This is a genomic window from Aminobacter sp. HY435, assembly GCF_027568395.1.
GTDB lineage: Bacteria > Pseudomonadota > Alphaproteobacteria > Rhizobiales > Rhizobiaceae > Aminobacter.
In genome coordinates this window covers 1-113,201 of record NZ_JANKZL010000013.1, presented here as the reverse complement: position 1 = coordinate 113,201, position 113,201 = coordinate 1, and the positions used below count along the sequence as shown (strand labels likewise).

Sequence of the window (113,201 nt, the reverse complement as noted above, 5' to 3'; positions counted from 1 at the left end):
TCATCTCCGACGCCTTCTCGGCGATCATGATCACCGGCGAATTGGTGTTGCCAGAGACGATCGACGGCATGATCGAGGCGTCGACGACGCGCAGGCCAGCGAGGCCATGCACCCTGAGACGCGCGTCGACCACCGCCATGGGATCGTCGCCCATCTTACAGGTGCCGACGGGGTGGAAGATCGTGGTGGCGATGTCGCCGACCTTGCGCAACACGTCGCTGTCGCTCTCGACCGCTGGCCCGGGCAATATCTCTTCCGGGGCAAAGCGGGCAATCGCCTTGCTCGCCATCAGGCGGCGGACGTGCCGGATCGAGGCTATAGCCACCGAGCGGTCGTTTTCGGTCGACAGATAATTGGGCCGGATGCTGGCCGCAGCCTTGGGGTCGCTGGAAGCGGCATGCACCGTGCCGCGGCTTTCGGGCCTCAGGTTACACACCGACACGGTGACGGCCGGGAAGCGATGCAGCGGCTCGCCGAGCCGGTCGGTACTGAGCGGCTGGACGTGATACTCCAGATCGGGCGTTGCAAGCCGTGGGTCGCTGCGCGCGAAGATGCCGAGCTGGCTCGGGGCCATCGACAGCGGACCGGAGCGCCGCAGCGCGTATTCGACTCCCATCGCCGCCCGGCTGAACAGATTGTGGTAGCGCTGGTTGAGGGTCATCGCATTCGAGACCTTGAACACGGTGCGGATTTGCAGATGGTCCTGCAGCCCCTCGCCTACGCCATGTAGCGCATGAGCTGTGGCAACGCCGATATCGGCGAGGTGGCTGGGGCTGCCGATGCCCGACAGCTCCAGGATCTTCGGCGAGTTGATCGCACCGGCGGCGAGGATGGTCTCGCCGGCACGCGCCAGATGCAGCTTGCCGTCCATCCGGAACACCACGCCCTTCACCCGCTTGCCGTCGAGCAGCAGCCGCTCGGTTTCAGCGCCGGTCACGACGCGCAGATTGGGGCGGCCGAGGATCGGGCGCAGAAACGCTTTCGACGTGTTCCAGCGCACACCCTTCTTCTGGTTGACCTCGAAGTAGCCGGAGCCTTCATTGCTGCCCTGGTTGAAATCGTCGGTACGCGGAACGCCGATTTCTTCCGCCGCGTCGCGGAACGCGTCGAGGATCGGCCATGACAGGCGCTGCCGCTCGACGCGCCACTCACCGCCGGAACCGTGGCCCGCGGCCCCCGGCTTGCCGTGATAGTCTTCCGATTTCAGGAAGTAGGGCAGCACGTCGTCCCAGCCCCAGCCGGCGTTGCCGGCCTGGCGCCAGCCGTCATAGTCGGCTGCCTGGCCGCGCATGTAGATCATGCCGTTGATCGACGAGCACCCGCCCAGCACCTTGCCGCGTGGATAGTTGAGGGCGCGGCCGTTGAGCCCGGCTTCCGGTTCGGTCTTCATCAGCCAGTCGGTGCGCGGATTGCCCATGCAGTAGAGGTAGCCGATAGGTATGTCGACCCAATGGTAGCGATCGCTGCCGCCGGCTTCCAGCAACAGCACCTTGTGCCCGGGATTGGCCGACAAGCGGTTGGCCAGCACGCAGCCAGCGGATCCCGCCCCCACGATGACGAAATCGTATTCGCCAAAATCCTCAGCGCCAAACTGCCCAGCGTCGGTCATGCCTCGGCCCGTTCGCTCGCCATCCGTGCCCAGATCGGGCCCATGGCATTGTTGATCTCGCAGTACAGGCGATAGCGCCGCTCGTAGACAGGCGCAATCGCGCAATTGGGACTGTAGTGGCGTGCCACCGCCGTCATGGCCTCGGCCCCTTCGGCAAAGCTTGCGAACACCCCAACCCCGGTAGCCGCTGCAATCGCTGCACCAAGCGCCCCGGTCTCGCGGCTTCTCGCCACCGTGACCGGCAGGCCCAGCACGTCCGCGAATATCTGTGGCCACACCGCACTGCGCGACCCGCCCCCCGACAGCACCGCCTCGGCGATGCCGGCGCCGGCCCGGCGCAGCGTCTCGACGTGGCGGCGATGTTCGAAGGCGACGCCCTCGAACAGGGCGCGCAGCATGTGAGCGCGGGTGTGCCAGCCAGCGATGCCGTAGAAGCCGGCGCGCGCCTGGCCGTTGCCCTGCGCGCCGTAGAGGAACGGATGATAGATCGGCACGTCGGCGTCGGGATCGACCGAAGCGACAAGCTCGCCGCAGAGGTCGAACGGCGAGCGGCCGCCTTCCGGTCCATGCTCGAAGAACTCGCGCACGATCCATTCGAGATTGGCCGCCGACGTGGCACTCGATTCGATCGCCAGATAACGCTTGGGATCGAAGGTCGACTGCATGAAGATATTGGGATCGTGCAGCGGTTCGTCCGTGATCACCTGGTTGATGCTCCAGGTGCCGGCGATGATCGAGGCAGCCCCGGTGCTGGTGACGCCCGAGCCGATGGCGCTGGCGACCACGTCGAAGAGACCGGCAACGACGGGCGTGCCGGCGGCCAGACCGGTCAGGCCGGCAACCTCGGGCGAAATCCGGCCCGCTATCTCGGCCGATTCCAGCACCGGCGGCAGCAGGCTTGCGCAGTCTTCCAGGCCGTACGCTTCCAAAAGCTCGGGTACGTAGCGTCTGCCCGGCATGCCCAGCAAGCCGCAGCCCGACATGTCGGTGGTGTCGGTCGAGCGCGCCCCGGTCAGCCGGTTGACGACAAAGTCCTTGCTCAGGAACACCGTGCCAATGCGCGCGAAAAGTGCCGGGTCGTGGCGCTTGAGCCAGGCCAGCAGCGTCGGCGTCTGCGCCGCCCACGGGCGCTGCAGGCAATGCGCGTGGCTGCGCTCGCCGACGCCGTTTTCCGCCCACTCGGCGACAAGTCCATTGGCGCGGGTGTCGAGCGACTGGATGCCGAGCAGCGGCTCGCCATCGCGGTCGAGCGCATAGAGCCCGTTGCCATGGCCTGCGCAACCAAGCGCCAGCACGTCCTTGCCCTCGACGCCGGCCTTGTCGAGGCACTCACGAATGACGGCGACCGCGTTGCGCCACAACTCGCCGAGGTCGCGCTCGACATGACCGGGCCTGGCCATGCACGAATGTCCGTCCTTGGCGGCAAGCGCGAGCTCGCCGCCGCTCAGGTCGAACAGGACCGCCTTGATGACGGTGTTGCCGGCATCGAGGCCGAGAACGTATCCACCCATTGTCCCCTCCTAGGGTAGCTTACGATTGCCGGTAGCGGTCCCACGCGGCCGCACCGTCGGCGCCCTCGTGGATGATCGCCATCAGGCCGTTGACCACGGCTTTGGGGTTGGCATGCTGGTAGATGTTGCGGCCATAGACCATGCCGTGCGCGCCCTGCGCCATCAAGGCCGCCGACTTGTCGAAGACCACGCGCAGGTCTACCTTGCCGCCGCCACGCACCAGGACCGGGCAGCGCGCCGCCTCGACCACCTTGTGGAAATCGCCGGCCTCGGTCGTCGGATCAGCCTTGACGATGTCCGCGCCCATCTCGCGGGCAAGGCGGGTCAAAGTCACGATCTTTTCGGGATCGCCATCGACCATGTAGCCGCCGCGCTCGGAGTTAGGCAGCATCGCCAGCGGCTCGATCATCAGCGGCATGCCGTACTTTTCGCAGTCGGCCCGGACACGGGCGATGTTCTGCACGCACTGGCGAAACAGGTCCGGCTCGTCGGGCAGCATGAACAGGTTGACCACCACGCAGGCCGCATCCATCTCGAGCGCGCCGATCAATGGCTCGGCCTCGTTCTGCAGCAGCGCCCACATGTGACGGTGACGCGTCTTGTTGTAGGGATTGCCCATGTCGATGCGCATCACGAGCGCCGGCTTGTCCTTGCCCGGCCGTTCCTGCAGCAGGTCGGCCTGGCCGTAGTTCATCTGGATGGCGTCGGGGCCGGCTGCAACAAGTTGGTCGACAACAGCTGCAACATCTTCCAGCCCGTCGAGGAAGGATGGCTCGTTGCAGACGCCGTGATCGATCGCGACGTCGAGGCAGCGCCCGTTGGCGAACAGCCGGTTCATGCGGACTTTCTTGCTGATGCGCATTGGGCGCTCCTTCCTGATGTCAGTGACAATCGTGTTGAATCAAGCCCATGCCGATGCTCCAGCAGGGCGAGGAAATCGTTGCGCTCGCCGAGCCGCCTGGCCGCGTCCCATCCCTTGGCCACGGCCAGGACGTCGAGCGCCTCGTCGATCAGTTCGAGCGACAACCGTCCGGTGACCGCCAGGGTCGTACGGCGCAGCAACAGGTCGGACAGCCGCTCGACATGCTCGTGGACGACAAGACGATGCAGTTCGGCCGCCGAATAGCGGCAGCCGGAAAGCATCGCCGTCCCGTGCCGCACCTCATGGCCGGCGACCACAGGCGCCTGCGTGCCATAGCGTTCGAGCAGCTCGCCCATGCGCTCGCGCGAGACCCCAAGCGCGTCGGCCTGGTCGGCGCACCACAGCAATGGCGACCTCGGGAAATCGCGGCCGCCGCCGATCGCCAGCGTTTCGGTGCCGAGTTGCCGTTTCAATCCGAGCTGATCGAGCGCCATGTCGGCGGCCATTTCGCCGAACGAGCGGAACGTCGTCCACTTGCCGCCGATCATGCACAGCATCGGCGGCAGCGGGCCGTTCGCGGCGATCTGCTCGCAGAAATGGTCGCGCGGGATGCGGCCGGTAAAGCTGTCGTCGCTGGCGGGCAGCGGACGCACGCCGGAAAACTGGAAAACGATCTCCTCGTCGGCGATGCGCAAACCCGGAAACACGAAGGCCAGCGACTGCAGGATGTAGTCGCGCTCATCTGCTTCGCAGCGGACCTGACCGGGATCGTCGACGCGAATGTCGGTCGAGCCGACAAGCACATTGCCGAGATAGGGGAACAGGATGCAGATGCGCCCGTCCTCGTTCTCGTAATAGATCATGTGGCCGGCAAGCGCCTCGTAGAGCTCGCGATTGGCGATGACCAGGTGCGAGCCCTTGGTGCCGCCCATCATCTTCGGCGCTTCGGCACCGACGGCTGCGTTGGTGAGGTCTATCCAGCCGCCTGTCGCGTTGATGATGAGCCTTGGAGCAACAGGCAGCGCTTCGCCGGTCAGTTCGTCTGTGAGAACGACGCCACCGCCGTCGCCGCTGACCCGCGTGTAGTTCAGCGCGCGCGCCTCCGGGTTGGCAGCCATCGCATCGTTGAGCATCTCGACGCCAAGCCGCTCGGGGCGGCTGACCCAGGCGTCGAAATAGGTGGCGGAGTTGCGGACGTCGGGGTTGATCGCCGGCCAGGCATCGAGCGTCTGGCGCCTGCTCCGGAATTCGTGCTTGGGCATCAGCCGCCGCCCGGCGGTGAAGATGTCATAGAGCGTGAGACCCGCCTTGATTACCACCGCGCCGCGGCGGCTCGGCCGGCGCGAGAAGCCGAGAAAGCGGAATGCCCCGTTGGCGACACCTGAAAACAGGTCGAAGATCGGCACCGTCGTCGGCAGCGGACCGACGAAATGCGGGGCGTTTTCCAGCAGCCGGTCGCGCTCGAGCAGGGATTCCCGCACCAGCTTGAATTCGCCGTTTTCAAGGTAGCGCAGCCCGCCATGCACCATGCGCGAAAGTGCTGCGCTGGCGCCAGAGCAAAAATCGTCCTTCTCGGCCAGGAGCACGTCGACGCCCTGCAACGCCAGCTCGCGAAAAACGCTGATGCCGTTGATGCCGCCGCCGATGATGAGCACGGCTGGGCCGGGCCGGCCACGCAGGCCAGCTATGATTTCGCTGCGGGTCATGATGTTAGCCGGCCTCTTCGATCAGGCGTCCATGGCCACGAGATGCCGCGTGATCGCCGCATCGATGAGCGCCAGATCGTCCGCATCGAGCACGATCCGCCCAGCTTTGGCATTGTCCAGCGCCTGCTCCGCATTGCGCGCGCCGCACAGCCCGAAGGTGATCCCCGGCTGCGTCAGCGTCCAGGCGATGGCGATCTGCGCCATCGTCGCCCCGTGCTGGTCGATGACAGGGGCAATCGCTGCCTTGAAGGCGGCGACCTTGTGCCTGTTGGCCTCGGAGAAACGTGGATTGTCCTTACGCTGATCGTCGCCGGTGAACTGGCGCGCCGGGTCGATGGCGCCCGAAAGCAGGCCAAGGGCCAGCGAAGAATAGCTCAGCGTCGCGACATCATTCGCCGTGGTCACCGGCAGAAGCGTCTGTTCGATCTCGCGGTCGAGCATCGAATAGCGCTCCTGGATGGCGTCGATCTGCCCCGCTGCGACATAGGACTCAAGCTCGGCAACGCTGATATTGCTCGCCCCGATGGCGCGGATCTTGCCGGCTTTCTTCAGGCTGGCAAGCGCTTCCATCGTTTCGGCGATCGGCGTCGTCGGGTCCTGCCAATGCGTGATGTAGAGATCGATATGATCGGTGCCGAGGCGGCGCAGGCTCTGCTCGACCTCGTGGGTGATGCCGTCGGCGCCGAGATAGCGATGCACCGGCAAGCCGTCCTGGTCGAAGAAATAGTTGCCCTTGCCCGTCTGCCAGTTGAGGCCGCATTTGGTGGCGATCATCACCTTGTCTCGGCGGCCCTTGATCGCCTTGCCGACGATCTCCTCGCTACGGCCGAGACCATAGGCTGGCGCGGTGTCGATCAGCGAGACGCCGGCGTCGATGGAAGCATGGATGGCTCCGATGGAGGCCTGCTCGTCGGTCCCACCCCACATCCAGCCGCCGATCGCCCAGGTGCCGAGACCTACGGCTGAAGCGGAGACGTCGGACTTACCGATCCTGCGGATAATCTGGCCAGAATTCATGCTGGTTTCCCCTCGGCGAGTTCCAGAACCTTCAAGGCTGTGGCTTCGTCGGTAACGATGATGTCGAGATGATTGCCGCGCATGGCGCTGAGGATCGGCGCCACCTTGCTCGCGCCGCTGGCAATGCCGATGGAACGCGGAATGGTGGCGAATTCCTCAAGCGTCAGCGAAACCAGACAGCGGTTGAGGTTGTAGTCGCAGACCTTGCCATCGGCATCGATCAGGTTGGCGAGCAGCTCGCCCGCCGCTCCGGACCGCTCGATGGCTTGCCTGTCGGTGCTCGATGTCGGGTGCAGGTCGTAGTAACTCGAGTCGTCGGTCAGGATCGAACCGATGCCAACCACGGCGATGCTTGCCTCGCGCGCCTTGCGGAAGACGTCGGAGACGGAGCTGACGCCCATCAGCATGTTGCGCTGCTCGGGGCTGTCGGCAAACAGCGGCGCATGGATCTGGTAGGCCCTGCCACCGAGCTTGTCGGCCATCAGCGATGCGACGTGGTTGACGTCGGTGTAATGCTTGCCCTGCACCAGTCCGGTCGCCGGGATCACTTCGACCTGGCATTGCTTGTTTGAGCTCATGCCGGCAACGACGGCCGAAACGCCCTTGCCGCCGGTGATGGAAATGGTGTCGCCGTCCTTGATCGTTTCCTCGAGCAGGCCGGCAGCCGCCTCGCCGACACGCTGCAGAGCGGTCTGCGGATTGTCGCCGAGCGAGGGCACGACGATGGCGCGCTCGATGCCGCCAAGCGCCACGAGCCGGGCTTCGATGCCGACCAGGTGCTCGATCGGCGACTTGATCTTGATCTCGACGAGGCCCATCTGATGGCCGCGCTTGATCAGGCGGTTGACGGTGGCATGCGAGATACCAAGCTCGTGCGCGATCTCGGCCTGGGTCTTGCCCTCCATATAGTGAAGAACCAGTGCCTGGTGCATCTGCCGCGCAATGGTGGTGTCGTCGCGGGAATTGCTGTTGCTTGCCATGTTCGTCTCCCTCAGGCCTTCTTGCGGTGAAGCAAGTGGTCGATTGAGACTGCGGCGAGCAGGATGCAGCCCTTGATCATGTCCTGCCAGTACACGGAGATGTCGAGCAGAATCAGCGAGCTGGTGACGACCGACAGCAGGGCCATGCCGAGGATTGCGCCGAAGATCGTGCCCGACCCGCCGTTGAGCGAGGCGCCGCCGATCACCGCGGCTGCGATGATGTTGAGCTCCATGCCGGCGCCGAAGGTGGGCGTCGCCGCCCCGAAGCGGGACATGTAGATGACGCCCGCAAATCCGGCCAGCGTCGAGCACAGCACCGTCACCCAGAACTTCACCTGCTTGGTGCGGATGCCCGAATACTGCGCCGCCTTCTCGTTGGAGCCGGTGTAGAACACCTTGCGGAACGCGGTTGCCCGGCGCAGCAGGAAGTCGAAGATCGCGACCACCACCACGAAGATGATGATGACATATGGCACGCCCTGGAAGCTGCCCTGGCCGATCGCCTTGAACGCCGGCGGCAGAGTGAACAGCGACAGCGGCGTACCTTTGGTGATGACCAGGCATAGTCCGCGCACGATCACCATCGCGGCAAGCGAGGTGATGAAATGATTGAGCCCGACCACGGTGACGAAAAAGCCCATGACCGCGCCGATCAGCGCGCTGACGGCGATGCCGATCAGGCTGGCCGTCCACGGGTCGAGCCCGGCGAGAAACAGCGCGCCCGACACCACCATGGAAAAGCAGACCACCGAGCCGACCGAGAGATCGATACCGCCGACGATGAGCAGGATGGTCATGCCGACGACGACGATGCCCTCGATCGAAAAGCTCATCAGCATGGCGCGGAAATTGCCCCATGTCAGGAAATGCGGCGAGGCGAACGACATGGCGATGCATAGCGCCAGGATGATGACGATCAGCCCCGCCTCGCGCATCGAGCCGAGCCGCGCGAGGTTCCACTGAGCGCCCTGCGCTTGAACATTCGTCTCCGCCGGCATGGTCTGTGCTTCCGCTTCTCTAGGCGACATTGTGGGCCTGCTGATTGATATGGGCTGTTGGCTGGACGCCCGACGCGAGCATGATGATCGCTTCCTCGCTCAATTCGTCCGATGCCAGTTCGCCGGCTATCCGGCCTTCCCGGACAACCAGCACGCGGTCGCACAGGCCGATCAGTTCGGGCATTTCCGACGAGATGACGATGATGCCGACTCCGCGCCGAGACAGGTCGCGCAACAGGCGATGGATCTCGGCCTTGGCGCCGACGTCGATGCCGCGCGTCGGCTCGTCCATGATCATCACCTTGGGGTCGACCGAAAGCTGCTTGGCGATGGCCACCTTCTGCTGGTTGCCGCCGCTCAGCGTCGACACGGCTGCGCCGACGCCGGCCATGCGCACGCCAAGGCGTTTTGTCAGGTCCTGCGCCTGGGCGTTTTCGGCGCGCCGGTCGAGCAGACCGCTCGCGCCGGTCAGCTTGGCAAGGTCGAGAGCCGAGACGTTGGCGGCAATCGACATGTCGAGAAACACGCCCGAGCCCTTGCGGTCTTCGGAGAGGTAGACCAGCCCTGCCTTGACGGCGTCGGAATAGCTGGAGACGCGGACGGGCGCGCCGCCGATGGTCACGTCGCCTGACCTGGCGGCGCGAAGGCCGCACAAGGCTTGCGCGATTTCGCTGCGGCCCGAACCGATCAGCCCGCCAATGCCGAGAATCTCGCCGGCGCGCAGCTCGAAGCTGACATCGTCGCAGCGCGAACCGTCCGACAGGCGCCTGACCGACAACAGCGAGGTCCCTGGGGTTCCTTGCAACTTGTCGGGGTAAAGCTGGGTGATCTCGCGGCCAACCATCTTGCGCACGACATCGTCGGGCGTCACCGCCGCGATGTCATCTGTGGCGACGTAACGGCCGTCGCGGAAAACCGTCACACGGTCGCACAGCGAAAAGATCTCGGCCATGCGATGGCTGATGTAGACAACGGAGATGCCGCGTGCCTTGAGACCGCGGACAATGCCGAACAGGCGCTGCGCCTCAGGCTCGGTCAGTGCCGCGGTGGGCTCGTCGAGGATGAGCACGCGGCAGTCGAGCGTCAGCGCCTTGGCGATCTCGACGAGCTGCTGGTTGGAAATGGAAAGATCAGCGACCTTGGTCCGCACGGGGATCGGCGCCAGGAGGTCCATGACCTTCTGCGCATCGGCGTGGAGCCGATTGAAATTCATCAGCGGAGCACGCCGACCGTTGATGGCGGACATGTAGATGTTCTCGGCCACCGTCGCGTCCGGGCAAAGCGCGATCTCCTGGTGGACGAGCGCGATGCCAAGCTTCTGGGCCGCGGCCGGCGAGGCAACCACAACCTTGTCGCCGGCAATGCGGATGTCGCCTTCGTCGGGCTGCAGGACGCCGGCGATGATGTTCATCAGCGTCGACTTGCCGGCGCCATTTTCGCCGCACAGCGCATGAATCTCACCCTCGGCGAGCGCAAAGTCGATGCCGGTCAGAGCCTTTACCGGGCCGAACGACTTCGAAATGTTCCTGATCTCGAGGATGGGCGTCGACATCTGTCAACTTTCACTGGCGCAAGGGAGAGGTTCAAGGCTGGATGACGGGGCGCAAACGCCCCGTCACGATATCGCAGTCAAGCACGAATGACCGAGGGTTGCTTATTCCTCGATGCCCTTGGTGCCGCGACGCTGCAGGTACTTGTCCCAGTAGAAGTCGTCGGCGTTTTCGGCCGTGACGATGGAGAAGCCGTTGTCGACGAAGGGCACGCTCATGCCGTTGGCGCCCGAACGCTTGGTGTCGTTCATCGGGTCGATCAGTTCGGGATGCTTGGCCAGCCACAAAAGCATGAAGCCCATGTAGCCCTGCATGCCCTGGTTGGGGTTGACCGACCCGTAGATCTCGCCGGCCTTGATCATGTCGAGGATCTTGGCGTTGACGTCAGCGAGCATGACCTTGATCTTGCCGCCGCCTTCCTTGGCCGCCTGTGCGGCGCCGATGGCCGAGTTGGCCTCGGGCATGAACACCGCGCCCAGTTCAGGGTGCGCCTGGGCCAGGCTGAGCACCGCCTGATAGGCCTTGGTCGGATCCTGGTTGGAGGCCGCGCGACCAACCAGCTTCATGTCCGGCCACTTGGCTTCCATGCGGGCGATGAAGGCCGAGACGCGCTTGTCGTGATTGTCCTGGCCGGGGTTTTCGAGGACGGCGTATTCGCCCTTGCCGTCCATCGCCTTGGCGACGGCATCAGCGGCATAGGTGCCTTCAGCCAGATTGTCGGAGGTGATGAACGAGGTACGCTTGGAATTGGGCGAGTCGGCAGCAAAGGTCACAACCGCCGTGCCCTGGTCGATGGCGCGGTTGATCGGCTCGATGAACGGATCGGAATTCATCGGATGAACCAGGATGCCAGCCGGCTTCTGGGCAAGCGCCTGGTCGAAGGTCGCAATCTGCTTGTTGACGTCATATTCCGGCGTGCCGGTGTATTCGGTCTCGCAGCCGAACTGCTGGCCGGCCTGCTTGAACATCTCGTAGACCGGGAACCAGTATTCGACGCCAGACACCATGACGTTCATGACGTATTTTTCGCCGGGTGCGCACTTGAATGGATTTTCGGCAGACTGGGCATAACCCGAGCCGAGAATGGTCGTGGTCGCCGCGGCAAGCGCGAGCGTGCTCAGAAATTTACGCAAGTTCCCTCCCTTGGCCGAAGCCAGATCAACAATCATTGCCGGCCGCCGCAGCGCCGCGCCATGTGGATTGATTTGTCCGGCCTTCCTCCCGAAGCCCGGTGTAGTGAGAATTGCAGCCCGGATGAGGCATGTCAATAAAATTCATCAACTGAAATATATTTCATGTCAAAAGACATCAAGCAAGCACAGTTCGTGAAATTTATTGCACGCGTCAGAGGATGCCCCAGGCACGATACCGGCCGCGTCCGGTGACTTCGCGCAGGTCGAGCTGGGCAATCAGGCCGAGCGCGCCGGCAGCGGTAACGCCGACCTGCTTTTCCACCATGCCGGACGTAACCAGCGGCCGCGACAGCACGAATTCGATCACCTCCGGCAGCTTGGAGGTCGACCGCCGCCCCTTGAGCCGGCGTTCCATCTGTGTCTTGGCGAGTATCAGCCGGTCGTGTTCCTTCAGCCCCGCAGCCGCGGTTTCATGGACGCCGTCCAGAAAGGCGATCAGCCGGGCGGCGCGTTCGGGAGCGTTGCGCCTGTCACGCGGGATCATGCGGGCGCCGATGTTGAGGGCGCTCAGATGCGCCGATGTGAGCCCCGCCTCGCGCAGCAAGGCGGCGATGAGAAGACGCCCCAGCCAGGGCGCATGCTGCAACGGCGCAATCACATTCCAGGCTTCGAACGCGACCGCCGCGCGAAGCACCGCGGGCAAGCCCGCGGTTTCCGCTACCCGCAGCGTCCACTCGGCAAGGCGCTCGCTCTCGTCCCATTCGAGGTCGTAGATCAGCGGGTTGCGGTCGTTCGAAGCTGCCTTGGCCGACCTGCTCGCGACAACGGAAGCCGTCTCGTCGAGGGCGCGCTCCACGACAGCCTGGGCGCGCGCCAGGGCGGCGTCCAGCGCAGCCATTTCGACACTCAGACTGTTGTCGCCATCTGCATCGTCGTCGTCATCATCGGCAAGTTCGGCCACGCGCGCGGACGACTGCGGCTTGTCCTCATGCACCGCCGTTGCCGCCCCTCGCCCGCACAGGATGGACAACCCCTCGCGGCCAAGCGCCCAGTCCGGCTTGTTGCCGAGCATCTGGCGCCGCAGGCGCAGGATTTCATGCGCCCGGCTCAGTTCATGAGTCGGCGTGCGGATGTCCATCCGGGCATCGTGCAGGACCAGGTCCTCGAGATGCACGAGCTCGCCGTCGAGCCACAGCGACGACGCTGCGTCCATGAAATGGCTACGCTCGACGAACCCTTGGCCGACAGGCGAGCGGGCGATGCGCTCATCGAGGCGGACAAGCGTTTCGGTGGCGCGCGACGCGGGGCCGACGAGCCGATCCAGCGGCAACGGGTGGATGCGATATTCCATCGCCATGGAATAATCCATTTGCGATGCTCAAGCTATTGGCACGATCGCTTTGGTTATTTTTGCGGCGGTCCGCTGCCCCACGGTATGACAGGGGCCGGACTGGCAAGCGCGCGAGCCGCGAAACTGCCGCCATCCACGGGACGGCGGCAGGCACCAGGAAGCGGATCAGTTGTCCACGGAGACCGCCTTGCCGTCCCATTTCAGCAGGAAGACCTCGCTGCGCGGCTTGCCCTCGCCGTCCTCGCCGCCGACGATGACCAGGCCTTCAGCTGTCGAGAAGGAAGCGCCATAGGCAAGGCCGTGCGGCAGCTTGCCCGCTTCCTTCCAGCCCTTGCCGTCAAAGGCGTAGACCTCGTCACGCCAGCCCTTCTTGAGACCGTCATGGGCAAACCATTTGCCGGCTTCGGCATTGGCCTGGGCGCCGACGAAATTGGCGCCGCCGGCAACCAGCACGGCCCCTCCCGCCTCACCGGCGAAAGCGCCGGCAACGCCTTCCTGGCGCTCATTGGCCGAAGGCTTGGGCAGGTCGGCCAGCTTGTGCCAGTCATCCGCCTGGGCATCGACCTTGACCTGCTTGACCTCGGGCGTGCGCAGGCCCGGCTTGACCTCGCCGCTGATCACCATGAAGGCGTCGTCGCCCCGAGCTACGACGGCGGAATCGCAGTTGGGCAGGAACGGGTTGTCGCCCAGCGTGCCCCAGCTGTTGGCCGAGGGGTCGTAGGACAGCACCTTGGTGTTCCAGCGATACTCCTTGGGTTCCATGCCCATGTAGCCGTTGACGAGCTTCTTGAAGCCCTCCGGGTTCTTCTCCTTGTCGGTGGCGGCGACGTCGGCGAGATACTTGTCGAACAATTCCTTGTTGTAGCCGCCGACGATCGCGATGCGGCCGTCCTTCAGCGGCAGCGCCTTGGCGCCCGACAGGCCGACCGGGGTCGCCGTGTCGACCTTGGACCAGCTGTCGGATGCGGTGTCGTAGGCGAAGACCGTGTCGAAGATGATCGGCGACTTGGCGTCCGCGCTTGCCTTTCCGTTGCCACTGAAGACGAAGATCTTGCCGCCGGAAACGGCTGCCGCCGCGCCGTTGGTGGCCGGGCCGGCAAAGGCCGCACGCTTCACCCAGCCTGCGGCGGGATTGGCGAGGTCGAGCGAATAGAAGTCGGTGCCAGCCGAGCCGAGGCCGACATAGGCCGTGTCGCCGACGCGGGCGGCGACACCGCTCTTGATGCCGACGGGCAGGTCCGGCCAGGCGTCAGCGGCCATGGCGGCCGCCGTCGACAGGGTAAGTACAGTGGCGCTCATTGCCAGGGTTCTCGCGATTGAAGACTGGGACATGCAGGCATTCCTCCATTGTGTTGCTTGCGGGCTGACGCAGCGCGAACCCTGGCACGCGCTGCTGCGCTGCCGGCTCGAACGCTCCGAATTCGGGTGAAAGGCGATAGGCCCGTGCCATCAGGCGGGAAGCCGCCGCGGACATGGCGGCGTGGAATGCGGCGCTGCTGCCTCCAAGAGTTGTGGAGGAGAGGCCCGGCAGGGCGTTGCTGCGGCGATTGCACTTCGGTCGGTCAAGCATCCGCGCTATCCATGATGCTGTGTGACAACAAGTGGGCATCTAATATCCAATTGACAGATATCCTACAAGTGGGTAATTTCCCGCCTGTAGCTGTTTTTCGGACCGCCCGCAGGCAACCGGAGACGATGATGAGCCTGAAATCGATCAAGCCGCTGAAACGAGCCCCCCTTCTGCATGTATCCGTGCAGGAGAGCCTTCGCGCCTATATCGACGACAACGGACTTGAGGCTGGCGCGCCGCTGCCGCCCGAGGGCGACCTGGCGGTCCAGCTGGGTGTCAGCCGCAATTCGGTTCGCGAGGGCATCAAGGCGCTGGAATCGGTGGGCGTCCTGGAGTCGCGCCGCGGCATCGGCGTCTTCGTCAAGGCCTTCTCCTTCGAGCCCCTGCTCGAGAACCTCGCCTATGGCTTGGGCAGCGCACTCAAGCAGATCGAAGAAGTGATTGTTATCCGCCAGACTCTCGAGGTGGGGCTGATCGAAAAGACGATTGAGATGATCGGGCCCGAGGACATCCGCGAACTGCGCGAGACTTTGGGCAAGATGCGGACGCATGCGGAACGCGGCGAGAGCTTCCCGAACGAGGACCGGCACTTCCACCAGCTTCTGTTCCGCTGCCAGGACAATGACGTGCTGTCGCGCCTGATCGAGGTGTTCTGGCTGGCGTTCTACAAGGCATCCGACTTCGTCAATCTCGACAATTCCGACCCCATGCAGACCTGGCGCGACCACGCGGCCATCGTCGATGCGGTCGAGGCTCGTGATCTCGCCGGCGCCAAGGACCGGCTCGACAAGCATTATGCGGGGATCAATCGCGTGATCGCCCATAATAAGACCAACGCATCCAATGGGAGGAGTACATGAAATTGAGAACAATGATCTCGGCGCTTGCCCTTTCGGCAGCGCTGTTTGGCGGCATGGCCGCCACCACGCTACCCGCAATGTCGCAAGGCGCCACCATCTCCGGCGGGTTTGACGTTGGTCCCGGCGGTTTCCAGGGCAATTTCAACCCGCTCGCCGCAACGGGCGGCTTCACCTGGCTTGTCACCTATTTCGAGCCGCTGGTGATCTATGACGACAAGCTCGCCAATGTGATCGGCGCGCTTGCCGAGTCGTACGAAATCAGCCCCGACCAGAAGGCCTATACCTTCAAGCTGGCCGACACCAAATGGCACGACGGCAAGCCGTTCACCTCGAAGGACGTCAAGTTCACCATCGACCTCGCCAAGAACGAGAAGGCCGGCTCCGTGTTCGCTGCCCGCCTCGGTGCGATCGAAGCCGTCGAAACCCCCGATGAGCATACCGTCGTGGTGAAGCTCAGCACGCCGACGCCGAGCATGCTCGACACGCTGACCAAGCTGATGATGCTGCCCGAGCACGCGCTCGCTGCGATCCCGGCCGAGCAGATCGCCAAGAACGCCTGGTGGTCGACCTCGCCTGTTGGCACCGGTCCGTTCAAGTTCACCAAATACGTCGCCGACCAGTATGTCGAGCTCGCCGCCAACCCCGATTTCCGCGGTGGCAAGCCAGCGGCCGAGAAGCTGATCAACCGCTACTTCGCCAACCCGGCCGCAGCGATCGCAGCCCTTCGTTCGGGCGAAATCCAGTTCACCTACGTCGATTCCAACGACGTCTCGACCTTCAACGGCGACAACGCCTTCAAGGTCATCGAGGGCGACTCCTATGTCGTCAACTATGTCGGCTTCAACCAGGAAGTGCCGATCTGGAAGGACCTGAAGGTTCGCCAGGCCTTCATGCACGCCATCGACCGCAACGCCATCATCCAGAGCCTCTACGGCGGCGCGGCCAAGCCCGCCAACTGCGTCTATGTCGCCGACCGCCTGGTGCCGGAAGGCATCGACCAGTACGCCTACGATCCCGAGAAGGCCAAGCAGCTGCTGGCGGAGGCCGGCTGGGACAAGATCAACGGCGACAAGCCGATCACCATCCTGACCTACTACACCTCGCCGCTGGCGACCAACGTGCTGGCCGCGATGCAGGCGATGCTTGCCCAGGTCGGCATCAACATCGTGCCGCGCGCCGTCGACACGCCGACCTACAACTCGATCGTCTATCAGCAGTCGGGCAATGCCGGCGACTTCCCGCTGATCTATGCCGGCCTGCAGAACGGCCCCGATGCGTCCAACATCAACATCGGCCTGAACGAGAAGCAGATCCCGCCGGCAGGCGCCAACCTGATGCGCATCCGCATGCCTGACGTCACCAACGCGCTCGATGCAGCATTGGCCGAGACCGACGCGGCCAAGCGCGACGCGCGCTACCAGGACGTCTGCAAGGCGACCAACGCCAACCTGCCCTGGGGCACGATGTGGGTGGCCAACCGCTACGGCGTGGCTTCCGACAAGCTCAAGGACTTCGTCTGGACCCCGGCCCCCGCCGGCGGCCCCTACCAGGCCCACCCTGAAAAGTGGTCGATCGCCGAATAGGCCAACTTCCCTCCCGGGGGACGGCTATCCCAGTGGTCGTCCCCACTTTTTTCGGAAGTCAGATCATCTCCCTGGAAAGGGCGCTGAACCCATATGCTTCGCTATTGCCTCCATCGCCTGTTGATCGGGCTCGGCATGCTGCTCGCGCTGACGATACTCATCTTCGTGCTGCTGCAGCTGACGCCGGGCGACCCGATCGACGCCTATATCGACCCCAACGTCGCCATGTCGAAGGAGGCGATGGATGCGCTGCGCACCCAGCTCGGCCTCGACCGGCCGCTGCCGATCCAGTATCTCGCCTGGCTATCGCAAGCCGTGCAGGGCAATCTCGGGCACTCGCTGCAGCGCTTCAATGAGACCGTGTCCGGCCTGATCGCCGCGCGCATCGGCCCGACCCTTTTGCTGATGGGCGCTGGCCTTTCCATCGCCATCGTCATTGGCATCGCCTCGGGCATCGTCAGCGCCGTACGCCGCAACTCGCTGCCGGACTACTCGTTCTCGGTGCTCGCCATGCTCGGCATTTCGAGCCCGGCCTTCCTCACCGCCCTGCTCGGCCTCTACGTTTTCTCGGTGCGGCTGAAATGGGCGCCGTCGGGCGGCATGCTGACACCGGCCACCGATTTCTCGATCGGCGATCTTCTGCATCATCTCATCCTGCCGGCCGTCGTGCTGTCGATCGGGCATGCCGCGCTCATCATGCGCTACATGCGCGCCTCGATGCTCGAAGTGCTCAACCAGGACTACGTTCGCACGGCCCGCGCCAAGGGCGTCAAGGAGTTCTGGGTGGTGACCAAGCACGCGCTGCGCAACGCGCTGCTGCCCGTCGTCACCCTCATCGGCTCGACCATCGGCCTCGCCGTTGGCGGCGCGATCTTCATCGAGAGCGTGTTCAACTGGCCGGGCATGGGCCTTTTGCTGATCAGTGCCGTCGAAACCCGCGACTATCCGGTCATCATGGGTGCGACGCTGGTGATCGGCGCGTGCGTCATCATCGTCAACATCCTGACCGACCTTGCCTATGCGGTCATCGACCCGCGCATCAAGGTGGCCTGACATGAGCGTGCTGACCATTTCTTCTTCAGGTCCAATGGCGCGTGCCGCCGGCCGTTTTGTCCAGAACCGCGCCGCCATGTTCGGGTTGTTCCTCCTGACGCCGCTGCTGTTTGCCGTGCTGACCTATCCGCTGTGGCTGCCCTACAAGCCAAACGACATCGACCTTTTGGCGATGAACGCTGGACCTTCGTGGAAACACTGGTTTGGCACCGATGGCGTCGGCCGCGACGTGCTGGCCCGCACCCTTGAAGGCGGCCGCATCTCGCTTTTGGTCGCCGTCTCTTCAGTGGTCATCTCGACGGCGATCGGCTTCATCGTGGGCGCCTTGTCGGCCTTTGGCGGTCGCTGGACCGACGCGGTGGCCATGCGCACCGTCGATCTCGCCATGACGCTGCCACCGGTCATCTTCCTCCTGGTGCTCGCCTCGATCGTCGGCTCGGGCATCTGGTCGACCGTATTTGTCATTGCGCTTTTGTCCTGGCCAGTGCTGTCGCGCATGATCCGCGCCCGTTTGCTCGAACTGCGCGAACGCGAGTTCGTCATGGCCTCTCGTGGCATGGGTGCTGGCCTCGGCCACCTGCTGTTCCGCCACGGACTGTCCAACTCGATCGACATCCTGGTGGTCTACGCCACGCTGCAGGTCGCCAACGCCATCCTGCTCGAGGCTGGCCTGTCCTTCCTCGGGCTCGGCGTGCCGCCGCCCGCCGCCAGCTGGGGCAACATGCTGAATGCGGCACGCTCTACCGCGGTGCTCGAGCAGTTCCCCTGGCAATGGCTGTTTCCGGGCGGCGCGCTGGTGATCGCAGTGCTTGCCATCAACTTTATCGGCGACGGCCTGAGGGATGCCTTCGATCCCCGCGCTGAACTCAATTGAACCCTGAAAGAGAACTGAAATGTCAAAATTCTTTGGTGTCGTTCCTCCGGTCGTCACACCCCTCAATGACGACTTCTCCGTCGACTACGCGTCCTACACCCGCGTTCTCGAATACCTGATCGACGGCGGCTGCCACGGCCTGTTCGCCCTCGGTTCGACCAGCGAAGTGGTGTTTTACGACGACGCCGAGCGTCGCAAGATCCTCGAGCACACCGTCAAAGTCGCCAACGGGCGCGTGCCTGTCATCGCCGGCGTCATCGACCCGACGACCGATCGCGTCATCCGCCATGCCCAGACGGCAAAGTCCGTCGGCGTCGATGCCATTGTCGTCACCGCCCCCTTCTACACCCTGACCAGCCAGGCAGAAACGCTCGACCACTTCCGCATGATCCGCGACGCCGTCGACGTACCGCTGATCGCCTATGACATCCCGGTCTGCGTGCATACCAAGCTGTCGCGCCAGACGGTCGTGACGCTGGCCAAGGAAGGCACCATCATCGGCCTCAAGGACTCCTCGGGCGACGACGGCAACTTCCGTTATGCGCTGAGCGACCTCGCCGGCAACAAGGACGTGTTCCTGATGACCGGCTCGGAGATCGTCGTCGACAACGCGTTGCAGATGGGCGCGCATGGCGTGGTGCCCGGCCTCGCCAATGTCGATCCGGCCGGTTATGTCCGCCTCTGGGATGCTGCCCAGCGTGGCGACTGGGATGCGGCGCGCAAGGAACAGGAGCGTCTTTGCCGCCTGTTCGAGATCGTTTGGGTGGCGGCTGGCCGCGTCAGCGGCGGCGCCACCGGCGTCGGCGGTTTCAAGACCGCGATGCGCAGCCTCGGCGTCATCTCGACCAACGTCATGGCGCGTCCGCGCGCCCCGCTCAACGATGCCGAAGCGCGCAAGGTCGACGAGATCCTGCGTTCGGTCGGCCTGCTGAACTGAGGTTCTGCCGATGACGCCTGAACCCATTCTCGAGATCAAGGGCCTGCGGACCGTCTTTCGGGTGCGCGACCGGGAGATTGCCGCGGTCAACGGCATCGACCTAGTCGTCAACCCCGGCGAGACCGTGGCGCTTGTCGGCGAGTCGGGTTCGGGCAAGTCGGTGACCAGCCTTTCGGTGATGCGGCTTCTGGCCCGCAAGGTCGGCTCGATCGACGCTGGGGAGCTTTTGTTTCGCGGCAAGGATGGCAAGCTGAAGGACCTCGTCAAGCTCGACGAGGAGGCGATGCGCCAGATCCGCGGCAACGACATCGGCATGGTCTTCCAGGAACCGATGACCAGCCTCAATCCGGTCTACACCGTGGGTGACCAGATATCCGAGTCCTTGCGCGTTCATCGGGGAATCGGAAAACGCGAGGCGCTGGAAGCGGCCGTCGGCTTGCTCGACAAGGTCGGCATCCCCGACGCGCGCCGCCGCGCCAGCCAGTATCCGCACGAGATGTCGGGCGGCATGCGCCAGCGCGCCACCATCGCCATGGCGCTGGCCTGCGACCCGACGCTTCTGATCGCCGACGAGCCGACGACCGCGCTCGACGTCACCATCCAGGCGCAGATCCTCGACCTGATGCAGAAGCTGCAGCGCGAGCGCGGCATGGGCATGTTGTTCGTCACCCACAATCTCGGCGTCGTGGCCGAAATCGCCCACCGGGTGGCGGTGATGTATGCCGGCCGCATCGTCGAGTTCGGCCCTGTCGCCGACGTCTTCCGCAATCCGCGCCACCCCTACACGATGGGCCTGCTCAAATCGATGCCGAGGCTCGGTACGGCCACCGCCATGAAGCGCAGCGGCGAGAAGCTCAACGCAATCCCCGGCATGGTGCCGAGCCTCGCCAACATGCCCACGGGTTGCGCCTTTGCACCGCGCTGCGCCTATGCCACCGACGCATGCCGCGCGGCGATGCCCGAACTGGCCGCCGTCAACGAGCGCCACGGCAGCCGCTGCATCCGCTGGCAGGAGATCGCCTGATGACGAGCCCAGCTCCCCTTCTCTCGGTTCGTGGCCTCGCCAAGCATTATGCGACGCGCGGCACCACGCTGAAGATCCTCGAAAACATCTCCTTCGACATCGCCAAGGGCGAGGTTGTCGGGCTGGTCGGCGAATCCGGCAGCGGCAAGACGACCATCGGCCGCTCCGTGCTCCGGCTGATCGAGCCGACCTCTGGCGAGATCGTCTTCGACGGCGCGGATCTGACCAAGCTCTCCAACAGCGAAATGCGGCGCAAGCGTCCGCGCATGCAGTATATTTTCCAGGACCCCTACGCCTCGCTGTCGCCGCGCATGACGATCGGCGAAATCCTGACCGAAGGGCTGAAGATCCAGGGCATCGGCACCAAGAAGGAGCGCGTCGAACGCGCGCGAAAGGCGCTTGAGCAGGTCGAGTTGCCGCCCGACGCCATCAACCGCTACGCTCACGAGTTCTCAGGCGGCCAACGTCAGCGCATCGGCATCGCCCGGGCGCTGACGCTTGCCCCCGACTTCATCGTTGCCGATGAGCCGGTCTCGGCGCTGGACGTGTCGATCCAGGCGCAGGTCGTCAACCTGCTGCGCGACCTGCAGCAGAAGCTTGGGCTGACCATGCTGTTCATCTCGCATGACCTCGCCGTGGTCGAATACATCTGCGACCGCGTCATCGTGCTCTATCTCGGCCGCATCATGGAAATCGCATCGAGCGAGGAGCTCTACGCCAGGCCGCAGCACCCCTACACGCGGGCGCTGATGGCGGCGATCCCCTCGCCCGATCCAAACGCCAAGACCGAGCGCCAGTTGCTCAAGGGCGATATTCCAAGCCCCGCCAACCCGCCGAGCGGCTGCGTCTTCCGCACCCGCTGCCCCAAGGCGCTCGACGCCTGCGCAACCACCGTGCCCGAACTGCGCGAGGTCGCGCCCGGACATTTCAAGGCATGCATCCGCGACGATCTTGAAGGAAGCCTGGCACTGGCAGGCACCTGAACGCGCTGCCACTGCTTGCAGCGATCGACCAACCGCCTCCCAAGGCAAATCAAAAGTCCCCGCCCTCCTTTCGGAAGGCGGGGACTTTTGTATCCCGTCGGTTGTTTGCTTACGCTTCGACCGCCACTTCGCGGCGTTCGCGCGATGCCTTGAATGCGGCCTCGATGCAGGCAACGACATGCATGCCGTCCTCGCCGGTCAGCGGCGGCTTTGCTCCCGTGGCGATTGCCCCAACGAAGGCCTGCCACTGCCGGACCAGCGCCTGGCCGGCGACATCGTGCTCGATCGAGTTCTCGACCTTTTGCCACTTGAGGTCCTTGCCCAGGGTCACGCCCTTGAAGAAGTCCACGGCCAGAACACCATTGTCGAAGACAAGCTCGTCGCCGGAAATGAAGGCGCCGTTGGCGTAGCCGATGCTGGCCACCTGGCCCGCGGCGTCGTCGCCGAAGCGGATCAGCAGCAGCGCTGCATCATCAGCCTTCTGCTCGTGAAAGGTCGTTGCGGTGATCGCGCTGACATGGGTGGCGCGACGCCCGGCAAAAGCCAGCAGCCGGTCGAGCGCATGGATGCCGGCGGTGAACAGCATGCCACCGCCAGTGGCCGGATCGAGGTGCCAGTCACGGCGGTTGCCCTCCATCCACAGCTTGATCATCCGGCTCGAGCCATAACGCATGGCGCCGAGCTGGCCTTCATCGATCACCCGCTTTGCCGCCAGGAACGGCAGCGAAAAGCGCATGGTGTGGCTCGGCATCAGCGTCACGCCGGCCTTGTCGGCGGCGGCAAGTATCCTGCGGCACTCGGCGACTGTCGGGGCCAGCGGCTTCTCTATCATGATGTGCTTGCCAGCCTCGGCGCAGGCGATGGCGACGTCGGTGTGCAAGTGATGCGGCAGCGCCACCACCACTGCGTCGACCTCGGGGTCGGCCAACATGTCACGATAGTCGAGATAGCCCTTGCCGCCATATTCGTCGGTGAAGGACTTCAGCCCATCGGCATCGTTGCGGCATGCGGCCACGAGTTTCGCGCCGTCGACCGAGCGCAGCGCTTGAGCATGTGCCGCACCGAAATGTCCGGCGCCGATTATTCCAACCTTCAGCATGTCAGGCTCCCTGTAGTGCATAGCATTGGTCGATGATCGCCATTGCCCGGCGGCAGTCGGCGAGCGACACGGCCGGCGGCCGACCCTCGGCAAGCCGCTTCAGCGTGTCGGCCATGACGTCTTCGTAGCGGCGGGCTGGCGGGGTGACCGGCAGGTCGCGCTGGCCCTCGTCGTCGAGCGTCGAAAGCGCGATGCGGTCGCCGAAGTCGCTGAGCGTCGCGTTCCGTGACGAGACGCGCCATTCGAAGATGCCGCGCTTCATCGACGCGAAGGTGTAGCCGGCCTCGACGAGGCCGAGCATGCCGTCGGCGGCGCGCAACACCACTGCCGCATAATCCTCGACCTCGGTGTTATGGAGCGGGCGGCCAAGCGAAGCACTGACCACTTCGACCGGCTGTTCACCCGCCAGCGTGAGAAAGGCGTTGATGCCGTGGATGCCCAGGTTGCGCAGCGCTCCGCCGCCGCCAATCGCCGGGTCCAGCACCCAGGCGACACCGTCGTCGACATAACGCTGCGGCGGGCCGTTGATGAGACGGAAATGCGAATGCGAGACCGGCCCGAGGCGGCCAGCCGCGTCAAGATCGCGAAGCGCGGCGGTCATGCCAAGCACGTGCGGCAGCGCCACGGCGACAAAGCCGTTCCTGGCGGCGGCAGCCTCTATCAGCGGGTCGGTGGCCGCGGCGGAAATGCCGATCGGCTTTTCGATGAGCAGCGGCAGGCCCGCCTCGATGACGGCGCGGCCGCGCTCGGCGATTTCAAACGGCCGCCCCATGACGACTGCGAAATCCGCCGTTTCCAGCGCCTGCTGGAGGCTGTCCGCCACGGCGCAGCCGAACCTGTCGGCAAACCGGCGTGCTGCGTCCGGCGAAGGATCCCAGGCAGTCGCAATTTTCGCGCCGGCCGCCAACGCCGCCTCGCCATGCATTGTCGAATGCCAGTGGCTAACACCGAGAAAGGCCAGTCTCATCAAGACAATCCACCAGATGTAGGATAAGTGGATTACCTATATCCGACAATAATTGAACGAACAAGGCGCTTCCGTCACGGAAGCGCGCCCCATTGCAAGGCGATCGAGGAAACGCAAAGCGCAGCGGTCCCCGTGGCTCGCTTGCTGCGCCGGCATCCGAGCACGGATGCAGAAAATCTAGAGCGACAGCGCCTTTTCGAGCAGGTCCAGCCCTTCGTCGACGATGGCGTCCGATGCCGTCAGCGGCACCAGGATGCGGATCGTGTTGGCGTTGGTGCCGCAGGACAGCAGCACCAACCCGTTCTCATAGGCTGCCTTTGTCACGCGCTTGGTGGCTTCCGCATCGGGCACCTCACCGGCGCGGTCCTGGACGATATCGAAGGCTACCATGGCCCCCGGACCGCGAACGGCGGCAATCGGCAACAGATCGTTGCGGGTCTTCAACGTTTCCAGCCGGGACCTGATGCGCTTGCCGATGCCGTTGGAACGCTCGAGCAGCTTTTCTTCGGCAAACACATCGAGCACGGCGAGTGCGGCGGCGCAGGCCAGCGGATTGCCGGCATAGGTTCCGCCAAGGCCGCCGGCCTCGGCGGCATCCATCACCTCGGCCCGGCCGATCACGCCCGAGAGCGGGAGGCCGCCCGCAAGGCTCTTGGCGACGCAGATCAGGTCCGCCTTCACATCGTAATGCTCCATGGCGAACATCTTGCCGGTGCGGCCGTAGCCGGTCTGCACCTCGTCGGCGATGAGCAGGATGCCGTGGTCGTCGCAGATCTTGCGCAGCGCGCGCATCAGCTCAGCTGGTGCCTGATGGAAGCCGCCCTCGCCCTGCACCGGCTCGATGATGATCGAAGCGACGCGGGCCGGATCGATGTCGGCCTTGAACAGGAATTGCAGGTACTTCAGCGACTCCTCGACTGTGACGTCGTTCTGCGCGGTTGGAAACGGCACATGCCAGGTCTCGGGTTGTGTCGGGCCGAGACCCTTCTTGTAGGGCACTACCTTTCCGGTCATCGCCATCGCCATGATGGTGCGGCCATGGAAACCGCCGGTGAATGCGATGACGCCGGCGCGGCCGGTCGCGGCGCGCGCGATCTTGATGGCGTTTTCGGTGGCTTCCGCCCCGGTGGTGAAGAAGCCGGTCTTGGCAGGCCCATCGATCGGGGCGAGCGCGTTGATACGCTCGGCGAGCTCGACATAGGGTTCGTAGAGCAGAACCTGGAAGCAGGAATGCGTGAAGCGCTCCATCTGCTCACGCACCGCCGCCATGACCTTGGGATGGCAATGCCCAGTGTTGAGCACCGCAATGCCTCCGGCAAAATCGACGTAGCGCTTGCCTTCGACATCCCAGATTTCCGAGTTCAGCGCGCGCGCCGCGGAAATGGGTGTGGCATGGCCGATGCCGCGCGGCACGGCGTTCTGGCGGCGGGCAAAGATTTCAGCGTTTGTCGTCACGGCGAACTCTCCAAAACGGATGATGTCAGGCGTCCTGCCGAAGCGAAGTCCAAATAGCCCGGCTCGTCAATCGCGATGCGCTGGAAAAAATCGCGACGACCTGCCCTCCTGCGCTCCGTTCCGATGCAGTCGACGACATCTCGTCGGATTCGTCGCCGCCGGGACAATGTTCGGCTACAGCGCAAGCCAGTTTTGGCATAGGCTCGCAGCTGATCCGCATGCCGATGGAGTGTACCATGGTGACCGACGAAAAAACGCTCGTCGACGCGCTGCGCGGCTTGGGCTGCAACGCGGCGGTTTGGGGTCACGCCGAACTTTCGCACCGCGATCCGGGCTTTGACGAGCGAAACTTCGGCGCATCGGCCCTGGTGCGGCCGGCAGACACGGCAGCAGTGGCTGCCCTCGTCAAATTCTGCGCCGACAACAACGTCAGCCTCGTGCCGCAGGGTGGACGAACCGGCCTCACCGGTGCCGCTACCAGCCATGTGGGTCAGATCATCTGCGACCTCGGCGCAATGAACCGGATCGAGGAAATCGATCCTTTCGCACGTGTGGCGATCGTCCAGGCAGGGACGACGCTTGCCACGTTGCAGAACGCTGCGCTGGCAGATGGGCTCGACCCCGGCATCGACCTTGCGGCGCGCGGCAGCTGCACCATCGGCGGCATGGTCTCGACCAACGCCGGCGGCATCATGGCCTTTCGCAACGGCACGATGCGCCACCGCATCCTGGGGCTTGAAGCGGTGCTGCCCGACGGCCGCATCTTTTCCGACCTGACGCGCGTACTCAAGACCAGCGCGGGCTACGACCTCAAGCACCTGTTTGTCGGCGCCGAAGGCACACTTGGCATCGTCACCCGCGTTGCCATGCGGCTCGATCCGGTCGCCGGCGCGAGCGCCACGGCCCTCGTCGGCATCAACGACGCCGCCGCCGCGCAGCGCCTCGTCAGGCATTTCCTCGGCCAGACCGGTACGTCGCTGCGCGCCGCCGAAATCATGTGGCGCGGCTTTGCCGTGGCGATGAACAAGATGCTCGGCTTCGCGCCGGGGCAGTTGCCATTGGACGCGCCCTGCCTGCTGGTGCTCGAGCTCGGCGCAGACACCGTCGACGCCGCGACTACGGCGCTTGAGGAAGGTCTCGCAGCCCTGTGGGAAGAGGCGGGCATCGTTGACGGGCTCGTCGCCACGTCGCTGCAGCAGGCGAGGGCGATCTGGCGCTTGCGCGAGGAAACCGAGCTCATCGAACGGATACACAAACTGCCGCCGTCCTTCGACGTCTCGGTGCCGGGCGGCAATCTCGATGCCTACGTCTGCGCCATCGAGGCCGGCCTCAAGTCGATCGACCCATCCTATGCGCCATACGTCTTCGGCCATCTCGCCGACGGCAACCTGCACATTTCGATCAACTGCGACGGCCCCTTGCCGCACGACAGGCATCTGGCGATCGAAGACGTGCTTTACGTTGGCCTCGCCGAAAGCGGCGGCTCGTTCTCAGCCGAGCACGGCGTCGGCCTCGACAAGCGCGAAGCCTATGAACGTCACGTCGACCCCGTGAAGCGGGAACTGGCCAGCGCCATCAAGGCTTTGCTCGACCCACGGGATCTGCTCAATCCCGGGAAGATTTTCTCTCCATCCGTCTGAGCCCGGCGCTTCACGGCCAGGCGGCGAAGGAGCGCGCCGGACCCGGCGCATTCTGGAACGGCTGGCTGCGCCGCCGCCCGGGCGCGATCCCGGTCATGCGCTTGAAGAAGCGGTTGAAATAGGCCGGGTCGCGAAAGCCCAGCGCCTCGGCGACCTCGGCCACCTGCAGCGTCGAGCTGTCGAGCAGGGTTTCGGCCTCGGCGATCAGGCGGGTGTGCATCAGCATCAGCGGCGAGCGTCCGGTGGCGCGGCGGATCGCCGTGTTGAGCCGGTCGGCGGTGACGCCGAGCAGGCGCGCATATTGGGCGACGCTCCAATGATCGCGGGCATGCAGCTCGACCAGTTGCAGGAAGCCGTGGACTATTGTCCGCGGCGACGGCTGTGGCTTGGCCGCGGCCGGACTCGACAGCCGCCACAGCGCGATGACCAGCAGCGCGATGTGGTGGCGCACCGCATCCTGCGCGCCGGGCGCATCGTCCTTCAGTTCGGCCTCGATCGCCTCGACCATCGCCGTCAGCTTGCGCGCGACGCCCGCCGAAACGCGCGTGCCGAGCGCCGGATCGAACATCGCCTCGCGGATCTGTGCCGCCACCGGCCCAGCCGGAATGGCGCGCCCAAGCGACAGTTCGGAAATGGTCAGCTGCGCGCCTTCGGAGCCGGCGTCGAGCGTCAGCTTCGCGGAATTGCCGGCTGGCAGCCACACCACGCATGGTCCCGCCAGCGGGGCATGGGTCTTTTCCAGCTTTATGCGGCCGGCACCCGACAGCAACACGAATACGCGATGGCGCCGCCCGTGCAGCACCCATTCGGACGCCGTCAGCGCCGACCGGAACATCCGCGCCTCGGTGTCCGGCATGGCCGAAGACAGGCCGGCAACCGGACGTGGCTGGCCAGCACCCGCCAAAGCTCGCTGCAGTCGCTCCATCATCTCTCCCCTGCCCGTGTAAAGTGCAATTATCTCCTGAAAAAGTCTATTTGTATCGTATGAGAGCCGTCGTAACGTCTCGCATCGGCTGGAAAATGCGCCTGGAGGAGAATGGCTGCAGTTTCCGATCGGCCGACAAGCGCGTCCGCCAAGGATGCCATCTGGGAGGAGGAAGTTCATGACACTGTTCAAGCGCAGGCAGTTCCTGCACACGCTCGGCATTGCGCTGGCAGCCCTCGCGGCCGGCGGGATCACCGTTTCGTCGGCGGAGGAGCGGAAATCGGTCCGCATCGGTTACGCCGTGTCCAAGACCGGCCCCAATGCTGGCGGCGCCGGCATCACCACGATTCCGAACTACGTGCTGTGGGTCAAGGACGTCAACGACGCTGGCGGGCTCGAAATGCCCGACGGCAAGAAGCTGCCGATCGAAGTGGTCGAATATGACGACCGTTCGTCGGCCGAGGAAGTGGTGCGCGCGGTCGAACGCCTGGCCACGCAGGACAAGGTCGATTTCATGCTGGTGCCGTGGGGCACCGGCTTCAACCTCGCAGTCGCGCCGATGTTCGACCGCTATGGCTATCCCCAGCTCGCCGTCTCTGCCGTGACCGACAAGGCGCCCGATTTCGTCAAGCGCTGGAAGAAGAGCTTCTGGATGCTCGGCGGCGGTCATGACTATGCGAAAGCGCTGGCCCAGGTCCTGGTCGACGCCAACAAGGCCGGCACGATCAACAACAAGGTCGCGATGATCTCGATCGCCGACGGTTTCGGCATCGACCTCGTCACGGCGGCACGCCCGGCCTTCCAGGAAGCGGGCATCGAGATCGCCTACGACAAGACCTATCCGATCGGCACGTCCGACTTCACCCCGCTGATCAACGAGGCCAAGGCCAGCGGCGCCGACACCTTCGTCGCCTTCTCCTATCCGCCGGATACATTCGCGCTGACGCAGCAGTCGCAGGTCGCCGCCTTCAACCCGAAGGTACTCTATCTCGGCGTCGGCACCGGCTTCCCGGTCTATTCCAAGAACAACGGCGACAACGCCGCCGGCATCATGAGCCTTGGCGGCATCGACCCGAACAATGCCGAGAACGCCGCCTACCGCAAGCGCCATGAGGAAGTCACCGGCCAGGGCCCGGACTACTGGGGCAGCGTGATCACCTATGCCAGCCTGCAGATGCTGCAGGAGGCAATCAAGCGCAAGGGCCTCGACCGCGACGCGGTGTCGGAGGAACTGTCGACCGGTACGTTCAAGACCGTTCTCGGCGAGACCAAGCTCGAGGACAACCAGTTGCGCCAGTTGTGGTGGACCGGCCAGTGGCAGAATGGCCAGTTCGTCGGCGTCGCCCCGGGCGACCGCGCCGGCGCAAGCAAGCCGGTGCTGCCGCGTCAGCCCTGGAAGTCGCAGTAAGCGGCTGAAACAGGGAGGCAGTCGATGCTGGTAACAGCCATTCTCACCGGGCTCGTGCTCGGGGGTACATACGCGCTCGTCGCCATGGGATTGACCCTGCAATACGGCATCGCGCGCATCATGAACCTGGCCTTTGGCGACACCATCGTCACTGCCTCCTTCCTCGCCTTCGCGCTCTACAGCGGAGCGGGCATCAATCCCGTCGTCGGGCTGGCGATCGCCGTGCCCGCCGGCTTCGCCTTCGGTTATGTCGTCTATTCACTGATGATGCGGCCGCTGGTGGCGCGCGCCAAGGACAAGGCGAGCCTGGAAATCGATTCGATTCTCGCGACTTTCGGCCTGCTTTTCGTCATTCAGGGCACGCTTTTCGTCATTTTTGGCGCCAATTACACCAGCTACACCTATCTTAACGTGCCGGTGACGATCCTCGGGACCAACATCGCCGCCAACAGGCTCCTCGCCTTCGCCCTTGCCGTGCTGATCGGCGGCGGGCTCTATCTTGCGCTCACCCGCACCCGGTGGGGCACCGCGCTGCGCGCCGTCGGCGTGTCCCCGGCCGCCGCCTCGCTGGTCGGCATCGACGTCAACCGCCAGGCCCGCTTCGCCTTCGCGCTCGGCAGCGCGCTGGCCGCCGCTGGCGGCGTGGCGATCTCGATGTACCAGACATTCACCGCCGCCTCCGGCGTGGTCTTCACCATGAAGGCGCTGATCGTTGTCATCATGGGCGGTGTCGGCAACGTGCTCGGCGCGCTCAGCGCCGGCCTCATCCTCGGCCTCGTCGAGACCTTCGTCGCCACCTATCTCGATCCGGGACTGACCTTGGCTGCCACATACCTGATATTCCTCGCCATCCTGCTGTGGCGCCCGTCCGGCCTGTTCGGGAGGGCGTCGCGATGACCGCAAGAGACCTTGCCGGCTGGGCGGCGGCGCTTGCCACGCTCGCGGCGCTGGCACTGGCCCCCGTCTACCTCGACGCCTACGGCCTCGGCTTGATGATCGGCATCGCCGGCTACGTCACGCTTGCGACCGCCTGGGCGCTATTTTCGGGGCCGACGCGGTATGTCTCGCTCGCCACGGTGGCGTTCTTCGGCATCGGCGCCTACACGGTCGCCGTGCTCAGCGAGACGCTGCCCTATCCGCTCGTGCTGCTGGTCGCGGCGCTGATCGGGCTGGTCGTGGCGCTGGTCGTCGGCCTGTCCACCTTGCGTCTCGCCGGCGTCTATTTCGTCATCTTCACCTTCGGCCTGGCAGAACTCATCCGCCAGCTGGTGACGTGGTACGAGGTCAATGTCACCGGCACGCTCGGCCGCTACATCTTCCTCGATCTCGGATCGGAGGATATCTACTGGCAGCTGCTGGCGCTTGGCGCGACGACGATCTTGCTCGCCTGGTGGATCGGGCGCAGCCGTATCGGCCTGGCGCTGAGGGTGATCGGCGACGACGAGGTGGTGGCAGCCCATTGCGGCATCGACATCGCCAGGGTGAAGCTCGCGCTGTTTGCGGCAAGCGCCGTCATCATCACCCTGGTCGGCGCCATCCAGGCGCCGCGCTGGACCTATGTCGAGCCGGCGATCGTGTTCAATCCGACGATCTCGTTCCTGACGCTGATCATGGCGCTGCTCGGCGGGGCAAATCGGCTATGGGGACCGCTGCTCGGGGCGGTGCCGCTGTTCCTGCTGTTCGAATGGCTGTCGGCCAACTTCCCCAACCACTACTCGATCATCCTCGGGCTGCTGTTCATCGCCATCGTCTTCGTGCTGCCGAAGGGCATTGTGGCCTTCGCCGAGAAGCAGTGGAAAGGCAAGAGCGCGGAGGCTGCGCCATGACCGCGCTTCTCGAGCTCTCCGGCCTGACCAAACGCTTCGGCGGGCTGACGGCCGTGGACGGCGTGTCGTTCAAGATCGCTGAGGGCGAGGTCGTCGGCCTGCTCGGCCCCAACGGCTCGGGCAAGACCACCGTGCTGAACATGGTCTCCGGCCTGCTGCCGGCGAGCCAGGGCAAAATCAGCCTGCGCGGCGAGCCACTGACCGGCCTTCCGGCCAACCGCATCGCGCTGAAGGGTGTGGCGCGGACGTTCCAGCTGGTGCGTATCCTGCCTTCGCTCAGCGTTGTCGAAAACGTCGTCGCCGCCCTTGCCTTCGGGCGTCGCCGGCTGTGGGGCGAGGCCGCGCGTCAGGAAGCGATGAAGCGTCTCGAGCAGGTCGGGCTGGCCGGCCGCGCCGACGAAACGGCGGAGCAACTGACCTATATCGACCAGAAGCGGATGGAGCTGGCGCGGGCGCTGGCCGCCGAACCGGAGCTTCTGCTGCTCGACGAGTGGCTGGCCGGGTTGAACCCTACGGAATTGCGCATCGGTATCGACCTCGTCGGCTCGCTCGCCGAGCGCGGCGTGACCGTTCTCCTGGTCGAACACGTCATGGACGCCGTGCGCGCGCTGTGCGGCCGCTGCGTGGTGATGAACGCCGGTCGCACGATTGCCGACGGCGCGACCTCGGACGTGCTCGCCGACCGGGAAGTGGTGCGCGCCTATCTCGGAGCGGACCATGCTTGAGGTCGCCAATCTCTGCCTGCACTACGGCCAGCACCTGGCCCTCGACAGCATTTCCGTGCGCGCGGCCAAGGGCGAAACCATCGTCATCCTCGGAGCCAACGGCGCCGGCAAGTCGTCGCTGCTGAAGGCCGTGGCCGGAATGGTAAGCCCGGATGCCGGATCGTCCGTCGCGCTCGACGGCAAGCAACTGCTCGGCCGTCCCGCCCATGAGGTCGTCGAAGTCGGCATCGCGCTGGTTCCGGAAGGGCGCGGTATCTTCGGCGACCTGACGGTCGAGGAGAACCTTCTGCTCGGCGCCTATGCGCCGCGCGCCAGGGGGGAGGAAACGAGGCGCCGCGCCTTTGTCTACGAGCTGTTTCCAAAACTGGCGCAGCGGCGGGGGCAATACGCCAACACGATGTCGGGGGGCGAGCAACAGATGGTGGCGATTGGCCGCGCGCTGATGTCGAACCCCGATTTCCTGATGCTGGACGAGCCGAGCCTGGGCCTGGCTCCCGTCGTGGTGACCGAGCTGTTCGCTACGTTGCGCCGTGTCCAGCAAACCGGCGTCGGGCTGGTCATCGTCGAGCAGAACGTCAAGGTCAGCCTCGGCATCGCCGACCGCGGCTACCTGATGGAAGCGGGCCGGATCGTTGGCGAAAACAGCGCGCAAGCGCTGCTCGAAGACGAGGCCGTGCAGCGCGCGTTCCTCGGAAAGAACTCCGAAATGCAGAATAGGTGAGGACCTGAGATGGAAGTGCTGGGACTTTCAATTGCCAACGAGGACCAGGGCGCCTCTGACGGTCGTACCTTCGAACGCGCCAACCCGATTTCGGGCGAAACCGCGACCGTGGTCGCCGCGGCGACCGTCGAGGACGCGCGGCGCGCCGCCAATGCCGCCGCCAAGGCCTTTCCGGCATGGTCGGCAACCGGTCCGGGCGCGCGCCGCAAGATCCTGCTGGCTGCAGCAGAGCGCCTGCAGGCCAAGGCGCCCGAATTCGTCGCCGCCATGGCCGCCGAAACCGGCGCCACCGCCGGATGGGCGATGTTCAATGTCGGCCTCGCCGCCGACATGCTGCGCGAGGCGGCCTCGCTGACGACCCAGATCGCGGGTGAGATCATTCCGTCAAACCGTCCGGGCAGCCTCGCCATGGGCATCCGCCAGGCGGCCGGCGTGGTGCTGTCGATCGCGCCGTGGAACGCGCCCGTCATCCTCGGCGTGCGCTCGCTTGCCACCCCGCTCGCCTGCGGCAATACGGTGGTGATGAAGACCTCCGAAATCTGCCCGCGCACACATCGGCTGATCGTCGATGCGCTGCATGAGGCCGGGCTCCCGGCGGGTGTGCTGAACGCGGTTTCCAATGCGCCCGACGATGCGCCCGAAATCGTCGAGTCGCTGATTGCACATCCCGCCGTGCGCCGCGTCAACTTCACCGGCTCGACCCGCGTCGGCCGGGTCATCGCCGAGACCGCCGGCCGATACCTCAAGCCTGTGCTGCTGGAACTCGGCGGCAAGGCGCCGTTCATCGTGCTGGACGACGCCGACATCGAACAGGCAGTCGCCGCCGCCGCCTTCGGCGCCTACATGAACCAGGGCCAGATCTGCATGTCGACCGAGCGCATCGTCGTCGACGAGAAGATCGCCGACGAATTCGTCACCGCCCTCGCCGCCAAGGCGCGCACGCTCGAAGCCGGCGATCCCCGCAACGGCAACACGCCGCTCGGTTCGGTCGTCGACATCGGCGCGGCCAACCGCATCGACCAGCTCGTCCGCGACGCCGTGGCCAAGGGCGCGGTGCTTGCAGCCGGCGGCGGCATCGACCGCACTATCGTCCAGGCGACGTTACTCGACCGGGTGACGCCCGCAATGCGCATCTATGGCGAGGAGAGTTTCGGCCCGGTGGTGACGGTGGTGCGGGTCGGCAGCGTCGACGAGGCCGTCAGGGTCGCCAACGACACCGAATACGGGCTGTCATCCGCCGTGTTCAGCCGCGACATCAACCGCGCCATGGCAGTGGCCCGGCGCATCGAATCCGGCATCTGCCACATCAACGGACCGACTGTTCACGACGAGGCGCAGATGCCGTTCGGCGGCGTCAAGGATTCCGGCTACGGCCGTTTCGGCGGCAAGGCCGGCATCGCCGAGTTCACAGAGCTGCGCTGGATCACCATCCAGGACGGTCCGTTGCATTATCCGATCTGATGTGAACTGCATTCATGGTCCCGGAGGGGGGAGTGGGGAATGGGCGCGCTGCTTGAGAAGAAGAACTGCATCGTCACTGGGGGGGCGGGCAGTCTCGGCCTCGCGGCAGCGCGCCTGTTCCTTGCCGAGGGAGCCAACGTCGTGCTGGTCGACCGTGATCGGCACGCACTGGAGCAGGCAGCCACCGACCTGCCGACGGAGCGGATCGCCCTTGCCGTGGCCGACGTGTCGAAGGCCGCAGACAGCGAGGCCTACGTGGCGGCGGCGGTGGAACGCTTCGGCCTCGTCGACGTGTTGTTTTCCAACGCCGGCAATTTCGGCGTCGTCGCCCCCATCGGCGACTATCCCGAGGATGTCTTCGACGCGGTGCAGGCGGTGCATGTGCGCGGCGCCTTCCTGGCCGCCAAATACACAGTTCCCAAGATGCGCGACGGCGGCAGCATCGTCATCACCTCCAGCGTCGCCGGCATGCGCGGCGACCCCGGCGTCTACGCCTACATCACCGCCAAGCATGCCCAGATCGGGCTGATGCGCTGCCTTGCCAAGGAGCTGGCTCCGCGCCGCATCCGCGTCAACACCATCCATCCCGGGCCGATCGACAACGGCTTCCAGCACGCCGTCGAGGCCGGGCTGGGCCGTGCCACCGGCGTCGACGGCGCCGCCTTCTTCAACGGCATTATCCCGCTCGGCCGCCATGGCACGGCCGAGGAAATCGCGCGCTCGGTGCTCTATCTCGCCTCCGAGCAGAGCAGCTTCACCACCGGCACCACCCTGATGGTCGACGGCGGCATGAACGTGTGAGCCCCCCGCTCAGCGGAACAGCTTGTCGATATAGCCCCGGCCGAGCCCGACCTTGTCGTAGTGGTCGCGGCACATGGCGATGTAGTTGTGGACGTCGAAATAGCCGTCAGGCTCGCCAGTCTCGTCGAGCCAGATCAGCGGCCCCTTGACCTGGAAGAACACCTTCATCGGATCGGGGTGCTCATAGGCGACGAGCGTGTGGCCCTCGCCCGGCGTTTCATAGACGAAATCGCCGGCGGTCGCGGTCCAGTCGTGCTCGAGATAGCCCCACTTGCCGGAGATGGTGTAGGCGAACACCTCGTGCGGATGATAGTGGCGGTTGACCAGCCCCGGCCCCTTGGCCATCAGGATGTCGCACCACTTGTTCTGTGTCGGCGAGATCCACAGCGGGCGCGAGGACACCGTATCGGTGAACGGCACGTAGAAGCGCTCGTCCTCGGTCGCGGCGTCGGCCATGTAGACCTCGGGCAGCGCATCGGGCTGGAACACCTTGCTGATCGGCTTCAGGTCTTTCCAGAATTCGTTCCTGGCGAGTTCGGGCATCTTTGATCCTTTCTCTGCTGGGCATGCCTGTTCAGGGCCGGACGCGGACGTCGAGCAAGGCGAGTGTCCGGTGTGTTTCGATGTGGCGTATGGCGTCGTCCAGCGCCCGTTCGAGATCGGCGCCATCAGTGACGGTGCGCGCATAGGCTCGGCTTGCCTCGGCGATTCGGGCGAAATCCGGGATCGGCGACAGGCCGGTCAGCGGCATGGCGTTGGCGCGCGCGGCGTGTCCGTCAGGATAGATGCCGAGCACCGACTGGCGCACCGCGCCCCATTCGGCATTGTTGAGGATGACGACGAGCAGTGGCAGCTCCAGCGCCTCTGATATCTGGTGGCAGGCGACGGGATTGGAGAAGATGTAGGAACCGTCACCCATTGTGGCGACGACGAGCCGCCGCCGGTCTGCGAGTTGCATGCCGAGAGCGGCTGGAAACGACCACCCGAGCCCGCCCGAATGCGGCTCCTGGTACCAGCTGCCGCGCCGACTGAGCGTCATCGGCGCCAATGGGCAGCCGAGCTCGGAAAGCACGGTGGCATCGCGGTTTTCGATGGCGCGCGACAGGCACAGGCTGACCCACTCCTTGCTCATCGGCGCGCCGTTGCCGCGTTCGGCTGCGGCGATTGCCGCAGACCGCGTGCCGGCGTTGGCGGCGGCGATCCTGTCGCGACGCGCAGCAATCACTCCCGCGCATTCGGCACGTTTCGGCTCCATTGCGGCGCGCAGCGCGACGATGCCTTCGCCGACATCGCAGGCAATGCTGATGTCGGAGCGGAAATGGCGCACCGGGACGCGGCAGTAGAGCGGGTCCTGGCCGAGATGGACGATCGTGCAGTCTGCACGCGGCTCTTGCTGGTTCGGCGACCACGGCGCCAGCGCGTCGATGACCAGGATGGCATCGGCCTCTTCGAGCAGCGGGCGCGGATCCGGTGCGGCCGACATCGGATGATCGGTCGCGATGGCCAGCTGCACCGCCCAGTATTGGCACACCGGGATGGCCCATTCCTGCGCCAGCGCGGCAAGGGCCGCAAAGCCTGCATCGTCGCCGGCCCCGCGCTGCGCGAAGATCACCGGATGGCGGGCAGCGGCCAGGAGCGCCGCCGCCGCCGCCAGATCGTCCGGATGGGCGGCCGCCTTGGCCGGCGCAACGCTCGATGGCTTGTCCAGGCCCTCGATCGGACAGGTTTCGCACAACACCTCGCGCGGCAGGCTGACATAGACCGGGCCGCGCGGCGCCGAGCCGGCAATCGCCATGGCGCGGTCGACCACCTCGGCAACCTGCTCGGGAAAGCGCAGCTCGTAGTCCCATTTGCAGGCCTCGCGCACCAGCGCCGCCTGGTCGCGCATCTCCTGGCCCCAGCCGATGGGAACCGTGCGCGAGCCGAGCCGCCCCTTTTCGGTTGTTGGCGTGCGGCCCGAAAACAGCAGCATCGGGACATGCTCGGTCGCCGCGTTGATTGCACCGATGGCGCAATTGGCGAGGCCGACATTGGTGTGGGCCATCACCGCCTGGGCGCGCCCGGTCGCGAGAAAGTAGCCGTGCGCCATGCCCATGGAGGCGGACTCGTGCGGCATCACTAGTGCCTGCGGCAGCGCCACGCCGCGGGCTTCCGCTTCCGCCAGCCCCTCAATGATCGGGGGGAAATCGGTCCCCGAATTGGCGAAGATGTAGTCGACACCAACCGCCTTCAGCCGCGCCAGAAGAGCACCGCCCGCCGTGATGCGCCGGCTGCCGCCTGCAACTCCCTCACCAGTGTCCATCGTTCAGCCAACTCGCTTGCGCACGGCGCTATATTGCTATATTTAAAATCTTATTTCTGAATAAAGTTTGCCAGCCTTCTAACGACTGGTCAAGCTTTCGATGGCGTTTTGAGGTATCGGCGATGGTCACCCAGTTGAACGGCTCAGTGGTCAAGGCCTTCGACATACTCCGCCTGTTCAGCGCCGACCGGAACGACGTCACCACGGCCGAGGTCAGTGGCGAACTCGACCTGAATTTCGTCACCGCGCATCGCTTCCTGCGCACGCTCGAGCATGTCGGTGCGCTGGTCGCGGTATCCAAGGGCCGCTACCGGCTGAGCTACGCCTTCGTCGACCTCGGCGACCGCGTGGCGGCGGGCGACCCGCTCGGGCGCATCCTGCAGCCGGTTCTCAATGCGATGACCACCGACCTGCAGGAGGCTTCGATGGCCACCGCCTTCCAGGCGGATATGGTGGTCTGCATCGCCCGCGCCATGTCCGGCCGGCAGCTGTCGGTCGACATCCGCGTCGGCAGCCGGCTCGAAGCCTGGTGTACGGCGCATGGCAAGACCTGGCTCGCCTTCATGCCGGAACGCCAGAGGCGGCAGTATCTGGAGACAGTGGAGCGTACGTCATTTACCCGCAACACCATCGCCGACCGCACGGCCCTGGAGCGCAGCCTGATCGATGTCCGAGCGGCAGGCTACGCGATCAACGATGGCGAGCGCGAAGAAGGTATTCGCGCGGTGGCCGTGCCGCTGTTGGCGCGGGGCGGCAAGATGGTCGCCGGCCTGTCGGTGTTCGGCCCGGCGTCCCGAATGACCGACGAAACAATGGAGCGTGCGCTAAGACGGCTCAGGCAGGCCGCCGACGAGGCCCGCGTCGCGCTGTATGGCAAACAACCTGACACGCCCTGACCACAGGCTCGTCCGGGACAATTTGCTTTGCGTCCGGATTGCCGCGAAGGCATTGTGCAGTTCCCCATCAAAGCGGCGGCCGACGCGCATCATCTCCGAGACCTGAGCCTACTGCCTGCGCGGCCAGGTGTCGGCGAGCCGGTAGCCCGCCGGCCAGGGATCGTCGGGATCGAGCATCACCTGGTGCGTGCCGGTGATCCAGGCGCGTCCCGAGATTTCCGGAACGATCGCCGGCCGGCCGGCGACAGACGTCTCGCCGATGATCCGGCAATCGAAGGTCGAACCGATGATCGAATGGCCGCTGAAACGCTGGCCGACCTTCATCAGCCCGCGTGCGTGCAGCACGGCCATGCGCGCCGAGCAACCGGTGCCGGTGGGCGAGCGGTCGAGCTTGGCGGGCTGGATGACGACGGTGTTGCGGCCATGCAGGACGCCATCCTTTTCCTCTACAGGAAGTGCCAGTTGGCAGAACGAGATGTGGTCCCATTCGGGGTTTTCGGGATGCGAGAAGCCGAGCTGTTCATTGGCGGCGCGGGTGATCCTGATGCCGGTTTCAGCCAGTTCGCGCGCCTCGTCGGGCGTGACGGAAAAGCCCAGCGCCCGCGCGTCCGCAATGACGAAGCTGTCGCCGCCATAGGCTGTGTCGACAGCCAGCGTGCCCAGGCCCTCGACTTCGAGCTTTGCGTCCAGCCTGTCGGCGAAGGACGGCACGTTGGTGACCGTGATCCGCTCGGCTTTGCCATTGCGGCAGCTCGCCACGACGTCGACGAGACCGCCCGGCGCCTCAAGCACAAAGCGCGTTTCCGGCTCCTGCATCGGCACGATGCCGCTGTCGAGCAGCACGGTCGAAACACAGATCGAATTGGAACCCGACATCGGCGGCGTGTCTTCCGGCTCCATGATGATGAAGCCCATCGCGGCGCGCGGATCCTTCGGCGGCACCAGGAGATTGATGTGGCGGAACACCCCACCGCGCGGCTCGTTGAGCACGAAATTGCGCAGCGCCTTGTCTTCGGCGATGAAGCGCCGCTGCTCCCACAAAGTGTTGCCGGGCGGTGGCGCGACACCGCCGACGATGACGTCACCGACTTCGCCCTCGGCGTGGCACGAAACGATGTGGATCACCTTGCTTGTGCGCATCCTTCGCCTCCTCGAGAATTCGCGATGTTCCCGGCCGCTACGATGCCAGGTTCCCGCATCGTGCCTCGATCCTGCGAGTTTGGCACCCATAGAAGAATCGGATCCAACATATGATCTGGAACATGCAATTGTGCGGGAAGAAAATGCTGGGCATGTTGCCCCCTGCCACCGCAACGCCTATCACCGAGCCTTCGCCGTTTGCCGCAATCCTGCAAGGTTTGGACCGCAATGAACCTGGAGACCGTCGATATCAGGCAAGCCGCATCGGCGGCCGATATCGTCTATGAGGCGCTGCGCAAGGCGATCATCGAGGGCGACCCCCGCCGAGGGCGAGCAGAACGGCCTGATCACCACCCAGCGCTACGCGCTGGTCGCGTTCCTCGAGGAAAAGCCGCAGGCGATGCCTGACACCTTCATTGCCGACGGGCCAACCACATGAGCGTTCGCCCGATCGTCAGGTTTCCTGACCCTCGCCTGAAGCTCGTCGCCAGCCCGGTCAGCGATTTCGGCGCTGCCCTGCGCACCCTGGCCGACGACCTGCTCGACACCATGCGCGCGGCGCCGGGCGTCGGCATCACCGCCCCGCATATCGGCATCCCGCAGCGGCTGGTGGTACTCGAACTGTCGCCGCAGCAAGGCGCGCGCGTCTACGTCAATCCACACATCGTCTCAGCCTCGGAGGAGAAACTCCGCCATACCGAAGGCAGCGTTTCGATGCCTGGCGTAACCGACGAGATCGAGCGCCATGCCTCTGTCGAAGTCGCCTACCAGGACCTCGACGGCACCGCGCATCTGGAAAAGGCCGAAGGCTTCCTCGCCGTCTGCCACCAGCACGAGATCGACCAGCTGGACGGCGTCTTCTGGATCCAGCGCCTGTCCAAGCTCAAGCGCGACCGGCTGATCAAGCGCTACGAGAAACTGCTCAGGCCCTGAGTCCTCGCGCAAGGCGGCAAGGCAGTGGGACGTCAAGTCCGGACGCAGTCGCGCCACAGTCTGCGCCGTTCATTGGCAAGCATCCCCGGCGGTCCCGGCAATGCGCAATCGCTGCCCTCCCTTCACGGCACGCTTCACCTCCCCAAATACCCATGCGCAACGTGCGCCGCGGGTCATTTCCCGCTGCGGGCGTTTCAACCGCTCACAAATAGTCGCCCAAAGCACGGCGAAATTGTCGACAAAGCAGTTGACAATTTGATCCGGCTTTTGAATATGTCAGGATGACGGATGGGGCGCCCTGGCGTGGAAACTCCATCGGACGGCCGATCAACAGAGGCGTGATGAGGAGGCGCGTGGTACCGGCCGCCTCGCAGACCGCCTCAGTCATTTCGGCCCGACAATAACGACCTTCGAGAAACGGAGGCGCCACCTCACATGGGAGGATAGAGGATGTTCAAGACCTTGCCATCGACGCGGCTCCGGTTCGGCACTGCCGCCCGCAGCGCCTGCCCTGAAACAGCTGTCCGCGCCAGCGCCGGGCGCCCGGCGCATCTGGCGGCTCGCCTGCGCGGCGCCACGCCCGCCGCCCTGCCCAACTGAAGAGGCTTAACATGCTGGTCTTCATCATCAGCCGCATCGCCAATGCCATCATGGTCATGCTTGCGGTTGCCATGCTTGCATTTCTCATTTTCCGCTTCGCCGGCGACCCTGTCGAGCTCATCGCCAACGAACAGATGACCCAGGCCGACCGTGACGACCTGCGCCAGCGCCTGGGCCTCAACGACGGCCTCGCGACCCAATTCGCGCGCTTTGTCGGCAATGCTGCGCAGGGCGACTTCGGCATCTCGTTCCGCAACGGCCAGGACGTGCTGACGCTGATCGGCGAGCGTTTTCCGGCGACGCTGGAGTTGGTGCTGGTGGCGACGCTGATCTCGCTGGTGGTCGGCATCCCGATGGGTGTGCTGACCGCCATCAAGCGAGGGCGATGGTACACGGAGTCGCTGCAGTTCCTGTCGATCATCGGCGTTTCGCTGCCAAGCTTCGTCGTCGGCATCCTGCTGATACTTGTCTTTTCGGTCATCCTGGGCTGGTCGCCCGCCTTCGGCCGCGGCGACGTCGTCCAGATCGGCTGGTGGTCGACCGGGCTGCTCACCCCGTCCGGCAGGGCGGCGCTGATCCTGCCGGCCATCGCGCTGTCGCTCTACCAGATCACCCTGACCATGCGCCTGGTTCGCGCCGAGATGCTCGAGGTGCTGCGCTCCGACTACGTGAAGTTCGCCCGAGCCCGGGGCATACCGCGCTGGCGCGTCTACTTTCGCCATGCGCTCCGCAACTGCCTGATGCCGGTCGTCACCATGACGGCGATGAACGTCGGTTCGCTGATCGCGTTTGCGCTGATCACCGAGACGGTGTTCCAGTGGCCGGGCATGGGCATGCTGTTCATCCAGGCCGTGACCTTCCTCGACATCCCTGTCATGGCCGCCTACCTGTGCATCATCTCCTTCATCTTTGTCGCGCTGAACACGCTGGTCGATATCGCTTACGCGGTCATCGATCCGCGCCTGCGCACCGCACACTGAACCCGGGGACAAGTCGATGACGACCGACGTTTCGAAAACCGCCGCCCCGCCCCGCCCCAGCCTTTTGCAGCGCATGCGCAACAGCGATGTCTGGTGGTCCTTTACCCACAACAAGTCCGCGATGATCGCCGCGGGCGTGTTTGCCCTGCTTATCGCAACGGCGGTGCTGGCGCCGCTGATCGCCCCGCAGAACCCCTATGACGCCGCCCAGCTCGATATGTGGAAGGCGGAGCTGCCGCCGCTGTGGCAGGAAGGCGGCGAATGGCCCTACTTGCTGGGCACCGATACGCAAGGCCGCGACATGCTGTCCGCCATCCTCTACGGCACGCGCATTTCCATCGTCATCGGCCTCGTGTCGGTCGCCCTGTCGCTGCTGATCGGCATGACCGCCGGTCTGGTCGCCGGCTTCTTCGGCGGCTTCATCGACAACATCCTGATGCGCATCGGCGACATCACACTGTCGATCCCGACGATCCTGATCGCCATCCTGGTGTCAACAGTGGTGCGCCAGTTGCTTCCCGCCGACTTGCGCGAGATCGGCGCCTCGGCCGTGCTGGTGCTGGCCATCTCGCTGTCATCATGGGTACAATATGCCCGCACGGTGCGCGCCCAGACCATCGTCGAGCGCAACAAGGAATACGTGCAGGCAGCCAGGCTGCTGAAGGTACCCTCGCGCCGTATCCTGGCGCTGCACATCCTGCCCAACACGCTGACGCCGGTGCTGGTCGCCGCCACGCTCAACTTCGGCATGGCGATCCTGACCGAGGCAACGCTGTCGTTCCTCGGCATCGGCATGCCGCCCGGCCAGCCGTCATTGGGAACGCTGATCCGCATCGGCAACCAGTTCCTGTTCTCCGGCTCGTGGTGGATTGTATTGTTTCCGGTGCTCCAGCTGTGCCTGCTCGTCGTCGTCGTCAACCTGCTGGGCGACTGGCTGCGCGACGTGCTCAATCCGAAACTGAGGTAAGCGCCATGACCAACCTGTTGCTGCGCAACGTCCGCCCCTACGGGCGCGAGAACTGCGACATCCTGATCCGCGACGGTCGGATTGTCGGCCTCGGTCATTTCGAAGCGGAAGCGGGCATGCCGGTCGAAGACGGCAAGGACGCCATCGCCATCCCCGGACTGATCGACGCGCATACCCATCTCGACAAGACCACCTGGGGCTTGCCCTGGCACGAAAACAACCGCCGCGCCGTGCTGCGCGAGCGGATCGATTTCGAGCGCGAAAACCGCGTCACCGTCGGCATCGACCCGCACCGCCAGTCGATGCGCCACGCCATCGGCCTCGCCGCCCACGGCGCGACCCACATCCGCAGCCACGTCGACATCGATCCCACGCACGGCCTGTCGATCGTCGACGGCGTGATGGAGACGCGCGAGAAGCTGAAGGGCGTCATCGACATCGAGATCGTCGCCTTCCCGCAATCCGGCCTGATGGTGATGCCCGGCACGCTCGAGCTATTGGACGAGGCGCTCGGCCAGGGCTGCGAGGTTCTCGGCGGCATCGACCCCTGCGGTATCGACCGTGACCCCAAGGGTCAGCTCGACGCCATCTTCGCGCTTGCCATCAAGCACCAGCGCCCGATCGACATCCACCTGCATGAGGCGGGCGATCTCGGCGCCTTCACCATGGAACTGATGTTCGAGCGCATCCGCGCCAACGGCATGCAGGGCAAGGTAGCCATCAGCCACGCTTTTGCGCTCGGCATGAACGACTATCTGCGCGTCGGCCAGCTGATCGAGCAGATCGCCGAGCTCGACGTCGCGATCCTGACGACCGGCGCACCATCGGCCACGGTGCCGTCGATCATGCGCCTGAAGCAGGCCGGCGTGCGCGTTGGCGCCGGTTGCGATGGCATCCGCGACACCTGGGGGCCATGGGGCCAGCCGGACATGCTCGACCGCGCCAAGATCGTCGGCATGAAGAACGGGCTGCGTTCGGACATCGAGCTTGAGCACGTGCTGCACATCGTTTCGCAGGGCGGCGCCGATGTCATGCGCCTCGAAGGCTACGGCCTTGCCCAAGGCTGCAACGCCGATCTCACGCTGCTGACCGGCGAAACGCTTGCCCATGCGGTCGTCGACGTCGCGCCGCGCCCGCTTGTCGTCAAGGGCGGTCGCGTCACCGCGCGCAACGGCCAGGCCACCGTGGAAATGCCATGACCAGACAGGTTCTCGACACACTCGAACTCGGCAAGCGTCCCGACGGGCGCACGCTCATCACCGCAGCCTGGGTGCTGGCACACAAGGATGGCGGGCACCGCCTGATCCCTAACGGCGAGGTCGTCATCGACGGCGGCGAGGTCATCCATGTCGGCGCCGGCTTCCCCGGCGAAGTCGCACGCCGCATCGATTTCGGTGCCGCCCTTGTCAGCCCGGGCCTGATCGACCTCGACGCCCTGTCGGATCTCGACACCACCATCCTCGGCATCGACCATCATCCCGGCTGGGCCAAGGGCCGTGTCTGGCCACGCCACTATGTCGAGGCCGGCCCCTACGAGATGTACTCGCAGGAAGAGCTGGCCTTCCAGAAGCGCTTCGCCTTTGGCCAGTTGCTGCTGAACGGCATCACCACCGCCGCCCCCATCGCCTCGCTTTTCTATCGCGAGTGGGGCGAGACGGTCGCCGAGTTCGACGCGGCGGCCGACGCCGCCGGCGATCTCGGGCTTCGCGTTTATCTCAGCCCGGCCTACCGCGCCGGCGGCATGGTGCTCGAGGCGCCCGGCCGCACGGAAGCGGTGTTCGACGAAAAGCGCGGCCTCGCCGGGTTGCGCGACGCTGTCGACTACATCGGCCGCCAGACCGGCCGCCATGGCGATCTGGTGCGCGGCCTTCTGGTGCCCGATCGCGTCGAGACCTGCACGGAAGAGCTGCTGCGCCAGACCCAGGCCGCTGCTGCGGAACTCGACTGCAAGATTCGCCTGCACATGGCGCAGGGCGCCATGGAAGTCGAGACCGTGCGCAAGCTGCATGACGCCACGGCGCCGGTCTGGCTGGCGCGCAATGGCCTGCTGAATGACCGGCTGATCGCGCCGCACGCCACCAACGCCACCGACGAGGACCTCGGTCTCTACGCCGGGAACGGCGTGTCGATCGTGCATTGCCCACTGGTTTCGGCCCGTGGCGGCAGCACGCTGAACTCGTTTTCGAAGTGCAAGGAGCGTGGCATCAACATCGCCATGGGCACGGATACGACGCCGCCGGACATGCTGATGAACCTGCTCGTCGGCCTGATCGCCTGCCGTATCAACGACCGCGCGCCGGACCGCGTGCGCTGCGCCGACCTGTTCGACGCGGCGACGCTCGGAGGCGCAAAGGCGCTTGGCCGGAGCGACCTTGGCATTCTGGCAGCCGGAGCACGTGCGGACATCGCCGTGTTCGGGCTCGATGACGTCGCCATGGCGCCGTCGATCGACCCGATCACGACTTTGGTGGTCGGCGGTTCGGGCAAGGTTACCCAAGCCGTGTTTGTCGACGGTCGCCTGTCGATGCGTTTCGGCGAGGTCGCCGGCATCGACATGAAGGCCGCCCGGCAACGCGCGCAGCAGCAGTTCGACGGGCTGATCGCCAGGTATCCCGAGCGCAGCTGGGGCAATCCGCCCGTGTCGGAAATCTTCCCGCCCAGCTACCCCATCGAGGTCAACAGCAATGGCTGAAGCAGAAAACGCAGTGCTTGAGGTTCGCAACCTCAAGGTGGAGTTTCCGGGTCGCCGGGGGATCGCGACCGCGCTTTCCGACGTGAGCCTCTCCATACGCCCCGGCGAAATCCTGGGCGTCGTTGGCGAATCGGGCGCCGGCAAGTCGATGACCGGACTTGCGGTGCTCGGTCTTCTCGAACGTCCCGGCCGGATCGCCGGCGGCGAAATCTGGCTCGCCGACCGCCGCATCGACCAACTCAACGACCGCGAGATGGAGAAGATCCGCGGCCGCGAGATCGGCGCCATCTTCCAGGACCCGCTGACCTCGCTCAACCCGTTGTTCACCGTGGGCGCGCAGTTGACGGAGACCATCCGCCTGCATCTCGGGATGAACAAGGCCGAGGCCACCGCCCGCGCCATCTCGCTGCTCAAGGACGTCGGCATTCCCTCGCCCGAAGAACGCATCAACCAGTATCCGCACCAGTTCTCCGGTGGCATGCGCCAACGCGTGGTGATTGCCCTGGCACTCGCCGCCTCGCCGAAATTGATCATCGCCGACGAGCCGACAACCGCGCTCGACGTTTCGATCCAGGCGCAGATAACCTCGCTGCTGCGCAAGCTTTGCAAGGAAAAGCAGACCGCCGTGATGCTGGTGACGCACGACATGGGCGTGATCGCCGAAACCGCGGACAGGATCGCTGTGATGTATGCCGGCCGGCTCGTCGAGATCGGGCTGGTCGAGCAGGTGCTGCACGCGCCGCAACATCCCTACACGCGCGGCCTGATGGCTTCGATCCCGGCGCTTGGCGCGCGTGTCGAGCGGCTTAACCAGATCGACGGCTCGATGCCGCGGCTCGATGCGATCCCCGAAGGCTGCGCCTTCGGCCCGCGCTGCAAGCAGGCCGGACCCCGTTGCCGGCGCGAGCGGCCAAACCTGCTGCCGGCGGGTTCCGGCGCGAGCGCGTGCTGGATAAATGCAGGAGGCACCGCATGAACGTCATGTCCAAACAGACCAATTCGGCCCTCAGCGTCGACCGCCTCGTCAAGACGTTCGACGTTTCGGCACCCTGGCTCAATCGCGTCGTCGAGCGCAAACCGCGCCAATACCTGCAGGCGGTCAACGACATCAGCTTCGAAGTGCCGAGGGGCGGCTGCCTGAGCCTGGTCGGCGAAAGCGGCTGCGGCAAATCCACTGTCGCCCGCCTGGTGACCGGGCTCTACCGCCCGAACAGCGGCGACATCAGCTTCGCGCTGGACAAGGACGGCGAACCGCTGTCGGCGCAGATGATCTTCCAGGACCCCTATGCATCGCTGAACCCGCGCTGGCGGGTGAAGAACATCATCGCCGAACCTATCCGCGAACTGAAGCTACGCAACTCCGCAGCCGAGGTTTCCGAGCGGGTGGTGGAGCTGTTGAAGACGGTCGGCCTGTCGGCCTCCGATGGCGAAAAATTCCCGCACGAGTTCTCGGGCGGGCAGCGCCAGCGTATTTCCATTGCCCGCGCACTGGCAAGCGAGCCGCGCTTCCTCGTCTGCGACGAGCCGACATCGGCGCTCGACGTCTCGGTGCAGGCCCAGGTGCTCAACCTGATGCGCCGCCTGCAGGACGAGTTCGGCCTGACATATCTGTTCATCAGCCACGACATGAGCGTGGTGCGCCACATGTCGGACCGCATCGCGGTGATGTATCTCGGCCGCATCGTCGAGGACGGCGAGACGGAGGAGCTTTTCGCGCGTCCTCGCCACCCCTACACGCAGCTGCTTCTGCAGACGATCCCGAACATCGACAACCCGAACCGGGACCGCGAGGTTGCCGGTGGCGAGGTGCCGAGCCCGCTCAAGCCGCCGTCCGGCTGCCCGTTCCATCCACGGTGCCCGATTGCGACCGCGCAGTGCTCCAGCGAACTGCCTGCAGTGCGCACGCTCGCCAGCGGAACGCGCGTGGCCTGCCATCTGGTGGGAGACGAATGATGCGGCTGCGGGCCGGACTATGCCAAGGCGGCCCGCAAGTCGTGGGAGATGTCGCGCACTTCCCTCAAATCGAGCTCGGCTTCCACATGCTCGAGATGATGTTCCATGACCGCCCCCGCCTTGGCGAAATTGCCCTTGGCAATCGCCTCGACGATTTCGTCGTGTTCGTCCGGTCCGCAATTGAAGCGGGCCGTGTTGCGGTAGACGGCGGTGATCAGCGACGTGCGCGAGATCAGGTCGCGCATCATGCCGAACAGGAAATCCGAGCCGGAAATCTCGGCCAGCAGCAGGTGGAATCCGCCGGACAGCTTGATGATGTCGGTGGTAACATCCTTGGCACTGGCGATCCGCTCCTGGGCGACGTGGTTGCGCAGGCGTGCAATGTCGGCCTTCGAGATGGTGGTCCCGATCCGCTCGACAACGCAGGCCTCTACCGACCGGCGCACAGCGAACACGTCCTTGGCCTCCTCGACGGAGGGCTGGCAGACGAACGCGCCACGGTTGGGAATGATGGTGACGAGCCCCTCGCGCTCCAGCGCCGTCAGGGCCTGGCGGATGCGGGCGCGACTGACGTCGAAAATGGCGGCCAGCTGGCCCTCTTTCAGCTGAACGCCAGGACGCAGCCGGCGCTCGGCAATCGAGAGCCATACTTTTTCGACGATCTGCTGGGTCGAAACGCTTGCTTGCTCGGTCATGAAAACTATGCCCCCACCAAGGCCGACATTCGCCATGCATAATAAAAAGTCAACATGTACAGAGATTAGCTGAATCGCTCATTGCTGACAATTATTTATCAGATTGTGTACCAATGATGCAGGACTGAGAGGACGAATGGAGTTCGATTTTACAAAGCTGGAGATGGACAGCCGCTATCGGCTGCTGACCAACTTCATTGGTCCGCGGCCGATCGCGCTCGTCACCACGCGCTCGCCGAGCGGGCGCAGCAACGCCGCACCGATGAGTTTCTTCAACGTCTTCTCGCACGAACCGCCCATCGTGGTGCTTGGCATCCAGCCGCGCCTGTCGGGTGAGGAGAAGGACACCGTCGCCAACATCAGGCGAACCGGTGAGTTCGCGGTGGCCATGGTCGACATGGCGCTGTCGCAGCAGATGCTCGTCTGCGGCCTTGGCTTCGACAGCGAAGTCGACGAGCTCGAGGTGGCCGGACTGCCGACCGCCAAGGGCGCGCAGATCGATGTCGACTGCATCACGAGCGCACCATGTTCCTTCGAGTGCCGGGTCGAACGGCTGATCGAGTTCCCGCGCCGCGTGCTGGTGCTCGGCGAGGTCGTCCACATGCATGTGCGCCGCGATTGCCTGGACGAGGCCGGGCGCTATGTGAACCCCGAGGTCTATCAGCCGATCGCCCGGCTGCATGCCGACAACTACATCACATCCGACCGCCAATTCGTGCTCAAGGCGCCCGCGATCGCAGACGTGCTGAAGGCCGACGAGAGTGGCGAATAGGGATTAGAAAACGTGCACATTCGCCTGATCAACCCAAATTCAACGGCTTCCATGACCAGTCAGGTTCTGGAAAGCGCGCAACGTGTCGCCAGCGCCGGAACGCATGTGACCGCGGTCAACCCGACAAGGTCGCCGGTCAGCATCGAAGGCAGCGTCGACGAGGCGGTCGCTGTCCCGGACATGCTGTCGGAAATCCGCATCGGCGAGGAACTGGGCGTCGACGCCTATGTCATCGCCTGCTTCGATGACCCCGGCCTGCATGCCGCGCGCGAGATGGCCAAGGGGCCGGTGATCGGCATCTGCCAGGCGGCCGTCCAGGTTGCAATGACGATCAGCCGCCGCTTTTCTGTCGTCACCACGCTGCCACGCTCGGTGCCGATCATCGAGGACATCGTCCAGGCCTACGGCGCGGGACATCATTGCCGCGCCGTGCATGCCATCGACCTGCCGGTATTGGGTCTGGAAGAAGACCCTGAAACCGCCGAACGCTTGCTGATCGAGGTGATCGAGCGCTCCAAGATCGAAGATCGCGCGGAAACGATCATCCTCGGCTGCGCCGGCATGTCGAGCCTGTGCGAGCGCCTCGCCAAGGCGACGGGGGTTCCTGTCATCGACGGCGTGACTGCCGCGCTGAAGATCGCCGAGGCGCTGGTCGGCGCGGGCTATTCGACCTCCAAGGTCAACGCCTACAACTATCCGCGCCAGAAGGATGCCGGCGCTGCCTGCAGCGCTGCACCGCAGCGCCTGGCCGTGAACGGCTGACAGCATCGGCTCATCGCAGGATGGGCCGGCCGCTTCCGACTCTCCGGGAACACCGAACATGAAAAGCCCACCCAAGGTGTCCCCTGGGCGGGCTTTTTGTCCGATACTCAGACTTCCGGAGGCGCTGGCGGCACCACCGGCTCGTCGAACGTCCGGCTGAGCTGGCCCCAGCCGGGGCTGTGCATATGCGCCTGAAGGCCCGCGCGTTCGACCAGCGCACGGGCTTCGCGCTCGCCGAAATCGAGCGCCTGATCGACGTCGGCCGTCAGCACCTTGCCACCCTCCATCAGGATCTTGCCATCGACGATGACGGTCTCGACGTCGCTGCCGAGAACCTGATGTGCTAGGCGATGGATCACCATCCAGTTCGGCGTCAAATGCGGCTGGCGCATGTTGATGATGGCGATGTCGGCCTTCTTGCCGACTTCCAGCGACCCGATCTCGTGGGCCATGCCGAGCGCCCGGGCCGCCTCGATGGTGATCATCTCGAAAAGCTTGCCTGGCGGCAGCAGATAGCGGTCGTGGTTTGCCAGCAGGTGCTGGGTGTACTGGGCCAGCCGGGCTGTCTGGAACATGTCGAAGTGACGGCTGGGAGAAACGCCGTCGGTGGTGATGGCTACCGGAACACCCCTTGCGATCATGTTGAGGATAGGCGTGGAACGTCCGGGAGGCGCATGCGTCACGAAGGTGCCAGTTTCGGCCAGGATGTCGATCTCCTGGTGCGAGATGCCCCAGCAATGCTGCAGGTGCACGTCCGGGCCAAGAAGGGCATTTTCCTTGTCCTGGAACGCCATGCGGATCTGGCCGGCGAAAGCGTCGGAGTGGATGCGCACACCCCACTTGCGCGCCGTCTCGCGCACCCGCCGCGCCTGCATGCGGTCGTTGTCGGTCAGCTTCACCGCCTGATCGGGCGTCGACATGTTCGACGGGTCGAGCGACGGCACGATGGTAAACGGCGTGATGAACACTTTGATGCGCCCGTCGGCGCTGCCGTCCAGTTCCTGGATCGTCGCTTCCGCGCCCTCGATCATCTCCTCGAACGAAACCTGCCGGCGCACCGGGCTTCCGGTTTCCCAGCGGGTCACGCTGTGCGGCCATGGCAGCCCGGCCGGGCCGACGCAAATGATCTCCCGGAGGCCGATCTCGCCATAGGCCCTGGCATGGTTGCTGGCGAAAACCGGATCGTCGCTTCTGGGCATCGACGAGATGATGCTGACGCCCGTGGTGACGCCGGCACGGAGCCGTTCGAGCCCCGACACCAGTCCATCCGCGTACCAGTAATCGCGGGTCGTATAGTGATGGTAGGCCGGCGTTACGATCCGCATCCACATCGAATTGGTGTCGGCGGCGATGCTGCGGATCAGCACGTGGCCGGCATGTCCGTGCGCGTCGATCAGGCCCGGAATGATGAGCTTGCCGCGGCAATCCATGACCTTCTTGTCTTGATGCCTCGCCTTGAGGTCGGCGCTGGCACCAATGTCGACAATCCTGTCCCCGGAAATGGCGATTGCACCATCCTCGATGATGCGCCTGTCGGGGTCTACGGTGACGATGGTGGCGTGGAGCAGTAGCAGGCCGTTCAAGCGGTTCCCTCCCATAATGCCGGCGCGCTACACAAACGCGGCCTCCGACCGGCTGGCGGGCAGCAACTGGACCGCACACAGCATTCGACCATTTTGCTACCGATGTCGGCAATTTACGTCAACAATATTGTTGACAATCCTGTCATTCGTTACGATGCTGCAGGCAGGAAGTGCGATCCCCGGGAGGTAACAATGGCTCGCTTGAAGAAACTCATCCTCGGTGCAATGGCGGCAGTCGCCATGGCCGGTCCGGTCAGTGCAGAGACGCTGCGCTGGGGCAGCCGAGCCGACATCTACTCGCTCGATCCGGACTCGGTTCCGTCGACGTCGAACCTGGCCTTCCTCAATCACATCTATGAAGGGCTCGTCCGCTACGATGCCAATTTCGCCATCGAGCCGGCGCTGGCCACCGAGTGGAAACTCGTCGACAACAAGTACTGGCGCTTCACCCTGCGCAAGGGCGTCAAGTTTCATGACGGCAGCGACTTCACTGCCGACGACGTGATTGCTTCGCTGACGCGCGTCACCGACCCGACCTCGCCGCTGCGCGGCAATATCCCGCTCTATGTCAGCAGCAAGAAGGTGGACGACTACACGGTCGATGTCGAAGTGTCGGCGCCAACGTCGCTCTTCCTCAACGACATGACCAACATCTTCATGTTCAACGCCAAGTGGCTGAAGGACAACAACACGGAAAAGCCGACCGACTTTGCATCCAAGGTCGAAGGCTACGCCACCCACAACACCAACGGCACCGGCCCGTTCAAGCTCGAGAGCCGGCAGCCGGACAGCAAGACCGTGCTCGTCGTCAATGACGGGTGGTGGGACGAGAAGAAGCACAATCTCGACCGCATCGAGTATCTGCCGATTTCGTCACCGGCAACGCGCGTGGCCGCCTTGCTTTCAGGCGAAGTCGACCTCATCGATTCCGCGCCGATCCAGGATCTGCCGCGGCTTGAATCCTCTCCCGACATCACGGTCAACAAGCGTACCGAACTGCGCACCGTATTCGTCGCCTTCAACCGCAAGGAAAAGCTCGAGGACGGACGCCCCAATCCGTTCAACGACGTGCGCGTTCGCCAGGCCGTCGAGGCCGCCATCGACCGCGACCTCATCAACGCCAAGGTGATGCGCGGGCTTGCTCGCCCGTCCGGCTCGGTGATCGCTCCGGAAATCGCCGGATATTCCAAGGCGCTCGACACCTACAGCCCGGCTGACCCCAAGCGTGCGGCGCAGTTGCTGGCCGATGCCGGCCACAAGGACCTGCCGTTTACCTACACCTGCATGAACGACGAGAGCATCAACGAAGAAGACTTCTGCGTCGGCATCGCCAACATGCTGAAGCGGGCAGGCTTCCAGCCGAACATCGACATCGCGCCGCGCGCCGTGCAGACCCCCAAGCGCACCAACGGCAAGGCCGACATGTTCAACCTGAGCTGGGCCAACGAGCCGACGCTCGACGCCTACTCGCTGCTCGCGCAAGTGCTGTCGACCAAGACCGGCAAGGTCGGCGTTTCGAACTATGGCGGCTGGTCCTACCCGGAACTCGACAAGCTGGTCGAGCAGGCCGTGCATGAGCCGGACAACGCCAAGCGCCTGCAGCTTGAAGAAGCGGCGCTGAAGCTTGCCAAGGATGAAGTCCTGCTCGTCCCGCTGCACCAGCAGCCGATCGCCTGGGCCATGCTCGGCAAGGTGAAGAACGTCGACTTCCGCGCCGACAACAAGCCTCGCCACTGGCACACCCAGATGGCCGGCAAATAAGCGCGGCCGGCTGACTCCCAAGCTACTGGGCGTTTCATCTCCGGGTGAAACGCCTTTTCTTTTTTGACCTCGCCATCACGGACCGGGCGCGGTCGAGATTCCACGCATGACGGAATGAGTTGCCATGACACGCCCGACCGACCTGACCCTTGGCCAGCGGCCCGCGGGCCGCACCCTGATGACCGCTGACTGGCTGCTCGCCTATCACGACGACGGCCACAGGCTGGTGCCGCGCGGCGAACTTGTCATGGAGGATGGCAAGGTCATCTTTGCCGGACGGCGCTTCGATGGCGTCGTCGCCCGCCGCATCGATTTCGGCAGCGCCCTGATCAGTCCCGGCCTGATCGACCTCGACGCTCTCTCCGACATCGACACCTACGGCCTGGTGACCGACAACCAGCCGGGCTGGGCCAAGGGCAGGATCTGGCCGCGCTCCTATGTCGAGCGCGGGCCCTACGAGATGTACACGCCGGAGGAACTGGCTTTCCAGAAACGCTTCGCCTTCGGCCTGCTGCTGCTCAACGGCATCACGACGGCCGCGCCGATTGCCTCGCTCTACTACCGCGAATGGGGCGAGACCGTCGCCGAATTCGACGCCGCGGCCGATGCCGCCGGCGACCTCGGCCTCCGCGTCTTCCTCAGCCCGGCCTATCGTTCGGGCGGCATGGTGCTGGAAGCGCCTGGCAAGATGGTGCCGATGTTCGACGAACAGAAGGGCCTTGCGGGCCTCGCCGACGCTGTCTCGTTCATCGAACGGCAGCACGGTCGCCATGGCGGCCTGGTCAACGGTATGCTGGCGCCCGACCGGGTCGAGACCTGCACGCTTGAGCTGTTGCGACGGACGATGGATGCGGCACGCGACCTCGACTGCCGGGTGCGCATGCATCTGGCCCAGGGCAAGCTCGAGCTCGAGACCATGCACGCGCTGCACGGCGTGTCCGGGCCGCAGTGGCTGGCCGACAACGGCCTGTTCAATGAACGCCTGATCGCGCCGCACGCCACACATGCCTCCGAGCGCGACCTCCAGCTCTACGCCGAACACCGCGTGTCGATCGCCCACTCGCCGCTGGTGTCGGCGCGCATGGGCGGCACGCTGAATTCGTTCGCGGCATGCCGCAAGCTCGGCATCAACATCGGCATGGCGACCGATACGGCTCCGCCCGACATGCTGATGAATCTCCTGATGGGCCTGGTCGGCTGCCGCGTCAGCGAGAAGGCCTCCGATGCCGTGTCGAGCGCCGAGCTGTTCGACGCGGCCACGCTGGGCGGCGCAAAAGCACTGGGCCGGACGGATATCGGCCGCCTGGCGTCCGGCACGAATGCCGACATCGCGGTGTTCCGTCTCGACGACCCCTGCATGACGCCGACAATCGACCCCATCACCACCCTGGTCCTGGGCGGTTCGGGCAAGGTCACGCAGGCGGTGTTTGTCGACGGGCGGCTGTCGATGCTCGATGGCGAGGTCGCCAACCTCGACATGCGCGCGGCACGTGAACGCGCGCAACGCCAGTTCGATGGCCTGGTCGCCAAATACCCTGACAGAAGCTGGCAGCACCGGCCGGTGTCCGAGCTCTTTTCGCCGAGCTATCCGCTCCTGGCCGAAGGCGCCTGAGCGAGCGCCTAACTGCCGAACACGGGCAGCGACATCGGCGCCAGTTCGGCGATGCCGCGCCCTTTCGGATCGTGCAGCCCCGCACGCGCGCAGGCCCATTGCTGCAGCGACTGCACTTCGCGGACCGCCGCGTCACAGTCGAGCTGCGTCGGCTTGCCGTGATCGACTGTCAAGCGCCCGTCGACATAGACGCGCTCGACCGCGCGCTCGGCGGCGCAATGCAACAGGCTGCGCAGCGGGTCGTAGACCGGCCTCATAGACGGTACGGTCAGGTCGATGACGAGCAGGTCGGCCTTGGCGCCGACGCTCAGCCTGCCGATGTCGGTGCGGCCAAGCGCGCGCGCTCCGGCAAGTGTCGCGGCATCGAAGATGTCGCCCGTCGCGATATCGAAGACGCTCTTTGCGCCAAGCCGCGAGCAGATCAGCGCCTGCCGCATTTCCTCGAGCATGTTGAACGGGTAGCTGTCGGTGCCGATGGCGACGTTGACGCCAGCGCGGCGATAGGCGCCGAGCGTCTCCAGCGCCATGCCGCTGCGGGCGAAGGTCACCGGACAATGCGCGACCGACGTGTTCCGCGCGACCAGCGTCGCAAGGTCGTCCTCGGTCCGCTGCCTTGTCCAGGAGTGATGGTCGGCGAAGATGCAGTGCCCCAGAATAACGTCGCCGCCCAAAACACCGAGCCGGTCGAGATATTGAACGGCTGTCAGGCCCGTACGGCGCAGCAACTCTTCATGCTCCGCCATGGTCTGGGCCGCATGAATGGTGATCGTCATGCCGCGCTTGCGCGCCTCATGCGCGGCGTCGGCCAGCAGGTCTGGCCGGCAGGTTTCGACCTGCGACGGCGCGACGACGCCATCCAGCCGCCCGCTTGGATGCGCCCTCGCCCGGTCGGCGAAATCCAACGCCCGGGCAAAAGCGTCGCGGCCGGCCTTGTCGTTCCATTCGAAATCGAGCCGATGACTGTCGTGCACCACCCAGTCAGCCTGGCGGAAGCCGGGTGCAAGATAGCCGCGCACCCCGCTTTGCGCCGCGACATCTAGCCAAATTTCATGGGCGCCGGCGATATCGAGCACGGTCGTCGCTCCCGAGCGCATCAGGTCGCCGAGCATCACCGTCAGGCAAGCGGCGCGCGCATCCTCGCCGCCGTCGATGACGCCGGAATATTCGTACATCGCCTGGCCCCAGAGAGCCGCCGTGCCGACGTCTTCGAAAATGCCCTTGGCCAGCGGCTCGTCGTGCGAATGGCAATGGATGTCGATCAGGCCGGGCATGACCATGCGCGACTTGCCCGAGATCTCCGTCGCGGCTTGACCTTCAAAACGCCCGCCGACACACAGGATGCCGGTTTCGTCGAAGGCGACGTCGCCGCCATGGCGGTAGACCTGCCGGTCGCCATCGGGGTCATAGGCAACAATGATTTCGACGTCGCGAATGACGGTGATTTCAGTCATGACCCACTCTGAAGCGTTTCTCGAGGAAGCGGCTGTAAGCGCCCATCAGCGCACTGAACACGAAGTAGACTACTGCCGCGAAGACGTACCCCTCAAGTACGGCGATGCCTTGCCAGTTGGGATCGCGCAATGCGGTGCGCACGGTGTTGAGGAAATCCAGCAGGCCGACGATGGTGACCAGCGTGGTGTCCTGGAAAAAGCCGATGAACAGCGAAACCAGCGGCGGAATGACCATCTTCAGCGCCTGCGGCACGGTCACCAGCACCGTGTATTGCCAATAGTGCAAGCCCAGGGCCTGGGCTGCTTCCGTCTGGCCGCGCGGCAGGGCCTGCAGCCCCGCCCGCACGATCTCGGCGATATAGGCCGCCGCAAACAGGATGATCGCGACCTGGGCGCGCAGCAATTTGTCGATGGTCATGCCTTCGGGCATGAACAGCGGCAGCATGACCGAGGCCATGAACAGGATGCTGATCAGCGGCACGCCCCGCACCAGTTCGATGAAGGTGATGGCGAGAACGCGGATCGCCGGAAGGTTCGACAGGCGCGCGAGCGCCAGGAGGATGCCGAGCGGCAAAGCGCAGACGAGACCGACGAACGTCAGCATGAACGACAGCGGCAGGCCGCCCCATTGCGATGTCGGCACCGCGCTGAGCCCGAACGCACCGCCGGCCATCAGCCAGAACAGCACCGGCAGCAGCGCTACCCAGGCGACAAGCAACGACCTGCCCCATAGCCGCGGAATGCCCGAGATCGCCATGGCCGCAATGAACAGCAGCGTCGCCAGCAGCGGCCGCCACTGTTCGTCGAAGGGATAGATGCCGAACAGCATGTAGCGCATCTTGGCGGCGAGGTATGGCCAGCAGGCTCCCGAGCTTGCCTTGCAATCCTCGGGCGTGCCCTCGAACACCGCGTCAAGCAGCAGCCAGCTCACCGCCACCTTGGCGGCAAAGCCCAGCACGGCAAGGCAGACAAGCGTGACCACCGTGTTGCCCGGCGTACCGAAATAGGTCTTCGCCAGGGAATTGCGCTGCCTCGGCGGACGCATCAAGCCCTGGTCGGCCAGCGTTGCGGTGCGGTCGCTCATGGCTAGCGCCCCTTCAGCGCGACTTGCGCGTTGTACCAGTTCATCAGCAGCGACGTCGTCAGCGACAGGAACAGGTAGACCAGCATGAACAGCGCGATCGGCTCGATTGCCTGCCCGGTCTGGTTCATGATGTTGTTGGAGACCATCACCAGGTCCGGATAGCCGATGGCGATGGCCAGCGAGCTGTTCTTGAACGTCGTCACATAGATGTTGGTCAGCGGCGGCACGATGACCCGCAAGGCCTGCGGCAGGATCACCAGCCGCATGGTCAAGCCTTCCGGCAGCCCCAGCGCCTGGGCGGCCTCGCGCTGGCCCCTGCCGATGGCCAGGATGCCGCTGCGGACGATCTCGGCCACCGATGCCGAGGCGCCAAGGGTGAGCCCGAGCAAGAGCGCGACAAACTCCGGCTTGAGGTGCGCGCCGCCTGTCAGACGGAAGCGGCCGAGTTCGGGCCAGTCGAGCTGGGCGCTGACGTCGAACAGCAGCGCCGCTACAACGACGGGCGCAATGAACCAGCCGAGCGCCACCGGCCAGACCGGCCTGGCCTTGCCTGTCGCGATACGCTTGCGCTTTGCCGCGGCCTGCCAGGCGAACGCGGCAGCGAGCCCAATGCCGGCGGCGACCGCAAGCGCCCAGAAACCGGAGTTCCAGACGACGGCAGGCACGACCAGGCCGCTGTTCGAGACATAGACGCCGGGCAGCAGCGTGATTGCCTGCTTGACCGGCGGCAGGGTGAAGATGATCGCCGCATACCAAAGGAACAGGTAGAGCAGCAGCGGCACGTTGCGCAGCGCCTCGACGTAGAACAGCATCAGCCGCGACAGCAGCGGATTGCGGGACAGCCTGGCTATGCCGACCAGGGTGCCGATGATCGTTCCCAGCACGATCGCCAGCAGCGACACCTTCACGGTGTTAAGCAGGCCGACGAGCACCGCTCGCGCATAGCTGTCGCTCGGCTCATAGGCGATCGGCGTTTCGCTGATGATGAAGCCGGCCTCGCGGCCGAGATAGGCAAAGCCGGTGGCAATGTCCTGCTGGGCCAGGTTGCCGAGCGCGTTGCGCAACAGATACCAGACGCAGAGCGCGACGGCCGCGACGCAAATCACCTGATACGCCAGTTCGCGGGCGCGCCGGTCACGTAGCAGAACTATGGGCGACACGCCTGACATCCTCGCGGGGACCTGTTCCAGAAAGCGCGGCGCACATCACGGGACATGCGCCGCTGTGCCTCAAGATCTCACCTGAAGGGCGGCGGATAGAGCAGGCCGCCATTGTTCCACAAGGTGTTCGGCCCCCGGCTCAGGCCGAGCGCGGTCTTTTCGCCAAGGTTGCGGTCAAAGACCTCGGCATAGTTTCCGACGTGCTTGACGACGTTGTAGCCCCACGCCTTGTCCAGGCCGAGCATCGGGCCGAGATCGTCGGTGGCGCCGAGCATGCGCAGGATCTCGGGATCCTCGCTCTTGAGTTGCTCGTCGACATTGGCCTGGGTGATGCCCTTCTCCTCGGCGGCCATCAGCATCCAGGCCGTCCACGAGACGATGTCGCGCCAGTTGGAATCGTTCTGGCGAACAGCCGGCGCCAGCGGCTCCTTGGAGATGGTCTCCGGCAGGATCACGTAGTCGTCGGGGCTCTTGGAGGCGGCGCGAATGGACGCCAGGTCCGAGCGGTCCGACGACACGGCATCGCAGCGGCCAGAGAAGAAGGCGTTGTTGTTTTCGTCGGGGTTCTCAAACACCACCAGCTCGAACTTCTTGCCGGTGGCACGGAAGAAGTCGGCCAGGTTCTGCGCGGTCGTGGTGCCCGGCAGCGTGCAGACGGCGGCGCCGTCAAGGTCCTTGGCGGTGGTGATGCCGAGGCTCTTGGCGACCATCAGGCCCTGGCCATCGTAGAACACCGCAGGTCCGAAATCGATGCCCAGCGAGGCTTCGCGCGAGTAGGTCATGGTCGTCTGGCGCGACAGGATGTCGATCTCGCCCGACTGCAGGACCTGGAAACGCGTGTTGATGTTGGTCATCACGAAGTCGACCTTGTTCGGGTCGCCGAAAACCGCTGCCGAAACCGCGCGGCAGACATCGACGTCGAAGCCGGCGAACTTGCCCTGCGCGTCGGCCAGGGCGAAGCCGGTCGTGCCCATCGACACGCCGCAGATCAGTTTGCCGCGCGCCTTGACCGTCTCCAGCGTGGTCGCCGCTTCGGCTGCAACAACCGATGAGCCAAGAAGCATAGCGGCTGCCGCAACACGGCAGGCCGTTCGGAACATTGCCATTTCATTCCTCCCATTGCGGCCCAGGCGGATACGCCGCCAACCGCTCTCCCTCTTCAACGGAAGCGATCCAACCAAATTGCCGACAATTCTTCAACATAATAATCGACAATAATTGTGCTCAATCTCGAATCGACGTTTCCGGGTGCGTTGACACCTGTCAAAACGAGAGACGACGGGAGATCGCTGAACGGCCGTCCCCCGCGCCGTTTGGAAGCCGCAGAGATGCCGACAGCCGGCAGTTCGCGCCGATCGGAGCGCTGCTGGTCGTTCGAAGATGCTTGGCTGGCCCCTGCCGCTGCCGCCGAATCTACCCATCTCGCCGCGGCCAGGGATCGGGGTCCCTTGTCGGTCAGCAGGCCGGTTGCCGCATCCGGACCCCGGGTCCCTCGCCTTCGGCGGCAAGCAGGATCACGCCACCGCGGGTCAGGGCCTCGATCAACAAAGTCTCTGTCGCACGATGCAGGGCATGGCGATGACACTCGAAATCCTTGATCGTGCTCCGCGACACTCCGGCAAGGGAAGCCAGCTCCTGCTGCGTCCAGTTGAGCATGCCGCGAGCGGCTCTGCATTGCTCAGGATGTAAGTTCATGGAATGAAGCCTTGCCGGATCGCATGGGAGTCAACCATAATGGGCGAGATCAGGCAATGGTTGCCTCCACCCAAGACATGAGTTGCCGCTAAGGATGATGGACGGAACATCGCTGATTTGGATGATCGTCCTGCCCTTCGTCGGCAGCGCCATAGCTGCTGTCTTGCCTTCAAATGCGCGCAACGCCGAAGCCTGGCTCGCCGGCTTCGTTACGCTCGCCGTGCTGGTCATGGCGTCGGCGAGCTATCCCGCGGTCGCTGCCGGCGGCGCGATCCGCAACACCATCGAATGGGTGCCCTCGCTCGGGCTCAACCTGTCGCTGCGGATGGACGGATTCGCCTGGCTGTTTGCGATGATGATCAGCGGCATCGGCTTCCTGGTGGTGCTGTACGCCCGCTACTACATGTCGCCGGACGATCCGGTTCCCCGCTTCTTCTCGTTCTTCCTGGCCTTCATGGGCGCGATGCTCGGCATCGTGCTCTCCGGCAACCTGATCCTGCTCGTCGTGTTCTGGGAGCTGACCAGCGTCTTCTCCTTCCTGCTGATCGGCTATTGGCACCATAATGCCAATGCGCGCGACGGCGCGCGCATGGCCCTGACCATCACCGGCATCGGCGGACTTGGCCTGCTCGCCGGCGTGTTGCTGCTCGGCCACATCGCCGGCAGCTACGATCTCGACCGGGTGCTTGCCTCGGGCGAGCTGATCCGCTCGCACGATCTCTATCTTCCGGCTCTGCTGTTGATCCTGCTCGGCACGCTGACCAAGAGCGCGCAGTTCCCGTTCCATTTCTGGCTGCCCAATGCGATGGCCGCACCCACTCCGGTGTCGGCCTACCTGCATTCCGCAACCATGGTGAAAGCCGGCGTTTTCCTGATGGCGCGGCTGTGGCCGGTGTTGGCCGGCTCGACCGAATGGTTCTGGATTCTCGGCTTCTGCGGGATGATGTCGCTCGCGCTTGGCGCCTATTTCGCGATCTTCCAGCAGGACATCAAGGGCCTGCTCGCCTACTCGACGATCAGCCATCTCGGCCTGATCACGCTGCTGCTTAGCCTGGGCAGCCCGCTCGGCGCCGTGGCGGCGATCTTCCACATGGTCAATCACGCGACGTTCAAGGCGTCGCTGTTCATGGCGGCGGGCATCATCGACCATGAGACGGGCACGCGTGACATCCGCCGGCTGAGCGGGCTGTTCAAGTTCATGCCGATCACCGCGACGCTGGCCATGGTTGCCAGCGCGGCGATGGCGGGCGTGCCGCTGCTCAACGGCTTCCTGTCCAAGGAAATGTTCTTCGCCGAGGCGATCGAGACGCATGCGATCTCGGTCCTCGACACCGCAGCACCCTATGTCGCCGTGCTGGCGAGTGCTTTTGCGGTAACCTATTCGATCCGTTTCATCCACGGCGTATTCTTCGGACCCGCGCCGACCGACCTGCCGCGCGTGCCGCACGAGCCTCCGTTCCTGATGCGGTTCCCGATCATGCTTCTGGTGCTGGCCTGCATTCTGGTGGGAACGATCCCCGGCATCACCATCGGACCGTTCCTGCACACTGCGGTAAGCTCCGTGCTCGGCGCGGAAACGCCGCAATACAGCCTTTCAGTCTGGCACGGGTTCAACGTGCCTTTGCTGATGAGCACCGTCGCGCTTGTCGCCGGTGTCATCCTGTACCTGTGCCTGAAGAACTATCTCGCCAATTGCGAGGAAGGTCCGCCGATCTTCCGCCGCCTGAAAGGCCAGCGCATTTTCGAGCGCGCAATGGTCACCGTGTCGTGGCGCTGGGCGCGCTTCGTCGAATTCCGCCTTGGCCCGCGCCGGCTGCAGCCGCAGCTCAGGCTGCTCGTCTTCGTCGCCTTCGCCGCGGCGTCCTGGCCGCTGTACAGCCTCGGATTCGAACCGGGCCGCTTCACATTCCTCGGCGCCGACCCGGCCTTCGCCGGGGTCTGGGTTCTGGGCATGCTGTGTGCCATCGGCGCGGCCTACCAGGCCAAGTTCCACCGCCTGGCGGCCCTCATCCTGCTTTCCGGGGCCGGGCTCGTCACCTGCATCACCTTTGTCTGGCTGTCCGCGCCCGACCTTGCGGTCACCCAGCTGCTGGTCGAGATCGTCACTACGGTTCTTATCCTGCTGGGCCTGCGTTGGTTGCCCAAGCGCGTCGAGGACGCCGATGCACTGGCCGCGGCAAGCAGGGGCGCGCGCTTGCGCCGTGTTCGCGACCTGGCGCTCGCGGTCGCCGTCGGGTTTGGCATGACCGCCATCGCCTATGCGGTGATGACCCGGACGCCGCCGGCGACGATCGCCGACTACTTCCTGGAGAAGGCCTACAGCGAGGGCGGCGGGCGCAATGTCGTCAATGTCATCCTGGTCGATTTCCGCGGCTTCGACACCTTCGGCGAGATCACCGTGCTCGCCATCGTGGCGCTGACCGTGTTTGCCTTGCTGCGCCGCTTCCGGCCGGCTTCCGACAGCGTCGACTCGCCGGAACAACAACGCAACCAGACGGCCTTCGACGAAGCCCAGCCGGACCGTGAGGCGGGGGACACGGCCAGCGACTGGCTGATGATCCCCGCTGTCATCATGCAATGGCTGTTCCCGGTCATCATTGTGTTCGCCGCCTATCTGTTCCTGCGCGGACACGACCTGCCGGGCGGCGGATTTGCCGCCGGCATCGCCATGGCCGCAGCCTTCATCCTGCAATACATGGCGGCGGGCACCAGATGGGTCGAGGACCGGCTCAAGGTCCTGCCGGTCAGGTGGATCGGCGCCGGCCTGCTCATGGCCGCGATCACCGGCGCCGGGTCGTGGCTGTTCGGCTATCCGTTCCTGACGTCGCATTCGCGCTATGTCGACCTGCCGCTGATCGGCGAGGTTCCGCTGGCCAGCGCGCTGTTCTTCGATCTCGGCGTCTTCTCGCTGGTCGTCGGTGCGACCGTACTGATGCTGATCGCGCTCGCCCACCAGTCGATCCGCCGCCACCGCGTCCGCACCGCCTCAGCCGCCGTCGAGGAGAAAGCCTGATGGAACTGATCCTCGCCATCGGCATCGGCGTGTTCGTCGGCTCGGGCGTCTGGCTGTTGCTGCGGCCGCGCACCTATCAGGTTATCGTCGGCCTTTCGCTGATCGCCTATGGCGTCAACCTGTTCATCTTCTCGATGGGCAGGCTGCAGAGCAATGCCGCACCGGTGCTGGCATCCGCGACGATCGATCCCGCCGACTACACCGATCCCATACCACAGGCGCTGGTGCTGACCGCCATCGTCATCGGCTTTGCCACCACGGCGCTGTTCCTGGTCCTGCTGCTGGTCTCGCGCGGCCTGACCGGCAGCGACCATGTCGACGGCCGGGAGCCCAACTGATGGCTTGGGCGAACCACCTCCTGATCGCGCCGATCCTGCTGCCACTGGTCACGGGCGCGTTTCTTTTGCTGTTCGACGAGCGCCGCCGTTCCTTCAAGGCGCTGGTCAGCCTGTTTTCGACACTGGCCCTGCTCGCCATCGCGATCGCGCTCATGACCTATGCCGACGCCGCGCCGGATCAGGACGCGGCAACCCAGGTCTACCTGCTCGGCAACTGGGCCGCCCCGTTCGGCATCGTGCTCGTGCTGGACCGCCTGTCGGCGCTGATGCTGCTGCTGACGTCGGTGCTGGCGATTGCGGCGCTGACCTTCTCGCTGGCGCGCTGGCACAAGAGCGGGCCGCATTTCCACACCTTGTTCCAGTTCCTGCTGATGGGGCTCAACGGCGCTTTCCTGACCGGCGACCTGTTCAACCTGTTCGTCTTCTTCGAAGTATTCCTTGCCGCCTCCTATGGTCTGGCCCTGCATGGATCGGGCGCGCAGCGGGTCAAGGCGGGCCTGCACTATGTGGTCATCAATCTCGCCGGCGCATCGCTGTTCCTGGTCGGCGTCAGCCTGATCTACGGCGTCACCGGCACGCTCAACATGGCCGACCTCGCGCTGCGGATTCCCTTGGTCGACGCCGACAACCGCATGCTGCTGGAGGCGGGCGCGGCCATTCTCGGCATCGCGTTCCTGATCAAGGCCGGCATGTGGCCGCTCGGTTTCTGGCTGCCCACTACCTACAGCGCCGCGGCGGCGCCCGTGGCGGCGATCTTCGCCATGCTCAGCAAGGTCGGCATCTACATCCTGCTGCGCCTGTCGCTGCTGCTGTTTGGCGCCGACGCCGGCGCCTCCGCGGGTTTCGGAGAGCCCTGGCTGCTTTATGGCGGCATGGCCACGATCACCTTCGGCGCGATCGGGGTTCTCGCCTCGCAGGCCATGGGGCGGCTTGCCGGCTCGTATGTTCTGGTGTCCTCGGGTACGCTGCTTGCGGCGATCGGCATGGCCAATGTCTCGGTCACCGCGGGCGCGCTGTTTTACCTGGTCAGCTCGACGCTGACGATATCGGCGTTCTTCCTGCTCATCGAACTGGTCGAACGCGCCCAGGACCCCGCTGCCGACGTGCTGGCCGTCACCATGGAAGTCTATGGCGACGACATGGATGAGGAAGAGGTCGAAGAAGAGGTCGGCGTCGCCATTCCAGCAACGCTCGTCATCCTCGGCATCTGCTTCACCGCCTGCGCCGTGCTGCTGGCCGGCATGCCGCCGCTATCCGGCTTCGTCGCGAAGTTCGCCATGCTGACGGCCCTGCTCAACCCGCAGGGATTGGGTGCCAGCGACGGCTCGATCTCAATCACCGCCTGGGGCTTCGTGACCTTGCTGATACTGTCGGGTCTCGCCGCGATGATCGCCATGACGCGCGCCGGCATCCGCACATTCTGGGCGCCGATCGAAGGCACCGTGCCGCGCGTGCTGGTCATGGAGTTCGCGCCGGTTGCGTTCCTGCTCGTGCTGTGCATCGGCCTGACCATCCAGGGCGGCAGGGTGATGACCTACATGGACGCGACCGCCCGGTCGCTGCACAGCCCGCGGAACTATATCGCCGACGTGCTGTCAGCGCCGAGCCTACCCGGCCCCAAGACGTCGGAGGCCAAATGACGCGCTTGTTGCCCTACCCGCTTCTGACCGCCTCGTTGCTGGTCATGTGGCTGCTGCTCAACCAATTCTCGCTCGCCCACTTGGTCCTTGGCAGCATCATCGCGCTGGTGGCGTCGCAGGCGATGGCGGCGCTGCAGCCAACCAAGCCGCGGATCAGGCGATGGGACAAGATCCCCCAGTTGGTGTGGCTGGTGTTCGTCGACATCTGCCGCTCCAATATCGCGGTCGCCAGCATCATCCTGCAGGGGCGGCGGCGGCGGCAAAATTCCGGCTTCGTCAGCATTCCGCTCGACCTGCGCGACCGCACCGGCCTCGCCGTGCTCGCCTGCATTGTCACCAGCACGCCGGGCACCGCCTGGCTCGAATACAACTCGACCAACGGCAACGTCTTGATCCATGTCCTCGATCTGGTCGACGAGCAGGAATGGATCGACACGATCAAGAACCGCTACGAGCGCTTGCTGATGGAGATATTCGAATGAGCGGCGTCATTCTCATCCTGGCGATCACGCTTTCGCAGATGATGCTCGTCGCAGCGATGGCCTGTGCGGTGTGGCGGCTGGTGCGCGGTCCCCGCGCCCAGGACCGGGTGCTCGGGCTCGACGCGCTTTATGTGGCGGCGATGCTGTTGCTGCTGGTGTTCGGCATCCGCAGCGGCTCGACCACCTATTTTGAGACTGCGCTGGTGATCGCGCTCCTGGGCTTCGTCTCGACGGTGGCGCTGGCGAAGTTCCTGATGCGCGGCGAGGTGATCGAATGAGCCATGTTACCGACCTTCCGGTCTGGGCGGCCCTGCTTGTCGCCTTCTTCCTGGTGCTCGGATCGGGGCTGACACTGCTCGGCGCGATCGGCCTTGTTCGCTTCGAAAGCTTTTATGCCCGCGTCCATGCCCCGACGCTGGGAACGACCTGGGGCGCGGGCGCGATCCTGATCGCCTCGATCGTCTGCTTCACCGTGCTGCAGTCGCGGCCGGTCCTGCACGAGATCCTGATCACGATCTTCGTGGTGGTGACGACTCCCGTCACGCTGATGCTGCTTGCCCGCGCGGCGCTTTACCGCGACCGCACCGAAGGCACGCCGGGCGTGCCGAAAGACGCCTCGGGGCGGGACTGACCTTTCGTTCGTGTCAAAGGTCGCCGCCGCCGTCATCGCCAGGCTAGCTAGGTTGCCCGACCGCGGTGCGCGCCGTGATCGAGTTGATGCAAGCCTGATAGGTCAGGCTTGCCTCTCTCTTGCCGCAGAAATTGAATTCGCCTGGTGAACCCCTTATAGGTCCGGCCGCAACCTGGAAGGACCACCATGAAATCGCTGTTCCACCTCGCTATCCACGTCACCGATCTCGATCAGGCGCGCCGCTTCTACGGCGATGTTCTTGGCTGCGAGGAAGGCCGCTCGACCGATACCTGGGTGGACTTCGACTTCTTCGGGCACCAGCTTTCGTTGCATCTCGGCAAGCCCTTCGAAATCACCCGCACGGGCAAGGTCGGCGAGCATCTTGTGATGATGCCGCATTTCGGTGCCGTGCTGCGCCTCGACGACTGGCTTGCCCTGGCCGACCGCCTGGCAAGCGCCGGCATCAAGTTCGACATTCCGCCGGTGGTCCGCTTCAAGGACGAGCCAGGCGAGCAGCGCACGATGTTTTTCTTCGACCCCTCGGGCAACCCGATCGAGATCAAGGGTTTCAAGGACTTCGACGGCGTCTTTTCGGCCTGATCCAAGTAGGCATCGAAGGGTGCGGCTGCCCTACGGTTGCCTGATGGTACCAGTCATGACGCGATCCACATCCGGATGGCTGTCGACCGAAAGCACCACAAGGACGCCAAGCCCGATAGCGACAGGCGCAAACAACAGTGCAACATGCGCCAGGCACTGCAAAGGTGCCCACCGCTCAGACCTGGTTTTCTGTCTTTCATCCATCGGAACAACCCCCGCAACCTGTGACTCGGAATACGTCGGTATTGTCCCCCCATGGCTTGATTAAGCCGCGTCCACCGAGATTGCGGGACACAGTTAAGCAACGATGAACCTGCGAGGCATCGCCCTCGAAATTCTTAAGAAAGGTTCTGGAGGGTCTGAGCGCATCCACACGCGGAACGACAATTTCCAACATCGTTTCAAACCGCTGCGCGTCGGAGCTTCGCCGTTCAATGCCTCAACAGCGGCTGCAGTCGCCGTATGATCTGCGACAGCTCCATGCATTCGTTGTGCCGGGGGCTGTTGCGCCGCCAGGCAAGGCATATGCGGCGCAGGGGAACCGGCTCGGCGAATGGCACGATCTTCAGGTCGCGCTGATCGCGTGCGGGGCCAGCCGCCATTTCCGGGATCAGCGTCACGCCCAGGCCATGAGCTACCATCTGCAAAAGGGTGATAAGACTGGTCGCGCCGTAATTCGCCATCGCCACCGGCTTGACCGAACCGCAAATGGCAAGGGCCTGCTCGCGCAGGCAGTGCCCCTCCTCCAGAAGCATCAGCCGTTCCAGCGCCGGGCTTTCCGGCGGAACGGGCGGCGAGGCGAAATCTGGATCGTTGGCGGGCACCGCCAGGAAGAACTGATCGGCGAACAGCTCTTCCGTCGTAAGGCCGGGGAAGTCGAGCGGCAGCGCCGCGACGAAGGCGTCGATGCGGCCGGCCATTGTTTCCTCGACCAAAGAGCCGGTGACGGCCTCGCGCAGTTCGAGCTGCAATGCTGGATACTTCTCCTTCAGCACCGGCAGCACATGCGGCAAAAGATATGGCGCTACCGTGGGGATGATGCCGAGCCGGAAGCGTCCCTCCATCGCTATCCGCCCGCGGCGAGCCATGGTCTCGATGTCGCGGAGCTCTGCGAGAACCGCCTCGATGCGGGGCTGCAGCATGAGCGCGTCCTCGGTCATGCGCACCGTTTTGCCGCCGCGTTCGAACAACGTGCAGCCTAGCCGTTCCTCCATCTCCGCTATCTGTGCCGAAAGTGCCGGCTGGCTCACTCCGGCAAACTCGGCCGCACGGCCGAAATGCAGCGTTTCAGCGAGCGCTGCAAAATACTGCATCTGCCTGACTGTCATCCTGATCATAACCAAAGCCTATCAGAATATTCAGAAAAGACAATTTGGCTTTATCGAATCCACATCCTAAACTGGAATTATTCCAAGGTGATCGTATACAGTATTCACTTTGTCACCTAGGTTCGTTCTGATCTCAATCCGCGAGGGAGGCGCGAGAGATGACAATAGCGACGAGGCAACGAGCGCCGGCGCGCCGGTGTCGAACAATCGAATTCGTTCACGACGGACGAGCAGCGATGCGCATTGCAGCCGATCGAGAGGCTGGCCGATAGGCCGCGACCACATCACAACGTTTGGAGACAAGAAATGGATACACAACCGGAAAAGACCGAAGGCAAGTGCCCGGTCGCGCACTCGACAGCAGGCAGGACCAATCGCGACTGGTGGCCGAACCAGCTGGACCTCTCGGTTCTCCACCAGCAGTCGGTCCTGTCCGATCCGATGGGCGAGGCGTTCGACTATGCCAAGGAATTCGAAAGCCTCGACCTGAATGCCGTTATCCAGGACCTTCATGCCCTGATGACCGACTCGCAGGACTGGTGGCCGGCCGACTTCGGCCACTACGGCCCGCTGTTCATCCGCATGGCCTGGCACGCTGCAGGCACCTATCGCATCGGCGACGGCCGTGGCGGTGCGGGGGCCGGGCAGCAGCGCTTCGCGCCGCTCAACAGCTGGCCAGACAACGTCAACCTCGACAAGGCACGCCGGCTGCTGTGGCCAATCAAGCAGAAATACGGTCGCAAGATCTCCTGGGCCGACCTGATGATCCTCACCGGCAACGTCGCGCTGGAATCGATGGGCTTCAAGACGTTCGGCTTCGCCGGCGGCCGAGCCGACGTCTGGGAACCTGAACAGGACATCTACTGGGGCTCCGAAGGCAAATGGCTGGCCGACGAGCGCTATAGCGACGATCGAGATCTAGCCAACCCTCTCGCAGCCGTCCAAATGGGCCTGATCTACGTCAATCCGGAAGGACCGAACGGCAATCCCGATCCGCTCGCGGCAGCTCGCGACATCCGCGAGACTTTCGCGCGCATGGCGATGAACGACGAGGAAACCGTGGCTCTCATCGCCGGCGGACATACCTTCGGCAAGACCCATGGCGCCGGCGACGCCGCCCAGGTTGGTCCGGAACCCGAAGCCGCCGATATCGAGCTTCAGGGCCTCGGCTGGAAGAACAGCTTCGGCACCGGCAAGGGCGGCGACACCATCGGCAGCGGCCTGGAAGTCACCTGGACCACGACGCCGACCAAATGGAGCAACAACTTCCTCTGGAACCTCTTCGGATACGAATGGGAGCTTACCAAAAGCCCGGCCGGCGCCCATCAATGGACGCCCAAGCACGGCATGGGCGCCAAAACCGTGCCCGACGCCCACGATCCGTCGAAGCGTCATGCGCCGACCATGCTCACCACCGATCTCGCGCTGCGGTTTGATCCTGAATATGAGAAGGTTTCTCGCCGCTTCTTCGAGAACCCTGACCAGTTTGCCGACGCTTTTGCCCGCGCCTGGTACAAGCTCACCCATCGCGACATGGGCCCGATCGCACGTTACCTTGGTCCGCTCGTGCCCAAGGAAGAGCTTTTGTGGCAGGACCCGATCCCCGCGGTCGACCATGTCTTGGTCGACGATCAGGATATCGCCGCCTTGAAAGCCGAAATCCTGGGCGCGGTGCCTTCGGTGGCGCGACTGGTCTCGACGGCCTGGGCTTCGGCCTCGACGTTCCGTGGCTCCGACAAGCGTGGCGGCGCGAATGGCGCACGCATTCGTCTTGCCCCGCAAAAGGACTGGGAGGTCAACCAGCCTGCACAACTGGCTTCCGTCCTCGAAAAGCTTGAAGCCATCCAGCGCGAATTCAACGCTTCGCAATCCGGCAACAAGAAAGTCTCGCTTGCCGACCTGATTGTTCTGGGTGGTGCCGCAGCCATCGAGAAGGCCGCCAAGGACGCCGGCCAGGACGTGAAGGTTCCCTTTGCGCCCGGTCGCATGGACGCCTCGCAGGAGCAGACCGACGTCGACTCTTTCGCCCCACTTGAGCCTGCCGTCGATGGCTTCCGCAACTATTCTCGTGGCAGGCAGCGTCTGTCGCAGGAAGAGGCCCTGGTGGACCGGGCACAATTGTTGACCCTGACTGCCCCCGAGTTGACGGTCCTCGTCGGCGGCCTTCGCGTGCTGGGCGTCAATGCGGGAGAACACGCGCATGGCGTTCTCACCGCACGGCCGGAAACCCTGACCAACGACTTCTTCGTCAACCTGCTCGACATGGCCACAGAATGGAAGGCTGTTGCGGAGGCAAAGGACGTCTTCGAAGGACGTGACAGGACCACCCACGACGTCAGGTGGACCGCCACCCGCGCAGATCTGATCTTCGGTTCCCACTCTCAGTTGCGCGCACTTGCCGAAGTCTATGGCAGCGCCGATGCCAAGGCGAAATTTGTCAACGATTTCATCGCGGCATGGAACAAGGTGATGAACGCCGACCGCTTCGACTGACGGACAGAAACACCTTGGCGCGGCTGCGACAACAGCCGCGCCAAGAAAAGTCAGAACTCAGTACGGGCATCGGGACTACGATTGACGTTCGTGGCGTTGATTGCTTCGATGCGCAGATTGTCGGCATCGACAATTCTCTAGACATGCGCCATCGGTTGCAGACCCGTGTCGGCAACATTGCCAACGATGTTCGTCCTGTCCCGATGCGAGGGACACGTCGTCCCTCCATCGCGACGGCACTATTTCCGCCCCAGCCATCGCCTTGAATGCCGCCATCTTTGACGCTATATTCCGTCAATATGAGCGTCTCATGGAGGCCTGGAATGGGCTTGGTACAGTATGCGGACGACGGCTTTTTCGCGCCCCGCAAGATTGCAGACGCCTTCCGGACCACGAGCGAGGAAGTCGCGCGCACAGCGGGGCTCGGCAAGGACGCAGTCCAGCGCAAGGACCGCGTGCGGTCTGACAAGACCCAGCGTCGGCTCCGCGAGATGGTCGAAGTGATCAACAAGGTCGAGCCGCGTTTTGGTTCGAGCCTGATGGCCTATGCCTGGTATAGATCAGAGCCGCTCCCCGGCTTCTCGGGCCAGACAGCCATGCAGCTCGTGCGCAACGGCCGCGCGGACGAAGTGCTTGACTATGTCGACGCGGTCGACGCCGGCGTATACGCCTGACGTCGTGCGATATCAGGGAAAGCTCTATCGAGCGCTGAACCCGGTCTATGCGCGCGAGCCCCTGTCCGGCCGCGGCGCCGAACTCTACGGCGGCCGGTTCAATCCCAAGGGCCTGCCTGCCCTGTATGCATCACTGGCGATGATGACCGCACTGCGCGAAGCCAACCAGGTCGGCAACCTCCAGCCTACCACGCTCGTCAGCTACGAAGCCGAAATCGACCGCGTGTTCGATTGCCGGGACGATCACGCGCTCAAAGCGGCCGAAATGGACGAAATCGCGCTGGCCGATGGCACATGGCGCGACCAGATGAAATCACGCGGCGAAGCTCGAACGCAGGCTTTCGCCCGCCGGCTGATTGACGGCGGATATCATGGCTTGCTGGTGAGAAGCTTCGCCCCGGGCGCCACGATGGACGATCTCAACCTGGTACTCTGGACTTGGAGCGATGCGGCCCCTGCCCGGCTGATCCTCATCGACGACGAAAAGCGCCTGTCGCGATGAACCGTTCAAGGCCGAAGATGCCACTGTCGTTGCGGCAACTGCTGACGAAACGGCCCTGAACGGGCGTCGTCCGTCTACGAAACAGGCCTAAGCAGTTGACCGAGTTCGGTCTGCGCAAGTGCAGTTCGCAGCGCATCGGACTGGGCGGCCGACAGGCTTCCCAGTGGAGGCACGAGCCGTCGCCAACCTGCGTGGCCGCTTGTCAGCGCCAATGTTTCCTTGACTGCAGCGACAAGCGGAAATTTGGAGATTTCACCGCGAATATGCACGGCGGCCGCAAGGCCATCGGCCTTGTCTCCATCCGACGTGCCTGTGAACGCGGCCTGGGCAAAGGGTCCGGTCACGTTCGCAGTCGCGGAGATGCAGCCTGCGAAACCAAGCTCCGATGCCTTTCCTATCGACGCTTCAGCACTCGGGAAAACGTCGAAGCCTGGAAGATCCCGTGCCAGGCCCGCCGAATAGTCCAGATCTCCCGAGGAATCCTTTAGCCCCTTCAGCACTCCAGGAAAACGGTCGCGCAAACGCTTCACGCCATCTGCAGCATAGGGCACGCCGGAATTCGCAGGAAAGTGATAGAGATAAAGTGGCAAGCCCTCTGCGCCAACGCGCTCCACCACCGCCGTCACATAGGCGACCAAGGCGTCGACATCGATGCCCTTGTAGTAGAACGGCGGCAGCAGCAATGCGCCTGCAAAGCCGAGCTCTTTCGCGGAAGCGGTCAACGTCACGGCATCGTCAAATGCCGCAGCGCCCGTACCGACCATGAAACGTGACATCGACAAGCCGGACGAAGCGATGGCCCGCATCGCCTCGATCCGCTGTTCGAGCGAAAAGGACGTCGCTTCGCCTGTCGTCCCAAGCAGGTTGATACCGTCACAGCCACCTTTGTCGAGAAGGTAGGCGCAATGTTGAACGAGGCCGCTGAGGTTGATCGAAAGATCATCGTTGAGCGGCGTAGCGGCGGCGGCGATGACGCCTTTGAGAATGCCCATCGGCTGGCTCCTGACTTGATGCCGTTGAGGATGGCCGTTTCCCGGGGGAAATGGCCGCTGAGGACGTCAAGGCTGCGTGTAGGCAGTCTTCACCGTCGTATAGAACTCAGCGGCGTATCGGCCCTGTTCGCGCGGGCCATAGGACGATGCCTTTCGGCCGCCGAACGGTGCGTGGTAGTCGACACCGGCCGTCGGCAGGTTGACCATCACCATGCCGGCTTCGACGTTGCGCCGGAAATGCGACGCATGCTTCAGGCTGGTCGTGCAGATGCCCGCCGACAGGCCGAAGACGGTATCGTTTGCGACAGCAAGGGCCTCATCATAGTCCTTGACCCGCATGACACTTGCGACCGGGCCGAAGATCTCCTCGCGGTTGATGCGCATGTCCGCGCTTGTCTCCGTGAAGAGCGCGGGCTGCAGGTAAAAGCCCGGGTGATTTCGACTGAGCCGCTCGCCGCCCCATGCAAGTCTGGCGCCTTCCTTCTGGCCGATGTCGATGTAGGACAGATCCTGGTCGAGTTGGTTCTGGTCGACCACGGGACCGACATGCGTGCCGCTCTTCACCGCATCGTCAACGACGAGCCCCTTCAACCGCTCGGTCAGTGCAGACACGAAGCGGTCGTGGATGCCTTCGGTCACCACAAGGCGCGATGAGGCCGTGCAGCGCTGACCGGTCGAGAAGAACGCGCCGTTCGCGCAAGCCTCCACCGCGACGCCGAGATCAGCGTCGTCGAGCACGACCATCGGGTTCTTGCCGCCCATCTCCAGCTGGAACTTGCGCATGTTTTCGACACAGGCAAAAGCGACCTTCTTGCCGGTGGCAACGGAACCGGTGAACGTGATGGCGTCGATCCGGGGATCGTTCAGCATTGCGTCGCCGACGATGGCGCCGCGGCCCATCACGAGATTGAACACCCCTTCCGGAGTGCCAGCGCGGATGATGATGTCGGACAGCGCCCAGGCCGAAGCGGGAACCAGATCGGCGGGCTTGAAGACCACGCAATTGCCATAGGCAAGTGCTGGCGCAATCTTCCAGGCGGGAATGGCGATCGGGAAATTCCACGGCGTGATGATGCCGACGACACCCACCGGCTCGCGCGTGATTTCGACCTCGATGCCGGGGCGCGTGGAGGCGAGCTTCTCACCTGCCAGCCGGAGCACTTCGCCCGAGAAGAAGTCGAAGATCTGCGCCGCACGCGTGACCTCGCCCACTGCCTCGGGGAGGGTCTTGCCCTCCTCGCGCGCCAGCAGCAGACCGAGTTCGTCCTTCCGGGCGAGGATCTCGTCTCCAACTCTCTTCAGGATGTCATGGCGCTGCTGGATGCCTGAGCGCGACCAGGCCGGCAACGCAGCACGCGCCGCCGCGATCGCATCGTCCGCATCCTTGCGCGATGCCCGCGCGTAGGTTCCGATGACTTCGTTCGTGTTGGATGGGTTGTAGTTTTCTGCTGCTTCAGCACCGTCCGTCCAGCGGCCGGCGATGAAGTTCTGGTGCACTGTCATGATATTATGGATTCCTTCCTGGGCGCACCGGCAACCTCGGCATGATCGAGATCGGTGCGAAATTTGTCCGTTGCGCCTCCGGGCTCGCCCCAGCCCGTGACCCCTTCGCCGAAGAACTCGGCATTGATCGCGAGGAACCGCCCTTCATGTGAAGGCAGTTCATCGTCGGCGAAGATCGCGTCGACAGGGCATATGGAGAGGCACAGACCGCAACTGATGCATTCGGTCGGATGAATGTACATCATCCGACCTCCTTCGTAGATGCATTCGACGGGGCAGACGTCCTGGCAATCGCCATCCTTTACATCGATGCAGGCAGAGGCGATCACATAGGGCATGGCCGTTACTTGCCAGACCAGTTCGGGGCGCGCTTTTCGACGAAGGCTGCGACACCCTCGTTCTGGTCTTGCGACTGTAGCGCCTCGATCAATTGCGGCAGACGCAGCATCTGCGCTTCCCTGGCGCTCAAGCCTTCCCCGGCCCGCACCATCGCCTTTACCGCCCGCACCGAAAGCGGCGCACAGGCAAGGACGTCCGCGACCCAGCGATCGACCGCTTCGTCGAGCGCATCGGGCGCCACCACCTCATTGACGAGGCCGAACTCGTGCGCCTTGGCCGCGTCGATGCGCCGGCCGGTCAGCAGCATGCCCATGGCGTGGACATGCGGAATGCGCCGCGCCAGAAGGGCAATGCCGCCATCGAGCGCCAGCCTGCCGACGCGTGGCTCCGGCAGCCCGAACGTCGCCTTTTCAGATGCAATGACGATGTCGCAGCCAAGCACCATTTCCATGCCGCCGCCAAGCGCATGGCCATTCACGCGGGCGATGACCGGCACATCAAGCGTATCCCTCAAGGCGATGCCGCCGAAACCGCCCTTGCGCTCGGCTGCCCAGTATTCGAGGCCGGACAGGCCGCTGGTGCCCTTCATGTCGGCGCCGGTGCAAAAGGCGCGATCGCCCGCCCCCGTCAGCACGACGACACGCACGCTGCGATCCTTTTCGATAGCCTCCCAGATGCGGACGAGTTCCGCCTCGGTCGCCAGATCGACCGCGTTCATGCGCTCCGGCCGATCGATCGTGACCCGTGCGACGTGGTTTTCGACGGTGAATGCGACGCTCATGCCGCCTCTCCGCGACGCTCGCCGGTGAGGATGCCAGCTGCAATCAGCGCATCGATCTTCTCTGGCGAGTAGCCGGCCTCACGCAGAACATCTGCTCCGTCCGCGCCGAGATCCGGCGGCGCACGGCGTACCTGGAACGCGTCGCCGCTCATGGTCAGCGGCGTGCCCATCAGTTGCATCGGCGCGCGGGCACCTTCGACCTCGATGACTGAACCGTTTTCAGCCGTCTGCCCATGGTCGAGCGCCTCGGCCAGGCTGAGAACCGGCGAGCACAGGATGTCCTGCTCCTCGAGTTTCGCCAGCCAGTGTTCGGTGGTTCCCGAGGAAAACTTCTCGCCGAACATGCGGTGAAGCTCTGCCTTGTTGTCCATCTGCCGCGCAAAGGTCGAGAAACGCTCCTCCTGCGACAGATCAGGCAGGCCAAGTGCCGCCGAGATGTCCTTGAGCGGGTTCACCTTGAACGCGCCGACCAAAACCAGCGCGCCATCAGTCGTTTCGAAGGCGCCGGTGAGCGGGAAGGAAGCCCAGTTGAGGTCCTTCTTTCGCTGCAGCCACATCGCCGCTTCCTGCATCTGCATCGCCAGCATGGATTCGAACAGGGAGACCGACACGGCCTGGCCTCGTCCCGTCTTGCCGCGTTGTAGCAGCGCGAGCAGAATTGCCTGCACGAGATGCATCCCCGCCGAGTAGTCGGCGAGCGCGGTTGGATAGATCGTCATCGGCGTTGACGCATCGGCGCGTCGCGCCATCACGCCCGACAAGGCCTGGGCAAGGATGTCTTGCCCACCCTTGTGGGAGAGCGGGCCGGACGGGCCAAAACCCGAGCCGAAGGCGCAGATGATGCGCGGGTTGATCTCAGACAGCTTGTCGTAGCCGAAGCCCATGCGCTCCATCACGCCGGCGCGGAAATTGTTGACGACCACGTCTGCGTTGCGGACCAGGTCGTAGATGACTTCCTTCGCTTCATCCTTGCGCAGGTCGAGCGCGATCGAACGCTTGTTGCGGTTAAGACTGCGGAAGACGGGATTGTTCATGCCATCCGGATCGTCGGCGATCGAGGTGCGGGAGAGATCGCCCGCCCCCGGCCGCTCGATCTTGATGACATCAGCGCCGTAGTCGGCCAGCACCTGGGTGCAGCAGGGGCCGAGCATAACCTGGGTGAAATCGATGACCTTGACGCCGGAAAGCGGCTGGGTGTCGGTGGTGTTCATCTGCTTGTCTCTCCTCATTCCGCCGCCGCCTGGAACGTGGCGTTCGGCGCAGGCTGATCGCCCGGATCGGCACCCTGCTCACGCAGCAGGCGCTGCACCTTGGCAATCTCCACCTTGTCGACCGTCACGCCCTGGTCGAGCGCGACGGAGGCAGCGACGCCAACCGCTTCGCCCATCGCCATGCAGGGCGGGATCTCGCGCGAGATGCGCTGGGCCGCGGCGGTCGAGGAATAATGCCGGCCGGCGACGAGGAGTTGCTTCACATCCTTGGGCAGCAGCGTGCGATACGGATAATAGTAGTCCCGGCCGCGCGCGACGGAGTCGGCGAAGTGGCGACGGGACGACACGTCCTCCTTGGTCAGCACATATTCGCCCTCGAGCAGGCGGGAGGTGCGCACGCCAACCTGGGGCGCAACGTCGACCACGAATGCGTTCTGGAAGCCCGGAACGCTGGCACGCACATATTCGACCAGGGCTGCGATCTTCTCGCGCCCCTTGAAGTCGGCGCGGGTCAGGTCCTCGACCGAGGTTCCGTCGAAGCCTGCCATGTGCGGGCAGTTGCACCAGACGATGCCGGGCAGCGGCGTCTTCAGCCACCAGCGTTCCCAGGAACCGCCCATGATGCGCTTTGCCTCGCGGTCGACCTGCGCGAAAGCTTCCGGCTCTGCATATTCGAAGCGCTCGGCCTCTTCGGTGTCGATGCCACCCAGGCGGAACACCGTGGTGACGATGAAAGAACCCTGGCTGTGCGCGGCGCCGGCAGAGGCCGCGACATCGAGGTCGCCGGTCGCGTCGACCACGACCTTGCCGAGGATCGCCTGGCGACCCGACTTGGAGTCGCAGATGACACCCTTGACGACCCCATCCTCGACGATCGTCTTCGAGAACCAGGAGTGCAGCCTGAGATTGATGCCGGCTTCGGCAATCATGTCGTTGGATGCACGCTTGAACCCGTCGGGATCGAAAGCCGAGGCATAGCAAACCGGCTGCGGCTTGGAATGGCTGTGGAAGTTGTAGGTACCCCAGCGCGCCCACTGCCGGAACTTGGCTTCGTCGGCGATCCAGTCGGCTTCAGGCGGCGTCACGCAAAGCCCCATCGTCGTCATGCGGTCGATGAGTTCGCCGCAAAGGCCCTTCACGGTCACTTCATTGCCGTTGCACATGTCGTCGAGCACCAGCACCATGCCGCCCGATGCCAGGCCGCCGAGATAGGCATATCGCTCCAGAAGCACGACCGAGAGGCCGTTGCGCGCGCCGGCCACCGCAGCCGCGATGCCGGCCGGACCGCCGCCGACCACGACGAGGTCGGCTTCCGCGACGACGGGAACCTTGCCGCCCGGCTCGTCAATCATCTGTCGAGAAGTCATTTGGGTCTCCCAAGTTATGTGCGGGCGGCGGCTCAGCGCGTGCCCGATGCGTTCCAGGTGAGGAAGTAGCGTTCCATCCACGAGATCACGCCGAAGAAGGAGGCCGAAAAGACCGATCCGACGACGATGGTTGCGTAGAGAAGCGGCGAGTCGAAGTTGTAGGTGGCCTGAATGATCAGGGCGCCGATACCCACCGTCGATCCGATCCATTCGCCGACGATGGCGCCGATGACGGCCGTCGAGGCGGCGATCTTCAGCGCCGAAAACAGATAGGGCAGCGAGTTCTTGAGCCGGACCTTGATGAAGACCTCGCGCGGCGAAGCCGACAGCACGTGCATCAGCTCGAGTTGCTGCGCATTCACGTCACGCAAGCCGCGCGTCATGTTGACGAGCGTCGGGAAAAAGCAGATCAGCGCGGCAATCGCGATCTTCGGCTCCATGCCGTTGCCGAGCAGCAGCACCAGGATCGGCGCCTTCGCCACGACGGGGATGGTGTTGACCATCACCGCGATCGGGAAGAATGCCTCTTCCAGGCTCTGCTTGTAGGCAAAGGCGGTGGCGATGCTGATCGCCGCCAGATTGCCGATGATGAAGCCGGCGATCGCCTCGATGGCCGTCGGCAGCAGGTTCTGCATCAGCATCGGGAATTTGCTGACCAGCACCTGCATCACGGCGCTGGGTGCCGGTGCAATGAAGGGCTTGATCTCGAACACCCGGACACTGACTTCCCAGACGACGAGCAGCGTCAGGAACGTCACGACCGGCAGCAGCCGCCTGCGCCAGAGAAGCCGGCGCTTGGCCGCGAGGTAGACTTCCTGGGCTTCGTTGTCGTCGACAAACGCGCCCATTGTTGCGGTGTTGGCCATGTCAGCAGGTCTCCAGCACTTTGCGCAGACGGGTCACGAGCGAGACGAATTGCGGCGTCTCGCGCATGGCAACACGCCGAGGAGATGGCAGATCGACCGGCACCATTTCGCGCACCCGGCCCGGACGCGCCGCAAGCAGCAGCACTTGCTGGCCGAGGAATGCCGCCTCGTAGATTGAGTGGGTGACAAAGAGGATCGTCGTTCCGGTACGCTCCCAGACGGCGAGAAGTTCCTCGTTGAGGCGATCGCGCGTAATCTCGTCGAGCGCCCCGAACGGCTCGTCCATGAGGAGCAGCTTGGGGCTGGAGACGAGCGCGCGCGCGATCGACACACGCTGCCGCATGCCGCCCGAGAGTTCGTGCGGGAATGCTTTCTCCCAGCCCGAAAGCCCGACGAGTTCGAGCAGTTCGCGCGGATCCCGCGCTCTCCCTGCCGGGGCGCCGCCGCCCACTTCGAGCGGCAATGTCACATTGTCCAGAACCGTGCGCCAGGGCAGAAGCGCCGCATCCTGGAAGACGAAGCCGATGTCGCGACGAGAGCGAGCCAGAGATGGCACGCCGCCGAGCACGCTCGCCGAGCCGCTGGACGGCTTGATGATGTCGGCAACGACTCGCAGAAGCGTGGACTTGCCGCAGCCCGAAGGTCCTAGCAGCGTCAGGAAGCCGCCCGTCACCACGGAAAGATCGATGTTGTCCAGCGCAGTGATGGTTCCGCGCTCGGTCGTGAAGCGGACCGAAACCTGTTTCAGGTCGACGGCAATTTCATCAGCCATCGACATGGATACCGGCGCGGGCCGGTCGAATTCGAGCGCGGCAAGTGCCATCTCAGGCCTCCCTTCAGCCGATCTTGGGGCGGTCGGCAGCCGTCGCTTCCAGCGGGGCCATCGAGATGACGTTTTCCAGCTTCGGCGCGCCGGCCGAGAACTGCTGGAGCTCATCGTAAAGAGAGATCTGACCCTGCCAAATGGCCGGATCCATCGTGCCCCAGCCGCCAGCGGCGGTCGCGGGCGTGAAGATGTGGGCGAGCAGCACCTTGGAAGCGGCGATCTCGTCGTCACGGACAAGATTCGGGAATTCCTTCAACAGCAGGTCGACCGCGGCTTCCGGATTGGAATTGGCATACTCCCAGCCCTTGCCCGACGCCTTGAGGAAGCCGGTCAGCATCTCCTGGTCTTTTTCGATCGTGTCGGCGGTGGCGTAATAGGGGTTGCCGTACAGCTGGACGCCCTGGTCCCACAGCTTCATGGCAACGTAGTCCTGGCCGAGTGCCGCAATCGCGGTGGTGTTGGTCAGCCACCCGGTGGCGGCGTGCACCTGACCGGTCAGCAACGGCGTCATGTCGGCTCCGATCACGACGACCTCGACCTCGCTTTCGGGGATACCGGCCTTCTTGAGCAGGGCAGTGAGCAGTACCTTGCCGGTCGCCTGAATACCGATCTTCTTGCCGACCATGTCCTGCGGGGTCTTGATCGGATTGGAAGCCAGCGAGATGTAGGCGTAGGGATGCTCCTGCGCGCTCACCGCGAAGGCCTTCACCGGGATGCCCTGCGAGGCAGCAAGCATGAGCGAGGGGCTGGACGAAACCTGTCCGATTTCGTAACGGCCTGAGGCTACGATCGCCACGCCGTCGATCGACGGTCCGCCAGCCTGAATGGCGAAGTCGAGGCCTTCCTGCTCGAAATAACCGAGATGCTTGGCAACCACCTCGCCAAGCTGATTTCCGCCGCCGAGCCAGCCAAGCTGCATGTTGATGGAGCGGGTGCCTTTCTGCGCGAAGACACGGCTGGTGACTATCGCTGGCATGGCAAGCGCACCGGCCATACCGGCACCAGCCTTCAGCAGCGAACGGCGAGAGAGTGCTGTCTTAATCATCGAAGTTCCCCTTTCCGATGGGCTGTTCCTGTAGCCCGGCATTGAGCCTCGTCCATGTCGCCGCGCCAGTCTTGAGTGCTGGAGTCGGTGGTCTGTCCGATCGTCTCAAAGATGATTAGAGTATAGCCAAGCGCTCTCCGGAAGCATAAAGATTCGAGACAGGCGATGCCAAAAAGGCATCACCCTGGAGAGGTAGACCATGCACGCTTCGGTGCTGCGCTATATCGATCAGGTGGCGCGTCTGGGTTCGATCCGTCGCGCCGCAAGCGTGCTCAATGTGGCCTCGTCGGCGGTGAACCGGCAGATTCTCAAGCTTGAAGCGGACATGGGAACGCCGCTGTTCGAACGGGTGGGCAACGGCGTTCGTCCGACAGCGGCAGGCGACTATGTCATTCGTCATGCACGCGAGACCTTGGCGCGCTGGCAGACCATCCAAACAGAGATAACGGAGCTTTCGGGCGACGTTCATGGCGAAGTCCGGATCGTGTCGATACCAGCCCCCATCGTGCGCATCCTGCCGCGTGCGATTGAAGCGACCTCGCGGCTCCATCCGCACATTACCTTTCGCGTTATCGATGCCGCCCCTGCCGACCATGCCGAGGAAATGCGCGCGCGCAGGCCGGACGTGGCGATCCTGTTCATCGACCGGCGGCATAGCGGCTACGATGTAGCTGCCAGAATCAGATTGCGGCTGGGCGCAATCATGCACCCGGGCCACCCGCTTGCAACGCGCAAGGAGCTGACCCTCACAGAATGCGCGGCCTATCCAGTCGCCATGTTGAGCGACCCCTGGCTCCTCAATGCGGCGGCCGAAGCCGAATTCATCCACAGTGGCGCGCAGTTTCGATCGGTGCTGCTCACGAACTCACTGCCGATGACGAAGGAGGTCATGCGCGCTGGCATAGGCCTTGGCTTTTTCACTCCGGCCGGCTTTGTAGAGGAACTTAAGGCAGGCGAGCTCGTGCATGTACCGCTCGTTGAGCAGGAACTGCAGCAGAGCGAGATCGGACTGCTCATCCACCGCGAACGGCAGAGTTGGCCCGCCGTGCGCGCAGTGACCTCCAGTTTGATCGAAGAGTTCGCGTCGCTCGAAAAGGATGTGACTGCCCTTGAAATGGCAAAGCGTCGAACCTAGCACGCTGACAAGCGCATGCTGCCGCGGCATTTCGCCGGTTCGCTTCGCTGGTTGGACCGCCGCGGCAGACTCATCTCACCACGTCCGCGCTCCGTTGATGATTTCCATGGCCCGCGCCGCGAAGCGCCCGGCGAGCGGCCCAACGTCCGCGGCATCGGCAGCGGCAGCATTGCCGGCTCGCGCCCTGTCGGCGATGCCGACGAAGATCACGGCAAAGCGAAACAGCGAAAACACCAGATGGAAGCGTTCGAGCTGCGGTGTCGGGGCCGCGTGTGCGAAATAATGGTCGAGGAATTCGCGCTGGCTCGGAATGCCAAGTGCCGCAATGTCCAGACCGAGGATGCCGCCATATTCGTCCGGCGAACAATGCCAGGTCATCGAGCAGAAGCCGAGGTCGGCGAGCGGGTGCCCAAGCGTCGACAACTCCCAGTCGAGGATTCCGATCACCTCGGGTTTGTCGGGGTGAAACAACAGATTGCCGAGACGGAAATCGCCATGCGCGATCGACACCCGGCCATCGTCTTCGGGCATGTTTTGCGGCAGCCAGTCGGCAACGGTTTCCAGCGCCGGAATGCGATCGCTCGGCGACTCTCCAAGCTGCCTTGTCCAGCGGGCGATCTGGCGCTCGAAATAGTTTCCCGGCTTGCCATAGTCGCCGAGGCCGACTTCGTCGGGACGAACCGCATGCAGCCTGGCCATCGCCTCGGCCATGCCGAGATAGATACCACGGCGCTCGTCAGGCGACAGGCCCGGCAACGAGCAATCATGGAAGACGCGGCCCTCCAGCCGTTCCATCAGGTAGAACGGCGTCCCGAGCAGCGCATCGTCGTCATGATACAGCACCGGTGTTGGCACCGGTACATTGGTCGGAGCAAGTGCTTCGAGCACACGATACTCGCGGTCTATGGCATGCGCGCCGCGCAGGATCGGCCCCGCCGGCTTCTTGCGCAACACCATGCGGCGCGCTCCGAAATCGACGAAGTATGTCGGGTTGGACTGGCCGCCGCCAATCCGTTCGAGCGCCATGCTGCCTTCGCCGAAGTGTCCGACGAGAAACGCTTCGAGGGCCGATGGATCGAAGTCAGCGTCGATCTGCGCCTTGCTGTCCCCAGCCATCAAGTATTTGCCTCGCCTTCTACGTTCCAACGCCAGAAATCCGCGCCTTCCTCATTCAGGAAACGGTTCAGCACCATCTTGTGAACCTCATCCGCACCGTCGACCAGCCGCGCCTGGCGGGCATAGCGGTAGATCCATTCCAGCACGGTGTCCTTGGAGTAGCCGCGGGCGCCGTTGATCTGGATCGCCACGTCGGCAGCATCATGCAAGACATTGGCAACCTGAACCTTCGCCATCGAAACTTCCTTGCGGGCAAAGCCGCCGCGGTCGAGCTCCCAGGCAGCCTTCATGACCAGCATGCGGCCGATCTCGATACGCATGGCGAGATCGCCGAGCTTGAGCTGGATGCTCTCGCGGTCGGCCAGCCTGACGCCGAAACCATAACGCTCGGCAGCATAGGCGCGGGCGATTTCGACGCAGCGCTTGGACAGGCCGAGCCAGCGCATGCAATGGGTGAGCCGCGCCGGCGCAAGCCGTACCTGCGTCACCTTCATGCCCCTGCCCTCGCCGGCCAAGAGGTTTTCGACCGGGATTTCGAGCCCGTCGAACTCGAGTTCGCAATGGCCGCCATGCTCTTCCGGACCCATGATCTCGATGCGGCGCTTGATGGACCAGCCGGGCTGATCCTTGTGGAAGAGCAACGCGGAAAGTCCATGCTTGGGGTCATCGGAGGTGCGGGCGACCAGGATGAAGTGGCTGGCGTCCTCCGCTCCGGTAATGAACCACTTGCGGCCGGTGACGACATATTTGTCGCCGCGACGCTCGGCGCGGGTGGCGATCATCGACGGATCGGAACCGCCACCGGGATGCGGCTCGGTCATGGCGAAAGCCGAGCGCACCTTGCCCTCGACAATCGGCTTCAGCCACCTTTCCTTTTGCTCGGGCGTGGCGAGCGCTTCGAGAACCATCATGTTGCCGTCGTCGGGCGCCGCCGAGTTGAAGACGACAGGGCCGAAGATCGAGCGGTTCATCTCCTCGTAGCAGACCGCCATGCCCATCTTGCCAAGACCGGCGCCGCCGGTCTCCGGCTTGAGCTGCAGGCACCACAGGCCGGCGCTCCGCGCCTTGGCGCGGAGGGTCGCGAGCAGCGGCAGCGAAATGTTGCCGTGCTCATCATAGGATGCCTTGTCGGCCTCGAGCGGCAGGATCTCGCCGGCGACAAAATCGGCGATGCGGGCGCGATAGTCTTCGACATGGGCGGGGATATCGAAATTCATGACGGTACTCACAGGGATGAAACGAGGTGGCCGCCATCGACTTCGATCGACGAGCCGGTGATGTAGCTGCCGGCAGCGGAAGCGAGCAAAAGCAGCGCGCCGTCGAGTTCCTGCGGCCGGCCGAGCCGGCGCTGCGGGATGCGCTTGATCAGGTCCAGTCCGGCTGCGGAGGCGAAGAAGTCGCGGTTGATGTCGGTCTCGATATAGCCGGGGCAAAGCGCGTTGACGCGGATGCCTTCGCGTGCCCACTCCAGTGCCAGAGCCTTGGTCAGCTGGATCACGCCAGCCTTGGAGGCGGCATAGGCGCTGAGGTTGCCGGCGACGCGGTGACCGAGGATCGATGCGATGTTGACGATCGCCCCACCCCGGCCCGAAGCCTTCATGCCGCGCGCCACCGCCTGGGCGACGACGAAGACGCCCTTGAGGTTGGTGTCGAGCACGCGGTCCCATTCGGCCTCCTCGAGGTCGAGTGCGCGGGACGCGCCCGAGATGCCGGCATTGTTGACAAGGATGTCGAAGTTCGCGCCGGACAGCGCCGCGGCAACCGATCCGCCATCGCTGACGTCCATCTGTATGGCGCGGGCGGTGCCGCCGGCGGCAGCGATCCTGGCGCAGGCCTCCTCGAGCGCCTCACGTCGCCGCGCGGCGAGCGTGACCGCCACCCCATGACTAGCGAGCAACTCTGCGAAATGCTGGCCAAGGCCACCGGAAGCACCGGTGACGAGTGCCGCTTTTCCATTGAGATCGTCGAATTGCATCATGGCGACACCTAAAAACGAGCGAGCGTTCGCTTTCTTTATTCGCCTTCATCCCCTTTTGCAACAGACCAATAGCTGCTATTTCGATGCCAGATGAGGCGCGACAGACCGCGGAGACGAAACAGCTTGAACGTCGCAGGCAACCACAGGCAATGGACGACCGCATTCTCGACCGAGGCGCTTTGCACCCGCATCCTTGAGCGTCATCGCGAAACCGTGCGGGTTCAGAAACCGCATATCGCGGTCGCCAATCTGGGCCGCATCATCGAGGCGACGCTCAAGCTTTCCAACAAACAGGGCTTCCACGCCACCAGCCTGCGCGACCTGGCCCAGGCTTCCGGCCTCAGCATGGGCGGGCTCTATTCCCACTTCGACAACAAGGCGACATTGCTGTCGATGATCCTCGGCGAAGTGTCGACGACCGTGGCCGAAGTGCTGAACACCGCACCTCCGGAGATCGCCGACCGGCCTCTTGAGCACATGAAATGGCTGATTGAGACGCACATCCGTCTGACCGAGGCGATGCAGCCATGGTTCGTATTCGCCTACATGGAAGCCAAGTCGTTCCCCGCCGCCGAACGCCGGATGGCGGTCGACAGCGAGGCGGCAACCGAGGAGATTTTTGCCGGTGTGCTGCGACAAGGCGTAGCGCGCGGCGCATTTGACATCTCAGACATCGAACTGACCGCGTCGCTCATCAAGCCCCTGTTGCAGGACTGGTACGTCAAGCGAGCCAAGTACCGCAAACGCGGCACCACCATCGACGCCTATGTCGCAGCCGTCACAAGCATCGTCGTGGCGGCGGTGCGTGGAGATCGCAACGCATCGACTGGCACACTCGCCGCCCGTTGAGCCTGGAACACTTCGGCCGGACGACGGTTGGTCAGCGTCGTCTCAAGCGGGACGACTGACCACCAGGGCGTCAACCGCGACTGCACGGTCCGGCAAGACTATTACCGGATTTAGGTCCAGCTCGGCGATGCCTGGACCGGCTGCCAGGCCCAACTGAGCCAGTCGGAAAACCAATTCGACGAGCGCCTCCTTGTCTGCGGCCGGCGCTCCGCGGGCGCCGTCGAGCAGTGGCGAAAGCCTGAGGCTTGCGATCATCTCGCGGATGTCGCCCCTGTCCACAGGCAGTGGGCGGGTGGCGGCGTCCCTGAGGATTTCGGCGTAGATGCCGCCGGCGCCCACAGTCAGTGTCGGGCCAAGGTCGGCGTCCTGGGACAGACCGACGATCATCTCAACGCCGACACCGATTTGCTCCTGCATGAGGACGCCTTCGATCCGGGCGGAGGGTGAATATGCTGCTGCCCTGGCGACGAGTTCGTCATGGAGGGCTGCGGCCGCCTCGCCGTCGGTCACGCCGAGCCGGACGAGCCCGGCGTCCGACTTGTGCGCGATATCGGGAGAGGCGATCTTCATGGCGACGCGTCCTCCAAGCTGCGCGACTGCGTCCCGCGCCTCGCCGGCCGTTTGGACCAGGCGTTCGCGTGCGCGGTCGATGCCAGCGCCGGCCAGCAAGGCGGCGGCCTGGGCGCTGTCAAGGATCCCCTCCTGACCAAGCACTTCGAGCTGGGCGGGTGTCAGCGGCGCGGCATCCCACAAGCGCGGGCGGAACGAAGCTTCGGCGCGTGCATGGTCGGCCTGGGCGCGCAGCGCGCGGAAGCACTTGCGGAATGAGCGGAAGATCGGCACACCGGACTTGACCAGGTCGCGATAGCCGGGACTGTCGGTCAAGACCGATCCCCAAACCGCGACGATCTGCTTGGGCGAGCGCGGTGCAAACGCCAGCACGTCGGCGGCAAAACTGTCGGACAGCAGCCCGAGAGCCGCGGTCAGCCCAACCACGATGACGTCGACATTGGGGTCGGCGGCGATCAGGTCAAGAACTTCGAGACGCTGCGGCTGCGGAGCGGCGATGGCAAAGCCGCCGCCATTGTCGATGGGGTTTGACACCGTGACGTAGCTGGGCAGGTGGCCATAGAGCTTCTCGACGGTCGCCGGCGACAGGTCAGGGAAGCTCACGCCATAGCTGTCGGCCAGTTCGGCCATCAGCGTCGTCGAGCCCCCGGAGACCGAATAGAGTGCGCAATTGGGGCCGGTGCCCGCCGGCAGCTTGGCCAGCATGTTGGCGGTTTCGAGAAGTTCATCAAGATCGCGGACGCGGATCACGCCATATTGCCTGAACAGGCCGTTGATGACTGCGTCGGCACCAGCAAGGTGGCCGGTGTGCGAGGCGGCCATGCGCGCACCACGCTCGGTCGAGCCCATCTTGAGCATGACCACCGGCTTGTTCATGGCGTTCGCCGCTTCCAGAGCCAGCCGGAGCTTGGGGATCGACTTGAATCCTTCGACATATGACGCGATGACGGACGTTTGCGGATCGTGGGCGAAGTAGTTGATGAAGTCGGCAACCTCGAGGTCGACCTCGTTGCCCACCGTCACCCAGCGCCGGAAGGCAGCGCCCATGGCGACGCCTTCGACGATGGGCCGGCCGTTGAAGCCGCTCTGGGTGACGAGGCCGATCAGCCCACCGCGATGATGCTCGGGAACGGGGAACTGTTCGAAGGTGTTGTCATTTGTGTTCGGACCGATGACGCGCACGCCGTGCGCGCGCGCCGCCTCGGCAACTTTTGCCTCGAGGGCAGCGCCCTCGGCGCCAACCTCCGAGAAGCCGGAGCTGAACACGATCACGTCACGCACACCGCGGCGGCCGCAATCGGCTATCACCTGGGGGACAATCGCAGGCGCGACCTTGACCACGGCGAGATCGACGTAGTCCGGCACCTCGGCCATCGATGTGAAGACCGGCACGCCGCCGGCCTCGCCGCCACGCGGGTTGACATAGCAGAAGCGGACATCCTCACCGAAGCGGCGGAACCAGTTGTGCGCCTGCGGCGACGCATCGACACGGCCGACATAGGCGATGCCGGTTTTCTTGCGGAACATGCGCTGAAGGTCGGCCAGGCTGCGGTCGAGATCGTCGCGGGCGTGCCGGATTGCCTGTGGGATGGTCTGCATGATGTCGGGACTTCCATGGTTCTCGGAATTGATGTTCGAAGCTGGCCTAGGCCAAATGGCCGAGTACGAGCGCCGGCCGTGGTGCCAAGCTGGGCACGGAACGCTCTGCGCCGGTGCACCGGCACGAGGAAAGGAGAGCGCTATGGGAGCCGCAGCCAACACGGCAAGACGGGTGGAACTGGGTTTCGACGAGCCCAATGAGCTGCTGCGCGGTGTCACCAACGACCGCTCCGGTGGCGTGGTGAAGTCCAGCCTGCGCGTGCTTTCGGTGCTTGAATATTTCCAGGCCAATCCCCGGCCGGCGCGCACGACCGAGATCAGCCGCGCGCTCGCCATCCCCAATTCCAGCGCCGACGACATTTTGAAGACGCTGGTGCGCACCGGTTACCTTGCCTTCGATCCGCGCCAGAAGGTCTACCTTCCGTCCTACCGGATCGTGACGCTCGCAAGACGTCTCGAAGGCTCGTTCTTCGGCGGCACGGTGGTCTCCGACCTGATGGACGAATTGCATCGCCGCACCGGCCAGACGGTGTGGCTGTGCATGCAGAACGACCGCTGGGTGCAGTGCTCGGCCATCATTCCCGGTTCCGATTTCCACGCCGGTGTCCATGTCGAGGGCTTCACCGACTACGACTGGTCGACCGCAGCTGGCATGGCACTTTTGTCGGGCAAGCCGCAGGAGATGGTGGTGGAGATTGCCAAGCGCATGTTCCGCACCGAGCCGCCGGCAAGGCGCGCGGCCAGTGTGGCCACGCTGCTCGACAAGGTAAGAACGGTTCGCAAACAAGGCTATGCCACCTCCCGCGGCTTTTCGGCGGAAGGCGTGACCGCGGTCGCGGCACCCTTCCAGTCTAGGTTCATGCGTGTTCCGGTTGCCGTCGGCCTTGTCAGCCCCGACCCTGAGGAAGGCCCCGGAACCGTTGCCCTTGGTTGCACGCTCAGGCAGATAGCGGCCCGGCACCAACGCCTCGCGGAACTGCACCGGGCCTCTGACGACCTGCCTATTTCGCCGGAATGGGAATCCCCGCAGCAGCAATGAAGCCCTGGTCCACGACGCGACCCTCGGGCATCAGCTCCGTATAGGACAGGACTTCAGGGATCAGCGCGTAGGTCTTTTGCAGGCGTGCCGCCAGATCGGCCGGCATGTAAAGATTGGGATCGAAGGTCAGCGACACGCCCTTCTGCAGCGTTTCCTCGGGCAACTGCAGTTCCTCGACCATGACCTTCAAGACTTCCGGGTCCTTGTGATAGTCGCCCTGGAGGTAGGTGCGCGTCGTGCGCACCAGCGCCCGCATCATCGCCTCGCCGACATCGCGGCGCTCCTTGAGCAGGCGCGGACCGAAGCTCCAAGAGCCCGCCGACATCTCCGGCCCCTGCACGAACGCCAGCGACACCTTGGATGCGTCGGCCTTCTGCCAGATGGAATCGATCAGGTAGCCGAAATTGACGGCGCCGTTCTCGAGCGCGACCAGGATGTCGGGCGAAGCCATGGTTTGGAACTTCACATCCTTCAGCGACAGCCCGACCTTATCGAGTTCCGTCTGCAGGAAGTAGGAAGCCGTCGAGCCGAGGCCGATCGCGCTGGCGATGGTCTGGTCCTTGAACAGGTCGACGGTGAACTTGCGGCCATTGAGGAAGGCGTTGTTGGCCCAGATGCCCTGCTTCTGGGCCGCCGACTGGACGAACAGCGGCGCCACGACGCGGATGTCGGCGCCGCTGGCAATTGCATTGAAAACCGCGGCACTTGGCTGGCCGCCCAGCACGTCGGCGCGGCCGGTGGACAGCAGCACGATGCCGTCGCTCGACTTGGCGAAAGTATATTCGATGTCGATGTTTTCCTTGTCGAACTCGCCCATTCGGTCGGCAAGGATCATGGGGATGTAGGCCTCGACCTTGGCGGTCATGGCGACGACGACCTTTTCGCGCTGCGGCAAGGGCTTCGGCGCATCCGAGCCCTCGGCGTGGGCGCTGAAGCTCGCCCCGAGGGCGGCAGCGGCGACCGCCAGTTTCTTCCATAGAGATTTCATCATTTCCTCCCTGTTGCTCCTCGTCGCCGCCGGTCCTCCACCGGTTCGGCAAGCTTCTTGTCAGCCGGCGTCGTAGACCAGCTTCCAGCTCGATCCCGCGAGTTGCCTCACGCGCGGGCCGCCGAAGTGGAAAGCCGGATCGCCCGGCGGCTCGGCAAACGAAATGACCGCGGTGTCCGGTGCTGGCGGCAGAGCTGCCCAGATCCGCTTGCCGGCAGTGTCGATGTCGACACGGTTGACGATGTTGCGCCTGAGGCTGGCCACGCGCGGATAGATTTCGGGGTCGACCTCGGAGGCTGCGCGCAATGCGGGCGTATCGACGCCACCGGGGCGCACCGCGACCACCCAGGGGCCGGTTCCACCACGGCTCTCGCGCTCACGCGACACCACCTCGACCCAATGCTCGATCGCCACCTTGGAGGCACAGTACGAGGCAAGACCTTCCAGCGCCGCTACCGCGGCACCAGACGACAGCATCACCAGACCGGCCTCATAACCGGGGCGGCAGGCATCAAGGAACGCCTCCGCCAGTACGAAGGGCGCCGCCAGATTGGCAAGCACGCCCTTTTCATACTTGTCGGACGGTACCTTGCCGACCACGCCTATCGCCTCGGAATAATAGGCGTTGTGAATGAAGATCGCGCGCTTGCCGCGGAATGCTGCGAGTTCCCGGATGAAGTGGCCGCGCACGCGGTCCCAGGAGGCTGGATCAGTAAGGTCGAAGGTTACTGTCTCGTATTCCGGGTGCTGCTGCCGCGACAGGTTGATGACGCGAGTCTTCTCGAACGGCACGTTGCGGGCAAGGCCGAGGCCTATGCCCTGTGTCGCGCCGCTGATCCAGACGATGGTGTCGTGCATAACTAGCCCTCCATGTCAGTTGCGCAGCACGACCGCGCAGGTCGGGCCCAGGTCGCTCGAACTGACGAAGCAGCAGTCGGCACTGTCGACCTGGCCGGTCGAGGTGCCACGCATCTGCTTCACGCCTTCGGTAATCATGTTGAAGCCATGCAGGTAGACCTCCGACAGGCTGCCGCCGCCGGTGTTGACCGGCAATCGTCCACCGAGCGCGATGCCGCCGTCCTCGGTGAAGGCAGCGCCCTCGCCGCGCCCGCAGAAGCCGTAGCCTTCAAGCGTGAAGAACACCTCGGGCGTGAAAGCGTCGTAGAACTGCGCGACCTTCATGTCGGAAGGACCGAAGTCGCTTTGCCGCCACAGCGACTTCGCACAGGTCGCCGCCTGCGAGCGCATCGGGTCGGCCGTGAAATAGTTGGCAAGCATGGTGCTGCCGCCGTCGAAGCCTTGCGCCACAGCATGGATGTAGGCCGGGCGAGCGCGGCAGTCCCTGGCGCGCTCCGCCGAGGTGACGACGAAGGCGATGGCGCCGTCGGTCTCGAGGCAGCAATCGAACAGGCACAGCGGCTCGCTGATCCAGCGCGCGGCGAAATAGTCCTCGCGCGTCATCGGCTTGCCATGCATCACCGCGTTCGGATTGCGATTGGCGTGGCTGCGGAAGGCAAGCGCGACATTGGCGAGGTGATCCCGGGTGGCGCCGAATTCGTGCATGTAGCGGGCGGCGAGCACGCCGACCTCATCGACAGGGCGGATGATGCCCCAAGGCCGCAGCCAGGTGTCGCGGCCCTGCACGCGCTGTTCGGTCTGCGCCCAGATGCGGCTGGCACGGCCGCTGCGCTTGCGCGAGCGCCAGCCGACGACGACCTTGGCCTGGCCAGTGGCGATCGCCATCGCGGCATGGCCAACCGTGCCGCAGCCGCCATGGCCACCCGCGGGAATCTGTGCGTAGTAGGTCACTTCCTTCATGCCGAGATCACGCGCGATGTCGTGCTGCCAGACATTCTCCATGTTGAGCGAGCACAGGCCGTCGACCTCGGACGGTGCAATGCCGGCATCGTCGAGTGCCGCCTTGATGGCCATGCAGGCGAGTTGCTCCTCGCTTTCGGCCATGCCCTTGCCGAAAGTGGTCTCGCCGATGCCGACGATCGCGGTGCGGTCCTTGAGGGAGATCGTATCGCTCATGGCTTCCGGCCCTCGGACCTGCGTGGCATCCAGCGCGGCAAGGTGACATCGTCGGAAACGGCCGCGAAAGTGACTTCAACCGGCAGCCCAATTCGGATGTCCCCAGCGGGCACGCTGTTGATCGGCGCGTCGGGACCCGTGACAAGGCTTCCGACCATGCGGATATGCGGATGCTCGTCGAGTTCAACGACGATCATCGGATAGGGAACGACATCCTGGAGGCCCGGCAGGCTCGGCCCATGGGCCACGCCAAACGACCAGATGTTTCCGCGCCCTGGTGTTTCGACCCATTCGGTTTCTGCGTGAGCGCAGTTTTCACAGAACGGATGCGGCGGAAACTGGCGATGGCCGCAAGCTGTGCAGCACTGGACGACTAGCCGCCCTTCACGCGCAGCTTGCCAGAAGCCCCGAGTGTCCGGCTCGTCGGTGTAGGGCAAAGGTATTGCGGTCATGGTGCCGGGTCCGTCGACAAACTGGAGGCGGTCTCGATCGCCGCAAGCATAGGCTCGCCGGCCAGCGCGACATGGACGTCGACCTGGCGTGCACATCCCGGGCAATAGAAGTGCCGGATACGAAAGCGTTCGCTGCCGGGGTAGCGATCGGTGATTGCCGAGCGCTCGCCGGGCAGCGCCTCGTCGCGCGCAAGATGCTCGTAGAGGTTGGCATCGGCATCGCAAATCTGATGGCCGCAAGTCGCGCAGGCGATGCGCTGGCTACCAGTGGTGGCGTCAACGACGCGGAAGTGGCTGGACAGTCGCCTGCCGCCGTGGATCGGTTCGCCAGATGCCGGTTCACGGCCGCCGAGACGGGCCATGAGACGTGTACGACGGGTGAGCAGGGTCGCGACCTGATCGATGACCGGCTCGCCACCGTGCATTGCCAACACGACGCCAAAGTCCCGTCGCGCGCCCTCGATACTGACCAGCCCGTCGCGCACATCTGCGGCAATCAACGCCGGATCGCGTTCCAGCGGGTCGCCCAATCCGCCGCCGCCCTGCGACGAGGTGACCAGCATTTGGTCAGGCTGGAGCCTCGTGTCAGCGCTCGGCAACCGGATATCGGTAACGTCAGCGAGGTCCGACCAGCCTTGTGCCATGTTCACCGGAACATCACTGCACATGATGGCAAAGCCGCTCGGCGATCCGGGTTCGCCACCGGACGCGCCCATGGTCGCCGGATGCTGCAAGCCCTGTGCCATCGACAGCAGCGAGATCGACCGGGCAGTCTGATGCGGGCGATAGGCATGCATGGCGCCCACGCCACCCCGATGCTTGCCCGGGCCGCCGGAATCGGCGAGCTCGCGTCGGGTCAGGTAGAGCACGGGATAGTAGGCCTCGTTGGTTTCGATGTTGGAAGGGGTTGCGCCGGGCGAGGTCGCGGTGCCCGATGTATCGCTGCCATCGGCATTGCATGTCGCGCCGCCGCCGCCACTCAATTCGTCGAGGAACAGCGTCGTGAACGGCCGTCCGTCGGCCCGGTGTCCGGAGATCGACATGCCCCCGGCTCCGGACGACTGCGACGAGGCCATTGCCATGTGCGCATGCTGCTCGGAACCGTCCAGCAGGCGGGCGAGGCAGCCGCTTACACAGTTGCGGATCGCCTGGGCGGAGGTGCCCGTGCTCATGGCGACGCCGGCAGGCCAGACTGCATCGACTATCGAACCTTTGCGTGTGCGGATATCGATCGTCCGCCATATGGCCCCGGGCATCCATGGCAGGCCCTGGCAGATGTGAACCAGAACAGCGGCCATGGTGAAGTTGGCGAGCGTCGGATAGGTCGCGTTGACCGCTCCGGGCGCCTCGTCGTCGCTGCCGGTGAAATCAAAGGCCAGCCGATCGCCCGTCTTGGTCATCGCAAGCCTGATGGCGTAGACCTGATTGGGCACGTAGTCGGCGCCTCGGCGCTGCTCATGCTGAATGAACGAATTCTCGCGCCAGACGCCATCAGGCAATTCGCACAGGCGGCGGCGGAAGGCCGCCTCGGTCGAGGCAAGCAGCCTGTCCATCGCATCGACGAAGCCGTCAGCGCCATACGCCGCGCAGAGTTCGAGCATCTGGCGTTCCGATGCACGGTTGGCGGCAATTTGTCCAAGCAGGTCGAGCGCGTTCAGCTCGGGCGTGCGTGTGCGGGCCAGATAATCGCGTTCGATGTCGCGCCGAACCTGGCCCGCTTCGACGATCTTGACCGGCGGAATCGGAATGGCCTCGTCGAAGATCGAACGCGCGGCGTAGTTGAAGCCACCGCTGACCGGACCGCCGACATCGGGCTCGTGCACTGTCGAGCCCGCCCAACCGATCAGCCGCCCGCCATGGAAGATCGGCGCCACCAGTGTCACGTCCGGCTGGTGCAGCGTGCCGAGATAGGGATCGTTGGTGAGAAACTGGTCACCCGGCCGGATGCCCGGGTTCTCGGCATAGCGTTCGATGATGTCGCGGACGATCAGGTTGAGCGAGGTCGACTGCACAAGGATGAACTTGCTGCAGGAAACGACAGTACCGTCGGCAGTCATGATCGCGGTGTTGAAATCGCTCGCCTCGGACGCGATCTGCGAGCCGGAGACGCGCACCAGCGTCTCGCCTGCATCGGCGTTGATCGCCTCCAGTCGATGACGGATGATTTCGAGTTCGATCGGACCGATTGTCATGCGAGTTCCTCGGCCAGGGCCGGCGCCGTGCGAGAGGGTTTTTTCGGGACATTGATGGATAGATTGCCATCGGCATCGACCGTTGCCGTCTGGCCGGGGTAGATCACCGCGGTGGTCTGCTCGGATTCGACGAAGGCAGGCCCCGCAATTCCGGCACCGGTGCCGAGAGCATCCCACAGGAAGACAGGCGTTTCGTGGCTGTCGCCAGAAAACCAAGCGCGGCGATGGCGAACTGGCCGAGGTTGGCCACGATTTTCGGCGGCTGCTGCAGCGGGCAGTTCGAGCGGCATCCGGGCTTCGACGACCAGTGCCGCGAGTTCGATGGCACTGTCAGCATAGGCTGATCCGCGACCGACGATCTGCTCGTAGCGAGCCCGAAACGCCGCCTCTGCCGAAACGATGTCGTCACGACTCAGACGAGCACCAGGTACTTCGATGTCGATGCGATGCAACTGGCGCGAAAACTTCAGGCCAACCTTGCGCTTGACGTCGATAGCGCCGTTGAGGCCGGCACCGGCAAGCCCGCCAAACTCGTTTCGGGCACGCTGCTCGAGTTGCCCGAATGCGGGGATCTCCATGTCCAGAAAATCGCGAAGGGGCCTCGATGGCAATTCGAGTTCATAGGACGTGCGCATATCGCCTGACGCCGCACCCCAGGCAGAAAATTCAGGCGCGAGACGAGGTACGACGATGCCCTTTACGCCGATATCGGCCGCATAGCGCCCGACATGCTGGGGGGCGGCGCCGCCGTAGGCGTAGAGAACGAAGTTGCGGGGATCATGACCTCGCTGGACGCTCGCGCGGCGGACGAGATCGGCCATCTGGGCGTTGGCAACTTTCAAAATGCCCTCGGCAGTCGCCTCAATGGCAAGGCCAAGCCGTTCGGCGAGCGGCACCATGGCCGCTCGGGCAGCTTGGCCGTCGAGAGAGAGGGCGCCCCCGAGCCGGTCAAGATAGCCCAGGACGACCGCTGCGTCGGTGACTGTCGGTTGCGTGCCGCCGCGACCGTAGCAAGCCGGACCCGGCGTGGAACCGGCGCTTTGAGGCCCAACGCGGAGCACGCCCAGTTCGGAATCGACATATGCGATGCTGCCGCCGCCGGTGCCGATCGAGGCGAGGTCGATGACCGGCACGGCGAGGCTGTGGCGGTCGATCCGCGGTCGTGAGGCACTGGGCAACGTACCGCCAATCACGAGGCCGACATCGAAGCTGGTCCCGCCGACGTCCGTTGCGAGCACGTCCGCATGGCCAAGCCGCGCACCAACCTGTTGCGCGGCCATGATGCCGCCCACCGGCCCGGACTGCAGCAGGTGGACGGGAGCATCCCGCAAGGACCTGGCGCGCCGCACGCCGCCGCCCATGGTGACGATCAGAAACAGGCCGTCAAAACCTTGTTCGCACAGGGCCGCTTCCAGCGAGGTCAGATAGTTGCCAACCAGCGGCGCGATATACGCGTTCATTGCCACCGTCGCGGTGCGCTCATACTCGCCGATGCGCGGTGCGAGATCGCCGGACAGCGTGACATGAAGGCCGGGCGCCTCCTCGGCGACCAATTCGGCCAACCGGCGCTCGTGCGAGCCGTTGACCGGTGACCACATCAGCGCGATGCCGATAGCCTCGACGCCGAGCGCCACAAGCTTGCCGATCGCCTGGCGCGCCTGATCCTCGTCGAGGGGAATGACAATGTTGCCATCGACGTCGATGCGCTCGCGCACGCCCACGATGCGTCGGCGGGACACCAGAAGGTCCGGCTTGCGCCATTTCAAGGCGTTGATGCTGTCTTCGTCGGGCAGGCCGTGCACCTTGTTGGAACGCGCCATGGGCAGCGTCGATTCGAACCCGGCGGTGACCAGCAGTCCGACCTTGGCGCCTGCACCGGTCAAGAGCGCGTTGAGACCAACAGTCGTGCCGTGCGACAGGACATCGGTGGTCGCAAGCACGTCGCGGAGGCTTTTGCCCAGGGTGCGGGCCGCAACGGTAAGCGAGGCGAGAACGCCATCCATCAGACAGCCGTGGGTGGTCAAGGCCTTGCCGACACCGGTGCGGCCGTCGGCGGTCAGGATGACCGTGTCCGTAAACGTTCCACCCGTGTCTATGCCGACGATCTGCATGCTCGAACTCGTCCAACCATTTTCCAGGGCGCAGGCATCCTTTGCGGAAAACGCAGGTGGCGCTCGCCGCTCGAAGGTCTGCGATGATCGCCGGAGACCGGCGGACTATTGAAACAAGGTACCGGTGCGCAAGCTTTGTCGCTGCCCGCCGAACGTCCGAAGTCGGCAATGATTTCCGCTACTTGAGACAGGGCGATTAGGCGTCGAACCAGATCCGGTGTCAAACGCATCCGGGAATTTTCCGGCTACTCGGAAAAGCTGGAGAAGCGATTGTTTTGCCTTCGCTTGTTGGCCTAGCTTCCCGACCGCGAGTGCCATTCGGCCCTCGCCTCGATATTTGCTGGCTTGCACGGAGCGATTGATGAATTCACTGCGCAGTACCGATATCGCAACCGCAACGCCGCTGGGGCATGACATGCCAGCCAAGATCGAAGTGCGCGGCGTACGCAAGCGCTATGACGCCAACGGCAACGTCGAGGCGCTTTCCGGTGTCGATCTCACGGTGAAAAGTGGCGAATTTGTCTGCCTCGTCGGCCCGTCGGGCTGCGGCAAATCGACGGTTCTGCGGATGATCGCTGGGCTGCACAAACCGAGCGAAGGCGAGATCCTGGTACATGCCAGCGGCGCCCGGACGGTGCCCACGGCAATGGTCTTCCAGAACTACAATGTGTTTCCATGGAAGACCATCCAGGCCAATGTCCGTTTCGGCTTGGAAATGACCGGCATGGCCAGCGCCGAGGCTGACAAGCGCGCGACGCTATGGCTTGGCAAGATGGGGCTTGGCGACTTTGCCGACGCCTATCCACCGGCGCTTTCCGGCGGCATGTTGCAGCGCGTGGCGATCGCGCGAGCCATGGCGGTCGAGCCGGAAATTCTCCTGATGGACGAACCCTTTGCCGCGCTCGATGCCCAGCACCGCCGCATCCTGCAGGATGAACTGCTGCAGCTCTGGCAGGAGGATCGGCGCACGGTCGTATTCGTCACGCACAGTCTGGAGGAGGCCTTGTTGCTTGGCGACCGGGTGGTGGTGATGTCGGCAAGGCCGGGCAAGATCATCGCCGAGATCCAGGTGCCTTTCGCGCGGCCACGCTCGCCCGACATCCGTGCCGACCCGACATTCGCCAAGCTTGAGCAGGAGCTCTGGAGCCTGCTGCGCGAGCAGGTGGGCAAGCACGCGGCCTGAGACATCTTGATCGACGCGGAGGAGGCGGCGCAAACATGCAAAAGACGATAACCATCAAGCCTGGAGAGGCTGAACGTGACCCGCGCGGCTATGCTCGCAGGGCACGGAGACAAGAGACCGTGCTGGCCATCGCAACTCCTGTGGTGTTTTTCATCCTTTGGGAGATTTTCGCCCGGGCTGGCCTGCTCGACGCCCGATTTTTCCCGGCACCCAGTGCCATATTCATGTCGGCGCTGGAAATGCTGAGCACCGGCATGTTGCAAAAGGACATCATGGCAAGCGCCCTTCGGGTGTTGGCCGGCTTTGCCATAGGCGTGGTGACGGGGCTCGGCGCGGCGCTGCTGCTCGGGCTGTCCCGGCTGACGCGCGCCGCTCTCGAACCCTTCTTGACCGCGCTCTATACGGTGCCGAAATTGGCGCTGCTGCCTCTGCTGCTTTTGATCTTCGGCCTCGGTGAACTGCCCAGCGTGCTGCTTGTCGGCATGACGGTGTTCTTCCTTGTCTGGATCCAGTGCATGGAAGCCGTTCTGACCATCCCTGAGAGCTATCGCGAGGCCGCGCGTTCTTTTGGCGCCAGGGGCTGGAACATGTTTCGGCATGTCACCTGGCCGGCGCTGCTGCCACAGCTGTTCATCTCGATGCGCATCGCCATCGGCACGGCCGTGCTCGTCATCGTCGGCGTCGAATTCGTCCAGGCAAGCCAGGGCATTGGCTACCGCATCTGGCATTCATGGTCGTTGTTCCAGGCCAACCGCATGTATGTCGGCATCTGCACGGTTGCCTTGATGGGCTTCCTGTTCAGCTCCGCCGTGCGCTGGCTGGGCCGGGTGATGCTTCCCTGGACGGCGTCCGCGTCGCGAAGCCGGACCTGACAAATCGCTCGGACGAGCAATCTTGACCGGCTGGCCCGGTAAGGGGGTCACAGGCTGTGTCGGCCTTGGGACTGGCACAGCCAAGGCTATATCACGATTTAGCCGACGTCCTCGGACGGCAACCCGAAGCCGTTGCGTCTATCAGAATTGAATCTCGATCAGTTCGGGAGGCTCCTTGTTGAAATCGGAATATCTAATCCACCGCGGCGTTGCTTTGAACATCACGGCCCCTCTCTCGATGAACTCCCTGGCGGCCGGAAGGCTGTCGAGATAAGCTTCCTGGTATTGTTCGATATCCGCGGCAGCAACCCTTGTTGCCTCACCCTCGTATTGAACCGTGATATTGTCGTTCCATCCGACCACGAACGCGACGCCGGGACGCTCCGCGAGATTGTCGAATTTGCGCGTGTCCTTGAAAGTGCTGAACACGATCTCAAGATTGTCGCGCACCGAGAGGTCGACCGTAGCAGCCTCCGGCGTTCCATTACGATGGCAGGTCGCGATGACTGCCAAGGTGTGCTTTCTCAGGAATTCAAGGATCATGCGTCTCGTATGATCATCGTCCATTGTCTCGTCCCTCAGTGAATATTCTCGATTTTTGTGCAGTCCCATTCGACAGCCCGCCGGCCTCAGCGGAGTTTGGCCGCCAGCGCCCGTTTCGACAACGATGAAACTGCGCTATCAGCGGCGTCGCGGCCAGTCGTTCTCTGATCTGGTCGATGCCGCCCATTCCGAAATTGGGGATCTGATCCTGTTGTTCTGGCTCAAGCGCCGATTTGTCCATGCCGCGCCCCACGGCACGATCTGCATTTATTCCAGCCATTGACTCATGCGCCCGTTCCAATGGCGGCGAGGCCTTGTTAGGCTGGTGGAATGCAGGCGAAAGCAATCCGCACAGGAACCGCTCTCCTCCTGGTGTTGGCCACTGCCGGCTGCGCCTCGCAGATAGGCACGGCAGGGACGATCAGCGCTTCAAGATATCACGCAATGACCTGTGCCCGCTTGAACACCGCCATGGGCGATACCGCCAAGGCCATCTCGGCAACGGCCATCAGCCGAGGCAAGGTCTCGAAATGGAAAGTGCCGTTCTGGGCCCCGGGCGGTGAAAAGGCAGTCGCGCTGATCCAGGAGGGGCAGACAGCAAAGATCGACCGTTTGCGACTTGAACAGGACGCCATCGAATCCGCCAGGAGAACCACCTGTAGCGGTCAGATGTAGTGCCGCTTCAAGGCGAACATGCGTGATCAGCCTAATAGGGGTGAACGGTAAAGCTGTCCCAGACCTTCGACCGGACGGTCATGGCCACCCAGGCGCAGCATGTGCCAGGCCATGGCATGGTTGCTCGACGTCACCGGCTTGCCGAGCTTCGCTTCGACACGCTCGGCGATACGGGCGACGCGCAGGCTCGTGCATGAGACAAACACCGCCTCGCAATCGTCGGACGAGCCGACGTCCAGGATCGCCCTTTCGATTGCCTCGGTGGTGATGCGGGCGACGAGATTGTCATCTGGTTCGTTGAACGAGCCCATGACGGGGATTTCGAGCCCACGCGCCATGAAGGCCTCGCGCAGCGAGTGATTGATGGTTGCGATATAGGGCGTGAGCAGCGCGATCTTCTTGGCGCCCATCGCCTTGAAGGCGGCGAGCGCCGCGGTCACTGGATCGGTGACCTTGACGTCGGGCATGACTTCCTTGACGCGCTTGGCAACCTGACTTTCGCCGATCACCAGTGCACCCGACGTGCAGCCAAACCCGATGACGTCAAAGCGCACGTCGGGCAACAGACCGACGGTGCCAGGGATATCGCCCTCCATCTTGCGCAAATTGGCGGGCGTAATTTCGACCGGCGAATGCAGCCGCGCCTCGTAAAGCGCGACGCCGGCCGGCAGGGCAAAGCGGAATTCGTCCTCGATGGTCTGGTCGGTGCGCAACACCAGAAGACCGAGATTGGCCACCTGGCCGATGCCGTCGTCGGTTGCGAATGGGATGTTCTCGAGGTTCGAGACAAGGCCGGCGGCGGCGACCGGTTGTGCTGCGATGGTCATGATCTGCCCTTCTATTCTGGGAGGCGCTGTCAGCTGACGGCTGCAAGCCGGGGATGTGACTCGGCGGCCGGGGGTTCGCCGCCGAGATAGAGATGGCGCATCGCCGGATCGGCCAGCAGGTCCGCCGCCCTGCCCTCGATCGCCACCTTGCCGAGCGACAGCACGTAGGCCCGGTCGGCAACACCGAGTGCCTCGAAGGCGTTCTGTTCGACCATGACGATGCACATCCCGGTGCGATCGCGGATCTCGGCGATCGCGGCAAATACCTCGTGCATCATCAGCGGCGACAGGCCCGCCGACGGTTCGTCGAGCAACAGCACCTTCGGGTTGGAGATCAGGGCGCGGGCCAGCGACAGGATCTGGCGCTCGCCGCCCGACAGGGCCGATGCCTTGCGCTCCTGCCTGGAGGCCAGCGAAGGATATTGCGCCATCAGCTCGGCATAACGCTCGTTGCGTTCGGCCACCGGCAGATGGCGCGCGCCAAGCAGGATGTTGTCGGCAACCGTCAGCGTCGAAAAGACATTGTCGGTCTGCGGCACGAAGCCCATGCGATGGTGCTTGACCTTGTCATGTACGGCAACCGCGCTGACATCGCGGCCCTCCATCTCGACCGCCCCGCCGCGCGGCCTGACGAAACCGGCGATGCATTTCAGCAAGGTGGACTTGCCGCAGCCATTGGGGCCGAGGATGGTGACGATCTCGCCACCAGATGCGGTCAGGTCGATGCCCTGCAGGATATCGGGACCGTCGCCATAGCCGGCGCGCACATTGTTGACGCGGATCATGCCGACACCTTCTGCCTTGTCACCGACTTGCCGAGATAGGCTTCGACGACGCGCTCGTTTTCGGTGAGCTCGCGCGGGGGGCAATCGGCGATGATTTCGCCACGGTCGAGCACGATGCAGCGGCCGCAGAGCTCGCGGATGAAATGCATGTCGTGTTCGACCACCAGCATCGCGACACCGCGCTTGTTGAACGCCTTGAGCAACTCGACCATGCGGCCACGCAACTGCGGATGCACGCCGGCCGTCGGCTCGTCCAGGCACAAGAGCCTCGGACGGGTGCGCAAGGCGACCGCGATGGAGAGCAGCTTCTTCTGGCCGCCCGAAAGCGAGCTTGCCGGCTGATGGGCGACGGGCGCAAGCGCGAACTGCTCGATCAGCTCTTCCGCCTCGGCATCGTCGCTGCCCTTGCCGGTGAAGGCATCGAGCAGGCCTGCCCCGTCGCGCGATCCCGACCGCAGCACCTCGCGCACGGTCATGCGGTGCGGCATCGACGGCAGCTGAAAGGTGCGCACCAGCCCCTGTCGCGCGATCTTGTGCGAAGGCATTCCGCCGACGGCCTTGCCAAGGAACAGGATCTCGCCGGCATCGGGGCGTGAAAAGCCCGAGACGATGTTGAGCAGGGTAGACTTGCCCGAACCGTTCGGCCCGAGCAGGCCGACGATCTCGTCGGCGCCGATGCGAAAGCGAACGTCGCTCAGCACCTTGTGGGCGCCGAAAGCCTTGGCCACGCGCTCGGCGGTCAGGACAGCTTCAGCCATTTTGCTTGCCTCCGATACGTTCGGGGATCAGGCCCTGCGTGCGCCACATCAGGAAAGCGAGCAGGCCGCCGCCGACCAGCGTCAGGCGCATCGCCGCGACATATTCCGAGGGCAGGCCAAGCGCGTCCTTCACGAAGGGAACGAACGCGAACAGGAACTGCATCAGGATGGCGCCGACGATGGCGCCGAGATGGTTGCCCGAGCCGCCGATGATGACCATCGCCCAGATCAGGAAGGTTTCGGAGCTGACCAACTGGTCGGGACCGACGAAGGTGATGTAGTGGGCGAAGACAAAGCCGGAGGCGGCAGCGAGGACCGCGGCGACCATCAGCGTCTGCGTCTTGAGCGCTGAAAGATCGTAGCCGAGCGAGGCGGCCAGTTGCGGCTCCTCGCGCATCAGCTTGAGTGCCAGCCCGTAGCGACTGCCGGTCAGGCGCTGGCACAGCCACCACGCGGCGAGAAGCAGGAGCACGCACAGGCCGAGCGTCATCAGCGGCCCCATCGGGCGCGGCATGTCGCCGAACAGCAGCGGAATGCCGCTGACGCCCTGCGCGCCGCCGGTCAGCCAGGCCTCGTTGTTGGCAAGGATACGCAGCACTTCGGCGACGGCGAGCGTGGCGATGCCCCAGTAGTCGGCGCCGAGATTGCGGCCGAGCCGGGCGAAGGCGGCGGCGACCACGACGGCGAAAACGATGCCGAGCGCGATGCCGGCGACCGGACCGAGCTGGTGCGAGAAGGCAATCGCCGCGCCATAGGTGCCGCAGCCGAACAGGATCACCTGGCCGAAATTGACCAGCCCGGCAAAGCCGACCTGCAGGTTGAGGCTGAGCGACAGCAGCCCGTAGAGGCAGGCCATGATCGCAACATGGATGAGGAACTCAAACACGTTTCACCTCCGAGACGAACAGGCCGTAGGGCTTGATCAGGAGCACGACGACGAGGAGCAGGAAGGACGCGGCGGTGGCATATGCAGCGGGGATGAACAGCACGGACTCCCCGAACAGCGGCCCGAAGTTGACGTTGGTGACCATGGTTTCGGCAATGGCGATGACAACGGCGCCGACGGCTGCACCGAGCGCGTTGCCGAGCCCGCCCAGGATGGCCGCGGCAAACACCGGCAGCAGCATGTCGAGACCGAGCTGGGCGCTCATCTCCCCCTTGACCGACAGGCCGATGCCGCCGAGTGCCGCCATCACGCCGGACAGGAAGACGACGGTATTGGTGACCTTGCGGGTGTCGATGCCGGTGGCGCTGGCGAGCACCGAATTGGTGGCGGTGGCACGCATGCAGCGACCGAGGTCGGTGCGGAACAGGATCAGCGCGAAAACGGCGATGGCAAGCGCGCTGATGCCGACGGACAACAGCTGGTGCTCGGTCAGGCGCGCGCCGAGGAACCGTAGCGGCGGGTTGATCTCCAGCTCGAAGCGCTTGGGCCTGGGGCCGGCGGTGACCAGGAAGATCGCCGAAAATACCATGGAAAGCGCCAGCGAACCGATCATGGCGATGGCCGAGCCGGCACGCAGCAGGCGTTCGAAAACGACGACGTTGAGCACCACGGCGACGATGCCGACAAGGGCGCAGGCGGCAATGGCGGCGACGATCAGAGGAAGACCGGCCATCTGCAAGCCGAGCGCCAGCAACGCACCGGTCGTCGCATACTGCACAAGCGCTACATTGGGAAAGCGGATCAGCGAATAGACGCTGCTCAACCCGATGGCGATCAGCGCCAGGTCGACCGCGCGGATCAGGACGTCGACGACAAACTGGACCATGCTCTTTTCTCGTAAGGGGACTTCGGCGCCGCCCACAAGGGCGTGCGCGCAAAAATGGGACAGGCCCGGCGCCAGGTGCCGGCCTGCCCCGAAGACGTGGCGTCAGCGCTGCTGGACGCCGTCCTCGATCTTCAGCTTGAGGTAGGGCTGCTTGGAACGCTGGCGGTCGGCATCGAAGGTGATGTCGCCGGTGGCGCCCTTGTAGCCGTTGCCGATCTCCTTCAGCGCGGCGCTGATCGCCTTCGGCTCGACCGAGCCGGCCTTTTCGATGGCGGCGGCAGCCATCATCACGGCATCGTAGCCATAGCCGTTGAAGCTCGTCTTGAAGGGCTCGTTGTACTTGGCCTTGTAGGCGGTCTCATAGGCAGCGCCATCGGGACCAACGTAGTTCAGGTCGAGGCCGTACTGGCCCTGGACGAACTTGGGGTCGGCGTCGGAAGTGCACATCGACAGGTAGATGGCGTACCAGGGCGTCGAGTTGATGCCGAGCTCGAAGGACTCGCGGTTGATGGTCGCGGCTTCCTTGCCATAGGCCGAATAGACATAGACGTCGGGTGCGCTGCGCTCCATCTGCTGCAGCTCGCGGCGGTAGGTGGTCTGGCCCTCGGTGTACATGACAGTGGTGACGACTTCGCCGCCAAGTGCAGCAAAAGCCTTCTGGAACTGCTCGGCGACGCCCTGGCCATAGGCGTTGTTCGGCACGATCACCGCCGCCTTCTTCCAGTTGTTGTCGACCACGTCCTGGGCGGCGAAGCCGGAAGATACGTTGTCGAGGCCGATCAGCGAGAACGAGCCGTCGCCGAGACCGCGGATCTTGCCGCTGGACGAACCGATGTTGAGATGCACGCGGCCTTCCTGGACCAGGTACTGGCCGACCGGGATGGTGATGCCGGAGGAGTACTCGCCGATCACCACCGGCACGTTGTCGACGGTGACCAGCTTCTTGGCCGCGTCGAGCGCGGACGGCGCGCGGCCGCCGGAGTCCTCGACAATGACGCGCAGCTTCTTGCCGCCGAGCACGCCGCCATTCTCGTTGATCTTGTCGACGGCCAGTTCGATGCCGCGGCGCTGGTCGTCGCCGAGCGTGGCGCTCGCACCGGACAGCGGCACCACGGCGCCAAGAACGACCTCCTGGGCCAATGCAGGCATGCTGCCCAGCGCAAGACAAGCGGCAGCCAATAGGGCTTTGTGCATTTTCATCTCCATTCGTTTCGTTGTCGGCCGGGCCGCTACGTGGCGCCCGGTCCCCTCTTTATCGGGAATATGTAGACACAGAATTTTTCATAAGTGAATACACATAATGATGCACTTCTCGCTTTATCTGCATGAACGCTGAAAAGGCTTGTTTTGCATGGGGTGCAGCGCCGCTCCGTGCCGCTGCGCACACGCCGGTCTGCCGCTTCGCAACGCCATCTTGGGACGTGTGAAGCGGTGACGAAAGCCTGGGAAGCGAGCCCCGGCCCGGGCGGGCCGGGCGGAACCTATTCGGCGGCAATTGTCATCGGGCGCTGGTCGAGCGCCTGTTCGAGCGACGTCCACTTGACCTGCGCCAGCTTGAGGTTGCGCTCCTTGACGTGGCCGTAGCCACGAATGTCCTCGGGAACCTCGGCGATCGCCACCGCTGTGGCCAGGTTGTCCGGCGTCAGCCTAACGAGCAGGCGTTCGATACGGGCCCGGTATTCCACGACGAGCGCGCGTTCGGTGCGGCGTTCGGCGCTGTAGCCGAACGGATCGAATGCGGTGCCGCGCAGGCGCTTGAACCGCGCCAGCACACCGAAGGCGCTCAGCATCCACGGACCAAAGGTCATCTTGGCCGGCTCGCCGGTGTTGGGATCCTTCTTGGCCAGAAGCGGCGGCGACAGGTGGAATGTCAGCTTGCCCTTGCCATCGAAGGTTTCGGCCAGTTGCTTGCGGAACGTGCCGTCTGAATAGAGCCGCGCCACCTCGTATTCGTCCTTGTAGGCCATCAGCTTGAACAGATAGCTGGCAACCGCATCGGAGAGCTTTCCCTCGGCGCCAGTAGCCGCCTTTTCGCGGGTGCGCACCTGGTCGACAAGGGCGCGGTATTCGCCGGCGTAGGCAGCGCTTTGATAGGCGGTGAGGTACGCCACGCGCCGTGTCACGGCCTCGTCGAGAGACTGCGAGGCGACGCGATGGCCAAGCGGCGAGCTGGCCTGCGCCCTGGGCAGCATGGCATCGACTGCGGCACGATCGGCCGCGGCAAGCCGGCCGAGGCGGAAGGCCGTGCGGTTCATCTCGACCGCCGCACCGTTGAGCTCAAGCGCCCTGTCGATGCTCGCCGAGGTCAGCGGGATCAGCCCACGCTGCCAGGCAAAACCGACCATGAACAGATTCGTGCCGATGGAATCGCCGAGCAACTGCGTTGCGATCTGGGTAGCGGCAATGGTTTCAACCTGGTCCGTACCCGCGACATCCTTGACTACGCCGGCGAGCCCCAGACCCTGGACACGGAAATTGGGGTCGCGGATGAAAGCGCCGGTGATGGTCTCTTCCGAGTTCAGCACGACGCGCGTCTTGCCGTTGGCGATCGCACTGAGCGCTTCCTTGCCGGCGGCGACGACAAGGTCGCAGCCGAGCACGACATCGGCCGAACGCGACGAGATGCGCACCGCATGCAGATCGTCGGGCGTCGGCGCAAAGCGTAGATGCGTCGTCACCGGCCCGCCCTTTTGCGCCATGCCGGCCATGTCGAGCGTCGAGCAGCCCTTGCCCTCGATATGGGCGGCCATGGCGAGGATCGCGCCAATGGTGATGACGCCGGTGCCACCGACGCCGGTCACCAGCACGTTCCATGGCTCCCTGAGCTCGAACGGCGCAGGTTCGGCGATGGGACGGGCGGCAATCGTCTTCGGATCGACATTCTTCGGCTTGCGCGGCTTCACCCCCTCGACAGTGACAAAAGACGGGCAGAAGCCTTTCACGCAGGAGAAGTCCTCGTTGCAGGACGATTGGTCGATGCGACGCTTGCGTCCGAACTCGGTATCAACAGGCGTTACCGACAGGCAGTTCGACTTCTTCGAGCAGTCGCCACAGCCTTCGCATACCAGTTCGTTGATGATGACGCGGCGCTCGACACGCGGCTTGGGATCGCGCTTGCGGCGGCGGCGCTTTTCGGCAGCACAGGTCTGGTCGTAGACGATGCCCGACACGCCCTGGATCTCGCGCAATTCGCGCTGCACGGCATCGAGTTCATCGCGGTGATGGATCGAAACATTTGCCGCGAACGGCTCCTGTCCCTGGTATTTGTCGATATCGTCGGAGACGACGGCGATGCGCTCGACACCTTCGGCCCGGATCTGGTGGGTGATGCGCTGCGGGTTCAGCGTGCCGTCATGGCGCTGACCGCCGGTCATCGCCGTCGCGTCGTTGAACAGAATCTTGTAGGTGATGTTGACCTTGGCTGCGACCGCCGCGCGGATGGCCAGCAGGCCGGAGTGGAAATAGGTGCCGTCGCCGAGATTCTGGAAGATGTGGCGCGTCGGCACGTAGGGCGACTGGCCGATCCAGTTGGCACCCTCCCCGCCCATATGCGTGTAGGTCGCGGTGTTGCGGTCCATCGCCTGCGACATCCAGTGACAGCCAATGCCCGCGAGTGCGCGGCTGCCTTCCGGCACGTGCGTCGAGGTGTTGTGCGGGCAACCCGAACAGAAATACGGCGTGCGCTGTACCGGCGCGAGACTGGCGAGCTTGGCCGTGTCGACGTCGGACAGCTTGCCGATGCGCTCGACAAGGTCCCTGTCCTCGATGAAGGGCAGAATGCGCGCGGCGACAGCGCGGGCGATCTGGATTGCGGTGAGGTCGTCATGCGCCGGCAGAACGATGCGGTTTTCGCCGTCGCGCTTGCCGAAGATGCGCGGCCGCTGCTCGGCCGGCATGTTGTAGAGGATATCCTTGACCTGGCCTTCGATCAGCGGGCGCTTTTCCTCGACGATCAAAAGCTCTTCGAGGCCTGAGGCAAACGCAGTGATACCCTCGGGCTCGAGCGGCCAAACCATGCCGACCTTGTAGACGGACAGGCCGAGTTCGACGGCGCGCTTTTCCGAGATCCCGAGTTCGTCAAGCGCCTGGCGCACATCGAGATAGGACTTGCCGGTCGTGACGATGCCGAGGCGGCGGCGTGGACCGCCGAGCGCGACGCGGTCGAAACGGTTGGCGCGGGCAAAGGCGAGTGCCGCCGGCAGCTTGAGATTGTGCAGCCGCCGTTCCTGCTCTTGCGGACTGTCAGGCCAGCGAATGCCGAGCCCGACGGCCGGCATCTCGAAATCGCCTGGCGTGTTGAAGGCAAGGCGGTCGCTGGCAACAACGATCGAGGCGGAGGAATCGACGGTTTCGGCGATCAGCTTGAGGGCCGTCCAGCAGCCGGAATAGCGCGACAGCGCCCAGCCATAGAGGCCGAAGTCAAGGATCTCCTGCACGCCGGCCGGGTTCAGCACCGGGATCATCGCGTCCATCAGCGCATATTCGCTCTGGTGCGAGGTGGTCGAGGATTTGCAGGTGTGGTCGTCGCCGGCGAGCAGCAGGACGCCGCCATGCGGGGCCGAGCCGGCGAGGTTGCCATGACGGAAGGCATCGCCCGAGCGGTCGACGCCGGGGCCCTTGCCGTACCACATGGAAAAGACGCCCTGCTTGTTGGCCTTCTCCATCAGGTTGATCTGCTGGGTGCCGAGGATCGCGGTCGCCGCGATGTCCTCGTTGAGCCCGGTCTGGAAACGGATCTCACTCGCCTCGGAAAACTTGCGCGCCTGGCCGAACGCCTGGTCGATGCCGCCGAGCGGCGAGCCGCGATAGCCGGTGACGAAACCGGCCGTGTCGAGCCCGGCGTCACGGTCGCGCCGACGTTGCACCATGGGCAGGCGCACCAGCGTCTGGGTGCCGGTCACGTAGATGCGGCCGTCGTCCAGCAGGTACTTGTCATCGAGCGAAACTGCCGGATTGGCCATCTGGATCTCCTGGGCGCGGATGTCCGCCCGGGCACGACCAGACGGAACTGACATGCGAGAACAAAGTTAGCTCTCATGTAAATCCATTACTGTATACACATTGATGTGTCAATGCATTGGCCACCGCTTGCCGCTCAGGAGCAGCAAGGTATCCGGCGCGCAGCCCGGTGTCGCTTCGAGTGGTGGTGATTGCCGCCCTAGTCAGGACGGCCGAAGAAGATCCGCGCCAGGCCTTCCTTGGTGACTTCGACCGCGTGGGCCGAGCTCAGCGTGATGTGGCGTTCGATGAGTTCGCCGCCGGCATCGCCGTCACGGCGCCTGAGGCATTCGATGATCGCGGCATGTTCGTCATAGGTGCCGCCGCGCCGGCGATTGCTCTCCAGATCGATGCGGCGGAAGAACCGGATCAGCGAATTGACGGCTTCGAGGGCGCTCAGCATACGCCGGTTCTTGGACAGGGTGACGATCGCGATGTGAAACGCTTCGTCGGCCTCGGCGACCTTCGCCCAATCCGTCGTCGGACCGAGATTGCTGTTGTTTTGCCAGATGGCGATCGTCTCGGCGATCTCGGCGTCGGTGCCGCGCTCGCAGGCGAGCCGGAAAGCCGCCCGCTCGATCGCCGCGCGCAACTCGTAGAGTTCCTGCACCCCCTCGGGCGTGATGTCGCGGGCATGGAAGCCGCGATTGGGCACGAAGGTCATGAAGCCATCGCGGGCAAGCCGGTTGAGCGCCTCGCGCACGGGTGTGCGCGACACGCCCAGCCTGGTTGCCAGCTCGACTTCGTTGACACGCTCGCCAGGCTTGAACCGGTACTCGACCGCCAGTTCCTTGACCGCCTCATAAACCTTTTCGACGCTGTCGGCAGCGCGTCCAGTCTTCTTGGGCTTGGCTATCTTTTGCACCTGCGCTCCGTCTGCGGTCCAACTGTCCATGGATTGGGGCCCGGTTAGCGGCCCAACGTCGCTCACCTAATGCCATGACGAAGTGCAGTCCACAATCCTCTTGTGGATACACTTGTGTCGACATATAGTCGCGACGTATTCGAACCTGACATGGAGCATTAAGTCATGAGCAACATCACCCGAATTGACGTTGGCCCGCGCATGAGCCAGGCAGTCGTGCACGGCAATACCGTCTATGTGTCGGGGCAGGTCGCTCTCGATGCCGGCGGCGAAAGCGTCACGGCCCAGACCAGGAATATCCTCGACCGCATCGACGCCGTGCTGGCCAAGGCCGGCACTGACAAGACCAGGGTCCTGTCGGCTTCGATCTGGCTCGCCGACATCGCCAGCTTCGCCGAAATGAACGCCGTGTGGGACGCGTGGGTCGCCACCGACAACGCCCCGGCCCGCGCAACCGTCGAATCGAAGCTCGCTGCGCCGCAGTTCACGGTCGAGATCGCTGTCATCGCCGCTCTCTGAGCCCGGCAGCACAACACGGAGATTTTGGGATGCGCGTTGCCGTGCTCGGCGCCGGAGTTGTCGGCGTAACCACCGCCTATGAACTTGCCCGTGACGGGCACGAGGTGACGGTCATCGACCGGCTGCCCGAGGTGGCGAGCGAAACCAGCTTTGCCAATGCCGGGCTGATCGCGCCCGGCCATGCCTACACCTGGTCCTCACCCAAGGCGCCGCGCATCCTGCTCCGCTCGCTGTTCGACGACAGCCAGGCACTGCGTTTCAGGCCCAGTTTCGATCCGCGGCTGTGGGCCTGGTCGTGGAAATTCCTGATGAACTGCACCGCCGAGAAAGCGCGCACCAACACCAAGCGCAAGGTGCGCCTCTGCCGCTACTCGCAGGAGCGGCTACAAGGCATCGTCGCCGATACAGGCGTCGACTATCACGGCCTCGACGGCGGCCTTCTCTATCTCTACCGCAAGCCCGAATCCTTCGCCCGCGGCTCCGCCAACACGCGCATTCTCTCGGAGGAGGGGCTGGAGCTGCGCGCCGTCTCGCCCGACGAGGCCGCCCGTATCGACCCCGCCCTGGCCAAGGTGAAGGACAAGTTCGCCGGCGCCGTCTATTGCCCGTCGGACGGAAGCGGCGACGCCCGCGTCTTCACGCAGAATCTCGCCCGCCATTGCGCCGAACAGCTCGGCGTCAAGTTCATGCTGGGCACCGAGATCAAGGGTTTCGAAAACAGCGGCGACCGAATAGCCCGCGTCACCACCTCCAACGGCTCGGTTACGGCCGACGAATTCGTGCTGTGCCTCGGCGTCTTCGCGCCCGATTTTGCGCGCCGCCTCGGCGTGTCGCTGCCGGTCTATCCGATCAAGGGCTATTCGGTGACGATGCCGCTCGACGCCTCCAACCTGCCGCCCACCGTGGGTGGCGTCGACGAGGACAATCTTGTTGCCTATGCCCGCTTCGGCGACCGCCTGCGCGTAACGGCGACGGCCGAGTTCACGGGCTTCGACCGCTCGCACAAGCCGGACGATTTCCGTCACATGCTTTCGGCCATTCGCGATATCTTCCCCAACGGCGCGGATTACGCCAAGCCGCAATATTGGGCTGGCCTCAGGCCGATGACGCCGGAAGGCACGCCGATTTTCGGCCGTGGCGGGCGCTTCGCCAACATTGTCTTCAATGTCGGCCACGGCCATATGGGGTGGACCATGTCTGCCGGCTCGGCGCGCATCACCGCCGACATCGTCAAGCGGGCAAGACCCAGTTTCGATCCTGCCGGCATGCTGGTGCAATAGCCCGGCCGAACCGGACGCAAGAAGGCCGGCAATGGCGGGGGCATCGGCTTGCGCGCAGTTGGCAACAGCAACCGGCAGCAGGTGGGGCGGCATCCGCGGCTTGACACCATTGCGATCGGAGGATTGCACCTCCCTGCCTGTCACAGATTGACATCCGAATAGCGGAAAGGAGCAGTTTGCGGCCCTCCGGCGGCAGGACGGCTGCCGCCGGCGCGAGCCGGTTGCACCACCATGTTGGCAGTACGGCAGCTTGCCCTGACCGATATTCTGTGCAGGCGATTTGTTCGCTGCTGGCGAGGGAGCGCCAATAGCGCTATTCACATCGTCGCCCAAGAACCAGTGGAAGAGACAATGTTCGAGAAGCTGCAGCCCGCACCCGCCGACAAGATACTGGCCCTGATCGGCCTATTCCGCGCCGATCCGCGAAAAGACAAGGTCGATCTCGGTGTCGGTGTCTACAAGGACGGCAATGGCGGCACCCCGGTGATGCGCGCGGTGCGTGAGGCTGAACAACGGCTCTACAAAGAGCAGAGCACCAAGACCTATCTCGGCCTCGCCGGCGATACGGGTTTCAACGCCGCAATGGCCAAACTGGTGTTCGGCGACTCGGCCGACGCCTCGCGCATTCGTGCAGCCCAGGCGCCCGGCGGCTCGGGCGCACTGCGGCTGGTGGCAGAATTGTTGAAGCGCTCCCGACCCGATGCAACGGTCTGGGTTTCGGACCCGACCTGGCCGAACCACATCCCGATGATGCGCGGCGCCGGCCTTCAGGTGAAGGAATACCCCTATTTCGACGCCGCGACCGGTGGCGTTCGCTTCGATGACATGCTGGCTGCGCTGAAGCAGGTGCCGGCCGGCGATGTCGTGCTGCTGCATGGCTGCTGCCACAACCCGACGGGCGCCAACCTGGCCGCCGCGCAGTGGCAGGCCGTCACCGAGCTTCTGCTCGAACGCCAGTTGCTGCCGTTTGTCGACCTTGCCTACCAGGGCTTCGGCGAAGGTCTCGACGCCGACGCCGAGGGGCTGCGCATCGTCGCCGCCAAGGCGCCCGAAATGGTCGTCGCGGCAAGCTGCTCGAAGAACTTCGCCGTCTACCGCGACCGCGTCGGCGCGGCGATGATCGTCGCCAAGGACGGCGCTCAAGCCGACATCGCGCTCAGCAACATGCTGTCGGCCGCCCGCTCGATCTATTCGATGCCGCCGGACCACGGCGCTGCCGCCGTGCGGATCGTCCTGGAAGACGACGCCCTGCGCGCCGACTGGCAGGTTGAGCTGGAGGAGATGCGCACGCGCATGCTGCGCCTGCGCGTCGAGCTGGCCGATGCCCTGCGGCTGCAGTCCAACTCCAACCGCTTCGATTTCGTCGCCCACCATCGCGGCATGTTCTCGCGCCTCGGCCTGACACCGCAGCAGGTCGAACGCCTGCGCGTCGAGCACGGCATCTACATGGTCGACGACAGCCGCATCAACGTAGCCGGCCTGCCGGAAGGCAAGATCACCGAACTCGCCAAGGCGATCGTCTCGGTCCTCGACTGACGCCCGAACCCCAGGTGCGTGGCGGCGGGTCTCCGTCTGCCATGCGCCGGATTGGCGAAGCCCTTTCCCTGCGATTTCCCGATATAGGCTGATGCCTAGTTGTGAGCTTTCAGGAGGTTGTCCATTCGGACCGGACCGAGGAGACTGGAGTTACCAAGCTACAGCACTCTCCGGAGGGTCCGAATGAACATCCACAAGAATGCCCGCCTCACGCCGCTGCGTCGAGA

The 113,201-nt window shown here is 64.4% G+C and carries 103 protein-coding genes (1 of these 103 running past the window's edge); 49 read left to right on the top strand and 54 right to left on the bottom strand.

Annotated features, from left to right (window positions below):
• The 11 genes from PCJ21_RS19360 to PCJ21_RS19310 all read right to left on the bottom strand — a co-directional run.
• Nucleotides 1–1,609, bottom strand: partial view of a GMC family oxidoreductase gene (locus PCJ21_RS19360; RefSeq protein ID WP_269933072.1) — the 5' portion only. The gene continues 20 nt to the left of window position 1, outside the view; only the first 1,609 of its 1,629 coding nucleotides appear in the window; its start codon is at nt 1,607–1,609; its stop codon lies off the left edge, out of view.
• On the bottom strand, nt 1,606–3,120 hold the full coding sequence (locus PCJ21_RS19355; protein ID WP_269933071.1) for an FGGY-family carbohydrate kinase: 1,515 nt from the start codon (nt 3,118–3,120) through the stop codon (nt 1,606–1,608). Before PCJ21_RS19355 ends, PCJ21_RS19360 begins: the two co-directional genes overlap by 4 nt.
• A 19-nt stretch (nt 3,121–3,139) precedes the next feature.
• On the bottom strand, nt 3,140–3,982 hold the full coding sequence (locus PCJ21_RS19350) for a class I fructose-bisphosphate aldolase (protein ID WP_442866046.1): 843 nt from the start codon (nt 3,980–3,982) through the stop codon (nt 3,140–3,142).
• Nucleotides 3,955–5,688 (bottom strand): glycerol-3-phosphate dehydrogenase/oxidase, encoded by a 1,734-nt coding sequence (locus PCJ21_RS19345; RefSeq protein ID WP_269933070.1) that lies wholly within the window; start codon nt 5,686–5,688, stop codon nt 3,955–3,957. The genes PCJ21_RS19350 and PCJ21_RS19345 overlap by 28 nt, the downstream gene beginning before the upstream one ends.
• 21 nt (nt 5,689–5,709) lie before the next feature.
• Nucleotides 5,710–6,705, bottom strand: coding sequence for an aldo/keto reductase (locus tag PCJ21_RS19340; protein WP_269933069.1), 996 nt, complete (start codon nt 6,703–6,705; stop codon nt 5,710–5,712).
• Nucleotides 6,702–7,685, bottom strand: coding sequence for a sugar-binding transcriptional regulator (locus PCJ21_RS19335; protein ID WP_269933068.1), 984 nt, complete (start codon nt 7,683–7,685; stop codon nt 6,702–6,704). Before PCJ21_RS19335 ends, PCJ21_RS19340 begins: the two co-directional genes overlap by 4 nt.
• 11 nt (nt 7,686–7,696) lie before the next feature.
• Nucleotides 7,697–8,683, bottom strand: a complete 987-nt coding sequence (locus tag PCJ21_RS19330) for an ABC transporter permease (RefSeq protein WP_269933143.1) — start codon at nt 8,681–8,683, stop codon at nt 7,697–7,699.
• 19 nt (nt 8,684–8,702) lie between these two features.
• Nucleotides 8,703–10,235, bottom strand: a complete 1,533-nt coding sequence (locus PCJ21_RS19325) for a sugar ABC transporter ATP-binding protein (RefSeq protein WP_269933067.1) — start codon at nt 10,233–10,235, stop codon at nt 8,703–8,705.
• Nucleotides 10,236–10,337: 102 nt separating this feature from the next.
• Entirely contained in the window at nt 10,338–11,366 is a 1,029-nt protein-coding gene (locus PCJ21_RS19320) for a substrate-binding domain-containing protein (RefSeq protein ID WP_269933066.1), read from the bottom strand.
• Nucleotides 11,367–11,577: 211 nt separating this feature from the next.
• Nucleotides 11,578–12,723, bottom strand: coding sequence for an RHE_PE00001 family protein (locus PCJ21_RS19315; RefSeq protein ID WP_333474412.1), 1,146 nt, complete (start codon nt 12,721–12,723; stop codon nt 11,578–11,580).
• Between the two features lie 159 nt (nt 12,724–12,882).
• Entirely contained in the window at nt 12,883–14,049 is a 1,167-nt protein-coding gene (locus tag PCJ21_RS19310) for an N-acetylneuraminate epimerase (RefSeq protein WP_269933065.1), read from the bottom strand.
• A gap of 366 nt (nt 14,050–14,415) precedes the next feature.
• On the opposite strand from PCJ21_RS19310, the gene PCJ21_RS19305 reads away from it, so the two are divergent.
• The 7 genes from PCJ21_RS19305 (at nt 14,416) to PCJ21_RS19275 (ending at nt 21,601) form a co-directional block, all read left to right on the top strand.
• The gene (locus tag PCJ21_RS19305) at nt 14,416–15,147 is read left to right on the top strand and encodes a FadR/GntR family transcriptional regulator (RefSeq protein WP_269933064.1); all 732 of its coding nucleotides are present in this window, start codon (nt 14,416–14,418) and stop codon (nt 15,145–15,147) included.
• Nucleotides 15,144–16,730: an ABC transporter substrate-binding protein gene (locus PCJ21_RS19300; RefSeq protein ID WP_269933063.1), complete on the top strand. Its 1,587-nt coding sequence runs from the start codon at nt 15,144–15,146 to the stop codon at nt 16,728–16,730. Before PCJ21_RS19305 ends, PCJ21_RS19300 begins: the two co-directional genes overlap by 4 nt.
• A 93-nt stretch (nt 16,731–16,823) precedes the next feature.
• On the top strand, nt 16,824–17,783 hold the full coding sequence (locus PCJ21_RS19295) for an ABC transporter permease (RefSeq protein ID WP_269933062.1): 960 nt from the start codon (nt 16,824–16,826) through the stop codon (nt 17,781–17,783).
• A complete protein-coding gene (locus tag PCJ21_RS19290) occupies nt 17,749–18,657 on the top strand; it encodes an ABC transporter permease (RefSeq protein WP_442866045.1) in 909 nt (302 codons plus the stop codon). Before PCJ21_RS19295 ends, PCJ21_RS19290 begins: the two co-directional genes overlap by 35 nt.
• Nucleotides 18,658–18,676: 19 nt before the next feature.
• Entirely contained in the window at nt 18,677–19,594 is a 918-nt protein-coding gene (locus PCJ21_RS19285) for a dihydrodipicolinate synthase family protein (protein WP_269933060.1), read from the top strand.
• 10 nt (nt 19,595–19,604) lie between these two features.
• Nucleotides 19,605–20,618, top strand: coding sequence for an ABC transporter ATP-binding protein (locus PCJ21_RS19280; RefSeq protein WP_269933059.1), 1,014 nt, complete (start codon nt 19,605–19,607; stop codon nt 20,616–20,618).
• A complete protein-coding gene (locus PCJ21_RS19275) occupies nt 20,618–21,601 on the top strand; it encodes an ABC transporter ATP-binding protein (RefSeq protein ID WP_269933058.1) in 984 nt (327 codons plus the stop codon). The genes PCJ21_RS19280 and PCJ21_RS19275 overlap by 1 nt, the downstream gene beginning before the upstream one ends.
• Before the next feature lie 109 nt (nt 21,602–21,710).
• Here the strand turns inward: PCJ21_RS19275 and PCJ21_RS19270 are convergent, their stop codons facing one another.
• From PCJ21_RS19270 to gabT, 3 genes are all read right to left on the bottom strand, one after another.
• Complete coding sequence (locus tag PCJ21_RS19270) at nt 21,711–22,700, bottom strand: Gfo/Idh/MocA family protein (RefSeq protein WP_269933057.1); 990 nt, start codon at nt 22,698–22,700, stop codon at nt 21,711–21,713.
• A 1-nt stretch (nt 22,701) separates the two neighbouring features.
• Entirely contained in the window at nt 22,702–23,667 is a 966-nt protein-coding gene (locus PCJ21_RS19265) for a Gfo/Idh/MocA family protein (RefSeq protein ID WP_269933056.1), read from the bottom strand.
• 177 nt (nt 23,668–23,844) lie between these two features.
• Nucleotides 23,845–25,122, bottom strand: a complete 1,278-nt coding sequence (gene gabT / locus PCJ21_RS19260) for a 4-aminobutyrate--2-oxoglutarate transaminase (protein ID WP_269933055.1) — start codon at nt 25,120–25,122, stop codon at nt 23,845–23,847.
• 239 nt (nt 25,123–25,361) lie between these two features.
• Between gabT and PCJ21_RS19255 the strand changes: the two genes are divergently transcribed.
• Nucleotides 25,362–26,762 carry an FAD-binding oxidoreductase gene (locus PCJ21_RS19255; RefSeq protein ID WP_269933054.1) on the top strand — a complete coding sequence of 467 codons (1,401 nt, stop codon included), beginning with the start codon at nt 25,362–25,364 and terminating at the stop codon, nt 26,760–26,762.
• Between the two features lie 10 nt (nt 26,763–26,772).
• Here the strand turns inward: PCJ21_RS19255 and PCJ21_RS19250 are convergent, their stop codons facing one another.
• The gene (locus tag PCJ21_RS19250) at nt 26,773–27,687 is read right to left on the bottom strand and encodes a helix-turn-helix domain-containing protein (protein WP_269933053.1); all 915 of its coding nucleotides are present in this window, start codon (nt 27,685–27,687) and stop codon (nt 26,773–26,775) included.
• A 178-nt stretch (nt 27,688–27,865) separates the two neighbouring features.
• On the opposite strand from PCJ21_RS19250, the gene PCJ21_RS19245 reads away from it, so the two are divergent.
• The 7 genes from PCJ21_RS19245 to PCJ21_RS19215 are packed head-to-tail and all read left to right on the top strand — an operon-like array spanning nt 27,866 to nt 34,629.
• Nucleotides 27,866–29,095: an amino acid ABC transporter substrate-binding protein gene (locus PCJ21_RS19245; protein ID WP_269933052.1), complete on the top strand. Its 1,230-nt coding sequence runs from the start codon at nt 27,866–27,868 to the stop codon at nt 29,093–29,095.
• 24 nt (nt 29,096–29,119) lie between these two features.
• Nucleotides 29,120–29,992 (top strand): branched-chain amino acid ABC transporter permease, encoded by an 873-nt coding sequence (locus PCJ21_RS19240; protein WP_269933051.1) that lies wholly within the window; start codon nt 29,120–29,122, stop codon nt 29,990–29,992.
• Nucleotides 29,989–30,921: a branched-chain amino acid ABC transporter permease gene (locus tag PCJ21_RS19235; RefSeq protein ID WP_269933050.1), complete on the top strand. Its 933-nt coding sequence runs from the start codon at nt 29,989–29,991 to the stop codon at nt 30,919–30,921. Before PCJ21_RS19240 ends, PCJ21_RS19235 begins: the two co-directional genes overlap by 4 nt.
• The gene (locus PCJ21_RS19230; RefSeq protein ID WP_269933049.1) at nt 30,918–31,646 is read left to right on the top strand and encodes an ABC transporter ATP-binding protein; all 729 of its coding nucleotides are present in this window, start codon (nt 30,918–30,920) and stop codon (nt 31,644–31,646) included. Before PCJ21_RS19235 ends, PCJ21_RS19230 begins: the two co-directional genes overlap by 4 nt.
• Nucleotides 31,639–32,367: an ABC transporter ATP-binding protein gene (locus tag PCJ21_RS19225; protein ID WP_269933048.1), complete on the top strand. Its 729-nt coding sequence runs from the start codon at nt 31,639–31,641 to the stop codon at nt 32,365–32,367. The genes PCJ21_RS19230 and PCJ21_RS19225 overlap by 8 nt, the downstream gene beginning before the upstream one ends.
• Before the next feature lie 9 nt (nt 32,368–32,376).
• Nucleotides 32,377–33,828 carry an aldehyde dehydrogenase gene (locus PCJ21_RS19220; RefSeq protein WP_269933047.1) on the top strand — a complete coding sequence of 484 codons (1,452 nt, stop codon included), beginning with the start codon at nt 32,377–32,379 and terminating at the stop codon, nt 33,826–33,828.
• 39 nt (nt 33,829–33,867) lie between these two features.
• A complete protein-coding gene (locus PCJ21_RS19215) occupies nt 33,868–34,629 on the top strand; it encodes an SDR family NAD(P)-dependent oxidoreductase (RefSeq protein ID WP_269933046.1) in 762 nt (253 codons plus the stop codon).
• A 9-nt stretch (nt 34,630–34,638) separates the two neighbouring features.
• Here PCJ21_RS19215 and PCJ21_RS19210 read toward each other — a convergent pair whose 3' ends face one another.
• Both PCJ21_RS19210 and PCJ21_RS19205 read right to left on the bottom strand, forming a co-directional pair.
• Entirely contained in the window at nt 34,639–35,172 is a 534-nt protein-coding gene (locus tag PCJ21_RS19210) for a 2,4'-dihydroxyacetophenone dioxygenase family protein (protein ID WP_269933045.1), read from the bottom strand.
• A gap of 31 nt (nt 35,173–35,203) precedes the next feature.
• A complete protein-coding gene (locus tag PCJ21_RS19205; RefSeq protein WP_269933044.1) occupies nt 35,204–36,931 on the bottom strand; it encodes a thiamine pyrophosphate-requiring protein in 1,728 nt (575 codons plus the stop codon).
• Nucleotides 36,932–37,053: 122 nt separating this feature from the next.
• Between PCJ21_RS19205 and PCJ21_RS19200 the strand changes: the two genes are divergently transcribed.
• Nucleotides 37,054–37,827, top strand: coding sequence for an IclR family transcriptional regulator (locus tag PCJ21_RS19200; RefSeq protein ID WP_269933043.1), 774 nt, complete (start codon nt 37,054–37,056; stop codon nt 37,825–37,827).
• A gap of 108 nt (nt 37,828–37,935) precedes the next feature.
• On the opposite strand, the gene PCJ21_RS19195 is transcribed toward PCJ21_RS19200, so the two are convergent.
• Nucleotides 37,936–38,967, bottom strand: a complete 1,032-nt coding sequence (locus PCJ21_RS19195; protein ID WP_269933042.1) for a trans-3-hydroxy-L-proline dehydratase — start codon at nt 38,965–38,967, stop codon at nt 37,936–37,938.
• 283 nt (nt 38,968–39,250) lie between these two features.
• On the opposite strand from PCJ21_RS19195, the gene PCJ21_RS19190 reads away from it, so the two are divergent.
• The 9 genes from PCJ21_RS19190 (at nt 39,251) to PCJ21_RS19150 (ending at nt 47,092) form a co-directional block, all read left to right on the top strand.
• Nucleotides 39,251–39,406, top strand: a complete 156-nt coding sequence (locus tag PCJ21_RS19190) for a hypothetical protein (RefSeq protein WP_269933041.1) — start codon at nt 39,251–39,253, stop codon at nt 39,404–39,406.
• On the top strand, nt 39,403–39,900 hold the full coding sequence (locus tag PCJ21_RS19185; protein ID WP_269933040.1) for a peptide deformylase: 498 nt from the start codon (nt 39,403–39,405) through the stop codon (nt 39,898–39,900). The genes PCJ21_RS19190 and PCJ21_RS19185 overlap by 4 nt, the downstream gene beginning before the upstream one ends.
• Before the next feature lie 450 nt (nt 39,901–40,350).
• Complete coding sequence (locus PCJ21_RS19180; RefSeq protein WP_269933039.1) at nt 40,351–40,500, top strand: hypothetical protein; 150 nt, start codon at nt 40,351–40,353, stop codon at nt 40,498–40,500.
• Nucleotides 40,501–40,511: 11 nt separating this feature from the next.
• Nucleotides 40,512–41,480, top strand: a complete 969-nt coding sequence (locus tag PCJ21_RS19175) for an ABC transporter permease (RefSeq protein WP_269933038.1) — start codon at nt 40,512–40,514, stop codon at nt 41,478–41,480.
• Nucleotides 41,481–41,496: 16 nt separating this feature from the next.
• Entirely contained in the window at nt 41,497–42,447 is a 951-nt protein-coding gene (locus PCJ21_RS19170) for an ABC transporter permease (protein ID WP_269933037.1), read from the top strand.
• Nucleotides 42,448–42,452: 5 nt separating this feature from the next.
• On the top strand, nt 42,453–43,646 hold the full coding sequence (locus PCJ21_RS19165; RefSeq protein ID WP_269933036.1) for an amidohydrolase family protein: 1,194 nt from the start codon (nt 42,453–42,455) through the stop codon (nt 43,644–43,646).
• The gene (locus PCJ21_RS19160) at nt 43,643–45,139 is read left to right on the top strand and encodes an amidohydrolase family protein (RefSeq protein WP_269933035.1); all 1,497 of its coding nucleotides are present in this window, start codon (nt 43,643–43,645) and stop codon (nt 45,137–45,139) included. Before PCJ21_RS19165 ends, PCJ21_RS19160 begins: the two co-directional genes overlap by 4 nt.
• The gene (locus PCJ21_RS19155) at nt 45,132–46,115 is read left to right on the top strand and encodes an ABC transporter ATP-binding protein (RefSeq protein ID WP_269933034.1); all 984 of its coding nucleotides are present in this window, start codon (nt 45,132–45,134) and stop codon (nt 46,113–46,115) included. The genes PCJ21_RS19160 and PCJ21_RS19155 overlap by 8 nt, the downstream gene beginning before the upstream one ends.
• Entirely contained in the window at nt 46,112–47,092 is a 981-nt protein-coding gene (locus PCJ21_RS19150; protein ID WP_269933033.1) for an ABC transporter ATP-binding protein, read from the top strand. Before PCJ21_RS19155 ends, PCJ21_RS19150 begins: the two co-directional genes overlap by 4 nt.
• Nucleotides 47,093–47,109: 17 nt before the next feature.
• Here the strand turns inward: PCJ21_RS19150 and PCJ21_RS19145 are convergent, their stop codons facing one another.
• Complete coding sequence (locus PCJ21_RS19145) at nt 47,110–47,787, bottom strand: GntR family transcriptional regulator (RefSeq protein WP_269933032.1); 678 nt, start codon at nt 47,785–47,787, stop codon at nt 47,110–47,112.
• A gap of 136 nt (nt 47,788–47,923) precedes the next feature.
• Here PCJ21_RS19145 and PCJ21_RS19140 point away from each other — a divergent pair, with 136 nt between their 5' ends.
• Both PCJ21_RS19140 and PCJ21_RS19135 read left to right on the top strand, forming a co-directional pair.
• Nucleotides 47,924–48,559: a flavin reductase family protein gene (locus tag PCJ21_RS19140; RefSeq protein ID WP_269933031.1), complete on the top strand. Its 636-nt coding sequence runs from the start codon at nt 47,924–47,926 to the stop codon at nt 48,557–48,559.
• Between the two features lie 12 nt (nt 48,560–48,571).
• Nucleotides 48,572–49,321 (top strand): aspartate/glutamate racemase family protein, encoded by a 750-nt coding sequence (locus PCJ21_RS19135; RefSeq protein ID WP_269933030.1) that lies wholly within the window; start codon nt 48,572–48,574, stop codon nt 49,319–49,321.
• A gap of 107 nt (nt 49,322–49,428) precedes the next feature.
• Here the strand turns inward: PCJ21_RS19135 and PCJ21_RS19130 are convergent, their stop codons facing one another.
• Nucleotides 49,429–50,904: an amidohydrolase family protein gene (locus PCJ21_RS19130; RefSeq protein WP_269933029.1), complete on the bottom strand. Its 1,476-nt coding sequence runs from the start codon at nt 50,902–50,904 to the stop codon at nt 49,429–49,431.
• Between the two features lie 192 nt (nt 50,905–51,096).
• On the opposite strand from PCJ21_RS19130, the gene PCJ21_RS19125 reads away from it, so the two are divergent.
• Nucleotides 51,097–52,665: an ABC transporter substrate-binding protein gene (locus PCJ21_RS19125; protein WP_269933028.1), complete on the top strand. Its 1,569-nt coding sequence runs from the start codon at nt 51,097–51,099 to the stop codon at nt 52,663–52,665.
• 124 nt (nt 52,666–52,789) lie between these two features.
• Entirely contained in the window at nt 52,790–54,277 is a 1,488-nt protein-coding gene (locus tag PCJ21_RS19120) for an amidohydrolase family protein (RefSeq protein WP_269933027.1), read from the top strand.
• A gap of 8 nt (nt 54,278–54,285) precedes the next feature.
• Here PCJ21_RS19120 and PCJ21_RS19115 read toward each other — a convergent pair whose 3' ends face one another.
• From PCJ21_RS19115 to PCJ21_RS19095, 5 genes are all read right to left on the bottom strand, one after another.
• On the bottom strand, nt 54,286–55,728 hold the full coding sequence (locus PCJ21_RS19115) for an amidohydrolase family protein (RefSeq protein WP_269933026.1): 1,443 nt from the start codon (nt 55,726–55,728) through the stop codon (nt 54,286–54,288).
• Entirely contained in the window at nt 55,721–56,812 is a 1,092-nt protein-coding gene (locus PCJ21_RS19110; protein ID WP_269933025.1) for an amino acid ABC transporter permease, read from the bottom strand. The genes PCJ21_RS19115 and PCJ21_RS19110 overlap by 8 nt, the downstream gene beginning before the upstream one ends.
• A gap of 2 nt (nt 56,813–56,814) precedes the next feature.
• Entirely contained in the window at nt 56,815–57,981 is a 1,167-nt protein-coding gene (locus tag PCJ21_RS19105; protein ID WP_269933024.1) for an amino acid ABC transporter permease, read from the bottom strand.
• A gap of 68 nt (nt 57,982–58,049) precedes the next feature.
• Nucleotides 58,050–59,078: an amino acid ABC transporter substrate-binding protein gene (locus PCJ21_RS19100; protein WP_442866044.1), complete on the bottom strand. Its 1,029-nt coding sequence runs from the start codon at nt 59,076–59,078 to the stop codon at nt 58,050–58,052.
• A 349-nt stretch (nt 59,079–59,427) separates the two neighbouring features.
• Complete coding sequence (locus PCJ21_RS19095) at nt 59,428–59,667, bottom strand: helix-turn-helix domain-containing protein (protein ID WP_269933023.1); 240 nt, start codon at nt 59,665–59,667, stop codon at nt 59,428–59,430.
• 97 nt (nt 59,668–59,764) lie between these two features.
• On the opposite strand from PCJ21_RS19095, the gene PCJ21_RS19090 reads away from it, so the two are divergent.
• The 7 genes from PCJ21_RS19090 to PCJ21_RS19060 all read left to right on the top strand — a co-directional run bounded on the left by PCJ21_RS19090 (nt 59,765) and on the right by PCJ21_RS19060 (nt 66,371).
• Nucleotides 59,765–62,680, top strand: a complete 2,916-nt coding sequence (locus tag PCJ21_RS19090; RefSeq protein WP_269933022.1) for a monovalent cation/H+ antiporter subunit A — start codon at nt 59,765–59,767, stop codon at nt 62,678–62,680.
• Nucleotides 62,680–63,018, top strand: coding sequence for a Na+/H+ antiporter subunit C (locus tag PCJ21_RS19085; protein WP_269933021.1), 339 nt, complete (start codon nt 62,680–62,682; stop codon nt 63,016–63,018). Before PCJ21_RS19090 ends, PCJ21_RS19085 begins: the two co-directional genes overlap by 1 nt.
• Nucleotides 63,018–64,658 (top strand): monovalent cation/H+ antiporter subunit D, encoded by a 1,641-nt coding sequence (locus PCJ21_RS19080; protein ID WP_269933020.1) that lies wholly within the window; start codon nt 63,018–63,020, stop codon nt 64,656–64,658. Before PCJ21_RS19085 ends, PCJ21_RS19080 begins: the two co-directional genes overlap by 1 nt.
• Nucleotides 64,655–65,140 (top strand): Na+/H+ antiporter subunit E, encoded by a 486-nt coding sequence (locus PCJ21_RS19075; RefSeq protein WP_269933019.1) that lies wholly within the window; start codon nt 64,655–64,657, stop codon nt 65,138–65,140. The genes PCJ21_RS19080 and PCJ21_RS19075 overlap by 4 nt, the downstream gene beginning before the upstream one ends.
• On the top strand, nt 65,137–65,418 hold the full coding sequence (locus PCJ21_RS19070; RefSeq protein WP_269933018.1) for a K+/H+ antiporter subunit F: 282 nt from the start codon (nt 65,137–65,139) through the stop codon (nt 65,416–65,418). Before PCJ21_RS19075 ends, PCJ21_RS19070 begins: the two co-directional genes overlap by 4 nt.
• The gene (gene mnhG / locus PCJ21_RS19065) at nt 65,415–65,771 is read left to right on the top strand and encodes a monovalent cation/H(+) antiporter subunit G (protein WP_269933017.1); all 357 of its coding nucleotides are present in this window, start codon (nt 65,415–65,417) and stop codon (nt 65,769–65,771) included. Before PCJ21_RS19070 ends, mnhG begins: the two co-directional genes overlap by 4 nt.
• A gap of 186 nt (nt 65,772–65,957) precedes the next feature.
• On the top strand, nt 65,958–66,371 hold the full coding sequence (locus PCJ21_RS19060) for a VOC family protein (protein ID WP_269933016.1): 414 nt from the start codon (nt 65,958–65,960) through the stop codon (nt 66,369–66,371).
• 431 nt (nt 66,372–66,802) lie between these two features.
• Here PCJ21_RS19060 and PCJ21_RS19055 read toward each other — a convergent pair whose 3' ends face one another.
• Complete coding sequence (locus PCJ21_RS19055; protein WP_269933015.1) at nt 66,803–67,708, bottom strand: hydrogen peroxide-inducible genes activator; 906 nt, start codon at nt 67,706–67,708, stop codon at nt 66,803–66,805.
• A gap of 297 nt (nt 67,709–68,005) precedes the next feature.
• Here PCJ21_RS19055 and katG point away from each other — a divergent pair, with 297 nt between their 5' ends.
• The 3 genes from katG (at nt 68,006) to PCJ21_RS19040 (ending at nt 71,368) form a co-directional block, all read left to right on the top strand.
• Nucleotides 68,006–70,192 carry a catalase/peroxidase HPI gene (gene katG / locus PCJ21_RS19050; protein WP_269933014.1) on the top strand — a complete coding sequence of 729 codons (2,187 nt, stop codon included), beginning with the start codon at nt 68,006–68,008 and terminating at the stop codon, nt 70,190–70,192.
• A gap of 323 nt (nt 70,193–70,515) precedes the next feature.
• On the top strand, nt 70,516–70,866 hold the full coding sequence (locus tag PCJ21_RS19045; RefSeq protein ID WP_269933013.1) for an MbcA/ParS/Xre antitoxin family protein: 351 nt from the start codon (nt 70,516–70,518) through the stop codon (nt 70,864–70,866).
• Between the two features lie 4 nt (nt 70,867–70,870).
• Nucleotides 70,871–71,368, top strand: a complete 498-nt coding sequence (locus PCJ21_RS19040) for an RES family NAD+ phosphorylase (RefSeq protein ID WP_269933140.1) — start codon at nt 70,871–70,873, stop codon at nt 71,366–71,368.
• Nucleotides 71,369–71,442: 74 nt separating this feature from the next.
• Here the strand turns inward: PCJ21_RS19040 and PCJ21_RS19035 are convergent, their stop codons facing one another.
• From PCJ21_RS19035 to PCJ21_RS18995, 9 genes are all read right to left on the bottom strand, one after another.
• A complete protein-coding gene (locus PCJ21_RS19035; RefSeq protein ID WP_269933012.1) occupies nt 71,443–72,360 on the bottom strand; it encodes a dihydrodipicolinate synthase family protein in 918 nt (305 codons plus the stop codon).
• Between the two features lie 66 nt (nt 72,361–72,426).
• Nucleotides 72,427–73,863 carry an aldehyde dehydrogenase family protein gene (locus PCJ21_RS19030; RefSeq protein WP_269933011.1) on the bottom strand — a complete coding sequence of 479 codons (1,437 nt, stop codon included), beginning with the start codon at nt 73,861–73,863 and terminating at the stop codon, nt 72,427–72,429.
• Nucleotides 73,860–74,201: a ferredoxin gene (fdxA, locus tag PCJ21_RS19025; protein WP_269933010.1), complete on the bottom strand. Its 342-nt coding sequence runs from the start codon at nt 74,199–74,201 to the stop codon at nt 73,860–73,862. Before fdxA ends, PCJ21_RS19030 begins: the two co-directional genes overlap by 4 nt.
• 5 nt (nt 74,202–74,206) lie before the next feature.
• On the bottom strand, nt 74,207–74,983 hold the full coding sequence (locus PCJ21_RS19020) for an enoyl-CoA hydratase-related protein (protein WP_269933009.1): 777 nt from the start codon (nt 74,981–74,983) through the stop codon (nt 74,207–74,209).
• Entirely contained in the window at nt 74,980–76,194 is a 1,215-nt protein-coding gene (locus PCJ21_RS19015) for a CaiB/BaiF CoA transferase family protein (protein ID WP_269933008.1), read from the bottom strand. Before PCJ21_RS19015 ends, PCJ21_RS19020 begins: the two co-directional genes overlap by 4 nt.
• Before the next feature lie 14 nt (nt 76,195–76,208).
• Complete coding sequence (locus tag PCJ21_RS19010) at nt 76,209–77,561, bottom strand: FAD-dependent oxidoreductase (protein ID WP_269933007.1); 1,353 nt, start codon at nt 77,559–77,561, stop codon at nt 76,209–76,211.
• A 32-nt stretch (nt 77,562–77,593) separates the two neighbouring features.
• Entirely contained in the window at nt 77,594–78,427 is an 834-nt protein-coding gene (locus PCJ21_RS19005; protein WP_269933006.1) for an ABC transporter permease, read from the bottom strand.
• 1 nt (nt 78,428) lies between these two features.
• Complete coding sequence (locus PCJ21_RS19000; RefSeq protein WP_442866043.1) at nt 78,429–79,250, bottom strand: ABC transporter ATP-binding protein; 822 nt, start codon at nt 79,248–79,250, stop codon at nt 78,429–78,431.
• Between the two features lie 13 nt (nt 79,251–79,263).
• On the bottom strand, nt 79,264–80,298 hold the full coding sequence (locus PCJ21_RS18995; RefSeq protein ID WP_269933005.1) for an ABC transporter substrate-binding protein: 1,035 nt from the start codon (nt 80,296–80,298) through the stop codon (nt 79,264–79,266).
• Nucleotides 80,299–80,497: 199 nt separating this feature from the next.
• On the opposite strand from PCJ21_RS18995, the gene PCJ21_RS18990 reads away from it, so the two are divergent.
• The gene (locus PCJ21_RS18990) at nt 80,498–81,433 is read left to right on the top strand and encodes a LysR family transcriptional regulator (protein WP_269933004.1); all 936 of its coding nucleotides are present in this window, start codon (nt 80,498–80,500) and stop codon (nt 81,431–81,433) included.
• 75 nt (nt 81,434–81,508) lie between these two features.
• Here PCJ21_RS18990 and PCJ21_RS18985 read toward each other — a convergent pair whose 3' ends face one another.
• The 3 genes from PCJ21_RS18985 to PCJ21_RS18975 are packed head-to-tail and all read right to left on the bottom strand — an operon-like array spanning nt 81,509 to nt 84,524.
• Nucleotides 81,509–82,549 carry a phosphotransferase family protein gene (locus PCJ21_RS18985; RefSeq protein WP_269933003.1) on the bottom strand — a complete coding sequence of 347 codons (1,041 nt, stop codon included), beginning with the start codon at nt 82,547–82,549 and terminating at the stop codon, nt 81,509–81,511.
• Nucleotides 82,549–83,766, bottom strand: coding sequence for an acyl-CoA dehydrogenase family protein (locus PCJ21_RS18980; RefSeq protein ID WP_269933002.1), 1,218 nt, complete (start codon nt 83,764–83,766; stop codon nt 82,549–82,551). The genes PCJ21_RS18985 and PCJ21_RS18980 overlap by 1 nt, the downstream gene beginning before the upstream one ends.
• An 8-nt stretch (nt 83,767–83,774) precedes the next feature.
• A complete protein-coding gene (locus PCJ21_RS18975) occupies nt 83,775–84,524 on the bottom strand; it encodes an SDR family NAD(P)-dependent oxidoreductase (RefSeq protein ID WP_269933138.1) in 750 nt (249 codons plus the stop codon).
• A gap of 126 nt (nt 84,525–84,650) precedes the next feature.
• On the opposite strand from PCJ21_RS18975, the gene PCJ21_RS18970 reads away from it, so the two are divergent.
• On the top strand, nt 84,651–85,376 hold the full coding sequence (locus PCJ21_RS18970) for a TetR/AcrR family transcriptional regulator (protein WP_269933001.1): 726 nt from the start codon (nt 84,651–84,653) through the stop codon (nt 85,374–85,376).
• A 42-nt stretch (nt 85,377–85,418) separates the two neighbouring features.
• Here the strand turns inward: PCJ21_RS18970 and PCJ21_RS18965 are convergent, their stop codons facing one another.
• Nucleotides 85,419–87,545 carry an acetate--CoA ligase family protein gene (locus PCJ21_RS18965; RefSeq protein ID WP_269933000.1) on the bottom strand — a complete coding sequence of 709 codons (2,127 nt, stop codon included), beginning with the start codon at nt 87,543–87,545 and terminating at the stop codon, nt 85,419–85,421.
• Between the two features lie 142 nt (nt 87,546–87,687).
• On the opposite strand from PCJ21_RS18965, the gene PCJ21_RS18960 reads away from it, so the two are divergent.
• On the top strand, nt 87,688–88,584 hold the full coding sequence (locus tag PCJ21_RS18960) for an IclR family transcriptional regulator (RefSeq protein ID WP_269932999.1): 897 nt from the start codon (nt 87,688–87,690) through the stop codon (nt 88,582–88,584).
• Here PCJ21_RS18960 and PCJ21_RS18955 read toward each other — a convergent pair.
• From PCJ21_RS18955 to PCJ21_RS18930, 6 genes are read right to left on the bottom strand one after another with little or no spacing between them, the layout of a single operon-like run.
• Nucleotides 88,547–89,572: an ABC transporter substrate-binding protein gene (locus PCJ21_RS18955; RefSeq protein ID WP_269932998.1), complete on the bottom strand. Its 1,026-nt coding sequence runs from the start codon at nt 89,570–89,572 to the stop codon at nt 88,547–88,549. The genes PCJ21_RS18960 and PCJ21_RS18955 overlap by 38 nt on opposite strands.
• Nucleotides 89,573–89,632: 60 nt before the next feature.
• Nucleotides 89,633–90,430: an SDR family NAD(P)-dependent oxidoreductase gene (locus PCJ21_RS18950; RefSeq protein WP_269932997.1), complete on the bottom strand. Its 798-nt coding sequence runs from the start codon at nt 90,428–90,430 to the stop codon at nt 89,633–89,635.
• Nucleotides 90,431–90,445: 15 nt separating this feature from the next.
• Nucleotides 90,446–91,606, bottom strand: a complete 1,161-nt coding sequence (locus tag PCJ21_RS18945; RefSeq protein ID WP_269932996.1) for a thiolase C-terminal domain-containing protein — start codon at nt 91,604–91,606, stop codon at nt 90,446–90,448.
• Nucleotides 91,603–92,058, bottom strand: coding sequence for a Zn-ribbon domain-containing OB-fold protein (locus PCJ21_RS18940; RefSeq protein WP_269932995.1), 456 nt, complete (start codon nt 92,056–92,058; stop codon nt 91,603–91,605). Before PCJ21_RS18940 ends, PCJ21_RS18945 begins: the two co-directional genes overlap by 4 nt.
• Nucleotides 92,055–94,250 (bottom strand): hydantoinase B/oxoprolinase family protein, encoded by a 2,196-nt coding sequence (locus PCJ21_RS18935; protein ID WP_269932994.1) that lies wholly within the window; start codon nt 94,248–94,250, stop codon nt 92,055–92,057. The genes PCJ21_RS18940 and PCJ21_RS18935 overlap by 4 nt, the downstream gene beginning before the upstream one ends.
• Nucleotides 94,247–96,361 (bottom strand): hydantoinase/oxoprolinase family protein, encoded by a 2,115-nt coding sequence (locus tag PCJ21_RS18930; RefSeq protein ID WP_269932993.1) that lies wholly within the window; start codon nt 96,359–96,361, stop codon nt 94,247–94,249. Before PCJ21_RS18930 ends, PCJ21_RS18935 begins: the two co-directional genes overlap by 4 nt.
• 361 nt (nt 96,362–96,722) lie before the next feature.
• On the opposite strand from PCJ21_RS18930, the gene PCJ21_RS18925 reads away from it, so the two are divergent.
• Entirely contained in the window at nt 96,723–97,544 is an 822-nt protein-coding gene (locus PCJ21_RS18925; RefSeq protein WP_269932992.1) for an ABC transporter ATP-binding protein, read from the top strand.
• 35 nt (nt 97,545–97,579) lie between these two features.
• A complete protein-coding gene (locus PCJ21_RS18920) occupies nt 97,580–98,416 on the top strand; it encodes an ABC transporter permease (RefSeq protein WP_269932991.1) in 837 nt (278 codons plus the stop codon).
• A 141-nt stretch (nt 98,417–98,557) separates the two neighbouring features.
• Here PCJ21_RS18920 and PCJ21_RS18915 read toward each other — a convergent pair whose 3' ends face one another.
• A complete protein-coding gene (locus tag PCJ21_RS18915) occupies nt 98,558–98,983 on the bottom strand; it encodes a pyridoxamine 5'-phosphate oxidase family protein (RefSeq protein ID WP_269932990.1) in 426 nt (141 codons plus the stop codon).
• A 100-nt stretch (nt 98,984–99,083) separates the two neighbouring features.
• On the opposite strand from PCJ21_RS18915, the gene PCJ21_RS18910 reads away from it, so the two are divergent.
• Together PCJ21_RS18910 and PCJ21_RS18905 are read left to right on the top strand one after the other, a co-directional pair.
• On the top strand, nt 99,084–99,242 hold the full coding sequence (locus tag PCJ21_RS18910; RefSeq protein WP_269932989.1) for a hypothetical protein: 159 nt from the start codon (nt 99,084–99,086) through the stop codon (nt 99,240–99,242).
• 188 nt (nt 99,243–99,430) lie between these two features.
• Nucleotides 99,431–99,634 (top strand): hypothetical protein, encoded by a 204-nt coding sequence (locus PCJ21_RS18905; protein WP_269932988.1) that lies wholly within the window; start codon nt 99,431–99,433, stop codon nt 99,632–99,634.
• 26 nt (nt 99,635–99,660) lie between these two features.
• Here PCJ21_RS18905 and PCJ21_RS18900 read toward each other — a convergent pair whose 3' ends face one another.
• From PCJ21_RS18900 to PCJ21_RS18865, 8 genes are all read right to left on the bottom strand, one after another.
• Entirely contained in the window at nt 99,661–100,461 is an 801-nt protein-coding gene (locus PCJ21_RS18900; RefSeq protein ID WP_269932987.1) for a maleate cis-trans isomerase family protein, read from the bottom strand.
• Between the two features lie 29 nt (nt 100,462–100,490).
• On the bottom strand, nt 100,491–101,246 hold the full coding sequence (locus PCJ21_RS18895; protein ID WP_269932986.1) for an ABC transporter ATP-binding protein: 756 nt from the start codon (nt 101,244–101,246) through the stop codon (nt 100,491–100,493).
• Complete coding sequence (locus PCJ21_RS18890; RefSeq protein ID WP_269932985.1) at nt 101,243–102,004, bottom strand: ABC transporter ATP-binding protein; 762 nt, start codon at nt 102,002–102,004, stop codon at nt 101,243–101,245. The genes PCJ21_RS18895 and PCJ21_RS18890 overlap by 4 nt, the downstream gene beginning before the upstream one ends.
• Nucleotides 101,997–102,890, bottom strand: a complete 894-nt coding sequence (locus PCJ21_RS18885) for a branched-chain amino acid ABC transporter permease (RefSeq protein ID WP_269932984.1) — start codon at nt 102,888–102,890, stop codon at nt 101,997–101,999. Before PCJ21_RS18885 ends, PCJ21_RS18890 begins: the two co-directional genes overlap by 8 nt.
• Nucleotides 102,883–103,776: a branched-chain amino acid ABC transporter permease gene (locus PCJ21_RS18880; RefSeq protein WP_269932983.1), complete on the bottom strand. Its 894-nt coding sequence runs from the start codon at nt 103,774–103,776 to the stop codon at nt 102,883–102,885. Before PCJ21_RS18880 ends, PCJ21_RS18885 begins: the two co-directional genes overlap by 8 nt.
• A 102-nt stretch (nt 103,777–103,878) precedes the next feature.
• Nucleotides 103,879–104,970, bottom strand: coding sequence for an ABC transporter substrate-binding protein (locus PCJ21_RS18875; protein ID WP_269932982.1), 1,092 nt, complete (start codon nt 104,968–104,970; stop codon nt 103,879–103,881).
• A gap of 287 nt (nt 104,971–105,257) precedes the next feature.
• Nucleotides 105,258–108,737 (bottom strand): indolepyruvate ferredoxin oxidoreductase family protein, encoded by a 3,480-nt coding sequence (locus PCJ21_RS18870; protein WP_269932981.1) that lies wholly within the window; start codon nt 108,735–108,737, stop codon nt 105,258–105,260.
• A 197-nt stretch (nt 108,738–108,934) separates the two neighbouring features.
• Nucleotides 108,935–109,639, bottom strand: coding sequence for a GntR family transcriptional regulator (locus tag PCJ21_RS18865; protein WP_269932980.1), 705 nt, complete (start codon nt 109,637–109,639; stop codon nt 108,935–108,937).
• 165 nt (nt 109,640–109,804) lie between these two features.
• On the opposite strand from PCJ21_RS18865, the gene PCJ21_RS18860 reads away from it, so the two are divergent.
• From PCJ21_RS18860 to PCJ21_RS18850, 3 genes are all read left to right on the top strand, one after another.
• Nucleotides 109,805–110,158 carry a RidA family protein gene (locus tag PCJ21_RS18860; protein ID WP_269932979.1) on the top strand — a complete coding sequence of 118 codons (354 nt, stop codon included), beginning with the start codon at nt 109,805–109,807 and terminating at the stop codon, nt 110,156–110,158.
• A 29-nt stretch (nt 110,159–110,187) separates the two neighbouring features.
• Nucleotides 110,188–111,438 (top strand): D-amino acid dehydrogenase, encoded by a 1,251-nt coding sequence (locus PCJ21_RS18855; RefSeq protein ID WP_269932978.1) that lies wholly within the window; start codon nt 110,188–110,190, stop codon nt 111,436–111,438.
• 351 nt (nt 111,439–111,789) lie between these two features.
• Nucleotides 111,790–112,974 (top strand): amino acid aminotransferase, encoded by a 1,185-nt coding sequence (locus tag PCJ21_RS18850; RefSeq protein ID WP_269932977.1) that lies wholly within the window; start codon nt 111,790–111,792, stop codon nt 112,972–112,974.
• The last annotated feature ends 227 nt before the right edge of the window (nt 112,975–113,201 follow it).

Excerpts from the sequence above, each read along its gene's own strand:
- PCJ21_RS19355 (WP_269933071.1), bottom strand. The coding sequence starts at position 3,120 with ATGGGTGGATACGTTCTCGGCCTCGATGCCGGCAACACCGTCATCAAG.
- PCJ21_RS19350 (WP_442866046.1), bottom strand. The coding sequence starts at position 3,982 with ATGCGCATCAGCAAGAAAGTCCGCATGAACCGGCTGTTCGCCAACGGG.
- PCJ21_RS19345 (WP_269933070.1), bottom strand. The coding sequence starts at position 5,688 with ATGACCCGCAGCGAAATCATAGCTGGCCTGCGTGGCCGGCCCGGCCCA.
- PCJ21_RS19340 (WP_269933069.1), bottom strand. The coding sequence starts at position 6,705 with ATGAATTCTGGCCAGATTATCCGCAGGATCGGTAAGTCCGACGTCTCC.
- PCJ21_RS19335 (WP_269933068.1), bottom strand. The coding sequence starts at position 7,685 with ATGGCAAGCAACAGCAATTCCCGCGACGACACCACCATTGCGCGGCAG.
- PCJ21_RS19330 (WP_269933143.1), bottom strand. The coding sequence starts at position 8,683 with ATGCCGGCGGAGACGAATGTTCAAGCGCAGGGCGCTCAGTGGAACCTC.
- PCJ21_RS19325 (WP_269933067.1), bottom strand. The coding sequence starts at position 10,235 with ATGTCGACGCCCATCCTCGAGATCAGGAACATTTCGAAGTCGTTCGGC.
- PCJ21_RS19315 (WP_333474412.1), bottom strand. The coding sequence starts at position 12,723 with ATGGCGATGGAATATCGCATCCACCCGTTGCCGCTGGATCGGCTCGTC.
- PCJ21_RS19310 (WP_269933065.1), bottom strand. The coding sequence starts at position 14,049 with ATGTCCCAGTCTTCAATCGCGAGAACCCTGGCAATGAGCGCCACTGTA.
- PCJ21_RS19305 (WP_269933064.1), top strand. The coding sequence starts at position 14,416 with ATGAGCCTGAAATCGATCAAGCCGCTGAAACGAGCCCCCCTTCTGCAT.
- PCJ21_RS19300 (WP_269933063.1), top strand. The coding sequence starts at position 15,144 with ATGAAATTGAGAACAATGATCTCGGCGCTTGCCCTTTCGGCAGCGCTG.
- PCJ21_RS19295 (WP_269933062.1), top strand. The coding sequence starts at position 16,824 with ATGCTTCGCTATTGCCTCCATCGCCTGTTGATCGGGCTCGGCATGCTG.
- PCJ21_RS19290 (WP_442866045.1), top strand. The coding sequence starts at position 17,749 with ATGCGGTCATCGACCCGCGCATCAAGGTGGCCTGACATGAGCGTGCTG.
- PCJ21_RS19285 (WP_269933060.1), top strand. The coding sequence starts at position 18,677 with ATGTCAAAATTCTTTGGTGTCGTTCCTCCGGTCGTCACACCCCTCAAT.
- PCJ21_RS19280 (WP_269933059.1), top strand. The coding sequence starts at position 19,605 with ATGACGCCTGAACCCATTCTCGAGATCAAGGGCCTGCGGACCGTCTTT.
- PCJ21_RS19275 (WP_269933058.1), top strand. The coding sequence starts at position 20,618 with ATGACGAGCCCAGCTCCCCTTCTCTCGGTTCGTGGCCTCGCCAAGCAT.
- PCJ21_RS19270 (WP_269933057.1), bottom strand. The coding sequence starts at position 22,700 with ATGCTGAAGGTTGGAATAATCGGCGCCGGACATTTCGGTGCGGCACAT.
- PCJ21_RS19265 (WP_269933056.1), bottom strand. The coding sequence starts at position 23,667 with ATGAGACTGGCCTTTCTCGGTGTTAGCCACTGGCATTCGACAATGCAT.
- PCJ21_RS19250 (WP_269933053.1), bottom strand. The coding sequence starts at position 27,687 with ATGGAGCGACTGCAGCGAGCTTTGGCGGGTGCTGGCCAGCCACGTCCG.
- PCJ21_RS19245 (WP_269933052.1), top strand. The coding sequence starts at position 27,866 with ATGACACTGTTCAAGCGCAGGCAGTTCCTGCACACGCTCGGCATTGCG.
- PCJ21_RS19240 (WP_269933051.1), top strand. The coding sequence starts at position 29,120 with ATGCTGGTAACAGCCATTCTCACCGGGCTCGTGCTCGGGGGTACATAC.
- PCJ21_RS19235 (WP_269933050.1), top strand. The coding sequence starts at position 29,989 with ATGACCGCAAGAGACCTTGCCGGCTGGGCGGCGGCGCTTGCCACGCTC.
- PCJ21_RS19230 (WP_269933049.1), top strand. The coding sequence starts at position 30,918 with ATGACCGCGCTTCTCGAGCTCTCCGGCCTGACCAAACGCTTCGGCGGG.
- PCJ21_RS19225 (WP_269933048.1), top strand. The coding sequence starts at position 31,639 with ATGCTTGAGGTCGCCAATCTCTGCCTGCACTACGGCCAGCACCTGGCC.
- PCJ21_RS19220 (WP_269933047.1), top strand. The coding sequence starts at position 32,377 with ATGGAAGTGCTGGGACTTTCAATTGCCAACGAGGACCAGGGCGCCTCT.
- PCJ21_RS19215 (WP_269933046.1), top strand. The coding sequence starts at position 33,868 with ATGGGCGCGCTGCTTGAGAAGAAGAACTGCATCGTCACTGGGGGGGCG.
- PCJ21_RS19210 (WP_269933045.1), bottom strand. The coding sequence starts at position 35,172 with ATGCCCGAACTCGCCAGGAACGAATTCTGGAAAGACCTGAAGCCGATC.
- PCJ21_RS19205 (WP_269933044.1), bottom strand. The coding sequence starts at position 36,931 with ATGGACACTGGTGAGGGAGTTGCAGGCGGCAGCCGGCGCATCACGGCG.
- PCJ21_RS19200 (WP_269933043.1), top strand. The coding sequence starts at position 37,054 with ATGGTCACCCAGTTGAACGGCTCAGTGGTCAAGGCCTTCGACATACTC.
- PCJ21_RS19195 (WP_269933042.1), bottom strand. The coding sequence starts at position 38,967 with ATGCGCACAAGCAAGGTGATCCACATCGTTTCGTGCCACGCCGAGGGC.
- PCJ21_RS19190 (WP_269933041.1), top strand. The coding sequence starts at position 39,251 with ATGAGGCGCTGCGCAAGGCGATCATCGAGGGCGACCCCCGCCGAGGGC.
- PCJ21_RS19185 (WP_269933040.1), top strand. The coding sequence starts at position 39,403 with ATGAGCGTTCGCCCGATCGTCAGGTTTCCTGACCCTCGCCTGAAGCTC.
- PCJ21_RS19180 (WP_269933039.1), top strand. The coding sequence starts at position 40,351 with ATGTTCAAGACCTTGCCATCGACGCGGCTCCGGTTCGGCACTGCCGCC.
- PCJ21_RS19175 (WP_269933038.1), top strand. The coding sequence starts at position 40,512 with ATGCTGGTCTTCATCATCAGCCGCATCGCCAATGCCATCATGGTCATG.
- PCJ21_RS19170 (WP_269933037.1), top strand. The coding sequence starts at position 41,497 with ATGACGACCGACGTTTCGAAAACCGCCGCCCCGCCCCGCCCCAGCCTT.
- PCJ21_RS19165 (WP_269933036.1), top strand. The coding sequence starts at position 42,453 with ATGACCAACCTGTTGCTGCGCAACGTCCGCCCCTACGGGCGCGAGAAC.
- PCJ21_RS19160 (WP_269933035.1), top strand. The coding sequence starts at position 43,643 with ATGACCAGACAGGTTCTCGACACACTCGAACTCGGCAAGCGTCCCGAC.
- PCJ21_RS19155 (WP_269933034.1), top strand. The coding sequence starts at position 45,132 with ATGGCTGAAGCAGAAAACGCAGTGCTTGAGGTTCGCAACCTCAAGGTG.
- PCJ21_RS19150 (WP_269933033.1), top strand. The coding sequence starts at position 46,112 with ATGAACGTCATGTCCAAACAGACCAATTCGGCCCTCAGCGTCGACCGC.
- PCJ21_RS19145 (WP_269933032.1), bottom strand. The coding sequence starts at position 47,787 with ATGACCGAGCAAGCAAGCGTTTCGACCCAGCAGATCGTCGAAAAAGTA.
- PCJ21_RS19140 (WP_269933031.1), top strand. The coding sequence starts at position 47,924 with ATGGAGTTCGATTTTACAAAGCTGGAGATGGACAGCCGCTATCGGCTG.
- PCJ21_RS19125 (WP_269933028.1), top strand. The coding sequence starts at position 51,097 with ATGGCTCGCTTGAAGAAACTCATCCTCGGTGCAATGGCGGCAGTCGCC.
- PCJ21_RS19120 (WP_269933027.1), top strand. The coding sequence starts at position 52,790 with ATGACACGCCCGACCGACCTGACCCTTGGCCAGCGGCCCGCGGGCCGC.
- PCJ21_RS19115 (WP_269933026.1), bottom strand. The coding sequence starts at position 55,728 with ATGACTGAAATCACCGTCATTCGCGACGTCGAAATCATTGTTGCCTAT.
- PCJ21_RS19110 (WP_269933025.1), bottom strand. The coding sequence starts at position 56,812 with ATGAGCGACCGCACCGCAACGCTGGCCGACCAGGGCTTGATGCGTCCG.
- PCJ21_RS19105 (WP_269933024.1), bottom strand. The coding sequence starts at position 57,981 with ATGTCAGGCGTGTCGCCCATAGTTCTGCTACGTGACCGGCGCGCCCGC.
- PCJ21_RS19100 (WP_442866044.1), bottom strand. The coding sequence starts at position 59,078 with ATGGCAATGTTCCGAACGGCCTGCCGTGTTGCGGCAGCCGCTATGCTT.
- PCJ21_RS19095 (WP_269933023.1), bottom strand. The coding sequence starts at position 59,667 with ATGAACTTACATCCTGAGCAATGCAGAGCCGCTCGCGGCATGCTCAAC.
- PCJ21_RS19090 (WP_269933022.1), top strand. The coding sequence starts at position 59,765 with ATGGACGGAACATCGCTGATTTGGATGATCGTCCTGCCCTTCGTCGGC.
- PCJ21_RS19085 (WP_269933021.1), top strand. The coding sequence starts at position 62,680 with ATGGAACTGATCCTCGCCATCGGCATCGGCGTGTTCGTCGGCTCGGGC.
- PCJ21_RS19080 (WP_269933020.1), top strand. The coding sequence starts at position 63,018 with ATGGCTTGGGCGAACCACCTCCTGATCGCGCCGATCCTGCTGCCACTG.
- PCJ21_RS19075 (WP_269933019.1), top strand. The coding sequence starts at position 64,655 with ATGACGCGCTTGTTGCCCTACCCGCTTCTGACCGCCTCGTTGCTGGTC.
- PCJ21_RS19070 (WP_269933018.1), top strand. The coding sequence starts at position 65,137 with ATGAGCGGCGTCATTCTCATCCTGGCGATCACGCTTTCGCAGATGATG.
- mnhG (WP_269933017.1), top strand. The coding sequence starts at position 65,415 with ATGAGCCATGTTACCGACCTTCCGGTCTGGGCGGCCCTGCTTGTCGCC.
- PCJ21_RS19060 (WP_269933016.1), top strand. The coding sequence starts at position 65,958 with ATGAAATCGCTGTTCCACCTCGCTATCCACGTCACCGATCTCGATCAG.
- PCJ21_RS19055 (WP_269933015.1), bottom strand. The coding sequence starts at position 67,708 with ATGATCAGGATGACAGTCAGGCAGATGCAGTATTTTGCAGCGCTCGCT.
- katG (WP_269933014.1), top strand. The coding sequence starts at position 68,006 with ATGGATACACAACCGGAAAAGACCGAAGGCAAGTGCCCGGTCGCGCAC.
- PCJ21_RS19045 (WP_269933013.1), top strand. The coding sequence starts at position 70,516 with ATGGGCTTGGTACAGTATGCGGACGACGGCTTTTTCGCGCCCCGCAAG.
- PCJ21_RS19035 (WP_269933012.1), bottom strand. The coding sequence starts at position 72,360 with ATGGGCATTCTCAAAGGCGTCATCGCCGCCGCCGCTACGCCGCTCAAC.
- PCJ21_RS19030 (WP_269933011.1), bottom strand. The coding sequence starts at position 73,863 with ATGACAGTGCACCAGAACTTCATCGCCGGCCGCTGGACGGACGGTGCT.
- fdxA (WP_269933010.1), bottom strand. The coding sequence starts at position 74,201 with ATGCCCTATGTGATCGCCTCTGCCTGCATCGATGTAAAGGATGGCGAT.
- PCJ21_RS19020 (WP_269933009.1), bottom strand. The coding sequence starts at position 74,983 with ATGAGCGTCGCATTCACCGTCGAAAACCACGTCGCACGGGTCACGATC.
- PCJ21_RS19015 (WP_269933008.1), bottom strand. The coding sequence starts at position 76,194 with ATGAACACCACCGACACCCAGCCGCTTTCCGGCGTCAAGGTCATCGAT.
- PCJ21_RS19010 (WP_269933007.1), bottom strand. The coding sequence starts at position 77,561 with ATGACTTCTCGACAGATGATTGACGAGCCGGGCGGCAAGGTTCCCGTC.
- PCJ21_RS19005 (WP_269933006.1), bottom strand. The coding sequence starts at position 78,427 with ATGGCCAACACCGCAACAATGGGCGCGTTTGTCGACGACAACGAAGCC.
- PCJ21_RS19000 (WP_442866043.1), bottom strand. The coding sequence starts at position 79,250 with ATGGCACTTGCCGCGCTCGAATTCGACCGGCCCGCGCCGGTATCCATG.
- PCJ21_RS18995 (WP_269933005.1), bottom strand. The coding sequence starts at position 80,298 with ATGATTAAGACAGCACTCTCTCGCCGTTCGCTGCTGAAGGCTGGTGCC.
- PCJ21_RS18990 (WP_269933004.1), top strand. The coding sequence starts at position 80,498 with ATGCACGCTTCGGTGCTGCGCTATATCGATCAGGTGGCGCGTCTGGGT.
- PCJ21_RS18985 (WP_269933003.1), bottom strand. The coding sequence starts at position 82,549 with ATGGCTGGGGACAGCAAGGCGCAGATCGACGCTGACTTCGATCCATCG.
- PCJ21_RS18980 (WP_269933002.1), bottom strand. The coding sequence starts at position 83,766 with ATGAATTTCGATATCCCCGCCCATGTCGAAGACTATCGCGCCCGCATC.
- PCJ21_RS18975 (WP_269933138.1), bottom strand. The coding sequence starts at position 84,524 with ATGCAATTCGACGATCTCAATGGAAAAGCGGCACTCGTCACCGGTGCT.
- PCJ21_RS18965 (WP_269933000.1), bottom strand. The coding sequence starts at position 87,545 with ATGCAGACCATCCCACAGGCAATCCGGCACGCCCGCGACGATCTCGAC.
- PCJ21_RS18960 (WP_269932999.1), top strand. The coding sequence starts at position 87,688 with ATGGGAGCCGCAGCCAACACGGCAAGACGGGTGGAACTGGGTTTCGAC.
- PCJ21_RS18955 (WP_269932998.1), bottom strand. The coding sequence starts at position 89,572 with ATGAAATCTCTATGGAAGAAACTGGCGGTCGCCGCTGCCGCCCTCGGG.
- PCJ21_RS18950 (WP_269932997.1), bottom strand. The coding sequence starts at position 90,430 with ATGCACGACACCATCGTCTGGATCAGCGGCGCGACACAGGGCATAGGC.
- PCJ21_RS18945 (WP_269932996.1), bottom strand. The coding sequence starts at position 91,606 with ATGAGCGATACGATCTCCCTCAAGGACCGCACCGCGATCGTCGGCATC.
- PCJ21_RS18940 (WP_269932995.1), bottom strand. The coding sequence starts at position 92,058 with ATGACCGCAATACCTTTGCCCTACACCGACGAGCCGGACACTCGGGGC.
- PCJ21_RS18935 (WP_269932994.1), bottom strand. The coding sequence starts at position 94,250 with ATGACAATCGGTCCGATCGAACTCGAAATCATCCGTCATCGACTGGAG.
- PCJ21_RS18930 (WP_269932993.1), bottom strand. The coding sequence starts at position 96,361 with ATGCAGATCGTCGGCATAGACACGGGTGGAACGTTTACGGACACGGTC.
- PCJ21_RS18925 (WP_269932992.1), top strand. The coding sequence starts at position 96,723 with ATGAATTCACTGCGCAGTACCGATATCGCAACCGCAACGCCGCTGGGG.
- PCJ21_RS18920 (WP_269932991.1), top strand. The coding sequence starts at position 97,580 with ATGCAAAAGACGATAACCATCAAGCCTGGAGAGGCTGAACGTGACCCG.
- PCJ21_RS18915 (WP_269932990.1), bottom strand. The coding sequence starts at position 98,983 with ATGGACGATGATCATACGAGACGCATGATCCTTGAATTCCTGAGAAAG.
- PCJ21_RS18910 (WP_269932989.1), top strand. The coding sequence starts at position 99,084 with ATGAAACTGCGCTATCAGCGGCGTCGCGGCCAGTCGTTCTCTGATCTG.
- PCJ21_RS18905 (WP_269932988.1), top strand. The coding sequence starts at position 99,431 with ATGGGCGATACCGCCAAGGCCATCTCGGCAACGGCCATCAGCCGAGGC.
- PCJ21_RS18900 (WP_269932987.1), bottom strand. The coding sequence starts at position 100,461 with ATGACCATCGCAGCACAACCGGTCGCCGCCGCCGGCCTTGTCTCGAAC.
- PCJ21_RS18895 (WP_269932986.1), bottom strand. The coding sequence starts at position 101,246 with ATGATCCGCGTCAACAATGTGCGCGCCGGCTATGGCGACGGTCCCGAT.
- PCJ21_RS18890 (WP_269932985.1), bottom strand. The coding sequence starts at position 102,004 with ATGGCTGAAGCTGTCCTGACCGCCGAGCGCGTGGCCAAGGCTTTCGGC.
- PCJ21_RS18880 (WP_269932983.1), bottom strand. The coding sequence starts at position 103,776 with ATGGTCCAGTTTGTCGTCGACGTCCTGATCCGCGCGGTCGACCTGGCG.
- PCJ21_RS18875 (WP_269932982.1), bottom strand. The coding sequence starts at position 104,970 with ATGCACAAAGCCCTATTGGCTGCCGCTTGTCTTGCGCTGGGCAGCATG.
- PCJ21_RS18870 (WP_269932981.1), bottom strand. The coding sequence starts at position 108,737 with ATGGCCAATCCGGCAGTTTCGCTCGATGACAAGTACCTGCTGGACGAC.
- PCJ21_RS18860 (WP_269932979.1), top strand. The coding sequence starts at position 109,805 with ATGAGCAACATCACCCGAATTGACGTTGGCCCGCGCATGAGCCAGGCA.
- PCJ21_RS18855 (WP_269932978.1), top strand. The coding sequence starts at position 110,188 with ATGCGCGTTGCCGTGCTCGGCGCCGGAGTTGTCGGCGTAACCACCGCC.
- PCJ21_RS18850 (WP_269932977.1), top strand. The coding sequence starts at position 111,790 with ATGTTCGAGAAGCTGCAGCCCGCACCCGCCGACAAGATACTGGCCCTG.